Annotated in this window: 96 protein-coding genes and 2 tRNA genes (1 of these 98 running past the window's edge); 64 read left to right on the top strand and 34 right to left on the bottom strand. The window is 40.2% G+C overall.

The genetic code is table 11. From position 1 onward, the window contains the following. From J0X14_RS00485 to J0X14_RS00465, 5 genes are all read right to left on the bottom strand, one after another. Nucleotides 1–353, bottom strand: the 5' portion of a protein-coding gene (locus J0X14_RS00485) for a TonB-dependent receptor plug domain-containing protein (RefSeq protein WP_207095806.1). It extends 49 nt beyond the left edge of the window; 353 of the gene's 402 nt are visible here — the first part of the coding sequence; it begins with the start codon at nt 351–353; the stop codon falls past the left edge of the window. Nucleotides 354–418: 65 nt separating this feature from the next. Beyond that, nucleotides 419–568: a hypothetical protein gene (locus J0X14_RS00480; RefSeq protein ID WP_207095805.1), complete on the bottom strand. Its 150-nt coding sequence runs from the start codon at nt 566–568 to the stop codon at nt 419–421. Next, complete coding sequence (gene feoB, locus J0X14_RS00475) at nt 568–2,784, bottom strand: ferrous iron transport protein B (protein WP_207095804.1); 2,217 nt, start codon at nt 2,782–2,784, stop codon at nt 568–570. Before feoB ends, J0X14_RS00480 begins: the two co-directional genes overlap by 1 nt. Beyond that, complete coding sequence (locus tag J0X14_RS00470) at nt 2,781–3,023, bottom strand: ferrous iron transport protein A (protein WP_207095803.1); 243 nt, start codon at nt 3,021–3,023, stop codon at nt 2,781–2,783. Before J0X14_RS00470 ends, feoB begins: the two co-directional genes overlap by 4 nt. 86 nt (nt 3,024–3,109) lie before the next feature. Next, nucleotides 3,110–3,784: an SCO family protein gene (locus J0X14_RS00465; protein ID WP_207095802.1), complete on the bottom strand. Its 675-nt coding sequence runs from the start codon at nt 3,782–3,784 to the stop codon at nt 3,110–3,112. 150 nt (nt 3,785–3,934) lie between these two features. Here J0X14_RS00465 and rseP point away from each other — a divergent pair, with 150 nt between their 5' ends. Both rseP and J0X14_RS00455 read left to right on the top strand, forming a co-directional pair. After that, nucleotides 3,935–5,290, top strand: coding sequence for an RIP metalloprotease RseP (gene rseP / locus J0X14_RS00460; RefSeq protein WP_207095801.1), 1,356 nt, complete (start codon nt 3,935–3,937; stop codon nt 5,288–5,290). A gap of 68 nt (nt 5,291–5,358) precedes the next feature. After that, a tRNA-Asn gene (locus tag J0X14_RS00455) sits at nt 5,359–5,432 on the top strand. Nucleotides 5,433–5,722: 290 nt separating this feature from the next. Here the strand turns inward: J0X14_RS00455 and J0X14_RS00450 are convergent. The 5 genes from J0X14_RS00450 to J0X14_RS00430 form a co-directional block, all read right to left on the bottom strand. Then, the gene (locus J0X14_RS00450) at nt 5,723–6,223 is read right to left on the bottom strand and encodes a hypothetical protein (RefSeq protein ID WP_207095800.1); all 501 of its coding nucleotides are present in this window, start codon (nt 6,221–6,223) and stop codon (nt 5,723–5,725) included. A 215-nt stretch (nt 6,224–6,438) separates the two neighbouring features. Further along, a complete protein-coding gene (locus J0X14_RS00445) occupies nt 6,439–7,158 on the bottom strand; it encodes an HNH endonuclease (protein ID WP_207095799.1) in 720 nt (239 codons plus the stop codon). Between the two features lie 154 nt (nt 7,159–7,312). After that, the gene (locus J0X14_RS00440; protein ID WP_207095798.1) at nt 7,313–8,185 is read right to left on the bottom strand and encodes a retron St85 family RNA-directed DNA polymerase; all 873 of its coding nucleotides are present in this window, start codon (nt 8,183–8,185) and stop codon (nt 7,313–7,315) included. A 132-nt stretch (nt 8,186–8,317) separates the two neighbouring features. Next, the gene (locus tag J0X14_RS00435; RefSeq protein WP_207095797.1) at nt 8,318–9,220 is read right to left on the bottom strand and encodes a retron St85 family effector protein; all 903 of its coding nucleotides are present in this window, start codon (nt 9,218–9,220) and stop codon (nt 8,318–8,320) included. Nucleotides 9,221–9,572: 352 nt separating this feature from the next. Beyond that, nucleotides 9,573–11,465, bottom strand: coding sequence for an ATP-binding protein (locus J0X14_RS00430; protein WP_207095796.1), 1,893 nt, complete (start codon nt 11,463–11,465; stop codon nt 9,573–9,575). 644 nt (nt 11,466–12,109) lie between these two features. Between J0X14_RS00430 and J0X14_RS00425 the strand changes: the two genes are divergently transcribed. The 3 genes from J0X14_RS00425 to J0X14_RS00415 all read left to right on the top strand — a co-directional run bounded on the left by J0X14_RS00425 (nt 12,110) and on the right by J0X14_RS00415 (nt 13,261). Next, on the top strand, nt 12,110–12,517 hold the full coding sequence (locus J0X14_RS00425; protein ID WP_207095795.1) for a helix-turn-helix domain-containing protein: 408 nt from the start codon (nt 12,110–12,112) through the stop codon (nt 12,515–12,517). Nucleotides 12,518–12,605: 88 nt separating this feature from the next. Continuing rightward, the gene (locus J0X14_RS00420; RefSeq protein WP_207095794.1) at nt 12,606–12,788 is read left to right on the top strand and encodes a hypothetical protein; all 183 of its coding nucleotides are present in this window, start codon (nt 12,606–12,608) and stop codon (nt 12,786–12,788) included. Beyond that, entirely contained in the window at nt 12,785–13,261 is a 477-nt protein-coding gene (locus J0X14_RS00415) for a nucleotidyl transferase AbiEii/AbiGii toxin family protein (protein WP_207095793.1), read from the top strand. The genes J0X14_RS00420 and J0X14_RS00415 overlap by 4 nt, the downstream gene beginning before the upstream one ends. 342 nt (nt 13,262–13,603) lie before the next feature. Here the strand turns inward: J0X14_RS00415 and J0X14_RS00410 are convergent, their stop codons facing one another. From J0X14_RS00410 to J0X14_RS00395, 4 genes are all read right to left on the bottom strand, one after another. Continuing rightward, nucleotides 13,604–14,422: an alpha/beta fold hydrolase gene (locus J0X14_RS00410; RefSeq protein ID WP_207095792.1), complete on the bottom strand. Its 819-nt coding sequence runs from the start codon at nt 14,420–14,422 to the stop codon at nt 13,604–13,606. 115 nt (nt 14,423–14,537) lie between these two features. Continuing rightward, complete coding sequence (locus tag J0X14_RS00405; RefSeq protein ID WP_207095791.1) at nt 14,538–15,758, bottom strand: site-specific integrase; 1,221 nt, start codon at nt 15,756–15,758, stop codon at nt 14,538–14,540. Nucleotides 15,759–16,192: 434 nt separating this feature from the next. Continuing rightward, nucleotides 16,193–16,702, bottom strand: coding sequence for a DUF5004 domain-containing protein (locus tag J0X14_RS00400; protein ID WP_207095790.1), 510 nt, complete (start codon nt 16,700–16,702; stop codon nt 16,193–16,195). A gap of 145 nt (nt 16,703–16,847) precedes the next feature. Further along, complete coding sequence (locus tag J0X14_RS00395) at nt 16,848–17,423, bottom strand: hypothetical protein (RefSeq protein ID WP_207095789.1); 576 nt, start codon at nt 17,421–17,423, stop codon at nt 16,848–16,850. 386 nt (nt 17,424–17,809) lie between these two features. On the opposite strand from J0X14_RS00395, the gene J0X14_RS00390 reads away from it, so the two are divergent. From J0X14_RS00390 to J0X14_RS00380, 3 genes are all read left to right on the top strand, one after another. Further along, a complete protein-coding gene (locus J0X14_RS00390; protein ID WP_207095788.1) occupies nt 17,810–19,246 on the top strand; it encodes a serine hydrolase domain-containing protein in 1,437 nt (478 codons plus the stop codon). Nucleotides 19,247–19,392: 146 nt separating this feature from the next. Further along, nucleotides 19,393–20,226 (top strand): hypothetical protein, encoded by an 834-nt coding sequence (locus J0X14_RS00385; protein WP_207095787.1) that lies wholly within the window; start codon nt 19,393–19,395, stop codon nt 20,224–20,226. Nucleotides 20,227–20,320: 94 nt separating this feature from the next. Further along, nucleotides 20,321–21,286, top strand: coding sequence for a DUF4421 family protein (locus tag J0X14_RS00380; protein WP_207095786.1), 966 nt, complete (start codon nt 20,321–20,323; stop codon nt 21,284–21,286). Nucleotides 21,287–21,336: 50 nt separating this feature from the next. Here J0X14_RS00380 and J0X14_RS00375 read toward each other — a convergent pair whose 3' ends face one another. The 3 genes from J0X14_RS00375 to J0X14_RS00365 form a co-directional block, all read right to left on the bottom strand. Next, nucleotides 21,337–23,133: a hypothetical protein gene (locus tag J0X14_RS00375; RefSeq protein ID WP_207095785.1), complete on the bottom strand. Its 1,797-nt coding sequence runs from the start codon at nt 23,131–23,133 to the stop codon at nt 21,337–21,339. A 232-nt stretch (nt 23,134–23,365) separates the two neighbouring features. Next, nucleotides 23,366–24,607, bottom strand: coding sequence for an OmpP1/FadL family transporter (locus J0X14_RS00370; RefSeq protein WP_242527875.1), 1,242 nt, complete (start codon nt 24,605–24,607; stop codon nt 23,366–23,368). Then, nucleotides 24,600–25,928, bottom strand: coding sequence for a DUF4270 family protein (locus J0X14_RS00365; protein WP_207095783.1), 1,329 nt, complete (start codon nt 25,926–25,928; stop codon nt 24,600–24,602). Before J0X14_RS00365 ends, J0X14_RS00370 begins: the two co-directional genes overlap by 8 nt. A gap of 222 nt (nt 25,929–26,150) precedes the next feature. On the opposite strand from J0X14_RS00365, the gene J0X14_RS00360 reads away from it, so the two are divergent. The 4 genes from J0X14_RS00360 (at nt 26,151) to J0X14_RS00345 (ending at nt 29,379) form a co-directional block, all read left to right on the top strand. Further along, the gene (locus J0X14_RS00360) at nt 26,151–27,146 is read left to right on the top strand and encodes a Kelch repeat-containing protein (RefSeq protein WP_207095782.1); all 996 of its coding nucleotides are present in this window, start codon (nt 26,151–26,153) and stop codon (nt 27,144–27,146) included. A gap of 136 nt (nt 27,147–27,282) precedes the next feature. Further along, entirely contained in the window at nt 27,283–27,582 is a 300-nt protein-coding gene (locus tag J0X14_RS00355; RefSeq protein WP_207095781.1) for a DUF4907 domain-containing protein, read from the top strand. 279 nt (nt 27,583–27,861) lie between these two features. After that, a complete protein-coding gene (locus J0X14_RS00350) occupies nt 27,862–28,623 on the top strand; it encodes a sensor histidine kinase (protein WP_242527874.1) in 762 nt (253 codons plus the stop codon). A gap of 27 nt (nt 28,624–28,650) precedes the next feature. Next, nucleotides 28,651–29,379 carry a LytR/AlgR family response regulator transcription factor gene (locus J0X14_RS00345; RefSeq protein WP_207095779.1) on the top strand — a complete coding sequence of 243 codons (729 nt, stop codon included), beginning with the start codon at nt 28,651–28,653 and terminating at the stop codon, nt 29,377–29,379. Between the two features lie 13 nt (nt 29,380–29,392). Here J0X14_RS00345 and J0X14_RS00340 read toward each other — a convergent pair whose 3' ends face one another. Together J0X14_RS00340 and J0X14_RS00335 are read right to left on the bottom strand one after the other, a co-directional pair. Next, a complete protein-coding gene (locus J0X14_RS00340) occupies nt 29,393–29,902 on the bottom strand; it encodes a PepSY domain-containing protein (RefSeq protein ID WP_207095778.1) in 510 nt (169 codons plus the stop codon). A gap of 96 nt (nt 29,903–29,998) precedes the next feature. Further along, nucleotides 29,999–30,559, bottom strand: a complete 561-nt coding sequence (locus J0X14_RS00335; RefSeq protein WP_207095777.1) for a YceI family protein — start codon at nt 30,557–30,559, stop codon at nt 29,999–30,001. A gap of 283 nt (nt 30,560–30,842) precedes the next feature. Here J0X14_RS00335 and J0X14_RS00330 point away from each other — a divergent pair, with 283 nt between their 5' ends. The 3 genes from J0X14_RS00330 (at nt 30,843) to J0X14_RS00320 (ending at nt 33,767) form a co-directional block, all read left to right on the top strand. After that, a complete protein-coding gene (locus J0X14_RS00330; RefSeq protein ID WP_207095776.1) occupies nt 30,843–31,844 on the top strand; it encodes a sensor histidine kinase in 1,002 nt (333 codons plus the stop codon). A gap of 6 nt (nt 31,845–31,850) precedes the next feature. Next, nucleotides 31,851–32,540, top strand: a complete 690-nt coding sequence (locus J0X14_RS00325) for a LytR/AlgR family response regulator transcription factor (protein ID WP_207095775.1) — start codon at nt 31,851–31,853, stop codon at nt 32,538–32,540. Nucleotides 32,541–32,654: 114 nt separating this feature from the next. Continuing rightward, entirely contained in the window at nt 32,655–33,767 is a 1,113-nt protein-coding gene (locus J0X14_RS00320; protein WP_207095774.1) for an endo-1,4-beta-xylanase, read from the top strand. 73 nt (nt 33,768–33,840) lie between these two features. Here J0X14_RS00320 and J0X14_RS00315 read toward each other — a convergent pair whose 3' ends face one another. Genes J0X14_RS00315 through J0X14_RS00305 form a run of 3 tightly spaced genes read right to left on the bottom strand, consistent with a single transcriptional unit; the run spans nt 33,841 to nt 38,352 of the window. Further along, nucleotides 33,841–35,493 (bottom strand): sodium:solute symporter, encoded by a 1,653-nt coding sequence (locus tag J0X14_RS00315; RefSeq protein ID WP_207095773.1) that lies wholly within the window; start codon nt 35,491–35,493, stop codon nt 33,841–33,843. 35 nt (nt 35,494–35,528) lie between these two features. Further along, nucleotides 35,529–36,854: a xylose isomerase gene (gene xylA / locus J0X14_RS00310; RefSeq protein ID WP_207095772.1), complete on the bottom strand. Its 1,326-nt coding sequence runs from the start codon at nt 36,852–36,854 to the stop codon at nt 35,529–35,531. Nucleotides 36,855–36,867: 13 nt separating this feature from the next. Beyond that, nucleotides 36,868–38,352 (bottom strand): xylulokinase, encoded by a 1,485-nt coding sequence (locus J0X14_RS00305; RefSeq protein ID WP_207095771.1) that lies wholly within the window; start codon nt 38,350–38,352, stop codon nt 36,868–36,870. Nucleotides 38,353–38,606: 254 nt separating this feature from the next. Here J0X14_RS00305 and J0X14_RS00300 point away from each other — a divergent pair, with 254 nt between their 5' ends. Further along, nucleotides 38,607–39,665, top strand: a complete 1,059-nt coding sequence (locus J0X14_RS00300; protein WP_207095770.1) for a LacI family DNA-binding transcriptional regulator — start codon at nt 38,607–38,609, stop codon at nt 39,663–39,665. A 113-nt stretch (nt 39,666–39,778) separates the two neighbouring features. On the opposite strand, the gene uxaC is transcribed toward J0X14_RS00300, so the two are convergent. Together uxaC and J0X14_RS00290 are read right to left on the bottom strand one after the other, a co-directional pair. Beyond that, nucleotides 39,779–41,209: a glucuronate isomerase gene (gene uxaC, locus J0X14_RS00295; protein WP_207095769.1), complete on the bottom strand. Its 1,431-nt coding sequence runs from the start codon at nt 41,207–41,209 to the stop codon at nt 39,779–39,781. Nucleotides 41,210–41,225: 16 nt separating this feature from the next. After that, entirely contained in the window at nt 41,226–41,495 is a 270-nt protein-coding gene (locus J0X14_RS00290) for a hypothetical protein (protein ID WP_207095768.1), read from the bottom strand. Between the two features lie 252 nt (nt 41,496–41,747). On the opposite strand from J0X14_RS00290, the gene J0X14_RS00285 reads away from it, so the two are divergent. The 6 genes from J0X14_RS00285 (at nt 41,748) to J0X14_RS00260 (ending at nt 51,347) form a co-directional block, all read left to right on the top strand. Next, complete coding sequence (locus J0X14_RS00285; protein WP_242527873.1) at nt 41,748–43,853, top strand: alpha-glucuronidase family glycosyl hydrolase; 2,106 nt, start codon at nt 41,748–41,750, stop codon at nt 43,851–43,853. A 16-nt stretch (nt 43,854–43,869) separates the two neighbouring features. Then, a complete protein-coding gene (locus tag J0X14_RS00280) occupies nt 43,870–44,610 on the top strand; it encodes an SDR family NAD(P)-dependent oxidoreductase (RefSeq protein WP_207095767.1) in 741 nt (246 codons plus the stop codon). Between the two features lie 26 nt (nt 44,611–44,636). Beyond that, on the top strand, nt 44,637–45,803 hold the full coding sequence (uxuA, locus tag J0X14_RS00275) for a mannonate dehydratase (RefSeq protein ID WP_207096629.1): 1,167 nt from the start codon (nt 44,637–44,639) through the stop codon (nt 45,801–45,803). Nucleotides 45,804–45,834: 31 nt separating this feature from the next. Next, nucleotides 45,835–47,025: an endo-1,4-beta-xylanase gene (locus J0X14_RS00270; RefSeq protein ID WP_207095766.1), complete on the top strand. Its 1,191-nt coding sequence runs from the start codon at nt 45,835–45,837 to the stop codon at nt 47,023–47,025. An 85-nt stretch (nt 47,026–47,110) separates the two neighbouring features. Then, nucleotides 47,111–49,804: a sialate O-acetylesterase gene (locus J0X14_RS00265; protein ID WP_242527872.1), complete on the top strand. Its 2,694-nt coding sequence runs from the start codon at nt 47,111–47,113 to the stop codon at nt 49,802–49,804. Between the two features lies 1 nt (nt 49,805). Then, complete coding sequence (locus tag J0X14_RS00260; RefSeq protein ID WP_207095765.1) at nt 49,806–51,347, top strand: acetylxylan esterase; 1,542 nt, start codon at nt 49,806–49,808, stop codon at nt 51,345–51,347. 12 nt (nt 51,348–51,359) lie between these two features. Here the strand turns inward: J0X14_RS00260 and galB are convergent, their stop codons facing one another. Further along, the gene (gene galB, locus J0X14_RS00255; RefSeq protein ID WP_207095764.1) at nt 51,360–54,080 is read right to left on the bottom strand and encodes a beta-galactosidase GalB; all 2,721 of its coding nucleotides are present in this window, start codon (nt 54,078–54,080) and stop codon (nt 51,360–51,362) included. A 262-nt stretch (nt 54,081–54,342) separates the two neighbouring features. Between galB and J0X14_RS00250 the strand changes: the two genes are divergently transcribed. Then, complete coding sequence (locus tag J0X14_RS00250; RefSeq protein ID WP_207095763.1) at nt 54,343–56,625, top strand: CRTAC1 family protein; 2,283 nt, start codon at nt 54,343–54,345, stop codon at nt 56,623–56,625. Here J0X14_RS00250 and J0X14_RS00245 read toward each other — a convergent pair. From J0X14_RS00245 to J0X14_RS00225, 5 genes are all read right to left on the bottom strand, one after another. Next, the gene (locus J0X14_RS00245; protein ID WP_207095762.1) at nt 56,622–59,924 is read right to left on the bottom strand and encodes a VCBS repeat-containing protein; all 3,303 of its coding nucleotides are present in this window, start codon (nt 59,922–59,924) and stop codon (nt 56,622–56,624) included. The two genes, J0X14_RS00250 and J0X14_RS00245, sit on opposite strands and share 4 nt — an antisense overlap. 113 nt (nt 59,925–60,037) lie before the next feature. Then, nucleotides 60,038–61,549, bottom strand: coding sequence for a carbohydrate binding domain-containing protein (locus J0X14_RS00240; RefSeq protein WP_207095761.1), 1,512 nt, complete (start codon nt 61,547–61,549; stop codon nt 60,038–60,040). A gap of 372 nt (nt 61,550–61,921) precedes the next feature. Beyond that, a complete protein-coding gene (locus tag J0X14_RS00235; protein WP_207095760.1) occupies nt 61,922–65,212 on the bottom strand; it encodes a VCBS repeat-containing protein in 3,291 nt (1,096 codons plus the stop codon). Nucleotides 65,213–65,426: 214 nt separating this feature from the next. Then, the gene (locus tag J0X14_RS00230) at nt 65,427–67,346 is read right to left on the bottom strand and encodes a RagB/SusD family nutrient uptake outer membrane protein (protein WP_207095759.1); all 1,920 of its coding nucleotides are present in this window, start codon (nt 67,344–67,346) and stop codon (nt 65,427–65,429) included. Between the two features lie 9 nt (nt 67,347–67,355). Then, nucleotides 67,356–70,397, bottom strand: coding sequence for a SusC/RagA family TonB-linked outer membrane protein (locus J0X14_RS00225; RefSeq protein WP_242527871.1), 3,042 nt, complete (start codon nt 70,395–70,397; stop codon nt 67,356–67,358). A gap of 377 nt (nt 70,398–70,774) precedes the next feature. On the opposite strand from J0X14_RS00225, the gene J0X14_RS00220 reads away from it, so the two are divergent. The 4 genes from J0X14_RS00220 to J0X14_RS00205 all read left to right on the top strand — a co-directional run bounded on the left by J0X14_RS00220 (nt 70,775) and on the right by J0X14_RS00205 (nt 75,200). Next, nucleotides 70,775–71,923, top strand: coding sequence for a glycoside hydrolase family 43 protein (locus J0X14_RS00220; protein ID WP_242527870.1), 1,149 nt, complete (start codon nt 70,775–70,777; stop codon nt 71,921–71,923). A 159-nt stretch (nt 71,924–72,082) separates the two neighbouring features. Next, nucleotides 72,083–73,363: a DUF5690 family protein gene (locus J0X14_RS00215; RefSeq protein WP_207095757.1), complete on the top strand. Its 1,281-nt coding sequence runs from the start codon at nt 72,083–72,085 to the stop codon at nt 73,361–73,363. Then, the gene (locus tag J0X14_RS00210; protein ID WP_207095756.1) at nt 73,353–74,510 is read left to right on the top strand and encodes a TIGR03364 family FAD-dependent oxidoreductase; all 1,158 of its coding nucleotides are present in this window, start codon (nt 73,353–73,355) and stop codon (nt 74,508–74,510) included. Before J0X14_RS00215 ends, J0X14_RS00210 begins: the two co-directional genes overlap by 11 nt. Before the next feature lie 6 nt (nt 74,511–74,516). After that, on the top strand, nt 74,517–75,200 hold the full coding sequence (locus tag J0X14_RS00205) for a phosphonatase-like hydrolase (RefSeq protein WP_207095755.1): 684 nt from the start codon (nt 74,517–74,519) through the stop codon (nt 75,198–75,200). Here the strand turns inward: J0X14_RS00205 and J0X14_RS00200 are convergent, their stop codons facing one another. Then, nucleotides 75,201–75,767: a helix-turn-helix domain-containing protein gene (locus J0X14_RS00200; RefSeq protein ID WP_207095754.1), complete on the bottom strand. Its 567-nt coding sequence runs from the start codon at nt 75,765–75,767 to the stop codon at nt 75,201–75,203. Nucleotides 75,768–76,049: 282 nt separating this feature from the next. Here J0X14_RS00200 and J0X14_RS00195 point away from each other — a divergent pair, with 282 nt between their 5' ends. From J0X14_RS00195 to J0X14_RS00140, 12 genes are all read left to right on the top strand, one after another. Then, entirely contained in the window at nt 76,050–79,328 is a 3,279-nt protein-coding gene (locus J0X14_RS00195; RefSeq protein WP_207095753.1) for a SusC/RagA family TonB-linked outer membrane protein, read from the top strand. A gap of 39 nt (nt 79,329–79,367) precedes the next feature. Next, on the top strand, nt 79,368–80,831 hold the full coding sequence (locus J0X14_RS00190) for a SusD/RagB family nutrient-binding outer membrane lipoprotein (protein WP_207095752.1): 1,464 nt from the start codon (nt 79,368–79,370) through the stop codon (nt 80,829–80,831). A gap of 4 nt (nt 80,832–80,835) precedes the next feature. After that, nucleotides 80,836–82,509 (top strand): alkaline phosphatase family protein, encoded by a 1,674-nt coding sequence (locus J0X14_RS00185; RefSeq protein WP_207095751.1) that lies wholly within the window; start codon nt 80,836–80,838, stop codon nt 82,507–82,509. 6 nt (nt 82,510–82,515) lie between these two features. Then, a complete protein-coding gene (locus J0X14_RS00180) occupies nt 82,516–83,787 on the top strand; it encodes a hypothetical protein (RefSeq protein ID WP_207095750.1) in 1,272 nt (423 codons plus the stop codon). Continuing rightward, on the top strand, nt 83,765–85,135 hold the full coding sequence (locus tag J0X14_RS00175; protein ID WP_207095749.1) for an aspartate aminotransferase family protein: 1,371 nt from the start codon (nt 83,765–83,767) through the stop codon (nt 85,133–85,135). Before J0X14_RS00180 ends, J0X14_RS00175 begins: the two co-directional genes overlap by 23 nt. Then, nucleotides 85,135–86,724 carry a fibronectin type III domain-containing protein gene (locus J0X14_RS00170; RefSeq protein ID WP_207095748.1) on the top strand — a complete coding sequence of 530 codons (1,590 nt, stop codon included), beginning with the start codon at nt 85,135–85,137 and terminating at the stop codon, nt 86,722–86,724. Before J0X14_RS00175 ends, J0X14_RS00170 begins: the two co-directional genes overlap by 1 nt. A gap of 4 nt (nt 86,725–86,728) precedes the next feature. Continuing rightward, nucleotides 86,729–87,808 carry a phosphoglyceromutase gene (locus tag J0X14_RS00165; RefSeq protein WP_207095747.1) on the top strand — a complete coding sequence of 360 codons (1,080 nt, stop codon included), beginning with the start codon at nt 86,729–86,731 and terminating at the stop codon, nt 87,806–87,808. Nucleotides 87,809–87,958: 150 nt separating this feature from the next. Further along, the gene (locus J0X14_RS00160; RefSeq protein WP_207095746.1) at nt 87,959–88,591 is read left to right on the top strand and encodes a Crp/Fnr family transcriptional regulator; all 633 of its coding nucleotides are present in this window, start codon (nt 87,959–87,961) and stop codon (nt 88,589–88,591) included. Between the two features lie 63 nt (nt 88,592–88,654). Then, nucleotides 88,655–90,388, top strand: coding sequence for a SulP family inorganic anion transporter (locus tag J0X14_RS00155; RefSeq protein ID WP_207095745.1), 1,734 nt, complete (start codon nt 88,655–88,657; stop codon nt 90,386–90,388). A 56-nt stretch (nt 90,389–90,444) separates the two neighbouring features. Further along, nucleotides 90,445–91,854 carry an MBL fold metallo-hydrolase gene (locus tag J0X14_RS00150; protein ID WP_207095744.1) on the top strand — a complete coding sequence of 470 codons (1,410 nt, stop codon included), beginning with the start codon at nt 90,445–90,447 and terminating at the stop codon, nt 91,852–91,854. Nucleotides 91,855–91,861: 7 nt separating this feature from the next. Further along, complete coding sequence (locus J0X14_RS00145) at nt 91,862–92,242, top strand: rhodanese-like domain-containing protein (protein WP_207095743.1); 381 nt, start codon at nt 91,862–91,864, stop codon at nt 92,240–92,242. A 91-nt stretch (nt 92,243–92,333) separates the two neighbouring features. Then, nucleotides 92,334–92,678, top strand: a complete 345-nt coding sequence (locus tag J0X14_RS00140; protein ID WP_207095742.1) for a rhodanese-like domain-containing protein — start codon at nt 92,334–92,336, stop codon at nt 92,676–92,678. A gap of 184 nt (nt 92,679–92,862) precedes the next feature. On the opposite strand, the gene J0X14_RS00135 is transcribed toward J0X14_RS00140, so the two are convergent. The 3 genes from J0X14_RS00135 to J0X14_RS00125 are packed head-to-tail and all read right to left on the bottom strand — an operon-like array spanning nt 92,863 to nt 95,415. After that, the gene (locus J0X14_RS00135; RefSeq protein ID WP_207096626.1) at nt 92,863–93,738 is read right to left on the bottom strand and encodes a sterol desaturase family protein; all 876 of its coding nucleotides are present in this window, start codon (nt 93,736–93,738) and stop codon (nt 92,863–92,865) included. Between the two features lie 2 nt (nt 93,739–93,740). Then, on the bottom strand, nt 93,741–94,193 hold the full coding sequence (locus J0X14_RS00130; RefSeq protein WP_207095741.1) for a monoheme cytochrome C: 453 nt from the start codon (nt 94,191–94,193) through the stop codon (nt 93,741–93,743). Between the two features lies 1 nt (nt 94,194). Further along, complete coding sequence (locus tag J0X14_RS00125) at nt 94,195–95,415, bottom strand: sulfite oxidase (protein WP_207095740.1); 1,221 nt, start codon at nt 95,413–95,415, stop codon at nt 94,195–94,197. Between the two features lie 188 nt (nt 95,416–95,603). On the opposite strand from J0X14_RS00125, the gene J0X14_RS00120 reads away from it, so the two are divergent. The 25 genes from J0X14_RS00120 (at nt 95,604) to J0X14_RS00005 (ending at nt 115,200) form a co-directional block, all read left to right on the top strand. Further along, complete coding sequence (locus tag J0X14_RS00120; RefSeq protein ID WP_207095739.1) at nt 95,604–95,810, top strand: DUF2892 domain-containing protein; 207 nt, start codon at nt 95,604–95,606, stop codon at nt 95,808–95,810. Nucleotides 95,811–95,986: 176 nt separating this feature from the next. After that, a complete protein-coding gene (locus tag J0X14_RS19105; protein WP_262897088.1) occupies nt 95,987–96,115 on the top strand; it encodes a hypothetical protein in 129 nt (42 codons plus the stop codon). Between the two features lie 105 nt (nt 96,116–96,220). After that, nucleotides 96,221–97,522: a TolC family protein gene (locus J0X14_RS00115; protein WP_207095738.1), complete on the top strand. Its 1,302-nt coding sequence runs from the start codon at nt 96,221–96,223 to the stop codon at nt 97,520–97,522. A gap of 7 nt (nt 97,523–97,529) precedes the next feature. After that, nucleotides 97,530–98,621: an efflux RND transporter periplasmic adaptor subunit gene (locus tag J0X14_RS00110; RefSeq protein ID WP_207095737.1), complete on the top strand. Its 1,092-nt coding sequence runs from the start codon at nt 97,530–97,532 to the stop codon at nt 98,619–98,621. A gap of 16 nt (nt 98,622–98,637) precedes the next feature. After that, nucleotides 98,638–101,835, top strand: coding sequence for an efflux RND transporter permease subunit (locus J0X14_RS00105; RefSeq protein ID WP_207095736.1), 3,198 nt, complete (start codon nt 98,638–98,640; stop codon nt 101,833–101,835). Nucleotide 101,836: 1 nt separating this feature from the next. Further along, entirely contained in the window at nt 101,837–102,142 is a 306-nt protein-coding gene (locus tag J0X14_RS00100; RefSeq protein WP_207095735.1) for a hypothetical protein, read from the top strand. A 9-nt stretch (nt 102,143–102,151) separates the two neighbouring features. Next, on the top strand, nt 102,152–102,355 hold the full coding sequence (locus tag J0X14_RS00095) for a DUF2892 domain-containing protein (protein WP_207095734.1): 204 nt from the start codon (nt 102,152–102,154) through the stop codon (nt 102,353–102,355). A 60-nt stretch (nt 102,356–102,415) separates the two neighbouring features. Then, on the top strand, nt 102,416–102,973 hold the full coding sequence (locus tag J0X14_RS00090; RefSeq protein ID WP_207095733.1) for a YeeE/YedE family protein: 558 nt from the start codon (nt 102,416–102,418) through the stop codon (nt 102,971–102,973). Beyond that, on the top strand, nt 102,970–103,383 hold the full coding sequence (locus tag J0X14_RS00085; protein ID WP_207095732.1) for a YeeE/YedE family protein: 414 nt from the start codon (nt 102,970–102,972) through the stop codon (nt 103,381–103,383). Before J0X14_RS00090 ends, J0X14_RS00085 begins: the two co-directional genes overlap by 4 nt. 102 nt (nt 103,384–103,485) lie before the next feature. Then, nucleotides 103,486–103,893 carry a response regulator gene (locus J0X14_RS00080; RefSeq protein ID WP_207095731.1) on the top strand — a complete coding sequence of 136 codons (408 nt, stop codon included), beginning with the start codon at nt 103,486–103,488 and terminating at the stop codon, nt 103,891–103,893. Nucleotides 103,894–103,992: 99 nt separating this feature from the next. Further along, nucleotides 103,993–104,064, top strand: a tRNA-Arg gene (locus J0X14_RS00075). A gap of 231 nt (nt 104,065–104,295) precedes the next feature. Next, nucleotides 104,296–105,564 (top strand): site-specific integrase, encoded by a 1,269-nt coding sequence (locus tag J0X14_RS00070; protein ID WP_207095730.1) that lies wholly within the window; start codon nt 104,296–104,298, stop codon nt 105,562–105,564. 740 nt (nt 105,565–106,304) lie between these two features. After that, nucleotides 106,305–106,913, top strand: a complete 609-nt coding sequence (locus J0X14_RS00065; protein WP_207095729.1) for a recombinase family protein — start codon at nt 106,305–106,307, stop codon at nt 106,911–106,913. A gap of 77 nt (nt 106,914–106,990) precedes the next feature. Continuing rightward, a complete protein-coding gene (locus J0X14_RS00060; RefSeq protein WP_207095728.1) occupies nt 106,991–107,503 on the top strand; it encodes a hypothetical protein in 513 nt (170 codons plus the stop codon). 116 nt (nt 107,504–107,619) lie between these two features. Beyond that, complete coding sequence (locus J0X14_RS00055; protein WP_207095727.1) at nt 107,620–107,904, top strand: hypothetical protein; 285 nt, start codon at nt 107,620–107,622, stop codon at nt 107,902–107,904. An 11-nt stretch (nt 107,905–107,915) separates the two neighbouring features. Continuing rightward, a complete protein-coding gene (locus J0X14_RS00050) occupies nt 107,916–108,176 on the top strand; it encodes a hypothetical protein (protein ID WP_207095726.1) in 261 nt (86 codons plus the stop codon). 395 nt (nt 108,177–108,571) lie between these two features. Beyond that, on the top strand, nt 108,572–109,009 hold the full coding sequence (locus J0X14_RS00045; RefSeq protein WP_207095725.1) for a hypothetical protein: 438 nt from the start codon (nt 108,572–108,574) through the stop codon (nt 109,007–109,009). Nucleotides 109,010–109,024: 15 nt separating this feature from the next. Then, nucleotides 109,025–109,444 carry a hypothetical protein gene (locus tag J0X14_RS00040; RefSeq protein WP_207095724.1) on the top strand — a complete coding sequence of 140 codons (420 nt, stop codon included), beginning with the start codon at nt 109,025–109,027 and terminating at the stop codon, nt 109,442–109,444. 347 nt (nt 109,445–109,791) lie between these two features. Further along, nucleotides 109,792–110,112 (top strand): hypothetical protein, encoded by a 321-nt coding sequence (locus J0X14_RS00035; RefSeq protein ID WP_207095723.1) that lies wholly within the window; start codon nt 109,792–109,794, stop codon nt 110,110–110,112. Nucleotides 110,113–110,133: 21 nt separating this feature from the next. After that, on the top strand, nt 110,134–110,457 hold the full coding sequence (locus J0X14_RS00030; RefSeq protein WP_207095722.1) for a hypothetical protein: 324 nt from the start codon (nt 110,134–110,136) through the stop codon (nt 110,455–110,457). A 227-nt stretch (nt 110,458–110,684) separates the two neighbouring features. After that, the gene (locus J0X14_RS00025; protein WP_207095721.1) at nt 110,685–111,101 is read left to right on the top strand and encodes a hypothetical protein; all 417 of its coding nucleotides are present in this window, start codon (nt 110,685–110,687) and stop codon (nt 111,099–111,101) included. A 29-nt stretch (nt 111,102–111,130) separates the two neighbouring features. Then, nucleotides 111,131–111,526 carry a hypothetical protein gene (locus tag J0X14_RS00020; protein ID WP_207095720.1) on the top strand — a complete coding sequence of 132 codons (396 nt, stop codon included), beginning with the start codon at nt 111,131–111,133 and terminating at the stop codon, nt 111,524–111,526. Between the two features lie 365 nt (nt 111,527–111,891). After that, complete coding sequence (locus J0X14_RS00015) at nt 111,892–113,742, top strand: beta-ketoacyl-ACP synthase III (RefSeq protein ID WP_207095719.1); 1,851 nt, start codon at nt 111,892–111,894, stop codon at nt 113,740–113,742. A gap of 9 nt (nt 113,743–113,751) precedes the next feature. Further along, nucleotides 113,752–114,645 (top strand): DUF6999 family protein, encoded by an 894-nt coding sequence (locus J0X14_RS00010; protein WP_207095718.1) that lies wholly within the window; start codon nt 113,752–113,754, stop codon nt 114,643–114,645. A 57-nt stretch (nt 114,646–114,702) separates the two neighbouring features. Then, the gene (locus tag J0X14_RS00005; RefSeq protein ID WP_207095717.1) at nt 114,703–115,200 is read left to right on the top strand and encodes a hypothetical protein; all 498 of its coding nucleotides are present in this window, start codon (nt 114,703–114,705) and stop codon (nt 115,198–115,200) included. Nucleotides 115,201–115,343 lie beyond the last annotated feature (143 nt).

Genomic DNA, 115,343 nt, shown 5'->3' with positions numbered 1-115,343 from the left:
TACTCAGCAGCTCCTGGACCAGTTATGGCCTCAATTTTTTTCACGTTGAAACTTTCCACAAGTTGGTTAAGGGAATTGAATGAATTTCCAACCACATAACCATTGAGAATGTATAATGGTTCTGATGGTGTGCCTCCCGAAACTTGGTTAAAGGACTTAATAAAATGGGGAACACCATTTCTTAGCATAACCCCAGGCAATTGTTGAATACGTTGAAGAAGCGAAATATTTCCCTTGTTTCGTTCCTCTAACTCTTTGGAAATATCAGAATAAAAATATGTGTTTTTGGTTCCTGAGCAACTTGACAAGGTTGTGGAAAATATCAGATATCCAATTAAAAAGAAACGTCCCATGGAAATAAATTATTCCACAAGCTATTAATTTTTAAGATATTAAGGATGAAAATATGGTAGATTAATCAGCTGCAACCACAATTGTCCTGTCCGCAGGACTTGGAAGCTTTCTTTTTTCCGGGAACCAGAGACTTGGGCAAGAGAAACTTCCAGACCAAATAACCTACGGCCACTGCCAAAGTAACATAGACCAATATATGTTGAAGAGTTTCCATTAACTAAGGATTTGGTAAGCAGCTAAAGCTACAAGATACGCAAAAACACTCATAAACGTCAGTTGTAAGAGGGGCCATTTCCAAGTATTGGTTTCCCGTTTTACGATGGCCAAGGTGCTCATGCACTGCATGGCAAAGGCATAGAAAAGCATTAATGAAATCCCTGAGGCAAGATTAAACAAAGGTTTGCCCGATGCATCCAGTTCCGCTGCCATTCTATTTTTAATGGTCTCTTCCTCATCACTGCCCACACTGTAGATGGTGGCCAAGGTGCCTACAAATACTTCCCGGGCCGCAAAAGAGGTCAAGACCGCAATGCCAATTTTCCAATCGTAGCCTAGAGGTTGGACCAGAGGCTCAAAAGCCTTTCCAGCTTGTCCAATATACGAATGCTCCAGCTTATAACTGGCAATTTCCTGGGCTTTGGCTCTTTCTCTTAAATCTTCAGTCAAGGTATGGATGGAATCTTGTAAAACTTGGGTAGACAAGCCTTCCGACAGTGCCATTTCCCGAGAGGCTTCCACATTATTTTGGATGTAATTTTTACTATATGTGCTCAGTCCCTCTTTTTCAATTCTCTGAGTGACGATGGTCTCTGCATTCCTGAAGTCATCAGAATACCCATTGGAGCCCAAAAACCAAAGGATAATGGAAATAGCCAAAATAATTTTTCCAGCGCCAAACACAAAGCTTTTGGTCTTTTCCAATACCGTGTAGGCCACATTCTTGATCAGGGGCATTCGGTAGGTGGGCATCTCTACCATGAAAAGGGAGCGACTTTTGATTTTCAAAATCTTATTGAGAACCATGGCAGAGAACAGGGCCATACCAAACCCGATAAGATACAAGAGCATCAATGTGAGAGCCTGATAGCTCATGCCCAAAATGCTTCCTTCGGGAATGACAAGGGCAATCAATATGAGGTATACCGGTAATCGTGCTGAACAAGTGGTAAATGGGGTTACCAGAATGGTGATCAACCGTTCCTTCCAATTTTCTATGGTACGGGTGGCCATAATGGCGGGGATAGCGCATGCATTTCCCGATATGAGAGGAACCACACTTTTCCCGCTCAATCCAAAGGGACGCATTAGCTTATCCATTAAAAAAACAACCCGGCTCATATATCCGGATTCTTCCAAAAGGGAAATGAAAAGAAACAAAAAGGCGATTTGGGGGATAAAAATCACAATCCCACCAATACCGGCGATAATTCCTTCGGCTAAGAGATCGGTAAAAACCCCAGGGGGTAATGTATTTTTAATCCATTCCGCAGCCAAGGCAAATTGTGCATCTATGAAGTCCATGGGGTAGGAACTCCACTCAAAAATAGTTTGAAATATGAGCAGCAGGATGGCAAAGAAAATGGCATAGCCAAATATCTTATGGGTGAGCACCTTATCTATGGAAGCACGTAGTCCCTTGGCGGCCAACATATCCACCTTGTAGGTTTCCTTCAGGGTATTGTTGATGAACTGATACCGCAATACCGTTTCCTTATGCTGTAATTTTTTTAGCTCTTCCTTGGATTTGGTGGAAAAGTCAGTGGCATCCTGAATCTGTTTTTTCTCAATGGGCATAAAGTTGACATCTTGGGTGATGACCAACCATAGTTTATAGAGATCTTCGTTTGGAAAGGCTTTTTGTAAACGATCAAAATACTCGGGAGCTATTCTTGAAGTATTAACATTGGGCGCCGTGGACAGATTTTTATAATCGGCAATAAGTTCTTTGATACGATTTATGCCCAACTCTTTTCGAGTACTCACCAACGCAATTTTGGTGTCCAGTTTTTTCTCCATGGCCTCAACATCTATGGAGATGCCCTTGCGGGACATTCGGTCTGACATATTGATGACCAAAATGGTGGGAATTCCCAGGTCTTTAATCTGTGTGAAAAGAAGGAGGTTCCTTTTTAAGTTCTCTACATCACTGATGACCACGGCCACATCAGGATAATCTTTGTCGTTTTTATTGAGGAGCAATTCCACAACCACACTTTCATCCAAAGAGGTGGTGTTGAGACTGTAGGTGCCGGGAAGATCCAAAATATGGGCCTTTACCCCTCTGGGCAATTTGCAGATACCTTCCTTTTTTTCAACCGTTATACCAGGGTAATTGCCCACCTTTTGTTTAAGGCCGGTAAGTTGGTTGAAAACTGATGTTTTTCCGGTATTGGGATTCCCGATTAGGGCAACATTGATATTCTTACTCATAAGCCCGTGGTATCTTCAACAATATCTAGCTCAATTAGCTCAGCCAATGATCGTCTAATAGCAATGTGGCTTCCGCTTAAATTGATGTAAATAGGGTCTTTCAATGGGGCGACTTGGACCAGTTCAACAGGATTGCCGGGCAGGCAGCCCAGTTCCAAAAGCTTTATGGGAAGAATATGTTCCGAAAAATCCTTTATAATGCCCTTTTGCCCATATGCCAAATCTGCTACCGTTGCCACTAATCTTATTTAGATTGATTTTAATTAAGGGCAAAAATAAGTAAAAAAGACAAAACTGAATCCTAAAATGGAAAGAAAGGTTTGGTCTATTCCATATAACTGTCCTTAAGGATTTTCAGGTCCTGGAGCAATTTGTCGATTTCTTCCGGATTGGTCCCGTCATAAAAACCCCTGATTCTTCGTTCTTTATCCACCAAAATAAAATTTTCAGTATGGATCATATCGTAGGGCCCACCATCCCCGTCGGTTTTTACGGCCAGATACGATTTTCGGGCCATTTCATAAATCTGCTTTTTATCGCCCGTTACCAAGTTCCATTTGCTGTCAATCACCCCTTTTTCCAGTGCATATTTTTTTAATTGAGGTACAGAATCGATTACGGGTGTAACGGAGTGTGAGAGCAAAAGCACATCAGGATCATCAATAATGGCTTCCTGTATCCCTGCCATATTTTTGGTCATAATGGGGCAAATGGTAGGGCAGGTGGTAAAGAAGAAATCGGCCACGTAAATTTTGTCCTTATAGTCGTCTTGGGTTATGGTCTGTCCGTTTTGGTTGGTGAATGTAAAATCTGCAATACGGTGATATTTCTTTTTGTAGTGCAAGGTACTATCCACTAAAGTGGGATCCACCATGGAAGGTTGGTATATTGGAAGCATCTTTTTGGGTTGCAGGGCATTGTAGAACAAATAGATGATTACGGCTGAAAGGCACAGTAAGACGATTCCAAAAAGCTTGTATTTGGCAAAAAAAGTTTTCACATCACAAAATTACGGTCGCCGGGAAGATTCATCAAGCGAAAAGTCAAGTTTTGTTGCCAAAACTTTCTTAAAACACAGAACCCTAGGTTTTGTGGTTTTTTTATGACTTTGTAAAAGTTTACTTTTGTGCGTTTTAACAAATGACTGCTAATGAGTCCCATATTAATACAGACCATACAATTCTTTTTAAGCCTTTCCTTGCTTATTGTACTGCACGAGTTAGGACATTTTATTCCAGCAAAGATCTTTAAGACACGGGTTGAGAAATTCTATCTGTTCTTTGATGTGAAATTTTCCCTTTTTAAAAAGAAAATAGGGGAAACTGTCTATGGAATAGGGTGGCTGCCTTTGGGAGGATACGTAAAGATTTCCGGGATGATCGATGAGAGTATGGACACCGAGCAGATGAAGGAAGAGCCCAAGCCTTGGGAGTTTCGAAGCAAACCGGCTTGGCAACGCCTGATCATTATGTTGGGCGGGGTAACCGTAAACTTTGTCCTAGCCGTGATTATTTATATTGGGATGGCCTATGCCTATGGCGATCAATATATTCCCATGGACAGTTTGCGTGATGGTATTTGGGTGACCGAAAAGGAAATCGGGGATGAACTGGGAATACAAACCGGGGACAAGATCATAGCTGTGGATGGCAATGAGATTGAAGCTTTTGACAATGTTTTTGTGGAATTGATCAATGGAAACAGCATCACTATTGAACGTGATGGCCAACAAATTGAAAAGGAAATCCCAATCGATTTTATTGCCACCTTGTTGGAAGATGAAGATAGAATTCGCTTTTTAAGCTTTAGGGTGCCCTTTGTAGTGAACAAAATTCCCAAAAAATCCCACAACAAGGAAGCTGGATTTCAGCCTAAGGATGAGTTTATCACCATAAATGGTACTGAGGCTATTTATAGAGATCAAGTGATTGCCTTTTTGGAAGAAAATAAAGGGAAAGATATTGAAGTGGTGGTACAACGAGAAGATGGCTCCCGAGCTAATTTGACGGCTAAAGTGAATGATGAGGGTAAATTGGGGTTGGAAGTAGGTGGGTATACCATGCAAGACCTTCAGGAGGATGGTTTTTTTGAAATAAAAACCCAAAAATATTCCTTTATGGAGGCTATTCCTGCAGGAATAGACAAAGGAGTAACCACCCTGAGCAGTTATGTAAAACAACTCAAAAAGATATTTAATCCGCAGACCGGAGCTTATAAAGGTGTAGGGGGATTTGCTGCGATTGGTGGCATGTTTCCTGATACATGGAACTGGGCCGCATTTTGGTCCACAACCGCATTGATTTCCATTATTTTGGCCTTTATGAACATTTTGCCCATCCCTGCCTTGGATGGTGGCCATGTCATGTTTTTGCTCTATGAGATGATTACCGGTCGCAAACCCAGCGACAAGTTTTTAGAGTATGCCCAGATGATCGGATTCTTTTTGTTGATCGCGCTATTGCTGTTTGCCAATGGCAACGATTTGTATAAATGGCTTTTTAAATAGAAAAGCGAATTTTTTGCTTGTAGTGTTTTAAAGAAACACATATATTTGCACCCGCTTAGGATAAAAATTCCTCCTTAGCTCAGTTGGTTAGAGCATCTGACTGTTAATCAGAGGGTCCTTGGTTCGAGCCCAAGAGGGGGAGCAGAGACAGCAAGGCTTCAGAGAAATTAAGACTCTGGAGCCTTTTTCATTTGCACGCAATTTGCACGCGGACTGAAAAAAATAAAATTTGGCCCCAAACTTTAACATTTCAGGCTAAAATTTACCAAAGTAATTTGCGATTTGTCCCAAATTCTTACCCTTAAACTTTTGCACGTGGATCCTATTCCAATTTTATAGTGTTCGGGAAGAAAAGCGTAAAATAAAAATGGAATAGGGTGCAACCTACTTGGAGGCATCATCTTTTAAGTATTATACCATTTTCAAGGTGAGTTATACCGTTTTTATTTTTTCTCCGTAATCAAGACTTTCAAAAAAACTTAATTGACCTTCGAACAAATATCCATTGGCAATGAAATCCATTTCATATTCAGAAGTCACCAATTTCATTTCCATTGGGTCAATTGAATATTCGTGAAGTCTTATTCTAAAATATCGTGAGTATAATTTAGATACACCGAGTTTTAATAAAATCCACATTGGAGATAGAAAAAATGGATTAATATTTTCTTTTCCACGTTTTAATGTGATTTGTATTATATCTTCTTCAGGAATTGGAATTGCAGTAAGTTTATTTGAATAATTCGCCCGTAATAAAATTCCGCTAGTCCACTTTTCAAAGTTGCATTTCGAATCTAGTTTTAGATTCTCGGCATCAGAATTTTTTGATTTAAAGGACTTTAAAAAAAATCCAGTACTACCTATTGTATTTGGCTTTCGAAAATTGATTTTGACTGGTTTTCCAATCTGTTTTATTGTTGATTGTTTAGTCATTTTAGTTGTTCCAGTTTTTAATTATAGTTGCTGCCTGAAATACAAATATCAATATGTAAACAACATAAAAGATTAAGATATTATACCACTTGTATAGAGCTGCTTGTCTTCTTTATCGCCATTGATTTTAGTATGAAATTCTAGTGCTACAGGAGGACCCCAAATGAAGTCTATAATTATCATATTAGTTGGTAGAATTGTAAAACAACTGCTTTTTAGTCATTCAAATCAAAGTTCATTATTTCTGGACTATTCTTTTTTTTAATGACTATAGTTGCTATTGGCCAATTATCTGTTTCTCCTTTTTTGAATTTCACATCTTCAACTCGCCTTTCTCCAAACAAATAATATCCTTTGTCTTCTATTTCTTTAAGTAATTGGTTCAGTTGATATCCCATCTGTACCCTGTCGTAAGCCTCAACCATTCCACTAATATCTCCATAATCAACAAAGCTTTGAACAATTCCACCAATGAATTTAGCTTCTTCCTCCGTTTCTACTTGTTCATAATCCGTTCTATATCCGTAGGATTCATGAAGAATCTCTAATAAATCTTTCCCAGAAGTAATTCTTGCTAAAAACCTTGGTTCATCTTTTTTGTTTTCTTCAACTGCTTTTTTCAGAGTTGAATTGACCCAGTTTTCGTGTTTGGTTTTAATGAAACGTAAAACTTCTTCTGAAAAGGTCTCATATAATTCGTCAATTTCTTTGTGATGGTTTCGGCACAGAAGGATTAAATTATCATAGTTGTCATATTCGTTTAAATCTGGTTGATGTCGCGGCCCATTTGGTTTACAGCTAATTATGTGGCATTCTTCTCCAATGTTTATTTTGTCTGTTGCAGATTTCAATGAAAATAATTCGGTTTTGCAAATCGAGCATCTGTTTCCCGATCTAGCCCATAAATTTTTTCTTGTTTTGTTTGAAATTGCCATTTGTAATTGTTTTTAGCTTATAAACAATGGTCTTAGATATGGGAAGCTAAGTGGTTTGACGTTTATTTTTAATAGTAAACACCATAATGAAAATCCATGAAAATTAACAGAAGTATAAGGGAAGAAGGTTTTAATTAAAGCTACCTATTGAATACTATTCTTTAGATTTCAGATTTTCAATATATTTTATAATTTTCTCCTTGTAATCAGTTTCAATACTGCTTATAAATGAAATATATCCAGCCAATCTTCTTAGATTAATTTTTTCTTTTTTAATAATATAATGATGTAATTCAGCCCTAATTTGCCTTTTTAGTTTACTATTTACTTTCGGAATTCCGTTATTAATATTCACTCCTGTCACTGACATGTTGCCTTTTCCAGATAAATATCTTGTTTTTTTCTTGTTGATGTTAAAACCATTCTTATAAAGTAATTCATTCACAAATTTGTAGGCAAACTGAAGTGAATGCTTGTTATCAGAAGAGAAAGTCAAATCGTCGGCATACCTTGAGTAAGTAATAAGCTCGGAATTACAATATTTCATTATTTCATCATCAATTTTTTTGAAAACTAAATTGGACAGCGCAGGTGAAGTTGGTGCTCCTTGTGGAAGTCTTCTTTTGAATGTACATACTTTAGCGATTTTTATTGCAAAATCCCTGTCTGATATATGTTCTTCTAGAGTTTCAAAAACTTGTTTTTGTGATATCGAAGGAAAGAAGTTCTCGATGTCAATGGTCAGTAAGTATCTTTTGTTAAGATGAAACATTGCATTCCTTTTGATACCTCTTTTCTCAACAAAACCACTAGCTCTTTTATTTACTTCAAGTTTATTGAGGTGGTTTTTTAATATCCATCTCTGAATAATTTTTAAGTTTTTCCCGGGACAATTAATGGCTCTTTTTCCACCAGATTTTTTAGGCAGATAATAAGTTTTGTAGTGCTTGTCTGCAAAAGTTATATAGTTTTCAATAACGTTTCTACTTAAACCTACTTCCAATATTAATTTGTCAAGGGCTTTCATGGTTAATAAATGGATAAGGAAGCTTTTACTTAAATAAAATTAGGTGGCGAAAACTCGGACGTTTTTGACGACTAAATTTATTGTATAAACGTAAGTTTAAACCAGCAAGACGAAACATCAAACTATTAACGGCTACTTTAATTCTAAAAGCTTTAATTCCTTATCCATATCCTTCTTTTTTTTCTTTAATTGGTTACTTAAAATCTTTAATCTTATATCGGAAAATTCATTTACAATTTTTAGCTTAGGTAAAAGTTCTTCATATACATATTTGTGTCCTCCTCCCGATAGAGAATATATTTCTTTAAAATTTGAATCAATATCCTTTTCTATTCTATTTTTTTGAACTAATATCTGTATTGACGCATCAATATATTTTAATTTTATTTTCGCATTCTTTATTTCTTCGGTAAGCTCATTTAAACTTTCAAACATCTCCCTTTTGGTTAAAGGTTGGTAGATTGCTATTAGGTAAAAAAGATACCTCGATAGATTGAAAATGTTCATTAAATCGTAAGAATCCTTTTTGGGAATTCTTTTTGACGATATTGAATCAACAATGTCTTCTAAAATATCAATTTCTTTGCCTTTAGTATAATAGAATAGATTATTTGTACTAGTTTTCTTGATCAAATCAATTGGCCCAAGGTTTATAAAGCTCTTAGTGTTTTTATAACGAGAATCATTTATAGCAATTATTTTAGGTAAAAGCTTTTTGTTAACTGCAAACGCACCAATTTCTGCTAAAGTTCCATGACCTTCAAGTGGAATTATGATTAAATCAACATAGTTTGCTAATTCGTCTTCTAACTCTAATAGGTTACTTTCTTTTTGATTTAACAAGGTAGCGAATATAAATTCAGGGTAGACAACATTAAACTTTGCATATTTTTGAAATTCAATATTGAGTAAATGACGAAAAGAATCTGTTCTGCCAGTATCAGCACCGCATAAAAAGATGTTAAGGGTGAAGTCAATATCTTTTTTGTAGAGCTGAGAATATATTTTTTTTACTATGCTTCTTTCTTCTGTCATTTTACATTGATGTCAACAGTATTCTCGTAGTTTATCCTTTAACTTTTCATAAAAAAATCAACCTAAAAATCAGCGGGCTTTTTATGAATGATTACAATTTATCTTCCTCATTTTTGAATAAAATTTAAATTATCTAGCAAACCTTTGACCAACATTGACTAATAATTTAAAGCAATATGACTACGCGGTAATCTGGGTGTAACTCAATCTAATTTAACATAAAATAACCGTTATGCAGGATTTAATATTAAAAGTGGAAACAAAAGAATTCTTCATAACTCGGGATTTGCCTCAAATTTCAATAATTCCGATTTTAGGTAGGTTTTTTCTTAATATCGGTTGGCCTCTATGATTATTTCAATTCACTCATCGAATCAAACCATAATTTTACTTCCTCGAAGCAGTTGATTTCATCTAAATGTTTTTTGGTAATCTTAACCGCATGAGTATTGTTTAGTTGATTTTTAATCTTACTTGTTCTTTTCTTTCTCTCCTCTTTTTCCAATTCGTTCCATGATCTAGTGCTTTCAGAATTTTCCAAATTGTGCTTACCAATAATATCTGAAACATCCGTTATTGTCCAATCCGTCCCATCTGGAATTATAACTCCATAAATTTCAGTTATCAATGAAGGGGCAAATAAGTTTTCCATTTCTCGATGACTTGTTGTAAATGCAACATTTCCATGGCCTTTAGCATTGATTGCCTCAACGTATTTTTGATACTTATTTGGTTCTTCTGAACCTATATCGCTATCATAGATATGAATCTGATTCAGATTTAATTTTCCTAGGTAATCTTGATTTACCCAAAATTGCAATGAACTCCCACCTAAGGGTAGTAGTATAATTGATTCTTCATTTTCAATATCACAAATTGAATTGAGTTCTGGTATGCTTTGACTAATTTTTTTCAAAAAGGCAATATCATTCTTACCTTCAACACATATTGCTAATTTTACTTTCGAGACATCCTCCAACTCAATTGAAGGAAGTACACCTAATTCATCTGCAACTTTTCTAAAAATGTCCTCTTCTCCTCGTGAAACTTTAATTTCGTTTTCGAGTCTTTCTAAAAAAATCAAACAATTTGGTTCAATTTGTTTTGCAATTCCTGGACTATGTGTGGTTAAAATTACTTGGTTGTTGGAGTTTTTTGCAAGTGTTTTGAATGCTTCTATCAAAAGTAATTGATGTTGAGGGTGTTGAGATGTTTCCGGTTCTTCAAGTGCATAAATTATCTGTGGTACACTTCTTTCCTTTCTTTGTTTTTCCGCTTCTGCTCTGAAAAAATTTAATAAAATTAGCCTTCTCACTCCACTTCCTCTCTTATCTAGAGGGATGTTTTCATCACTCACGAGATTGAATTTGAATGCGCTATCCCATGTAGGTTCAGAAAAAATCGGATCAAGTGAATCGGCAATCTCTGTATTCATCTCCTTTAGCTTTTTTATGGTTAGTTTTGCAACTTCTGATGAAGCTTTCTCAACAGCATCTTTAATCGTTTTTAATTGAGTTTGAAGAGTGCTATCTTTTAAGATATGTTTTATGACTGTTTTCATTGGATTTTGTACCTCCGAATCTTTTTCTTCATTTTTTCTATCAGATTGAAATAAAGAGTAGATGGGAAAATAAGTCTCCAATTGATTCCATATTTCTTTACCAACGCTTTGAGTCTTGTCTGAGCTTTTAAATACAGTGACTGCTCTCAATGTATTTTTTAAATCTTTTCCTAAATGATTTCTTATTGCTTCTCTTATCGATGATGAAATCGTACCATTATAATTTTCAGTTGGAACTCCTAAATCGTCAGCTCTTTTTTTTAATTCGTCTATTTTTAAGCTCAATAAGTCTTTAGCTTTAGTATGGCTTGGGTGTACAGCAATAAGGTCAATTTTCTTTACACCTGTAGCTCCGAAAGTTTTTTGAATCTCTAAAAGTTTGTTTTCGTTTAACAAAAGTTCGTTTGCTAAGCTGGTTTCGACAGTACTATCAACAATCAACTTTTTCGGCAAATCAGAAAACACTATACTTATTTTACACTCGTTTCCGCCCTTCAAATTAATGTCCTCTTTACTGTATTTACTAATAGCAGATTTGTCATTGATGAAAATATCTATTGCTTCCAAAACTGTAGACTTACCAATATCATTTCGACCTACAATAACATTAAAAGAACCAAAGTCAATTTCAGTTTTGATTCGATATCCTCTAAAATTTTCTAAAATCAGTTTTTCAATTCTCATAAATGTTAAATGGTTTTAAGCCTTTAAAATAACTTGTTCATGCATATACCGTATTTTAAATGGTTATGCCCATTAAACAAAGCGTAATTTTAACTTGGCTTGTTGTAAATTTTGGGGGATAGATTTAAATGTAAGAATTTTCTATTAACTGGAAAATGTGGAATCCCGTAACGAGTTGAAATAGTTTCATTCAATTCAAAAGTTGGGGTGCTTTCTTTTTTGTTTTGCAAAGCAAAAGAAAAATGTAAAGCAAGAGGATAACAGGCTAGCGCACTGTTATTGATTCATTTTCCTTCGGAAAAGACCATTTTTAGGGCTTTTTTGAAAATATTGATTAATGACTTTTATAGCCTTTTTTACTAAAAAGGGACTTCAGTCCAGTAAAATCAATTGATTTTTTACTAAAAAATGGTTTTTTGAAGAATGGCTTGGTTGAGTAATGAAGGCTTTATTTGTCCAATAATTTTATCGGTAAATCTTCTATTTTTCACGGAAAAAGGTGTTCAGCCCAGTAAATTCAAGGAATTTTTCACGGAAAAATCAAAAATGATTAACCATTTTGAGGAGAAAGTACCTTAGTCATCCCTTAAATGCATTCTTGTATTTTACAATCGGATTATTGTACGAAACACTATATTTGAGGTATGGAGACAAAGACCAAGAACAATCATATAGGCAGAAAAATTGGTAGGATTAGGGAACTCCGAGGAATGAAACAAGAAACCCTTGCCGAAGAACTGGGCATCAGCCAACAGGCCGTTTCCAATATTGAGAACAGCGAGAAAGTGGATGATGCGAAACTGGAAGAGATTGCCAAGGCCTTGGGAGTTACCAAGGAGGGTATTGAGAATTTTTCTGAGGAATCCATATTTCATAATATCAACAACTTTAATGATAACAGTGTAAATAATGGGCCTCTAAACAATTTCCATTGCACGTTCAATCCATTAGATAAACTGGTGGAAGCCTACGAGGAGAACAAGAAACTTTACGAGCGTTTATTGCAAGCTGAAAAGGACAAAGTTGCCTATTTGGAAAAGCTGATCAAATAGCTTGTTTAAGCTGCAATGATTCCCACACTTTTTAGGCTCTTGTCAATTTGTAATATCTTTATATCATAGAACGGTAATATACAGGCAGATGCAAGTTCAATTTCGTACCAAGGATGAGGCCAATATGGAACAGGAAAGGGATTTCTTGGCACTTAGCCCTGTTGAGCGTGTTTACCGTTTCTTGGATTTGATGCAACGCATCAACCGATTTCCCACAAAGGCCAAGCATGATGAGAATAAATTCATCATACAGATTACTACCGGGAAATGAGGCAATGGAAAGAGGATATCGACCTTTTTTTGGAAATGACCAACAAGCACGGGGTTAGGATGCTCATGGTTGGCGGGGGTGCCGTCAATTTTCACGGACATCAAAGACACTCTGCCGATGTTGATTTCTGGATAGACCCCAAAGAGGACAATTTTAAAAGGTTGGTGAAAGTATTCAATGAAATGGGATACGAGATTGAGGATTTCCCAAAAGAAGTGAAGGAGGGACATCAAAACATTTCCATTAAATTCTCCCCTGCCGATCTCAATCTAGAATTGATAACCAATTTTTCAGTGAACAAAAGTTTTGACCAAGCTTATGAGGAAGCGGAAGAAGCTTCCTTGGATGACCAACCCCAACTTAAATGGAAAGTGTTGAATCTTGATGACCTGATCACCAGTAAGATTAAGGCGGGAAGGCCCAAGGATTTGGCAGATGTCCAACAATTGAAAAGGATCAACAATAAAAAGTAATTAGAACAGTCTTATCTTCCAAGAGACTAACTGTTGGGTCCTTCTCAAAAAGGTTCTATAGGAACTCTTCAAAGGTTGATTGATTTTGCCTCGCTCAGTAGTATTAGTTTGTGTAAGATTTGGGGCTTGCAGCACTTCACTTCGTTCCGTTCGCTTTAATTTAGTTTCCTTTTGCGACCCACTGGGAGCAAAAGCAAGATTGTCATGACAATGACACATCTTGAATTAACATCCTAACAATAGAAAAAGCCTTAAGATTATTCTTGAATAAGTATCTCTTTTAACAGTATTTAAGTTGGAAAAACTAATAAGTAAAGAGCTATTTTGGTGTTTTAATTGAAGTTACTTTATGGTAACTAACATTTCTTTAATTGCATCAATAACCAAATGCGGTTCATCTAATTGAATAAAATGTCCGCTTTTTTCCGTCGATATAATTTTCATTTGAGGAACTTGCTCTCTAAAATCTCTATAAAGTCTTTTCTGAACCTGAATGAGCTTTATTTGATTGGAATCATTTTTATCGACCTGATTTGATTCAAGTAAGGTAATTGGTATTTCAGTCTTAAAAGGAAATGTTCTTAATATGGAATCGTGTAGGTGATAAGCATCTACTTCCATACGAAACCCTTTAGGGATTAATTTGATTTGAGCAGCAAATATGCTATCCTCTATACGTATTTCTTCTTCGGTCTGTACCTTTCGGTGTTCTTCATTAATAAATTCACTTCCAGGATCTATAAGTATCAGACCAACAATGTTAGTTGGATAGCGATGTAGATAATATCTTGCAACGCTTCCTCCCATAGAGTGACCCACCAAAATAATTGGAGTGTCAACCACCCCCTCTTTTTTCAATAAGTCTTTAAGTTCACTGGATACGTTTTCTAATGTTCTTGGAGAACCGATCAATTCTGATTTCCCTATACCGAATTTATCATAGGAGATGGTTTTTGTGGTTTGAGAAATATTCTTCTGTACTTCTTCAAAATCTTTTAAGTCACTTCCACCACCACAAAGAAACACAACAACAGGCTCCCCTTCTCCCCAAGTCAGGACATACTGTTGTCTATTCTGAATTTCAACGTAATGATAGTTCGGTTTATTTGTGCAGGAGCAGAAGAGAATCAAGCCTAATAACATATATCCAATATTGTTCATACATGGACGGTTTATAAAAATGACGAATGGAAATAATATATGTTACAATATGGTAGAGGTTAGAAGAGTTTCAATATCCAAAAAATTAACAAACTACTTATTGATCTTCCCTATTCTATATGGAGTTAAGTTCCAACTGATAGGTGTCAAGTACATTGCTAGGCAGGGACTTTAAATAAATTTGGGTAGTACTAAGTTTGTTATGGCCCATCATTGCGGATATCGCTTCCAAAGGAACTTTTTTGAACATTGCATGGGTTGCAAAACTATGCCTTGAAACATAGGAAGTCAAACGCTCTTCAATCTTACATTCTTTTGCGATTTCTTTCAAACCAATATTGTAACGTCTAAGCTCCCATTGGGCATCTTTGTATTGCAATTCCAAAGTGTCCCGATAAATTATGGGCAATAAAAAACCAGAGGGGTTAGGATGGTCCAGATAGTATTGAATAATGGGTTTAATCTGATCGGTTATAATTATATCGTAGCGTTTTCCTGTTTTACGTCTTTGAAGTTTAACACGACCATCGATGATATTATCCCTTTTCAGGAATGCCATATCAATAAAGGACATGCCCAACATCAGATAGGAAAGAATAAAATAGTTGCGATAGTGAAAATGATTGGAACCAATCTTGGTTTTCATTTCAAGTATTTTCTTGATGCTTTCAATCTTAATGGCTCTTTTTTCAGTGGGCTTTGTTTTTATGGTGTAGTATTTAAAAGGGTATAGTGCTTCATCCACCATGCCTTCCTTGATTCCTTTATTGTAGATGGCCTTTATCGTTCTCATATAAGATGCAATTCCATTGATGGTATTGCCTGGTTTTGATAAATGGTGCCTTTCAAACCGTTTTAAGAATTCAAGATTGAGTTCATTGAATTTTAAATCCCTATTGTTTGTAAATACTTTTAGCCTTCCTATGATTCCGGAATAGTTTCTTGCAGTGCCTATCCGTTTTTCCCTAATAAGCTCTTCTGCTTTTTGAAGACCGAACTCATAGAATGAGTTTAACCGTTTTCTATTGACAATTTTATCGGCAATGTCTTTGGCTGTTAGTCTGTCCAATTGATCATTATCCGCCAACCTATTGATTACTTCTTGTGCCTTAAGTTGTTTTTTTAATAAAAGGGTGTTCATTAAGTGAACCGAATCAACATCTGGAAAATTTCTCTTTACTTTGCACCTGTGATGATCCCAGTAATCCTCTGGGACATAATGACCTGTTTTGATCGAAGTGGTTTTTCTAAAATGGGTCAGCCTCAAAATAATGGGAAAACATCCATTTTGGGTCATTCTGCGGGTGTCCAAACTTAGCTTTATACTCGTGTTCATGAACATAAGTTATAAAAAAATTTGCACGCAATTTGCACGCAAAAGCTTGGTTTCAATTGATTCTGTTTGAAATCAAAATTTATTAAAACATTGATAATCAATTAAATAAAGGCAAATTTAAATTTGCATGTACCTCATTCGGCGACGCTGTTAATCAGAGGGTCCTTGGTTCGAGCCCAAGAGGGGGAGCAAAAATAAAAGAGCTGCACGAAAGTGTGGCTCTTTTTTGTTGGAGAAGTTTGTCCTGAGCACCCATCTACCGGACGAGCAGGTGGCCGAAAGAAGCTAAAGTGGGGAGTGAAAATAATCTGGGAGGAATTGTTCTTGCCAGGGTTTATTTTTAGACCTTGATTTATTCAACATATTATCCAATATCTCATTTAGTGATTTATTTATGGAATTTGATGTGAAGTTTAATATTGAAAGAATTTTGATTATTCTACTTTGGTGTAAACATAAGTTTCATTATCTGAATATTCATCCCCGAAAAAAAACTGTACAAGGGCATCAGCGTTCCATGTATAAGAAAATGAGTTTCCATCTACAATTGCTTTAAAACCTAAGCCCTCACTTTGAACTGTTAGTTCACTCCCATCCAGTGACCAAGTTTTTTGTACAGTAGTGGGCGGTTCACAATTCATGACTATCTCATCATCTATGATTGTGAAGGACAAACTTGTAGCAATCTGTTCCCCTGTTCCATCTTCATTGAAAATTATTCTTACATCAGTAAAGCAATTGGTCTCCTCTATAAAATCGTTTGAAGAAGTACCGTCACCGTTGAAATCATAAGAGTTTTCAAAAGTATAGGAAGTAAGTTGCCATGTACCTACCATTGTTATCGGCTCGTCAACTTCAGATTCATCTCCTTCACTATCATTTGAACAAGAAAAAGTAATTAAGATGAGGGAGAAAAGTATGGTCTTGTAAATAATGTTTTTCATTATAGGAAAGGTTGATGCATCCATTTTTCAAATAAAGCACATATTGGATAAATGTCCAACCCTTGGTTTCAACAATTGAACAACTTTGCGCACGTTATGGTCGGATTTGAAAAAACTTGGTTATTCAAGTTTGAATAAAGATTGATTAATCAAAATAGTTACTTAAGTTGTACAACTCACTTTTTTCTGGAAACTGTGCCTTCAAATTTTTAAGTATTCTATGACCTTCAGTACAACCAGATTGTTCATACTTGCATTTGCCTCCATAGGCAATTACCAATCGGTAGTTGACATTGTATTCTGATGGGTAAATTTCCTTAGCCAACAAATATTGGAATATTGCATTATTGAAATGGCCTTTTTCCAACCATTTATCACCGTCCTCGATGTAGAACAGGTATTTTTCGGTCTTACCCTTCATTATTGTAGCCTCTGCCTCCAATTGATAACGTTTAAGGTTGTTATAGAGCTTAATTGTAAATCCAATAGTTAAGGCAAATAAGAAAATTGCGAGTACTGATGACCGAAAGTTCGTTCTTCTATTTTGCTTTACAATTTTCTCTCTGATTTCGGATAACTCTTTTTGTGAAATGGGCTTGGACTCAATTCTTCCTTCGTCGTATTTGCGATATTCGTTTCGAAGCCGTCTAAACCCGGACTCACGTCGAAACAAACTCTTTCTACGCAACAGACTCTTATTGTTACGAAGAATCGTTATCATGCTTTGTATGCTGCCCTCTCCTCCCATGTAATATAGGTGTTTGTTTTTAGGCAAATGTTACATGTATAACCATTGCGTAATTCCAATAACCAATAAATTTAATGTCTACGAACAAACTGCTTAATTAACTTCGCTTAATTTATATCCAAAGCATTAACAAACTTTCATAATGCTTAAAAGTCATTTTTATTGGCCATCCTGAGTTTTTCCACTCACCATTTATTTCTTTATTCTCTCAACTAAACTGGGTGCTTAAATCCCATTTCAAAAGATAACAAATGCAACACCTATAAAAGGCAAATAATTTATATCTTTCCAATATCCCCCTCCCGTAACATATCATTTTTTAGGTTAATCATTGTAACCAGCCAAAAAACCGCTTTAAAATGAAAAAACTATGCTTTTTACTGGCCATAATTTTTGTGGCCTACTCTTGCAGTTCAGACTCTTCCGATCCAGCTCCCAATCCAGGGTCTCAAAATCCATCGACACCTAATAATGACAATAATGGAGGAGGCTCCCTGTCAAGTGCCAACAATCTGATTTCTTTTCAATTCAAAAAAAATGTGAATGATATCCCGGTCGATTCTGAAGCAACCATTGCAGGAACCACAATCGGACTTTTTCTTCCTCCAAGTACCACATTGGAAGATTTAATCCCAGAATTTCAGGTTTCCAATGGTGCATCCGTTTATGGTTCTTCAGGGGGACAGGAAGCGATTGAGCTTACCAGTGGAGTAACTTCTTTGGATATCTTGGATGGAGCTACTATTGAGGTCAGGGCTGCCAATGGTAATGCTAGAACGTTTACGATTGATTTAACCACCGACTTTCCTTTACTGGACGAAAGAATAGCATCTTTTATGGAAGCTCAAAACGTACCTGGGGTTCAAGTTGCCATTACAAAGAACGAAAAACTCGTCTATCAAAAATCATTTGGATGGTCTGATGTGGAAAACGAAATCCCGGTAAACAATGGATCCCTCTTTAGAATAGCCAGTATTTCAAAACCATTGACGGCCATTGGCATTTACATTCTTCGGGAGCAAGGAAAACTTGGACTGGGCAATAAGGTTTTTGGCGATGATGGCATCCTTGGTAATACCTATGGAACACCTCCGTATTCAGATGACATCCTAGACATTAATGTTGGTCATCTTTTGGACCACAGAGCGGGGGGGTGGACCAATGATGGCAATGACCCCATGTTTTTGGACTACTCCTGGGATTTTGAACAGTTGATAGGTTATACTTTAGATAATATTCCTTTGGAACATGAGCCTGGAACAACGTATTTATATTCCAATTTTGGGTATTGTTTGCTTGGGCGAATCATAGAAAAAGTTACCGATCAAACCTATGAGCAGTTTATGATGGAAAATGTACTGGCCCCTTGTGGTATTGAAGATATGGCCATTGCTAAAAATTTGCTGGAAGAGAAAGCACCCAACGAAGTGACCTATTATAGTTTGGGATGGTCGCCGTACGGAATAAACGTTACTAGAATGGACTCTCATGGAGGGTGGATTGCTTCAGCCACCGATTTGTTGCGGTTTTTGGTACGTATTGATAGAAACACTGAAGTGGAGGATATAGTGAATTCCTACCCTATGTATTTTTCGTATCAGAACTGGAGCCATTCAGGTGCATTACCTGGTACAGCCACCCTTCTTGAACGCAGGAACGATGAGTTTGGATATTCAATTTTAACAAACGGCACGTCAACAGGAAACTGGCCCTCCATACCCTTAATGGGACAAGCGGTATTGGATGAGATTGATTCCAGACAGGAATGGCCTAACTATGATTTGTTCGAAAATTAAAGGGAATGAAAGCTACAATGTCTTTGCACTTTCACTTTGCTTGATTTTAATACTGTATTATTTGTATGAAAAATCTTTAATGAGCCTAAGGTTGAAAACGGTTTTTTTGTAACTTCTTTGACTAAACACTTTTAAATCAACCCACTATGAAATCATTAACTATTATTTTCTGTATGGTGACCCTGTTGTTTTCGGCAGGTACCATAGCCCAAGATGCTGTTGACAAAGTCTACATGCTCAGCGGAGAAGTAAATGAAGGAACTGTAAAAGCCATTGAGGATGCTGCAATTACCTTTGTGTATGCTGGGGAAACATTGGAGTATTCTTTTGAAAAATCAAAAATCAACAAAATCGTATTCGGTAGTGGGAGAACGCAGGTAATCAACGAAGCTGCCGCCCCTGTAACGGCTGCGGCTGTCGCTAGTGCAAATTCCCGGAACAAGCTTGCCGTAATACCCTATACAATGATATCCAACGAGAGTTCCTTGACCACTGATGCCATGGCTGAGGAAGTTCAGCATACCACCATAAATTCTTTTATGGATAATACCAGAGGGCTTACCATTTTAGATCCAATGACCACTAATGCGCTGTTGTTAAAGAACAATGTAAATGCAAATTCCATCAAAACCATGTTGCCGCAAGAAGTGGCCAAGTTGTTGGGTGTTGAATTTGTAGTGTATGGCACTGCAAACATCAATTTTGAAGGGACAATGACATTTGGGAGCACCAGTACAACTTACAAGGAAAAAGAGAAAAGAGAAGATAAGGACAAGAAGAGTTCGGGAAGGGAATTTAGCAGTACAAGTTCGTCTACAACGGATAACTATGATACCACCATTGAGATGATTGTATACAATGACCAAGGCCGAACGGTACACAGCGTTAAGAGAAATGGGTTTGGAAATTCATTGGACAAATACGAGGCCACTATAAATTATCTTGTAAGGCGAACCCCTTGGGGAGACAAGCATAAATAGTGATTTAACCCATTGTGATCGTTTCCAAAATCAAGTATTTAATCTCAACCTCCTTCAGATGTTTATAAAAACCCTTGTTCCAACTATAAAAAACTTGGCTAAGGCTATTAGCATATCTTGTTTCACCTTTATTTTCCATGCCCAAATACAAGGGCAGGAAGCAGACGATGACATTATTTCTTACGAGGATAAGCTCGCTTACGGTATTGATTTTAGTACGGATATTGATGAGTTTATAATCAATAGTCCCGATGTGGGCAATTTCCATTTGGTTTCCAACAACGATGTAAAGCTTACATTTCGGATGAATTATAAATTCTTGAATTTAAGTTTTGGGTATTCCCCTGGATTTTTACCGGGAAATGATGATGATGAACTAAAAGGAGATAGCTCCTTTACGGAATATCAGGTAAATATGTTTCCTGGGAGGTTTGTTCAAAATGTTTTTTTTAGGAGAATGAAGGGATTTTATGTGGAAAATACCGGTGATTTTCTACCAACATGGAATGAAGGGAGTGATCCCTATCTCCAGTTTCCAGACTTAAAGGTCATTACTTGGGGAGGAAGGACAGGATTTGTTTTAAATAAGAATTTTTCGGTAAGATCACTATATAACCGCCAAGAATGGCAACTGCAAAGCAGGGGCAGTCTAGTACCCGAGCTTAAATATGAGTTCACCAAGATGACCAATAATTTTGAAGATAGCTACGGGAAAGAAAACCAAGTGGATGTAAGGGCCGGGATGGGCTATTATTACAATTGGGTGATTACCCCCAAAATGAACATTGCCCCATTTGCACGTGTTGTATTTGGCCCTAGGTTTTATAAGTACACCCTCTCGGGTGACATTGAAAAGGACAATTATTTTGTAACCGACTATACCGCAGGACTTCAGCTTGGTTACAATACCGATAAATTATATATGGGTATTTCTGCTGCTTTCAACGGTTTGTCATACAAGAATGCGGAATCATTGGACATTTCCAATAATTTATGGCACGGTGTGTTTTATATTGGATACCGTTTTGAAGCACCCGAGAAGTTGAGGAATCTTTTCTAACCTACCAGGCGGTAGCAGACATGGTAGTCCTCATTTAAATTGTACAAGCTTCAATTTTGTGCCACTTCTGAAGGAATCCTCAGATCAAACAGATATTGGTTTACACCCTGCATGCCCAGTTTAAATACCTTGACCTCCTTACTCTGCAATTTGCTGCCGTAATTCCGATAAATGGTAGCCTTGATATAGGTCGGTGTGACCTGTTTGTTGCCGTGGTAGGTGGCATTCACCTTCCATCTGCCCAAAAGTTCATTGTCCAAAAGAAAATCGGCCATGGCATAGCCCAGTTCCTTTTCGGAACGGATTCGCTCAGGCATTTCCGCCATGGTGTGCTTCCATTCAAAATATTGGTTTTCGGGGTTCACGAACTGCAGGTCGAACTCCGCTTCGGAGTCGCTCCAGTCAAAGACCAATCTTGTGCTGCGCTCATCAAAATCCTTTTTTCGCGTTTTGATTTTCAGGGAGCCGTTGTCCAGGTCGAAGAGGTTGTCCATCTCCCGTTGCATGATGGCGGCAAGTTCCATACTGTCCGTTGGCAACAGGCCTTCCTCCATGAGATAGGAATGCCGTGCATAGAGCGAAGCGGCAGATTCTGGCTTGTCCAGATTACGGTAACTGTTCGCCATATCAATAAAGCTCTGGGCGTATTCTGGGCGCAATTTGTAGACTTTTTTATAGAGGGCATGGGCCTCTTTTTGCCTTCCCTGTGATTCCAATACATAGGCCATAGCCTTTAACAAGACAGGATTGGTATCATTTAGTTCGATGTATTTTTCATAGATGGCATCCGCAAATGCTATATCATTTTCATCCTCGTAGAAGTATCGGTACGAATCCAGATAAAAGAAAGCATAGTTGGCATATTTTAATTGATTGTTTTCAAATATGGTCCTTGCCGCTTGGGTAGACCCACTTTCTTTGAGCTCTTTCATATAATTGGGCAAGGAGGCCCCCACACTTTTAGCATCGACCACACTACTTTCTTTGAGATAATTGTTTCGAAGCTTTGCCTGATCGTAGGGAGCGCCATTGGCTTCTTTTGGGGTGACAGTACCCGTTTTGGTATTGATTACGACCACTCCGTTCACGCCTAGGTGTCCATATCGAGCCAATCCGGCATAGGAGGGAATAAAGGCGATTCTTCTTAGGTTCCCCCACAAAGTACTGCAGGATATGCGGTTCAAAATAACACCATCCACATCAAAAACAGCTCGTCCATTTGATAGGCCAGGAGAAGATGAGCCTTTGTTCATAGAAGGGCTTTGTATCGCATTTATTGGTCTGTTCAGACTGCCACTAGATCGCATGGATACCACCAACTCATCGGTCATGGGGTCGCACATAGCTCTTACGCCGGCAAATCTCCCAGTCAATAAAAAGTTCAATTGCGGTGCTGATCCTACTTCTTCTTCTCCCAAAATTCGAAGCGAGTAATTGGCGGTCTCTTTGTTCAGATATCCGTAGGCGGACTTTATGATATTTGGATTGGAATCATACTCCAATTCCAGCTCTTTTTGACCTTTCAGTACTTTTTTTGATACTGTAACCTCTTCCAACTCTTCCACCTTTTGTTTCATCTCAATATTGAGGATTTTAGTGACGTCCTCTACAATAACCGAGACGGTGTCCATACCCATATAGGTAAATTGTAATTCTTCCTTGGGCGTAGCCATAATTGTATACATGCCATCTTCTTTGGAGCCAATCTGGGCTTTAGTGGAAAGATTGGTAATGTGCACGTCCTTCAATGGACTTCCAAGATGGGTAATTTTCCCATGAACGGTTTTTTGGCCGTAGGAAAATGTCAAAAAAAGAAGAAAAATACAGGTAGTGGTGATTGCTTTCAAAACCGTTGGATTTTTGTGTTTATTGATTGAACTTTTATGGAGGGGAATTTTTCCGATAGTTCATATAACATGCTCCATCTACCAACAAGATAGTATTTTTTGTCTTAGTTTTCTGATTTTTAAGGAAATATTGGCTCAAATGCGTGCTTTTCAACAGGTTTTTACTTGGGCGAAAAATCAACAAAGTCTTTTTTGCCATACCCAATGCCAAAGAGTTGGGGATGGCCTTTACTTAATTAATTTTCCGTTTTCTGAACCAAAGATCTTCCAAACTCATGTTTAGGGTAAGGGTATGGTAGTTTTCCTGCACCAAGATATTCTGTACCCGTCCTTTTGAGCCGTACCCGTAGGAAAGATTGATCATGGAATTGGTGGACCATCCCAAAGGAAAACCAAGTCCCAAGGTTATGCTGTAACCATCAATTTTGTCATCGTTGATGGCCAAATAGCCATTATCATAATTAAAACCGGCCCTGTAGCGGATGCGCTTCCAATATTTGAATCCTCTGGGGTCGTTCAGATACTCAAATCCAAAGGCATAAATATCCTGATCTCGGTAAGACCCAATATTTTCTGATTGGTTCGTACTATCCCAAAAATTCTTTTTGTAATCCGCACTTAGGGTAATGGAATTCTTGATTTTCATGCTCATCCCAAATCCCAGTTCCAAGGGTAGTTTAAAATCCGATGCATTGCCACTTTCCTCATCTTCCACCACAATGTCCACGGCGTCCAAAGTTTTGTACACCGAGCGGGTAAGATTGCCATTAAGGGTAATGGGAAGCTGTACGGTACTGCCAAAGGTCAGGTCATTGGTTAGGTCATACTGGAGTCCGGCACCAAGTCTAAACCCACTATAATTTGTAGTTTCATTGAGTTCAAAATAACTGTTGCTGATGACAAAGACTTCGGATTCTTCAATATTTCCAAACAAAAAAGTTCCTTTTAACCCTAACCGAAATGCATCGGTTATGCCATAGCCTATATGAAAGCTCAAATCATTTAACCCACCCAATCCCGAGACGTTGCTTGCAAAAGTTTCGTTGGATCCTTCAATATTGGATACCAATCCCACCAAGGTGTAACCTACATCGCTATAGGGAATCATGGAAATTCCTGCGCCCAATCGGTCTGCAACCCTAAAAGCAAAGGCAATATTGGAAAAATTAACGGTGGATTTGGATTCATTGCTTGCCCTATTGCTATAGTTATTGAATTCACCTACCACACCAACATCATAGAAAAAGGAGTTTTGGGGGATAAGGGCATAATTGGCTGGGTTGAGGTTATTGATTTCCGTACTCGTCTTAAGTCCAATTCCGGAATACCCCAAACCGTTGGATTTTCCAATACTGGTCTGGTTTATGGTTCCAAGGCCATAGAGGGAATAGGGAGAACTTGTCAATCCTTCGGATTGTGATCGGGCCATGGCACAAACCATGACCAGACCACCTAACATCAAAATTTTATTCATCTTCATCATAAATTGCATAGGTTACTTCCAAAACCACACTAAAATCTGAGTTGTCCATTCCATTGAGCACAAAACGATCTACGGTAGAATCGTAATCATCCGGCAACAGAATCAACGCCTCTTCGGTTTCCCGTTCTGCAAGCAGGAGTTTTTCAATATAACTTCCTAAGGAAATCTCATAATAGATATCGTTGAACTCCTCATTATCCCGATTTAAAATCCCGGTCACTGGGGTAATCTCAGCATAAAGCAATTGCTCGGTAAGGTCATTGTTTCTGTCCACTACATAGAGCGATAGGGTATCCCGTAGGACAAGCTTGTGATCATAAGTACCATTGGAGGGTTTTATCTTTAAGACCGCATCTAGAATGGTACCCTTTCCCGTGATGTCGTAAATACTTTTGATATGGGGGAATTGAATCCGAGAAGCAATACCTATCCCCGATTGGATAAAACTTTGATCATTGGAGGCCGAACTACTCAGGTTGATTTCTTTGTCCACTAAAGTCTGAAGGGGGGCAATGGGATTTTCGGCCAAAATTTGATTAAAAAATGGTGCGGGTGAGGAAGATAGATCTAGATCAATATCCAAATAATCCTGTTCCCGTGAGTTTTCCTCTGCGGTACTAAAATACAAACGCATAAAACTGGCAGTGGTGCTTTTGGAGAACCCAATAATGGAGCCATTGTCCGTTTCATCGGGTAAAAGGGCCACGCCCTTGAAGTAGTCTTTAAATTGGTCTGAGGAGGTAATGGTTTTTTCCTGCAGTTTGGTGAAAATATCTGTTCCTAGATCATCGGAAATTCGAATCTCCAAACTATCGGAAGCCAGGGGTCGGGGAAGATAGGATAAGGTTCCAATATCCTCACTGTCATACTCTGCAGTGGCGGTATTGTAAAAATCGTCCCCTTCTTGTGGCTTTAACGTTTTTGTAATCTGTTTTACATGGATGGTATTGGTTTGGAGGGTATCATTATAATAGTATTTATCCAAATGCAGATACAGCACAATACTATCGTATTCCGCTTCACTATCAATGGTGAACGTGGACGGAACCATACCTACATAGCTTGATGCTTTTATGGTACCAAAGATGCTGTCGGTATATTTTCCAACAAGCATTCTTGAAGATTGGCTGGTGATAATGCTATCAAATTTCATGGTGGAGGTCTCCACGCTCAATGTATCCAAGAGCACAACCCGTAGATTACTATCGGTAAAAGCTTCCCCAGCCAAAAATTCGGAGCTGTTGTAATTCTCGGAAGAGCAGGAGGCCAAGAATAAGTATAAAGGACAGAGGAGTCCAAAAATGTGTTTCATAACCCTAGTTTGCTCCAAAAGTAAATGGACTCCCAAGGCCGTAAAACGCAGATAGACCAACCCTGTTTCTTTTAAGACCAATCCCATAATTCTTACTACAAACAGGGGTACGGTGTTCGTAGATGATTTTCTTGGGTTTATAGGTTAAAACGCAGCATTTATATATTCCCTTTTTCACCATGTAGGTTGAAGGGTACTTTTGACGAAACTTTTAATCACAGTATGAAAAAGGCAATACACTATTACAGAACAGGGTTTATTTTGACGCTGTCCATTTTTTTGCTTGGAAGTTGTTCCAATGATGAAGATGAAGATGATATTGGAAACTGGATAGACCGGTCCGTTTTTGATGGAAGTCCCAGAAGTGGAGTTTCGGGGTTTACCATTGATAATGTAGGCTACATGGGTGTAGGCTATGATGGTGATGATTACTTAAATTCGTTTTGGTCATATGATTTAGAAGGGGATTATTGGTCGCAAAAAGCAGATTTTCCTGGTACTCCTAGAAATGCCGCTGTGGGATTTGCCGTAAATGGCAAGGGGTATATTGGTTCTGGATACGATGGGGTGGACGAACTCAGTGATTTTTATGCATACGACCCTTCCAGCAACAGTTGGACACAGACAGCATCGCTTACCGAGACCAAGAGGAGAAGTGCCGTTGCCTTTAGTGCCAATGGGTATGGATACTTTGGAACAGGCTATGATGGTGAAAATGATAGAAAAGACTTTTGGAAGTATGATCCTACGTCTGATACTTGGTCTGAGCTTGTCGGTTTTGGAGGCAATAAAAGAAGGTCCGCCACAAGCTTTACCCTAGGAGAGAAGGTCTACTTAGGAACAGGAGTTTCCAATGGAACGTATTTGGATGATTTCTGGGTGTTTGACCCTTCGTCTGAAGCTTGGACAAGATTGACAGATTTGGATGAGGAGGACGAATACACCATCACCCGGAGCAATGCGGTTGCCTTTAGTTTAAATGGCTATGGATATATTGCCTGTGGGGAGCGAAGCGGCGCGATCAATACCGTTTGGGAATATGATTCGTCTTCCGATACTTGGGAAGCAAAAACATCATTTGAAGGAGCAACAAGACAAGATGCCATTGCTTTTTCCAACGCTAATAGGGCATTTGTGGGAATGGGAAGAACAGGAACCCTTTATTTGGATGATTTGGACGAGTTCTTCCCTTTTCAAGAGTATGATGACGAAGATTAAAAAAAGTATTCAAAGGAGAAATTAGCTTACGTTTGTTGATGTAATGGGGTCACCAAATACCATCTTGGCCCCATTACTATTTTATTTAAGGAATATGCTACGAGTAACAGGGATTATAATCGTTACAGTGTTGTTTATGGCGTTAGCCTATTACGGATTTGTTGAAATGTTCACAGAGCCTGTTAAGGAAGATTCTAAAATCCATGCGGAGGTAATTCTGGCCGGCGAGGGGTATGGCTATCAGATTTATCATGGGGAAAGAGTGCTCATTAAACAGGAGTTTATTCCTGCGGTGCATGGCACCAAACCTTTTACTTCGCCTACTGATGCAAGACGCGTAGCCAAATTGGTCATGGAAAAGATAACGAAAAGAGTTTCCCCAGAAATTACCCAAAGCGAGATTGAAGCATTGGATGTTGTAATTTTGGAGGATTAATTGTTGTTTATGGCCTTGGAGAAGAGACATATACGGATTTTCCTTATTCATGTTCTACTATGGGCGTTGGTATATGGCTTTTTCCTTTTTCCCTTCTTTTTTCAATTAAGACAGGTGCCACCAAACTTTGCATTCCGATTAATACTCGTGGTGCTGTTATTCTACCTCAATTATTTTTTACTGGTACCCAAGATATTGCTCAAAAAGAAAACCCTACACTATATTTTTATTTGCCTTTTATTGATCATAGGTATAGGACTGGTCATAAATTATGTAGTTATGCCGGAACCAAAGATACCACCGCCCCCAAATTTCCCAAGAAGAGATGTCATGCCTTATGATGGTCGCTTTATCCGAGAGTTGATCACAATGTTGAATTTGAGTGCTCCCATATTTGTGAGTGCCTTTCTTAGAGTGTATTTGGAATGGCGTAAAAATGAGGATTTAAGAAAGAAGGTTGAAAATGAGAAGGTGAGTTCAGAGCTTCAGTTTTTAAAGACCCAGTTGAACCCACATTTTCTGTTCAATTCGCTCAATGCCATTTATTCCTTAACAGTAAAAAATTCGCGAACTGCGTCCGATGCCATAATATCCCTGTCCGAGCTTATGCGGTATATGTTGTACGAGACCGATAAAGAAATGGTTCCTTTAGGCAAGGAATTGGAATATATTAAAAACTATGTACAGCTACAGAGACTAAGACTTTCGGACAGTGCCAATGTCAACCTTAAAATATCAGGAGAGTATAAAGGCAAAGAGATACCTCCGGTGCTTTTTATTTCGTTTATTGAGAATGCCTTTAAGTATGGAACAGACTATGAGGGCAAAACCTATGTGGATATCAATTTTACCATTGCAAACAATTCCATTCATTTTAGGGTGGAAAACAAGATAGGTGTCCAAAGAAAGGAAGATCCAAATTCAGGAGTGGGTTTGGAAAATATTAAAAACAGACTGAAATTGTTATATCCAGATTCGCACAGGCTGCATATTTCTGATGATGGCGAAACCTTTGTTGTGGATATGACTTTGGATACGTAATAATGAGCAAACAAAAGCCAAGAACAAATGAAGTGTATTATAATTGATGATGAGCCTTTGGCAATTGATGTTTTAATGGAGTATTGCCAGAAAGTGGATTTTGTGGAATTGGAGGGCACATTTACCAATCCGCTGGAGGCCATTTCAGTCATCAAGGAAAGAAAGATAGACCTTATTTTTTGTGATATTGAAATGCCACAAATCAATGGTATTGATTTTATTACATCGTTGGACAATACTCCTATGTTCATATTCACCACGGCTTACTCCCAATATGCTGTTGAAGGGTTTAACCTGAATGCCATAGATTATCTGGTAAAACCTATACCCTACAATAGATTCATCAAGGCCATTTCTAGGGCCAAGGAAATTTTGGCCTATAGAAATGCAACTCCCGTGAGCAACAATGTATTTCCATCGCATGGACAAACGGGGCAATCCAATGAGTATATATTTGTAAAGGCGGAATACGAGAGCGTAAAAATCAATTTGGATGATATTGAATACATTCAAGGCCTGAAGGATTACCTCAAAATTCATATTGCAGGAACCAACAAAACCATACTCACCTTAATGAGTTTCAAAGAAATTCTGGATAAGCTTCCATCAAGTCAATTTTTACGGGTACACAAATCCTTTGTGGTCAACATCGCTTCCATTAAAACCGTTCAGAGAAACCGGATTGTGATTAATGACGTAAGGATTCCTATTGGGGATAGTTACAAAGCCACTTTTTTTGATAGTTTAGGGCTTTAGACAGTAAAAAAGACTATACAAATAGCAATATCACTGTCAATACAAAACCCGCTGCGGCAAAATACAGCCCGTTTTTGTAAATGGGAGCTTTGGGCCGGAACATAAAGAAGGCAGATACCGCAAAGAACAAAAGCGCAAGTCCGAAGAAAATACCGAGCCAGAACAAGGGGTGGCCAGAGTGCATCTTATGGAGTTTGTTCATATTGTCCAAAATTTTGGGCAAACGTTTTTCAGTATAGGAAGCTTCACCGGTTTTTATGTTATAGGTTCCCCCGTTAAAATACATGAGGTCACCTTCGGTTTTATCGACCTTAAACCCTCTTTTTCTTAAAGCGGCACCCAAGGCTTCCTCTTGGAGATTAGGTTCCAGGGTGGCCTGCATTTGTACTTCACTCTTCATGTAATCCGTGTTTCTAAATGTGAGCACAATGCCACTTATGGCATAAACAGCCATGATGCCTGCCAAAAAGAACCCTAGGTAGCGATGGATTTCCCTGAATGTGTTTTCTGATTTTCTTCCCATAATTTGAACTTTGGGGCAAAAATAGCCCCATTAAAAAAAGCGGGACCAAATCTTAAAGACAATTTGGCCCTTTTAAAGTCATTTTTTATTCTGATGTTATTGTTGTGCCATTTCAAGGTTAATGGTAAGGTCTACATCATCCCCCAAAGAAGGGGTGTCGCCACCCACACCAAATTCCAATCGGTTCACGGTGCCCGTAATTTTAAGGCCGGCCTTTAATTTTTGGCTTCGTTGGTCGGTTATGATACCGTTTACCTTTCCTTCCAAGGTTACGGGTTTTGTAGTACCGTGCATGGTAAGATCTCCCGTCAATGAAAAGGTTTTGTCCCCTGTTTTCTCATACCCTGTGGTTTTAAAAGTAATGGATGGGTGCTTTTCAACCGCAAAAAAATCATCACTTCTCAAATGATCATCCCTTCTGGAGTTATCGGTATCTATACTTGTGGTCTTAATATCAACGGTAAAGGCGATATCTTCAAAAGCATCCGTTGCTGTGGCCGTAATGTCAAACTCCCCAAAATGGCCTTCAACTTCAGAAATCATAAGGTGGGTAATGGCAAACCCCACTTTGGAGTGGGCTGCATCAGATTTCCATGTGGACTGTGCAGTGGCGGCCAAACCGAATACTAATGCAAAAATTAATGTTACTTTTTTCATGTTGTGATTGAATTTTAGTGTTAGTGCTCGTATTATTTGTTTCAGGTATTAAAGTATACTAATATTTAAAACCTTGATCTTAAAATTAAAGGATCAATTTGGTGAAACCTCATGGAAGTTTAAACAATTTTCTGTGAACGACCTAGGTTTGCCCCTAATCAACTGGTTTGGAGAAAACTATAGCTAAGGTGTTGTTCATGGGCTTAACTTTGTTGTTGGCGAAACAGTTTTTCTCCGCACAGTTATTATCCATAGTTTTGATTCTTGATTTAATTGAACCGAATTGATTTCTAGAAAAGAGCTTTTTTTTCAAATTGTACTGCATGTCATCATACTGCTTTTCTTTTCTTTTGATAGAAATGAAGGAGCAACCATTAATGTGGATAAAGTACTTTTTAGACTATTTTATAGTCTTGCCACGGTTTCTGTAACCTACTATTTAATGCCCAAGTATTTGTACAAAAAAAAATATTGGCAGTTTTTTCTCGGGTTCGCCGTTGTGGTAACTTGCGTTATTGGTATTGAAGAATTGATTTTGGAACCCATTTTCTTTGCCGGCACTCCAAGAGGTGACAAGTTCCCTGGCATATACGTTTCTTTGTTGACGGTATTGCCCACTATGATCATGCTTTCCGGTTGTAAGTTTGGTTGGGATGCACTTCAGAAACAAGATGAGATAGACGAACTTCAATCCACCATCCAAGAAAGTGAACTCCAGTTCTTGCGATCGCAGATCAACCCCCATTTTTTGTTCAACAACTTGAACAACCTTTATTCCTACGCATTGCAGAATTCACCTAAGACCCCAGAGATTATTTTGGAGATGAGTGGGGTATTGCGGTATATGCTGTATGAATCCAAAGAGCAGTTTGTTTCCCTAAAAAAGGAAATTGAGCAACTGGATAATTTTATACGCTTGTATAAACTTCAGATTGAGAACAGGGGAGATGTTAATTTTGAAACGGTCAATATAAAGTCTGGCTATAAGATTGCGCCACTTATTTTGATCGTGTTCATAGAAAATGCTTTTAAACACAGTCAATCTGGGCAATCTTCAGATATTGAAATAGATATTTCCGTAAAAATGAGCGACTCCGTTTTAGAGTTTCATTGTAAGAACAACTTTGAGTCCGTACCCAGTTTGGATACGGTAGCCAAGGGAATTGGGCTGCGGAACGTTCAAAAGCGATTGGAACTTTTATACCCCAACAAACACCGTTTGGAGATAAATGAAGAAAACAACTCTTATATTGTATACCTAAGGCTGGAACTCGAAAAAGCATAAAGGAATATGAGATGTATAATTGTTGAAGATCAACCGCCTGCCCAACGAATTCTTAAAAAATTCATTGAAGATGTCAACCATCTTGAGTTGGTGGGAACATTTTCCGATGGATTACAGGCCATGGAATTTTTGAATGAGAAACCGGTGGATTTGATGTTCCTGGACATCCACTTGCCCAAGATAAATGGTATAGAGTTCTTAAAAAGCATTCCCAGTGCCCCCCATGTGATCCTCACCACTGCTTTTTCTGAATATGCTTTGGAAGGGTATGATCTCAACGTGGTGGATTATTTACTAAAACCGTTCTCCTTTCAACGCTTTTTACAGGCGGTGAACAAGGCCAGCATGAAACAAGAACACGAAGAAGCCGTTACATCAAATCAAATTAGTGAGATTTATGTCAAATCCAGCCACGAACACATCAAGGTTTCCGTAGATGACATTCTAGCCATTTCTTCTGATTCTGACTACACAGAAATCCGTACCGATAAAAGAAAGGTACTTTCCAATGAGCCCTTACGCCATTGGGTGGATATTTTGGGACCGCCCCATTTTTTCCAAGTTCACAAATCGCATATTGTGAATACAAAAAAAATAGACCGTATATCGGGAAATCTGGTTTACCTTATCGATGGCTCAAAAATACCCTTGGGCCGTGCCTATAAAGACCATTTTCTAAAAAATATCTTGGGATAAAGCGGGATTGCACTTTTTCCGCTGGACTACACTTTTATGCAATCGATTGTTTTACTTTTCAGTATCTTTGAAAGAATCACTGATAATCAATCTTTTGCACTTAAAATTTTACAAATGAACACAAAATCAGACAACAGCAAGCTTAAATGCTTTTTGTTAACGGTACTAGCCATGGTATCGGCAATTTTTATGGGATATTCCCAAGAAGAAACATCAGAAAAAGGTCTTAAGGATTATTACAAGGATCATTTTCCTGTTGGGGTAGCGGTTTCACCAAGAGCCTTGGAAGGAGAAAGCGCCGAATTGATCTTAAAGCATTTCAATAGTATGACGCCCGAGAATGTCATGAAAATGGGTCCAATCCATCCAGAAGAAAATCGATACAATTGGGAGTACGCGGATCAGATTGCCGACTTTGCGGTACAACATAACCTAAAGTTACGGGGTCATGCACTTTGTTGGCACAACCAAGCCGGGAATTGGCTTTTCAAAGACGACGATGGAAATCAGGTAAGCAAGGAGGTATTGCTCCAACGTTTAAAAGATCATATCACCACGGTGGTAAAGCGGTACAAGGGCAAGATTTATGCTTGGGATGTGGTCAACGAGGCCATTTCAGACAATGAAGATGAGTTTTTACGAGACTCTCCGTGGTATCAAATATGCGGTGAGGATTTCATCATTAAGGCATTCGAGTACGCCCATGAAGCAGACCCTGACCTAAAGTTGTTTTACAACGACTATAGTGCCGTACATCCCATAAAACGAGACAAAATTTACAAGCTGGTAAAAATGATTCAAGATGCTGGGGTTCCCATTCATGGGATAGGAATCCAAGGGCACTTTTCCATTTATGAGCCCACTGAACAAGAGCTAAGGGATGCCATTGAGAAGTATGCTTCTTTGGGGGTTGAAGTACAAATCACCGAGCTTGATGTTTCTGTTTATCATAAAGAACACAGCCAGAGGGATCCCCTGCCCAAGGATGAGGATGATGCCTTTAAACCCGAGCAGGAGCAGAAACAGATTGAACAGTACGAGATGCTCTTTCGCGTTTTTAGAGATTTTGGAGACACGCTCACTGGGGTGACTTTTTGGAACATCTCAGATCGGCATTCATGGTTGGATAACTTTCCTGTTCGCGGAAGAAAAAACTATCCCTTGTTGTTCAATGAGGAGTTCCAACCTAAAAAAGCTTATTACAAAGTAATAGACTTCGAGGAGTGAAAAACGAAAAGGATATAAAAAAAGCCCAGAATATTTCTGGGCTTTTTTTGTTCTGTTTATTTAGGCAATTCTACTAACCGGTAAAGTAAGATAGAATTCCAATCACTATAATCACCAGTAAAACGGATAACACAACATCAATGGTGCTGTAACTTCCCTTGCTTGCTGCACGATCTTCAGTTGACAATGTTCCGAAGGATAATCCTTTGATCAATGCGTAATTTGGAGGTGCTGTGGCCAAGGTCACCGCAATACACAATGCAACAGAGAAAATAAACATGAAAATGGCCATGTGGGCAAAGTTTACTGTGGCAAAGGCAAACATAAAGCCGGAAACATCTTCACCCGCTGCAATCTGTGGCTGATAATAGATTTCTGACCCTAAACGCATCACCAATAAGACCAACCCAGCCAAAAGTGTGGTGATGGCCGCTTTGGAATTGACACGTTTCCAGATAATACCCAATAGGAAAACTGTGGTCACTGGAGGAGCAATGTACGATTGCACATTTTGAAGGTATTGGTACATGACCCCACCTCCAATTTTGTCCATAATGGGAATCCAAATGATACCTAGCACTACAATGATCCCGGTAGCGATCTTACCAATAGTCAATAGTTCACGTTCAGATTTTTCAGGTCGAAGCTTTTTATAGATATCGATAGTGAAAATAGTGGAACATGAGTTGAACACGGAGGCCAATGAACTCATCAAGGCCGCCATCAATCCACCAGCAACCAATCCTTTCAATCCAACGGGAAGCAATGTTTTTACCAACATGGGGAAAGCCCTATCTGCACGATCCACATTAAAGACTTCTGGATTTTGAATAGTAAGAGCAAACGCAATGATACCAGGTACCAAGAAAATTAAAATGGGCATCAATTTCAAATACGCTCCGAAAATAGCTCCCCGTCTTCCAATTTTAATATTGTTTGCGGCCAATGTACGCTGTACGATATACTGATCCGTACACCAGTACCAAATCCCCACAATGGTTCCCCCAACCAATAGTCCGGTCCAAGGAAATTGTGGGTCGCTCATGGGGCGCCACATATTAAAATGGTCAGGACTCACAGAAGTAACGGTTTCCCTTAGCTGTCCCCAACCCCCAACTTCCTGTAGGCCCAAATAGGTAATGATCAAAGACCCCATAATGAGGATTACAGTCTGTAAGGTCTCAGTATATATCACAGCCTTCATTCCGCCAATAACAGTATAGATTCCAGTAAAGACCACCACTCCAATGGCACCGTACCAAAAAGGGATTCCTAAAAGTTCCGAGACCACAATACCACCGGCATAGATGGTGATGGAAACTTTGGTTAACACATAGGCAATCAAGGAAAATATGGAAAGGAACCAACGGGAACGACTATCGAATCGTTTTTCGAGAAACTCGGGCATGGTAAAGGCTCCACTTCTAATGTAGAAGGGAAGGAACAGCCAGCCTAACAGTAAGACAATCCAAGCGTGTAGCTCGTAATGGGCCATGGGTGTACCCGATTCAAATCCTGTACCGGCCAGTCCAACCACATGTTCCGAGCCAATGTTAGACGCAAAAATGGAGGCTCCAATGACGAACCACCCCACATTACGACCTGCAAGAAAATAGTCTTCCGTATTCTTGTTCTTTTGGGCGACCACCCAAACGGCCACACCTATTAAGGCCAAAAGATAGATGCCAAGGACTATCCAATCCGGCCTCTCTAAAACTGATTCCATAAGTATTTGTTGTTAGTTTGCTTAGTTATTGTTCGTTAGATGTGCTGATTGATAATGTTCTCAAACAGTTCCTGCTTACCACTACGTTTTTTGATGTCTTGGTTGGCAGACGCGTGACCGTGAAGGTCTTCAAGGCTCAACTTTCCATCCTCAAACGCTTTTCCGGTACCAGAATCGAATGAACTATATCGCTCTTTACGGAGACTAATATAATTGGAATTTTCCAATACGCTGTCTGCAGCCAATAATGCCCTTGCAAAAGTGTCCATTCCACCGATATGGGCATGGAAGATATCCTCGAGGTCCGTAGAGTTTCTTCTGATTTTCGCATCGAAGTTGATACCACCCCCTTGGAAACCACCAGCTTGAAGAATCACCAACATCGCTTGGGTAAGTTCGTATACATCTACTGGGAACTGATCGGTATCCCATCCATTTTGGTAATCCCCACGGTTGGCATCAATACTTCCCAACAAGTTGTTATCGGCGGCAACCTGAAGTTCATGCTCAAAAGTATGCTGCGCCAAGGTAGCGTGGTTCACCTCAATGTTCAGTTTAAAGTCATCCAAAAGGTCGTATTTGGTCAAGAAACCCAAAACGGTGGCCGAATCAAAATCGTATTGGTGTTTGGTGGGCTCCATAGGCTTGGGCTCAATAAAGAAGGTTCCTTTGAATCCTTGTTTACGGGCGTAGTCTTTCGCCATGTGAAGGAAACGGGCCATGTGGTCTTGTTCCCGACCCATATCGGTGTTCAAAAGGGACATGTACCCTTCACGACCTCCCCAGAAAACATAATTTTCACCACCCAATTTTATAGTGGCATCCAGTGCATTTTTTACTTGGGCACCAGCGTAGGCAAGCACATCAAAATCGGGATTGGTGGCTGCACCGTTCATGTATCTTGGATTACTGAAACAGTTGGCGGTACCCCAAAGCAATTTTACTCCAGAGGCATCCATTTTTTCTTGGGCGTAATCCGTAATGATCTGCAATCTTTTTTCAGATTCTGCCAAGGTGCTGCCCTCATCAATTAAATCCACATCGTGAAAACAATAATAAGGAGCGCCAATTTTGGTGATGAACTCAAAAGCCGCATCCATTTTATCCTTGGCCGACTGAATAGGGTCGGCACTGGTCAACCATGGAAATTCTTGGGTAGGTGCCCCAAATGGATCACTCCCAACCCCAGTGAAGGTGTGCCAATACGCAATGGCAAACCTGAAATGTTCTTTCATGGTCTTTCCAGCGACCACTTTGTTCTCATCGTAATATTTAAATGATAGGGGATTGTCCGAACCTTTTCCCTCAAAAGCGATTTTCCCTATACCTTTAAAATATTCCTTGTCTCCTTTAGTAATCATAGTTTTAAGTTATTCAATTGTCAATATATTCTTCTAATTCTTTTTTCCATTCTCCGTAAGCTTCAACATATTTCTCAGTTGGGCCATCAGGCTGATAAGTCAGTTGTATGGCATCCGTTGCCGTTGCTTCGCCAATACTTTTAAAATCTCCAAAAGCGAAAGCGGCTGCTCGTGCGGCACCCACAGCTCCAGTGGTCTCCACAATATCAATCTGACTATTCGTCAATGTGGCGATGGTCTTTGAGAAAATACCCGCCCGGAACAAGTTATCATTTCCTGCTTTAATGGAGGCAATATCCACCCCATCATTTTTAAGGATTTCCATGCCATACACAAAAGAGAAGGCAATACCTTCTAATGCGGCCCTAAAAATATGGGGGGCTTTGTGTACATTAAAGTTGAGGTTTAAAATCCGAGATCCTTTGTTACTATTGTTCAGCATACGTTCTGCTCCGTTTCCAAAAGGTAGGATATGAAGTCCTTCCGAGCCGATTGACACGGATTCGGCTTGTTCGTTCATGTTGTTGTACGATAGTGCATCGGTCAACTCATTACGGATCCAGCTATATTGAATTCCTGTTCCGTTGATACAAAGCAATTTACCAATTCTAATGTTGTCTTCGGTATGATTTACATGCGCGAAACTGTTGATTCTCGTATGTTCCTGTGTATTTTTTTGGCCCGAGATGGCATAGACCACACCAGAAGTACCTCCAGTAGCAGCAATTTCTCCGGGATCCATCACATTTAGGGCCAACGCATTGTTGGGCTGGTCACCCGCACGGTACATGATGGGAATGCCTTCGGGCAATCCAGATTCCTGTGCCCCTTGTTTGCTGACCACACCCTGTTCTGAAAAAGAAGGGCGAACCTCGGGAATAAGGTTGGGGTCAATGCCGGCGTCTTCCAACAACCACGAGGCCACGTCGTTTTGCTTAAAATCCCATAGAATACCTTCAGAAAGTCCCGAAGGAGTGGTAACACATGAACCGGATAGCTTTAGAGCAATATAATCACCCGGCAACATGAACTTGTGTATTTTTTTAAAAGTGTCCGGCTCATTGTCTTTGACCCATTTTAGTTTGGACAGGGTAAAGTTTCCAGGGGAATTCAAGAGATGTTCCACACATTTATCGATTCCCGAAGTCTGAAAAAGTTGCTCTCCAATTTCCACAGCACGGCTATCGCACCAAATAATGGAAGGCCTTAAAGGCTGAAGGTTTTTATCAACCGTCACCAATCCGTGCATTTGGTACGATATTCCAATACCTTTAATATCGTTTTTGGAAATTTTGTTGTTGGAAATCAGCTCTTGGGTAGCGGTACATAAATGCTTCCACCAAAGCTCGGGGTCTTGTTCGCCCCAGCCCAGATTTATTGATAAAATGGGCATTTCTTTTTTGGGATATTGTGCAACGTCCAGTACACTGCCATCATCGGCATTGATCAGGGCCGCTTTGATGGAGGAACTACCAATATCGAATCCTATCCAATGCATAAATCGAAATTGAGTAATTTTTTGATACAATTTTTCAAATATAGGCAACGGAATCGATTGCGTAAATTTATTTCTTTAAATAATTTAATGTAGATTGTGGTTTTTTAACAAATGATTTTTTTCTGTTAGTAAAAGTGTAGTGCTAACAATTGAAAAAATAATATTCTAAAAAAGAAACTAAAAGTTAATTTAGTAACTTGAAATTCAGGTCTGTTTTGTTCTTGGACTTGAATAACCTAACCGCATTTTGACAGATGAAGATTAAAAAGGAGGTTACCATCTATGATCTCGCCAAAGAATTGAATTACTCTCCCTCGACTATTTCAAGAGCTTTGAACAATCATAAGAGTATCAGTAAGAAGACCATAAAGTTAATCAAGGAAGCTGCTGAGGAGATGGGATATCGACCCAACAATTTGGCTGCGGGGCTGAGAAACAACAAAAGCAATACCATTGGGGTACTTATTTCCCGGATAAACAGGCCCTTTATGGCATCCTTGATCAGCGGCATCGAGGAAACTGCCCGTAAAGCGGGGTACAATGTCTTGATCAGCCAGTCCAATGATAAGTATGAAAACGAGATAAGTAATTGTAATGCGCTCTATGATAGCCGGATTACGGGTCTTGTGGTTTCTCTTTCCATGGAAACTATTGACATGGGACACTTCCAGAAATTTATAGATAAGGGAATCCCTACGGTTTTTGTGGATAGGGTCCCAGACAATTTTAATTCCTATAAGGTGGTCATTGACAATTACACAGCGGGGTACTCGGCCACCAAACATTTAATTGAGCAGGGATGCAAGCGAATTGCTCATTTTGCCGGTGCCCAGCACAGGAATATTTATGAGGAACGGAAAAAAGGATATTTGGATGCCCTCCGGGAAAATGGCCTGCCCATTGAGGAAGACCTGATCATATACTTTAAGACCATGAGTTTTGAGGAAGGCGATAAGGTGACCAAAAAGCTTCTTAAAATGAAGAATCCCCCAGATGGCATATTTTCAGCTAATGATACTGCGGCGGTTAGTGCCATTATGTGCGCAAAGAAGATGGGAGTGAATGTTCCACATGAACTTGCCGTAATTGGGTTCAACGACGACCCAATTGCCTCCATTGTGCAGCCTTCACTTTCCACCGTATCGCATCCTGCTGCTAAAATGGGGGCCATTTCTGCAAGACGCATCCTAGACCATTCGGGTCAAAATTATGACACGGATCTTTCCGAAATAACAGTTTTGGGTACAGAAATCATTGTTCGGGATTCCTCATTAAAAAAAGTACATGCCTTAGAATCCAAACCCTCTCGGTAGCTGGAGACTAAATGCTTTGCTCTTCATTATTTTAAAGCAGTCTGGTGTCCAATTTCGCTATTTTACTTTTTACGAGGAAGCTCAAATAGATGATTCCAAAAATCATTTTCGCCCTATTTTTTCAAGGCAAGATTTTCCACGAAACTTGGGAACTGAAAAAATTCTTTGGCATTGTTGTAGGTAATGTCCTCTACAATTTTTCCGATCCATTTCATGTCGTTTGGTAGTAGTCCAGCTTTGATGTCATTGCCAAACATGTTACAGAGGACCCTTCGGTAGTATTCGTGTCTTGGAAAAGATAGGAAGCTTCTGCTATCAGTAAGCATTCCTACCGAACAGCTTAATAATCCCATATTGGAGGTGACATCCAGCTGATCTTTTATTCCATCTTTTTGATCCAGAAACCACCAAGCGGCTCCAAATTGAACCTTACTTTTTATAGCCTCCCCCGTAAAGTTCCCGGCCATGGTGGCAAACACTTCGTTATCTGAAGGATTGGAGTTATAGAGTATGGTCTTGGGTAAACTACCACTATTGTTCAATCCATTTAAAAAACTGGCCAAATGTTCCGCGTGTGCATAATCACCAATACTATCAACGCCGGCATTAATGCCAATTTTGGTTAAGATAGCCTTATTGGTATCTCGAATGGGACCTAAATGGAGTTGCATCACCCAGTTTTTTTCAGCGTATAATTGTCCCAATAGATGAAGAATGGCAGATTTGTACTGCCTAATTTCTTGTGGGGAAATCGATTTTTCACCGAGCCTTTTGGAAAGGATTTGGTTGACTTCCTTTTCTGTATACGTAAAGCCATACGCATGGGGAAGTCCATGATCAGAAAGTCTACAGCCATTTTCATGAAAATAATCAACTCTCTTTTGTATGGCTTCGCCCAAAGACTCAAAATTGGTAATGGAAATACCGGTCATTTTTGAAAGTGCGGACAAATAATCTGTAAAATCAACCTTTTCAATATCGATCAACCCATCTGGTCTAAATGTGGGAAGTACTTGTACAGGGTAATCTGATTCAGACAGTTTTATGTGATGGGAAAGTTCATCCAATGGGTCGTCCGTGGTGCACACCACTTTAACATTCATTCTACTTACCAAACTGCGTGATGAGAAAGAGGGCTTATTCAATTCTAAATTGCACTGCTCATATATTTTTCCTGCATTTTCCGAGGTCAGGAGTTCATCGATCCCAAAATAACGACTTAACTCTAAATGGGTCCAATGGTACAAAGGATTTCTTAGCGTATATGGTACAGTTTCTGCCCATTTTTGGAACTTTTCTTCATCTGTGGCCTTTCCGGTAATAAACTGTTCGGCTATACCCAAGGCCCGCATAGCTCTCCATTTGTAATGGTCACCCTCTATCCAAAGCTTGGTAATGTTTTCAAACGATTTGTCCTCGGCAAGCTCATTGGCAGGCAAATGACAATGATAATCTATAATGGGCTGGTTCTTTGCATAGTCATGATAAAGCATTTTGGCATAATCGGTTTTCAACAAAAAATCCTCATGGATAAATTTCTTCATGCTATGTTTTCTCTTTTTATATGTTATTTATGGATAATGGTTCCAATGTTCTTTTTTGTGATTCCCTGGCCAATGGCTTAGAGAAAAACTGTAGCAGTATCTTGTTCCACCATTCGTGAAGGAGTATATTTAAGCGTTGAATGATAACGGTATTGTAAAATGAAAAATCATGGACGGAAGTTGCTTCTTTTGTTGATGCGGACTCAACTGGTGCATCACCTAATGTTTCTTTGCGTGCTACCGAAAAAGTAAAGAGTGCCCCAAATACTAATTTGAAAAACTTCATGATTTGATTTTGATTACTCTATTTTTGATAAAAGAGTTTCAAATTCCGTAAAAATATTGATTTTTGCAATCGATTGCGTTAAACATTTTGTTAATCTATAAATTTTTTGCTTATTTTACTCGATGCAATTGATTGATTTTACAATTAATCGATTTTTTTTTTGCCAATTCCTAAATTATAAGACAGGCCATGATGTTAAAAGTAAGGTGTTTTTTTGGGATTTTTCTTTTGGTTTCGGCCACGTCCTTTTCAATGTCAAACGGATACGAACTTTGGTTAAATTACCAAAAGGTTACGGATGATGCTTTACTGAACCAATACCGCTCCAGTCTTCAGACAGTTTATCTGGAAGGGGAAAGTGATACCCATTTAGCCATTAAAAAAGAATTGCAGATGGGACTTGGTGGATTGTTGGATACAGAAGTGGTTTTTCAAAAATATAATGGATTAGGAAACACACTGATTGTTTCAAAATACAAGGACCTGCCGCAAGATTTTAAGACTATTGTTACAGCGGAGGGGCTTACCGAAGAAGGATATATCATTAAAACGGCACAGCTCAATGGTAAATCCCATGTTGTGGTTTCCTCAAAAGAAGATGTTGGGCTGCTTTATGGCACCTTTCACTTTCTAAGACTTCTACAAACCCATAGCTCCCTAGCGAACATTGATATTATGGAAATGCCCAAAGTGAACATCAGGGTGTTAAACCACTGGGACAATTTGGACAGGAGCGTGGAGCGCGGTTATGCGGGTTTTTCCATTTGGAATTGGCACACCTTGCCCAATTACATTGACCAACGTTATATAGATTATGCCCGGGCAAATGCCTCAGTGGGGATTAATGGAACTGTAGTTACCAATGTGAATGCCAATGCACTTATTTTAACGCCACACTATCTGGAAAAGGTAAAAGCCTTGGCCGAGGTTTTTAGGCCATACGGCATTAAGGTGTATTTAACTGCACGTTTCTCCGCACCTATTGAAATTGGAGGATTGGAAACCGCTGATCCGTTGGATGCTGGTGTAATCCAATGGTGGAAGGACAAAACCAAGGAAATTTATACCATGATTCCTGATTTTGGCGGATTTTTGGTCAAGGCCAATTCCGAAGGGCAGCCAGGGCCACAAAACTATGGCAGGAGCCATTTGGATGGCGCCAATCTTTTGGCCGATGCTTTGGAACCCTATGATGGGGTGGTTATGTGGCGCGCTTTTGTCTATTCGGAGCACGACCCAACGGACAGGGCAAAACAAGCCTATTCAGAATTTCTCCCTGAAGATGGAAAATTTAAAGATAACGTTATACTTCAAGTAAAAAATGGGGCTATTGACTTTCAGCCCAGGGAACCTTTTCATCCTATGTTTGGGGCGATGCCCAATACTCCTTTAATGATGGAGTTTCAAATTACCAAAGAGTATCTGGGGTTTGCCACTCATTTGGCATTCTTGCCCAAACTTTTTGAAGAAACGTTGAAGTCAGATACCTATCGGAAGGGAAAAGGGGCAACAGTGGCCAAAGTGATTGATGGCTCACTGGACAATAAAAAACTTTCAGGAATGGCTGGGGTATCCAATGTGGGTACCGATATCAATTGGACAGGCCATCCTTTTGGTCAGGCAGATTGGTACGGATTTGGTAGATTGGCTTGGGACCCCTATTTATCTGCTGAGGATATTGCTGATGAGTGGCTCAGGCTCACCTTCAGCAATGATGATAAATTTGTGGAACCCGTAAAAAAGATGATGATCGAATCTAGGGAAGCTGTGGTTAATTATATGAATCCGCTTGGATTGCACCATATTTTTGATACAGGACACCATTACGGTCCGGGACCCTGGGTGGGCAACCTTTCCAGACCCGAATGGAATCCAGTATATTATCACAAAGCCGATACCGAGGGGATTGGTTTTGACAGAACAAAAACAGGAAGTAATGCTCTGTCACAATACGCTCCAGAAGTGGAAGAAATGTTCACAAATTTGGAAACCTGTCCAGAAGAATACTTATTGTGGTTCCATCATTTACCATGGGATTACACCTTAAAAAATGGAAGGACCCTTTGGGAGGGTATGGGGTTAAAATATCAAGAAGGAGTAGATCAAGTTCGTGATATGATCAAGATCTGGAAGGCTATGGAACCCTACGTGGATGAATTTAGACATCATCAAGTTTCCATGCTGCTCAACATACAACTCAAAGAGGCCATATGGTGGAAGGATGCTTGCATGCTCTACTTTCAAACCTTTTCAAAAATGGATTTTCCAAAAGAAATGGAAGCCCCAGAACACACATTGGAATATTATAAATCGTTGAAATTTCCTTATGCGCCGGGTATTCGGCCCAGATGGGACTAACCTTATAAACAAATTAATGGATAAAAAAGTAGCCATAGTAACCGGAGGGAATTCGGGATTGGGTTTTGCCACCGCAAAAAAGTTTTGCGACAATGGAATTAAAACCTACATCATAGGCAGGACAAAAGATCGAACGGAAGAAGCTTGTGAACAAATTGGGGAAAATGCAGTCCCCGTAATTTTTGATTTGACCCATCTTAAAGAGATTCCCAGAATGGTTGAAGATATTTTTAAAAAAGAGGGGCATATAGATATCCTGGTCAATAATGCTGGAATAAATATGAAAAAGGATTTTACCGAAGTCACCGATGCAGAGTTTGAGCAGGTTATCCATACCAACTTGTTCAGCGTCTTTGCCATTAGCAGGGAGGTGGTTAAAAAAATGAAAGAAACTGGGGGAGGAAGCATCATCAATATTAGTTCAATGGCCGCCCAATACGGTTTGCCAAGGGTTATAGCCTATTCGTCCAGTAAAACGGCCATTGAAGGTATGACACGTGCCATGGCAGTGGAATTGGCTCAATATGGTATTCGAATTAATTGTATTGCGCCAGGTTTCATCAAGACCAAAATGACCGCCAAAGCCTTGGATTCTGACCCAGAACGCAAAAACAAGGTCTTTTCCCGGACTCCAATGGGTAAAATGGGATTGCCAGAAGATATCGGTGATGCCGCGTACTTTTTTGCTTTGGATGAGGCCAAATTTGTCACTGGGACCGTATTGCCGGTAGATGGAGGAAACAGTATTGGATTTTAAGCCTAAATGTCAACGATATGATTAAAATGCAACAAACCATGCGCTGGTATGGACCACATGATGGCATTACATTGGCCGATATTCGACAGTGTGGCGTATCGGGAATTGTTACGGCCCTTCACCAAATTCCCGTTGGGGATGTTTGGCAAGTCAAGGACATCAAAGAAAGACAGCAGATGATTCGTGATGAAGGAATGGAGTGGACAGTAATTGAAAGTCTACCCGTACATGAGGATATCAAACGAAGAGGAGGCAATTACCAAGAATACATCGCCAACTATAAAAAGAGTTTAGAGAATATTGCTGAATGTGGTCTAACAGTGGTGGCGTACAATTTTATGCCCATTTTGGACTGGGTACGGACAGACCAGGCTTATGAGAATATTGATGGAACCAAGGCCCTTTTGTTCGACGAACGTGCCTTTATCTTTTTTGATGCGTTTCTATTACAACGTCCCGGAGCAGAACAAGATTACAGTCAGGAAAAGTTGAATGAGGCCATCGCCTATGGAAATACCTTGGATGAAGCCGCTCAACAAAAATTGTACAAAAATGTACTGTTGGGTCTTCCGGGCAGTGATGAAAGTTTCACCAAGGAAAAAGTACTGGAACTGTTGGAGGACTACAAAGGAATCAGTGATGATGACCTCAGAAAGAACCTCATTCAATTTTTATCGGAAGTAGCTCCAGTAGCTGAAAAATTTGGAGTTCAATTGGCCATTCACCCAGATGACCCACCATTTTCAGTATTGGGATTGCCCAGGGTGGTATCCACTGAAAATGACATCAAGGAAATTCTGGCCGGTGTGCCCATCAATGCTAATGGACTTTGTTATTGCACAGGTTCGTTGGGAGCAAATCCAAACAACGATCTTGTTCGAATCATTGAACAGCATGGAGACCGCATCCATTTTTTGCATCTTAGAAATGTAAAGCGGGAAGAAGGTAAACGATTCCGGGAATCGGAGCACCTTAATGGAGATAATCCTATGGAAACCATTGTGGAGAAACTTTTGGTGTTGATGCAAAAAAATAAAAAAACACTTCCCATGCGGCCAGACCATGGCTTTTTGCACTCCTTTGAGAAAGTAGAAAAGTACCCAGGATATTCCTTGATTGGCAGGCTAAAGGGATTGGCTGAAATCAGGGGTCTGGAGCTGGGAATCTCCTATAAATTACAGCAAAAACAGTAACCCATAAAAGTAAAAACCAAACAAAGAAAGAATGAAGATAGTAAAGGTTTTAATGATAGTGATGTTAGGGGCAGTCATGGGATGCAGTTCTGGAAGTGATGACACCGGCCCCCAAGTTGGCGGTCCTTCAGATGATATTGATCCCGGCACTACGGATGATGAGGGTTCAACCACAGATGATGAAGTACCTGTTGTAGATCCATTCGTTTACGATGCTACAGAAGATTTAAAAAATATTGCCAGCTTTCCTATCGGGAATATCGTTTCCGCCAGTAAATTGGCATCCACATCAGCCAATAATACAAGCTTCAAGCAGATTCTGAATGCTGAATACAATAGCATTACTGCGGAAAATGACATGAAGATGGCCAACATGTTCACGGGTCCGGACACTTACGATTTTAGTGATGGTGATGCCATTGTGGCCTACGCCATGGAAAATGGGATGAGGGTACATGGACATGCGCTGATATGGCATTCGTCAATCCCCAATTGGTTGAATAGTTTTTCCGGCACCGATGAGGAGTTTGAAGCCCAAGTGGAAGCCTATGTAAAAGCCACCGTAGCCCATTTTGCTGAAGCAGAAGATGATAGTGGAAACCCAATAGTTACTTCTTGGGACGTGGTCAACGAGTATTTTGATGGATCATCCGTAAGAAATTCTCTTTTCACCCAACGCATAGGAAACGATTTCCATGAGAAGGCTTTTCAATGGGCCAGGGAGGCCGACCCTGATGTGAAACTTTTCTATAACGATTACAACATCGCCGGACAGGTAGACAAAAGAAATGCTATCATTGGTATGGCAAATAATTTTATCACAAATTCCATTCCCATTGATGGTATTGGTATGCAGATGCACCTAAACCATGATTGGCCTTCATCGGATTTACCGATTTCCATCCAAGCAATATCAGATACGGGTCTGTTGGTGCACATATCGGAATTGGATGTAAAAGTGAATTATGGAGATGACATCACAGAGTTCACTGAAGAAAGAGCCATGGCCCAAGAATTCCAATATCAAAGAGCAGGATATTATTACACCACTATTGTGCCATCAGCACAGCAATTTGGTTTGACTTTGTGGGGTTTTAGGGATCAGGACAGTTGGTTGTATGATGGCGGATCGGATTGGCCCTTGTTGTATAATGTTGATTTTAACACAAAAATCTCTCATAGAGGTTTGGTTGCAGGCCTTAATGGAGAAAATCCAGAATAAAAAAACAACGATGCATAATATGAAACCATGATGGAGCCTATTAAATAGTTTCATCATGGTTTTTTGTTTGATAAAAGAACACGAAATGAAATCAATAAAAAGAGTATCACTACTAGTTGGTCTCCTGTTCGCAATTTTAAGCAATGCCCAGATTAAGCTACCTAGGCTGATCAGTGACGGTGTGGTGTTACAGCGAAATGAAGAAATCAAGATTTGGGGATGGGCATCAGCCAATGAAAAAGTGGAGATGACCCTTAAAGGGAAAAAGTACAAAACCACAGCTGATCAAAATGGCAACTGGTCTATACTACTGAACCCACAAAAAGCCGGTGGACCCTACACCATAAAATTTAAAGGCAAGAACCAGGTTTCCGTGAATGATGTTCTTTTTGGGGATGTTTGGCTCGGTGCAGGGCAGTCCAACATGGTGACACCCATGGAAAGGGTCAAGGAAAAATACCCTGATGAAGTGGCCAACGCCAACTATCCTGAAATTCGGAATTTCTTTATCCCAACCTTATCAAACGTAGCTGGGCCTGAAAAAGATTTACCTGCTGGAGAATGGAAACCAGCCGTGGCTGGAGACATCATACCAATGGGAGCAGTGACCTTTTTCTTCGCCAAAGACCTTTATAAAAAATACGGAGTTCCGATCGGCATCATCAATTCAAGTGTGGGAGGTACGCCGATTGAGTCTTGGATCAGTGAAGATGGATTTAAGGAGTTTCCGAGTGATTTGGAAACCATCCAAAGAAATAAGGATGAAAACTATTCAAGTCAATTTACCACAAGACCTCCTGCTCCTGATGTTCAGCCAGAAATTAAGGATGAAGGCCTAACAGGTCCCATCAAATGGTACGAAAATGAATACCAACCTAAAGGTTGGAACAACTACTACATTCCAGGATATTGGGAAGACCAAGGTTTAAGAGACTTGAATGGCGTGGTATGGTTTCGCAGGGAATTGGAAATCCCTGATGAATTAGTGGGAGTGGAAGCCAAGCTTTTTATGGGACGAATTGTGGATGCCGATGAAGTCTATGTAAACGGCACCAAAATAGGGAACATCACCTATCAATATCCACCCAGAAGATATACCATTCCCGAAGGTGTGCTGAAGAAAGGCAAGAATCTTGTTGTGGTTCGGGTAACGAATTCAGGAGGAAAAGGGGGATTTGTCCCTGACAAAAATTACGAACTCACCGCAAAGGGTATCAGTGTTGACTTAAAAGGAGAATGGCAATACAAAGTGGGAGAAGTCTTTAAACCTTTTCGAGGTGGAAGAAGAGGTAGCGGTTACAACCAATTTTGGGCACAAAACCAGCCTACGGCACTCTACAATGCCATGATAGCCCCATTGACAAATATGTCCGTAAAAGGAATGTTGTGGTACCAAGGTGAATCCAATACAGGTCGACCAAAAGCCTATGCCGATTATCTTCCAGCCTTAATTGAAGATTGGCGAGAAAAATTCAATAAACCCAATGCCCCTTTTCTATGGGTGCAATTAGCGAACTTTCAGGATGTGGATTATCTCCCCACAGAGAGTAATTGGGCCGAACTCCGATTTTCGCAGTTCAAGACGCTTTCTGTTCCCAATACGGCCATGGCCGTCATCATCGATTTAGGGGAATGGAATGATATTCATCCATTGAACAAAGAAGGAGTTGGAAAACGATTGGCCTTGGGCGCCTTAAAATTAGCCTATGATGAAGATGTGGTGCATTCAGGACCCATTTTCAAGTCTTCAGAAATCCAAGGAGATAAGATTGTGCTTCATTTTGATTCCGTAGGAAGCGGATTGGTTTCCATTGACGGAGAACCGTTACATCGATTTGAAATAGCAGGACAAGACCAAGAATTTGTATGGGCCGATGTCCAAATTGTAGGCAACACGGTTGTGGTGAAAAGCGATGAGGTACCTCGTCCGGCATATGTTCGTTATGCTTGGGCCGATAATCCGATGGGGGCTAATCTATACAATAAGGAAGGATTACCCGCATCGCCATTTCAAAATTTTGATAATGACGAATTGAACCAATTGCCATGGCAAGGCAAAAAAGCGGCGGTCATTCTTACCTATGATGATGCCTTGAATGTGCATTTAGACAATGTGATTCCTTTGTTGGATTCCTTGAATTTAAAGGGAACCTTTTATGTGTCCACTTTTTCGGAAGCGTTTCGCAATCGATTGAATGATTGGAAACGGATTACATGGAATGGCCACGAATTGGCCAACCACACCATTTTTCATCCCTGTATTGGGAAGGAGAGTAGGCCCTGGGTGAAACCAGATTATGATATGGCCACGTACACAGTTCAACGAATGGTGGATGAAATCAAAATCAACAACATCCTATTGGAAGCTTTGGATGGTAAAAAGGAAAGAACCTTTGCCTATACCTGTGGCGATTTTACCGTAAATGGAGATGATTTTTTCATTGATGAACTAAAAGATGATTTGGTGGCGGCCCGGGCCGTGCGTTCGGAAATGCATACGATCGACCAAGTTGACCTTTATAGCATGGATAGCTATGCCATTGTGGATGCATCGGGCGAAGAGATGATTGACATGGTGAAGAAAGCAGTGGAAACCAATTCTCTGCTGATTTTTCTTTTTCATGGTGTGGGAGGGGAACACTCCATGAATGTTTCCTTGGAAGCCCACAAAGAATTGCTGGAATATTTAAAACAACACGATACCGAAGTTTGGACCGCACCGCTTATTGATGTGGCAAAAAATGTAAAAGCATATCAATCCAAGACAAAAACAAAGTAGCATGAGAACAGCCTATTACCTCGCATTGATTTTTGCGTTAACCAGTTACTGTGGAAACGCCCAATTTTTTCTAACTCAGGAAGAACGGGATAGCATTTACCAACACGGAAAAGCAAATCATGAAAATATGATGGCGCAATTGGGAATCACAGAAATGCGACCTGGGGCAAGTGGAGACCCTACTTCGCCCAACTCAGCCAATTATGATGAATCTATTGCCAATCCCTGCCCGGAATTACCGGAAGTTTTGGTCACCAATAAAGGGAAAAAAGTAAAGAACGCCAAAGATTGGTGGGATGAGCGTCGCCCAGAAATCGTTGAGGATTTTGAACGGGAGGTATATGGACGATTGCCAGAAAATATTCCTGATGTTACTTGGACCGTGAAAGTAGAAGACAAGGAATTTGTCCGTAGGACACCTGTTGTTGTAAAACAATTGGTGGGGCATGTGGATAACAGTTCTTACCCTGCTATAAATGTGGACATCAATGCCATGTTGGTAGTTCCTGCCAATGTGGAAGGTCCGGTGCCCGTATTGATTATGTTCGGGCGACCCTCTTTCCCAGCCCCGGCACAACCATCGCAAGAAGATATGGAATCCCTTAATACATCCTTTAAAGAATTGATGATTAAGCATGACCCCAAACTAAAGGCCATTTTTGACAAATACCCTGCTTATAGCCCCATCACAAGATTGCCCGGACCAAATTTTTGGGAACCCCTGCCAGAGGGCGATCTGCCCTCAACTGAACAATTGTTGAATGCTGGCTGGGGTTATGTCACTCTGGAGCCAGCAAGCATACAGGCCGATAATTCGGCTGGGTTGACACACGGAATCATTGGTCTGGTAAACAAAGGTCAACCCCGTAAACCCGATGATTGGGGTTCCTTGAGAGCTTGGGCCTGGGGTGCGGCTCGTACCTTGGATTATTTAGAGACCGATCCATTGGTTGATGCCACCAAAGTGGGAATCGAAGGGGTTTCCCGTTATGGTAAGGCGGCCTTGGTAACCCTGGCCTTCGAAAAGCGTTTTGCAATAGGGTTGATAGGTTCTTCAGGGAAAGGTGGCGCCACATTGCACCGAAGGATTTTTGGAGAGGCTGTGGAAAACCTTACCGGGGTAGGTGAGAGTCATTGGATGGCAGGTAATTATTTAAAATATGGTGCAGCCAAGGCAAGTTTTGGTAGCAAAACAGGGTGTGATCTTCCCGTGGATTCCCATGAGTTGATTGCACTCTGCGCACCACGACCCACATTTATCAGTTATGGTATTCCCGAACAAGGAGATGCCCATTGGTTGGACCAAAAAGGGAGCTATATGGCCACCATAGCGGCCGGTGAGGTTTTTAAATTGTTGGGAGCCAAGGACCTTGGCGTTTCAAACGATTATTTGAAAGAGGAAATGCCCCCGTACAATACCGATATGTTGGATGGAGAGCTGGCATGGCGCCAACATGATGGGGGCCATACCGATTGGCCCAACATGAAATATTTTATCCCGTGGGCCAATACGCTTCTTAACTATCAAAAAACATCCCGATAGAGTGAACTAAATTTAGTTGCTTTCAATTTCAACCGTTGCCAACTCCAATCCATCTGCAGTGGCTGTTACTTTGATTGTGCCGGGTTGACCATCTTTTGATTTTACAATTCCCAAGGCCAGTCCGCTAAAGGCATTTCTTTTGGGTGAAGGAAACTCGGTCATATCACATGGGTTCCCATTGTCGGTCGCAATTAATGCTCCTGGACCATCAATGGTAAATTCAATTTCATTTTCAGCATTGGCCACAAAATTGCCATCTTTATCCAGCACCTTAACAGTTATGTAAGCCAAATCCAAGTCATTGGAATTAATGGTATTTCTATCTACTTCTACCTCTAGACGTGCTGGAACACCGGTAGTTTTTACAATTTCCTCAGCCCAAACTTTTCCATTTTTATAGGAAACTGCCTTTAGTTCCCCTGGTTGATATATCACATCATCCCATCGTAACCGATATTCAAATTCTCCTTTTTTCTTTTTTCCAAGTGATGTACCATTAAGAAACAATTCCACCTCATCCCCAGAAGTGAACACATGTACAGGAGTGACCTTCCCAACTCGGTCAGGCCAGTTCCAGTGGGGGAAAATATGCACCATGGGTAAATCGGGCCGCCAACGGGCTTGGTACAGGTAATACCTGTCTTTGGGAAAACCTGCCAAATCAATAATGCCATTATAGGAGCTTCTACAATTATAATAGGGGGTAGGTTCGCCCAAATAATCAAATCCGGTCCAAACAAACTCTCCGGCCGAATAAGGATGTTTGTCGAGCGAGGCAAAAACCTTATCTGCCGAAGATCCAAAATCCACGGCATACAACTCATACGCACTTACTTGCGAAATACTGTCGTCTTTGCCATTTCCGTTTAACATTGGGGCACTTATTTTATCCGTTACGGGAAACAAATAAATTCCTCGACTGCTGGCTGCAGAAGCTGTTTCGCTACTCAGAATCACCTTATTGGGAAATTTTTCATGGAAAGGCTCATATTGTGGCTTGGTCTTTATTCGATTTGTAACCTTGTCGAAAACTGGGTCTTGTCGAATACCTTCACCTTGATAATTGAAACTGATCACATCCATAACCGTTGGAAATGGCATATCGGATTTTGCCCAATTCATGGCGCTTGTCGTTAAACGCGTGGGGTCCTCATCTTTGACTATTTCAACTAATTTCCTACCTATATCAGCGCCCTCTTCGTCAGTATATTGCTCGCCAACTTCATTGCCATAACTCCACATGATTATGGATGGATGATTTTTATCGCGACGTACCATGGCCCGCGTATCGGCTTCATACCAATCTGGAAAAATTAAATGAAAATCGTGTGGTGTTTTTTTACGTTCCCAGGAATCGAACACTTCATCAATGACCAAAAAGCCCATTGTATCACATAAATCCAACAACTCTGGTGCTGGGGGATTATGTGCCATTCGAATGGCATTACACCCCATTTCTTTTAAGATTTCCAATTTGCGTTCTGCAGCACGAACATTAAAGGCCGAGCCCAAAGCACCCAAATCGTGATGTTCATTAACACCTTGTATTTTAACCAATTCGCCATTTACCAAAATGCCTTGATTTGGGTCGAACTCCAACGAGCGAATTCCAAAAGAGGTATCGTACGAATCGATGACTTTTCCATTTTTTGAAATTGTCGTAATGGCTTTATATAAGTTTGGTGTTTGTGTTGGAGGTGGGCCCCATAGTTTGGGGTTTTTAACGGTTGCCCTGCCAGATATTTTTTTTGATTTTCCCGAAGCTATCGTCAAAGTCTTTTTTGGTAGCAGTGCAACCACCGATAGACTATCTTCCAAAGAAAAAATTTCGGTAACCACATCAATTTCGGCACTTATTTCAGAATCATTATCCACGCAAACGGAAAAATCCACTGTCGCGGAATTTTCTGAAACATTGTGGGTTGAAACCGTTGTTCCCCATTGTGCGATATGAACTTTATGGGTCTTGGTCAACCAAATATTGCGATAAATGCCAGCTCCTGGGTACCAACGTGCAGAATGGTTAGGATTATCTACACGAATGGCCAATTGGTTATCACCTTCAAAATTAAGGTGAGGCGTTAAATCCAGCCGCCATGAATTATATCCGTAGGGCCAACCACCGACTAAATTGCCATTTAACCAAACCATGGCATATGACATGATTCCATCTACATCTAAAAAAATAGCCTTGTTTTTATCGGCCTTGGTAATATCAATTTTCTTTCGATACCAAGCAACTCCATTACTCGGCAAGCGTCCCATTCCACCAGTGACTTCAGCATTATCACCTTCTTGAAAAGGCCCTTTTATGGCCCAATCGTGGGGGATTGTAACTTCTTCCCACGCATTGTCATTAAAAGCGCTTTGCACAAATGGAAAATCTATCCCAGGATTTCCCTCGGGTCTTATGTAGTGTCTAGAGCTGTCCTTTATAAAAGCATTTGCAGTTGGCAAAATATAAGGTTTCAATGCTTTTTCTGATGCTTTTAATTTTTCTGCTTCCGTTGCAGGCGTATCGGCGGCTTTTGCGTCGTTAACATTTATTACTTCTGGACGGACGTCATAATATAAATCATCAGCATCTGTAAAGGATTCATATTTAAAAAATTTCCAATCTTGGTTGATTGAAATATGTTCCCTAGGGTTTTGGATTGTATCGGGGACTGAATTGCAGGCCGCAACTAATAAAAGGGCTATTATAATGAAATAATGGTTTGTTCTATGGATCATGTTTAGGAATTGGGTATAAATTATGTGCTGCTTTCTCAAAATAATGAATAAAAGTTAAAAGTTCTTTAAGTAAGAAAACCGCCTGCCATTAGCTAAGCGGTCTTCACCGAAATTACAACTAGTCCTATCAAAGGGTAAAAATCCCTTAATAAGTTGAATGTCTTAAAGATACATAATATTCCACTAATGCAATCGGTTGCATCATTTTTTTGACAATCAATTTAAATTCAGTAATCTTATAGGATTACAATACTCTTTGGAAATGCATTCTCTTATTAAAAATAGAATTTTTAAAATACTGGTTTTATGGTCTGTATTGTTGGTTGGTTGTATAAATTCGAATAAAACCAACGATGCTTCCAAGGTAGGTGAAACGAGTACGATATCTGTAAAAAAGGACAGTTCCACTCTGGAGATGATTCAGGACATCCAACAAAGAATTGCAGCCATCAATATAGAAAGCGTACCCTACATATTCAACAGTCAAAAAGTTTCTATTTTGGAGAAGAGAATCCAATCAACCAGGGGAAGTGAACAACTCAATTTGATGTTTACTTATGGATTGGAACTGTTGAATGCTGGGAAGACGGAAGAGGCCATAGCCAATTTAAACCGTGTTCTACAAGTTGTGGAAGGGAATAATGTAAAGTCAAAGACAGAGTTGGTCTATTACCTCAAAAAGCAATTGGCCATTGCCTATATGCGAAAAGCCGAACAGGACAATTGTATTGCCAACCACACCAATGAATCTTGTATCATTCCCATAAGCCCAAAAGCACAACATGTTATGCGCGAAGGGGCGGAGCAATCCATAGTATTACTAATCGAATTGCTTGCCATCAATCCAAATGATTTGGAGTGTCAATATTTGTTGAATATAGCTAATATGACTTTGGGCCAATATCCGGAAAAAGTGCCGAGGGAGTTTAGAATTCCAGAATCCCACTTTTCCAACTCCGGATCTATCACTCACTTTAGTGATATTGCCATGGACTTGGGGGTGGATGTTAACCAATTGTCTGGGGGAACTTGTGTAGATGATTTTAATGGCGATGGCTATTTGGATATTATTGCATCCTCATGGGGGTTCAATGATCAAATCAAGTATTTTGAAAATGATGGAGTGGGGGGCTTTTCGAACAAAACCAATGATGCTGGACTGAAAGGCGTTACTGGTGGCCTTAATTTAAGACATGCCGATTATGACAATGATGGCCATATGGATTTTATGATTTTAAGAGGTGCTTGGTTGTCTGTCTACGGAAGTATTCCCAACTCCTTGATGCGCAATAATGGGGATGGAACCTTTACCGATGTGACCAAGGCTGCGGGCTTGTATTCCTTGCATCCAACGCAAACGGCCGTTTGGACCGATGTTAATCTGGATGGATGGCTCGATTTATTCATTGCCAACGAATGGTCCGAAGCCAAACAAAGCTTTTGTGAACTGTTTTTGAACAATGGGGACGGCACCTTCCAGAATATCGCCAAAGAAGCGGGGATTACTGTGCCGGGATATTTTAAAGGGGTTGCCAGTGGTGATATCAACAATGATTTATACCCCGATTTATACCTGTCCGACTACGACGGTCCGAACACCTTGTACATTAACACCACAAAAGAAACCGGAAAACCGTCTTTTAAAATTGCCGATGAAAGTGCTGGCGTTGCAGAACCAGAATTGAGTTTCCCAACATGGTTTTTCGATTACAACAATGATGGTTTTGAGGATATTTTTGTTTCCGGCTACTCTTCTTCCGAGGTGTTGCCATCCGAAATGCTCCTAAGAAATCTCAAGACCAATACATCCGAATATCGACCACTATTATATCAAAATAATGGTGATAACACCTTTACGGAAGTCTCCTTAAAAACCAACCTGACCGAACCCGTTGCTACTATGGGCTGTAATTTCGGGGACTTGGATAATGATGGCTTTTTGGATTTTTACCTGGCCACTGGAGATCCAGATTTCTTTTCTATAGTGCCCAACAAAATGTACCGAAATGTAAACGGGAAAAATTTTGAAGATGTTACCTACAGTGGTGGTTTTGGACACATTCAAAAAGGACATGCCATTGGTTTTGGGGATATGGATATGGATGGGGACCAGGATATTTATGCCGTAATGGGCGGGGCAGTGGAAGGCGATGTATTCCGCAATCTGCTTTTTGAAAACCCGATGGGCAATGAAAATAATTGGATCAATATTGTGTTGAAAGGGAAGCAAAGCAATCGGTCTGCGATTGGGGCAAAAATCATCATCACCATTGAAGAAGATGGTAAGGAACGAAACATTTATAATTCGGTGGATACCGGAGCGAGTTTTGGCGGAAACAGCTTAATGGCTGAAATTGGTTTGGGGCAAGCCGAGGTTATCAAACAATTGGAGATCAAATGGCCGCATCATACAAAGCCAGTTTCTATTTTCAATAACGTGGAGGTCAACCAAACGATTCAAATTGAAGAGGGAGGGGAAATTCAAAAATTGAGTCTTCCGAAATTTTCATTCAAGAAAAGTATGGCCAACCACCAGCATCACTAGCCTTTTTTCACTTTAAAAATGGTCAATTCTTCATCGTTGTTGGCAATCAAATAACACGCTTCGCCACCAATGGCTATCTTTTTCATGTCCTTTACATTACCTTGGGTGAAAAAGCTAATATCGGTATGTGGGGTCAGATTTCCCTTGGAATCTCCCAAAAGGATATAACCTGTGTTGGCGTCATAACGAATGGTTTCCACTTCAGCTTCGTAGATGTTTCCAACGCCCAAAATATCCAAATGCCCATCTTGGTTAATATCCATTACCTGAAAGGCCATAGTTGGCCCAAATTGAGCTGTTGTAGGAAGCTTTTGCACTTCAAACGAGCCATCGCCTTTGTTTTTTAGATAAACACTACCAAACTCATGGACTTGTTTGTGGTAGGCTGAGTTTAGCTCTTCCTCACCGTAAATATCAATCAAAGTGGAATTGGCAAACTCCTTATACGTCTGAATTTTTTCGCTCACAAAAGGGTTTTGCTCCGTGGAACATTCCTTACCTCGAACAGGTACTAGGTTGCCTTGGTAAACCTTGCTCAATATCATATCATATTTGCCATCTTCATCAAAATTGGTGGAATAGACATGGAGCGGCTTTTCTTTTGTGGGGTGGAACTTGTTGTTATCACCCAAGTTGCCGACCAGATAATCCATGTTACCATCCTTGTCCAAATCGACTTCGGTAATGGTGTTCCACCACCCTTCCGTATGGTTTAATGCAGCAATGGAAGTTTTGGTGAATTTTCCGTTTTGGTTGTTAAAAAAAGTAATTGGAAACCATTCCCCAACTACAGCTAGGTCTTTGTCGCCGTCTCCATCATAATCCGTAAAGAGCAAATCGTTTACAATTCCGATGTCCATTAATTCTGGAGCGATTTCTTCCGTTGAATCGATATAGCGGCCATTTTCATTGGTAAGCAAATAGGTTTTGGATGAGAGGGGATATTTTCCCGGAATTACCTGTCCGCCAACCACCAAATCCAAGTCGCCATCCCCATCAACATCATGGGCTGCAACCGCTTTAGTGACCCCGAACATCTTAGGGAGTTTGTTGGATTTTGAAAAATCCCCTTTTCCATCGTTTAGATAAAGCCTGTCTTGAAGCAACGGATTGTTCTCTCCTACTTCATAACTGCCACTGCCCACATATAGATCTAGGTCTCCATCGGCATCGGCATCAAAGAAGAGTGAAGTAATGTCCTCGTATTTGCTTTCCCTTGAAAATAAGGATTCACTGGCCTTATTGAATTTCCCGTCTTGGGTTTGTAGGTACATTTCCCCAGCTTGATTCAATGCACCACCTACATAAAAATCATCCAATCCATCTCCGTTGACGTCTGCAACTGACAGCGCAGGGCCTCTTTGCGACTGCTTTTGGGGCAACAAGGTCTGTAAATCAAAGTCATTGAAGTTATTTTCTTGATGATGGTAGGTTATTCCTAAACGGCTAGCATCATTCCGCACAAAATTTTGGGAAACTTCAAATGGCGTTACACCATCAAACTTAAAGTCTTTTTTGTCGAAAACAAGGGTCTGATTCACTTCAACATTGTCCATGGCCAATATCGAATTATCGCCCCAGGTGACTTCAATCCGGTCAATGATCTCTTCATTGCCCAGGCCAAAATTCAGCTGATATCCCATGGATGATTGATATCCTCTGGATGGAAACAATTCTTGGTATTGTGATTTTTCTTTGGAATATACCTTGACTTTAGCGCCGATGGCCTTTACATTTTTTTCATCACCAATAAGCTTAATGTTAATGTAATTATTGGTTGAATTGTTCCTGTACACGGTTGCTTCATCGGACATGTTGTTCATGACCAAATCCAAATCGCCATCGTTGTCCAAATCGGCATAGGCAACCCCGTTCGAGTTTACTTTTTTACTCAATCCCCAAGCTTCGGTCATTTTTTCAAAAGTGAAATCCCCATTGTTTTTGTAGATATAATTGGCAATTTTTTCGGAAGGCATAATGTTCATCATTTCTTGTACCGTCATAGCACCCTTCTCCTTTTGCTGTCGAGCGGATTCCTTTTTGTAATCTTGGTTGCCCAATTCCCGTTCAATACCGTTGGAAACAAAAATATCTTTATGTCCATCGTTGTCGAAATCAGCGATCAATGGCGCCCAGCTCCAGTCTGTTTTGGAAATCCCTGCCAATTGGCCAATATCACTAAAAGAGCCGTTACCATTGTTCAATTGAAGCGTATTGGCCATGTACGAGTAATGATAGCCGGATTCTACCATTTTCCAAAAACCCTGTGTGTTCATGGAGGCCATATTTTCCTTGCCACGTCTGTGATCTTCAGCGAGCATATCCAACACGACCAAATCTGGTAAAAAGTCATTGTTGATATCTGCATAATCCGATCCCATTCCGTTATAGGGAATATGCTTAAATCTCATATTTATTTGGTTCGAAAACGTACCGTCCTTATTATTTATATATAAATAATCTGGATTTATAAAATCATTGGCAACATAGACATCGAGCCAACCATCATTGTTAAAATCACCTATTGAGGCGCTTAATCCCCATTCTTTATTCATGATTTTCGCCTGAAGGGTAACATCTGTGAATGTATTTCCATCATTTCGAAACAAATGGTCCGAGGTTTCCCTGAAATATTCTCTTTCAGCTTTGTACTCGATTTTGTTGCTTTGGCTAAAATCTGGGCGATGGTTTACCAAATACATATCCAGGTCTCCATCTTTATCATAATCAAAAAAGTAGGATTGAATGGAAAAACCGTTCTGGTCCAGTCCCCATTTTTTGGCTTCATTTTTAAACGTTCCATCTTTTTGGTTGATGAAGAGTTTGTTTTTTCGCAGTTCATCATCGTTGAAAGATGCTGATTTGGATACGTAAATATCCAACCAGCCGTCATTGTTTATATCTACCATGGACACTCCTGTGGACCATCCTTCAGTATCTTCAAGGCCGGCTTTGGTAGTGGCATCAACAAATTTGAAATCACCTTGATTTAAATATAATTTATTGGAATTTTGGTTTGAAGTGAAATAGATGTCCTCCAGGCCATCATTATTTATATCGCCGATCGCAACTCCTGCTCCATTGAATGCATATAGATATTCAATGTAGTTGAAATTGATATCCTGCTTGACCGTATTTATAAAATTGATTCCTGTGTGTGCGTTTTCAACCAATGAAAATAAAGTTGTGGCATTGGAAGTTTTCTTCTTTTTGACCCCAGAATCAGTACACCCAATCAATAGGGAAAAAAAGAATATGAAGACCCAAATTTTATATACCCATCCCATTTTGGAAATCATATGAATTACTAAAATAAAAAAGAAAGGCTGTCATTTGACAGCCTTTGATATAAATTAGTTTTTATAGACAAGCACCATTGGTTGCAATCTAAAATTCAATATTAAGTTTGGCACTATTCATCTTCCGGCGGGGCCAAAAGACTCACATCGTCAATAAAATAAACGGCATCCAAGGTGGCACCCAAATCCAAGACAATACCTGTCTGTGTGCTATTCGCAGTGAATATCCATTCAACTTTTTGCCATTCTGTTGTTACGGTTACATTACCTTGGTATTGGGCATCCCCGTTACCTGTTGTTGACATTCGTATAACACCGCCATTACCTGGGCCTACCGCAGCTTTAATCCATAGGCTTGCTGTGTATTCCACACCATCTTCGGTAGCAACAGCATCACTGACCAATTGGGTTCGCCAAGCATCCCCGCCAAATCCTACGGCCCTAAGTGCTCTTTCACCGTTCCGGACTTCATCGGCCTCCGTGGTAGCGGTCAGTAAATCGGCACCATTGAATTTACTCCAGTTGGTAAAGTCATCTCCATCTCCTTCCTCAAACCCTCCGTTGAGCAAAATTTCCGTAGGCTGTGGTCCTGAAAGACCTGTGGCGACCAAGGTTACATTATCGACATAATATACAGCATCAGCAATAACACCAAGGTCTAATACCGCTCTTGCTGGGTTAGTATTGGCGGTAAATACCCACTCAATTTGCTGCCACTCTGTAGTGATATCGTAATTACCGCTATAAAGCGCATCGGGATTGGTTGAAAATCTAATATTTCCCCCATCTCCAGGCGTTCCTGGTTGTGCTTTAATCCACATGGACAGGGTGTATTCCACATCAACTTGCGTTGCGGCAGGGTCACTTGCCAACTGTGTTCTCCAGGCATCTCCTCCGGCACCCACGGCCCGTAAGGCTCTACCATAATAAGCTTCACCGGCAGCGGTGGTAGCAGTCATTCCATCACCACCATTAAATTTGGACCAGTTGGTAAAGTCATCACCATCACCAAGTTCAAAACCACCATTGAGAAGTAAATTTTCACCAACATAAAATTTTCCAGGTGCTGTAGCTTCTCCACCAGAGGTAACAACTTTAATGACGGCATCTAAATTTTCCTCAAGACCTGCTGGAACTGTAATTGTCAACTCAGTAGCTGTTGAGGAAACAACACTTGCTTCAATCTCCCCAACGGTTACTGACTGAAGATTATCCAAAGAGGTTCCTGCAATGGTTACTTCTCCTCCTTCAGGCGCGGCATTGGTTGATAGTGCTGTAATAATTGGAAATGGTCTTGCAACCACTTCAATATTGCGTTCAACTATGTACCCATCAGGCATTACCAAAGTAACTTTTCTGTCACCAATAGCTGCATTTGAAGGCAACGTAAACGTTAATGTCTCTCCATCCAATTGAAAAGGGATTTGATTGTTTTCCAAGAATACAAATAGAACGGCATCAAAATTGTCCCCTTCCATAGTTACTTGATCACCAGGATAAAAATTATCTGATGTAACGCTAGCCACAGTTACTACAGGAGTGGAATCGTCTTCTTCGCAACTTAAGGCAAAAACGATTGCAACAACGGCTAGAAAATTACCTATGTATTTTAAGGCTTTTGACATGATTTTCGTTTTTTTAGTTAGTTTATGTTATGTTCAATTATGTAGTTTATATACGAGATAATAAGGTCAGTATTCCGAAAGGATTCAGCTACAGATACATTTAAAAATAAAATTCGTCATGTTGAGAAGTTTTAAAATAGCATTGTTGTTTTATTTCTTTATAGCAAAAAAGCATCACTAAAAATCACAATATGGTAAATATACACAATAAACATTATGATGCAATCGATTGCGTAGATTTTTTTCTGAAAATAATCTGTTTTTTTTAAGCTACCCACTTTTTTCAAGGATTTACTGCAACACCCAATGCGTATTTTGATGTATTTCCAGACTGATTCGAAAGACCTATGACCTTCACAAAAACCATATATATTAGTTTAATTTAAAGACGGTCAACGGACGATTATTGTTTGTTATAATGATATACGGCTCGTTTTTAATATTGACCAGCTTCATACTTTTGGCATTCAAGTCATTATAAAAATTTACGTCTTTGTATGGCTTAAAGCCACCCTTGGAATCTCCTAAAAGCACATAACCAACGTTTGCATCGTAGCGTACAGTTTCCACTTCAGTTTCGTGTATGGCGCCTGCTCCGATAACGTCCATGTTTCCATCTCCGTTCACATCAACAAACCCAAAAGATAGGGTAGGACCCAATTGAGCATATTTGGGCAAATGCCGAATAGTGAAGTTTCCATTTCCTTCGTTTTCCAGATAAACCGATTCAAACTCATTTACTTGTTTATGGTATGAGTTTTCCAGCACCTCACTTCCATAAATATCCGCTAGGGTGGAATTGGCAAATTCTTGGTACGACTTTATCTTTTCGCTCACAAAGGGGTTTTGTTGGGTGGAGCATTCCTTGCCTCTTACCGGAACCAAGTCGCCATGATAGTCCTTGCTAAGGAACATGTCATACTTATTGTCGTCACCCAAGTTGGTGCCATAGATGTGCAAGGGTTTTTCAATAGAAGGATGGAATTTATTGTTCCCGCCTAAGTTGCCAACAAAGTAATCCAAGTCACCATCTCGGTCAAAGTCAATTTCAGCAATAGTGTTCCACCAACCACTGGTATGTTCAAATGCTGTTGGTTCAATTTTGGTGAAAATGCCATTGGTATTTTCAAAAACAGTTATGGGCATCCATTCTCCAACGACGAGCAAATCTGTATCGCCATCTTGATCGTAATCGGAAGCAAGAAGGTCATTAACAATCCCAATATTTTTGAAGTCTGGTGCAACCGTTTGCGTTACCTCAATAAATTGAGACCCTGTATTCTCCAAAACAAAGGAAGTGGAAGGCAAGGGGTATTTACCGGGAATAGCACTCCCTCCCACAAACAAATCCAAGTCTCCATCAGCATCAAAATCAAAGGATGTAACGGCTTTGGTATTTGAAATTAATCTTGGGAGCTTGTTTGATTTGGCAAAATTTCCATTTCCGTCATTCAAATACAATCTGTCTTGGAGTAGAGGAGCGCGCTCATCCAATTCATACCCCCCACTAGTTACATATAGATCTACATCCTGATCGTTATCGGCATCAAAAAAATGTGCTCCAACATCTTCATATGCCTTATCATTTTCAAAAATGGATTGATTTAATTTTTCAAATGCACCTTTAGAGTTTTGGATGTAAACTTCTGCGGGCTGGTTCATTGCTCCTCCCAAAAAAAGATCGTCCAAGCCATCATTATTAATGTCGGCTACGGCAAAAGCAGGGCCTTTCTCGGATTGTTTTTGAGGCAAGAGCACTTGTTTTGAAAAATCATTAAAGTCATTCTCTTCATGCCTATAGGGAATACCCAGTTCTTGTGGATTTACCCTTTTGAAATTATGGGAAAAAGTATGGCTGGATTCCGTGGCTGTAGATTCAGAATTTTTTTGATGGAATGTAAGCACTTGGTTTGCACCAATATTTTCATCAACGGATACAGTTCCATCACCCCAAACTACTTCTATCTTTTTAACAGTGGTTTCATCACCAATTCCAAAATTTAAAGTGGGGGAAACGGAAGATTGATATCCTCTGGACAAAAACAGTTCTTGATATTGTGTGCTGTTATCTGTAAAAACTTTGACCTTGGCTCCGATAGCATTTTTATTGCGCTCATTTCCCAATAATTTAACCGTTAGAAAGTTGTTGGATGCATTGTTTTGATAAATGCTGGCCTCATCGTCAAGATTGTTCATGACCAAATCCAAATCGCCGTCATTGTCTAAATCTGCATAAGCGGCGCCATTGGAGTTCATGTTTTGATGAAATCCCCAAGATGTAGTTGCTTTGGTGAATGCCAAATTACCATCATTTTTAAACGCATAATTCTGGAGCTTTTCGGAGGGCATTCTATCCAAAATCTGCTGAATGGACATATTTTTGACTGAATCTATTTGTGTGTCGAGGAAATCCCCAAAATCTTGATTGGCGATTTCACGTTTAATGCCGTTTGTGATAAAAATATCCTTGAGGCCATCGCAATCAAAGTCAGCCAAAAGAGGGCCCCAACTCCAATCGGTTTTGGATACGCCCGCCAATTGACCAATATCACTAAAATAGCCATTCCCATTGTTCAAGTTGAGCATATTGGACATATACGGAAAGTGATATCCAGACCTAACGATATACCAAAACCCACTCGTATTCATGCTGGGCATGTTTTGTTTTCCCCGGCTGTGGTCTTCGGCAGACATGTCCAAAACCATCAAATCCGGCAATAAATCATTATTGATGTCAGCAATATCCGAACCCATACTACTGTATGAAATATGTTTTAACCGCTGGTCTATCTGATTGGAGAATGTGCCATTTTTGTTATTGATATAGAGTTTGTCCGGAGTGATAAAATCGTTGGCAACAAATACATCCAACCAACCGTCATTGTTGTAATCCCCAATGGCAGCGCTTAGGCTGAATTCTTTGTTCATGATGCCACTATTGATGGTTACATCGGTAAACTTGTCGCCATCGTTTCTATAGAGATGGTCTGAGGTCTGTGGGAAAAAATTTTGGTCGTTCAGAATGACCTCTAGATTGATGGAGTTCAGGAAATCCACTCGGTGGTTGATGAGGTACATATCCAAATCCCCATCTTTATCGTAGTCAAAAAAATAGGCTTGTGTTGAAAACCCATCATCATCCAGTCCCCATTTTTTGGCTTCTTCTTTAAAAGTTCCATCTTTTTGATTGACAAAAAGTTTGTTTCTTCGATACAGGTCATTATTCAATGAAGCCGACTTGCATACGTAAATATCCATCCAACCATCATTGTTGATATCGATCATGGTTGTTCCTGTGGTCCACCCTTCTGCATCAGTTACTTGGGCCTGGGTTGTAACATCCTCAAAAGTAAAATCACCCTTGTTGAGGTATAGTTTGTTCGATTCTTGGTTGGAGGTAAAATAGAGGTCGTCAAGTCCGTCATTATTGACATCTCCAACAGCCACACCACCACCGTTATAGGTATAGTAATAGTTTAGGACATTGAAATCTGCCGTTTCGCGTATTGTATTTTTAAAATGGATGTTGGTCTGCTCATTGTTCAGCAATGTAAAAAGCGTATCACCAGTAGCTTTTTTATTTCTGATTTTAGTTTCGCGGCTACAGGAAAATAAAAAAACAAAACACAAAATTAACGAGAAGGCCCCAAATATATTTTTCATTTAAATGCTAGTTGGAATAGTATTTAATATAGTGATTTTGAGTTAAAAACGATTATGCGCCGTTTCCAAATTGTGCATTTTACAAGCGGATTACATGCTGTCTATATTGGCTGGTTATTATTGCTCTCGATAATCAAAAGAGGCTGTCCAGGACAGCCTCTTTCTTACGCAACTTAACTAACTCAAACTAATTATAGGAAGATTACTTAGTTTTCTAATAACCTGGGTTTTGATACGCATCTTTTTCAGCCTCAGTCATATTCAAATCGTCTATTTGACTTTGGGGGATTGGTCTTAAGTAATGAAAGGGCTCAATGGTCCTATTGGTTGTTGTAGGACTGTGATCCGTGGCATCGTTCCCAGCAATTTCATATGAACTTGAATATTCTGTCCATTTTTGAGTACGTACCAAATCATACCATCTCATCCCTTCTCCAAAGTATTCTCGAGATCGTTCGGCCAAAATATAATCTATATCAATGGTGGCTGGAGTTGCAGACATCATGGCAGCGCTATTGTCTTCCATACGTTCTTGCTGTTCACCATTATCAAAACGCCACATACCGGCACGGGCACGAAGCACATTTACCAAATTGCGGGCAGTGAAACTTCCAGAGGCACCTTTTACAGCGGCTTCAGCGGCTACGAGATAGAATTCTGAATACTTAGCTATTGGAAATGGGCGTGTTATGGCACCATTTGGTGATCCCAAACCACCTTCATTGTCGGTACGATAGGTTCCGAGCTTCCATAACCCGGGATAAAATCTTCTATTGATTTCATTTAAATTGATGACATAATCCGATCTTCCAGGAATTTGTCCACCACCAATATTACCACCGTTTACGCTATAGTCAACAGCGGGATCGTATTCATCCAAGAATGAAACAACTGCATCACCTGGCTCTATTTCCATGCCATTTGCTGCTGTTAAAGAAGGTGAAGGGTCACCACCTTTATCCCAGTTTCCTCGATAGCTGGTAACAAAAGTGCCATCGTACCGGGAATCCATATCTTTATTGGTAAATGTTTCTGTGAGTGCACCAATGGTAGGCGCCATACGCGTCCATGGTCTTCCATAGCTTTGTGCAGCTTCACGTTGCACCGCGGCAACACCATTAACACTAATAGTGGTATAATTGGAGGTTACCATCCAAACCGCTGTGTTGGCACTGTTGTCTGTTCCACTGAATCCTATATCGGCCCCATTGTAGATTTGACTTTCTTCTGTACGATCGGCATAGAGCATCATTTCCTCATGACGGTCGTTTGTGGCAACATGCACATCATAAAAATAGTCAAGCAAGCTGTATGGTCCAGGATTATTTATACCTTGAACAGCTACATTATATGCTTGTTGAAAATAATAGGACGGACCGTTGCCATCTGGATCGGTTCTTTGTGCATCTGGATAGGTGGGAATACCGTTGGGGTTTTCCAGCCACCATCCATAGGTTAGATAGGCTTTTGCCAGCATCAATCGGGCCACATTCTTGGTTACTGTCCCTGTTAGTCGAGGACTTTCAGGCAAATCACTGATTGCATCAATTAAGTCGGGAAAAATACCTCTCGTATATACCTCAGGTACCGTGTTACGTACTGAAGTTCTTGCTACAGAGGTATTAAATGCCAATTCTCCAGCACCTAAATCCAACGGTACGCCCCCATAGGTTTGTACCAACATGAAATAGTTGAAAGCGCGGAAAAATTTGGCCTCTGCTATCAGAGATTCATCCAGCCCTACAGCTGCTGCATTTTCAATAATGCCACTGGCTGTGTTAATGGCAGGGAAAGCATTCCCCCAAGGTGTGCCAATTGAAAAACCACTGTCAGGGTTTAAATTACCCTCTCCGGCAAGGTCTAGGTCATAAAAGTTGTTATCTGCACTTTGTCCAGCACAATATTCATCTGTGCCTGTTTCTCCCAAATTTAAAAAATAGGCAAACCCGTATACGTTTCGTAAATTTTGATACAGGTATGTTAAACCACCTTGAACCCCAAGTTCAGTTGAGAAAAACTCTGGAGTGAAGACACCTCTTGGTTCCTCTTCTATAATGTCTTTTGTGCATGAGCCTGTAAACAACACAATCGATAAGATTGCTATTGATATACTTTTTCTGTTCATCTTTCTCATGATATCTTTTTAAAATGTTACGTTTAATCCTAGCATAAAATTTCGTGTCGTTGGAACATTGTAACCAACCGTTGGTATTCCTGTAGAGATGTTGCCTGTATTAACGGCAACATTTTGACGCTGTCCTTGTGCATTGACCCCTGAGTTGGTTTCTGGATCTAAACCAGATTCATCATGAAACGGTGAAAATAGTACAAAGGGATTCTGTACAGTGGCATAGAGACGGAGACTTTTAAACCAGGAGTCTCTTACCATGTCTTGATCAAAATTATATCCCAAAGTCATGGCGCGTACCTTCAAGTAAGATCCATCAAAATACCCTAGGGTACTTCCGTATTTTGGGTTATCACCACTTTGTATCCCTCCAGGGGCAGGATATTTAGCATCGGTATTGGTTGGTGTCCAATAATCAACATCAATGTTATTTCTTCTACCCGTCATTAAATTTAGGTAGCCACTGGATGAATGTAATGTGCTTACAAGGATACCGCCACTTTGAAAAGCGCCTACCATACTTAAATCAAAATTCTTATAGGCCAAACGTGTGTTAAAACCACCTAAAAAATCAGGCGTGGGATCTTGTACTATTCTATCGTCAGGACCTATGGCTCTGGTTGGAGAACCATCCTCATTGTAGTCACCCGTATATCTTACTTTGATCATACCGGCATTTCCCCCGGGTTCCAATATATCCAAATATTGGAAATCTGGATCTGTTTCATTCCAAAGTCCGATACGTTCCTGATCATAAATAACATTGATAGGAGAACCAACAAACCAAAGATTTCCCTGATCTTCAACTTGACCTGAAGCCAGTGAGGTAATCTCGTTTTGATTTGTATACACGTTAACGCCTACATCCCAAGAAAATCCATCTGGATTGTCAAAAATAGTACCGTTAAGGGCTATTTCAAGACCTTTGTTCTCGGTATTACCAATATTGCTGGTTACGCTACCTACACCCGCCGTACTTGGAAGCCCGAGGCCCAATAAGATATCATTGGTTTTGGTGATGTAGTATTCAACGCTACCTGATAAGCGATTATTGAACAATCCAAAGTCAAGACCATAGTTATAGGTCTCTGAAAACTCCCATCCTAAGTTTGGGTTGGGCAGGCCATCTACAAAATAACCGGTAGCGAATGTACTTCCAAAATTGTAGTTGACTGAATTTAAATTCCCTTGAACAGAATAAGGAGCAATGGCTTGGTTTGAAGTTTCACCATAACCTGCTCGTAGTTTAAGCAAGTTGATCCAATCTACACCGTCCATAAAAGCTTCATTACTAATATTCCACCCTAAGGACACCGCGGGATACGTAACCCATTTACGGCCGGGAGCCAATCTGGATGAACCATCGGAACGTACCGTGGCAGTAAGTAAATAACGATTGTCATACTGATACAAAACCCTGGCCATGTAGGATAACAATCCAGTGGCCGAATAACCAGTGCCAAAACTCGTAACATCTTCAGCAAGAATGGCATCATCATCTAAAGCATACCATAAAGATGTCTCATTTGGAATGTTTCGTGCACCTAAACCTATATTGTCAAATTCGGTGTTTTGTGAGGAGAATAATCCAACAAAATTTACTTGATGTTTACCAAATGTCTTGTCATAAAGTAATTGGTTTTCAATTACATAATCTCTTTGAATCGTAGAATTATAACTTGCCGAAGAAGGGTTGATGGGGTTGTAATTAAATACACCTCGCCCTGTGAAGTTACCGTCTCTGGAGGAACGGAAATTCAAACCAACATTAAGACGATATTTCAGTCCGTCTATCCAAGGAATTTGTAATTCTCCATAGATGTTATTATACGTACCAAAATCGAGCTGTTCGTTTACCCTGCCTTTCCCAATTCTACTAATTTCATTTCGGGTAGGAATCCACTGGTCGTCCGCTTGCGTTTGAAGACGAACCGACTCAAGAAAATTCCCGTCGGCATCATAGGGACTTAAAAGAGGAGATGCCGCCAGTGTACCGTAAATGCCAATAATACTGCTGGTTTTGTTGAAATTGGTCACTGAATTTACGCCAAAACGAAATAATTTCCCTACATTTTGATCGAGCTGCACCCTTAAGGAATATCTATCAAAAGAATCACCGGGAACTACAGACGTTTCTTTAAAATATCCTAAACCAACGTTATAAGAACCGTTTTCAGTACCCCCTTGAACACTAATGTCATGCGCGGTTTGTAAACCGGTTCCAAACAGCAAGTCTTGCCAGTCTGTATCATTGCCTAAGTATTCATCACCGGCCAAGCCAAAAAGTGGGGTTCCACCATTAATAGCTGCAACATCAGCGCGCAATTGTATGAGTTGCGCTGCATTCATCATTGGGAATTTTGCAAATACTTCTTTTGCTGCATAATAGGTATTATAGGTGATTGTTGCCTTTTGTCCCTTAGTACCAGATTTTGTTGTGATCAAGATAACCCCGTTAGCACCCCTAGACCCGTAAATGGCTGTAGCGGATGCATCCTTTAATATGTCAAGGCTTTCAATGTCATTGGGATTGATATCACTAAGACCACCCGAAAAAGGAATGCCATTGAGTACTATCAATGGATCATTGTCTGCTGAAAGGGAGCGTGTACCCCGAATCCGTATCTGTGGAGCAGCCCCGGGTCTTGAACTGGTTGTGGATATGTTAACCCCAGCGGCTCTACCTTGTAGTGCTTGTTGGAAATTGGCGGATTGCACCTCATTCAAACTTTCGCCCTTAATAGATACTACTGAACCCGTTACAGATTCCTTATTTTGGGTACCGTAACCAATTACCACCACCTCGGATAATTGTTGGGTGTCTTCCGCCATTTGAATGCTTACGGTTGATCTTCCGTTGATTGCAATCGTTTGCGTAACAAATCCAAGGTAGCGAAACTCGAGTGTAGCATTGGAAGCTGCCTCAATCACGTAGTTCCCGTCAAAGTCAGTTGTCGTTCCATTTGTTGTGTTCTGTACAATAATGCTTGCCCCAGGAATAGGTGCGCCAGACTCATCGGTCACCGTACCGGATACGGTAATCGTATTCTGCGCCATAGCAGTAGTGCAAAAAACAAATAACAAAAAGCTTGTTAGGTACAAATGCAAAGGTGACGACCATTTGCTATTTGTAAAAACAAATAATGATTGTTTAGTCATGTTACTAAGTTTTGATTTTGTTTAGTTAATTAATTCAATTATGACAAAAAAGAGCACATAATATTTAGAATGTGATAAATATACACATTATATTTGTTGACGCAATCGGTTGCGTTAATTTTTTTGACTTTCTGTATAAAAATTATTTTATGCGATTTCTTTTTTCATATTAAATAGTTGATAATCAGATTTATAAGAAATTAGGTTTTTATAAGCAAACGATTGTTTTTCCAGAAGAATGTTTATTTTTAGCAAATTAACCTTTCCTTTATCTTATGAAAAACACAATGAATGCACGAAAAAATTATCTAAACAGAGGTGTTCTCCTTTGTTTTTTATCATCTTTATTTCTTTTGGCAACAATCGGTTGTAAGCGCCAAAAACAACCTTCAACTGAAGATAGTAATGAAATCGATAGCGTAGTCGATACCATAGGGGCTCCCGCTGGTACAGTATACACGTTGACTTCTGAGCTGTACACCGCAGATCCATCGGCGCATGTTTTTGAGGGCAAACTATACGTGTACCCCTCCCATGACTATGAATCTGGAATACCCCAAGATGACCTTGGAAGTCATTTTAATATGGAGGATTACCATGTTTTCTCCATGGATAGTGTAGGTGGAGAGGTCACTGATCACGGATTGGCCCTTCATATTAAGGATGTGCCTTGGGCAGGAAGACAAATGTGGGCTCCTGATGCTGCCAAGAAAGGTGATGACTATTTTCTATATTTTCCCGTAAAGGATAAGGAGGATGTTTTTCATATTGGTGTTGCCAAAAGTGGAAATCCAGGAGGGCCTTTTGAGGCATTAGATCATCCAATTGAAGGAAGCTATAGTATGGACCCCTCTGTCTTTGAAGATACGGATGGGAAGTATTATATGTACTTTGGTGGAATTTGGGGCGGACAGCTCCAAAAATGGAGCAATAATGAATATCTGGGCGAAGATACCTATCCGGCCGATGATGCACCGGCACTTTCTCCTAAAGTTGCCCTTATGGCCGATGATATGGTAAGCTTTGCAGCGGAGCCCAAAGATGCGGTCATTTTGGATGAAAATGGAAATCCAATCACAACCGGTGATAATGACAGAAGGTTTTTTGAGGCGGCTTGGGTGCACAAATACAATGGAAAATATTATCTCTCCTATTCAACTGGGGATACACATAATATTGCCTACGCCATTGGCGATAACCCTTATGGTCCCTTCACCTACCAAGGGGTGATCCTAGATCCCGTTTTAGGATGGACCAACCATCACTCTATTGTGGAGTATCAAGGAAAATGGTGGTTGTTCTTTCATGATAGTTCCATGTCTGGAGGAGAAACCCATTTGCGTAGCGTAAAAATGACAGAGCTTACTCATAATCCAGATGGAACCATTAAGCGCATTAATGCTTATGTGGAGCCCAATCAGTAAACAGTAATTCCGTATCTATAAATCTGATTATGCCCTCAATCGAGGGCATAATTTTTTGCTAACAATTATTTAAACTAAAATGGATAGGTAAATTCTTATAAATTTGAGTAATTTGAAATATTAATTTAGTATTTGTAAACTTTATGTTTCTTTAGTGCAATGTTTAAAAAGCAGTCCAGTTTCGTTTTTGTCCTTCATGCCTCCCTAGCTGCTTTTGGCACCTATTTTTGCATGTACGCTTTTCGGAAACCCTTTACGGTAGCTACTTTTGAAGGACTGAGCTACATAGGGGTCGATTATAAAATATTGCTCATCATTGCCCAAGTCTTGGGATATGCCCTCTCAAAATTTATAGGAATCAAGGTGATTTCAGAATTAAAACCCAACCGTAGGTTACTTTTCTTGATTTCTTTGATTCTTCTGGCCGAAGTGGCTCTTTTCTTCTTTGCATGGGTGCCTGCTCCCTACAATATTGTATTTATGTTCTTGAACGGAATTCCCCTTGGAATGATTTGGGGCATTGTGTTTTCCTATATTGAAGGGCGAAGGTTCACCGACATTTTGGGTGTTGCCCTCTGTGCCAGTTTTATTGTGTCCAGCGGTGTAGTAAAATCCATAGGGCTGTATGTGATGACCCATTGGGGCGTGACGGAGTTTTGGATGCCCTCGGTTACTGGTGCTTTGTTTGTTGCACCATTACTATTATCTTCATTTTTATTGCAAAAAGTGCCCCCACCAACGGATATCGATAAAGAGTTACGCACGGAACGCGTCCCTATGACCAGTGCCGATAGAAAACAGCTTATTAAAAAATTCTTTTTTCCGTTACTCTTGGTGGTGATTTTTTACACCTTTCTTACCGCGTTCCGGGATTTTCGGGACAATTTTGCACGTGAGCTCTGGGACAGCATCGGGTATCAAGGCGATATTTCGGTGTTCTCCACTTCGGAAATTATTATTGCCATCAGTGTTCTGCTGATTATCGGTTCCATCTTTTATATCAAGAATAATATAACGGCACTTTTAACCTACCATTTGCTGTTGATATTGGGGACGGTGGTCTTGGGATTGTCAACCCTAATGTTTCAAATCGGTGTGCTGGATGCCTTCCTTTGGATGGTCTGTACAGGTTTTGGATTGTACATCTGCTATGTTCCATTCAACTGTCTGTTCTTTGACCGATTTATCGCGGCATTCAAAATAAAAGGCAATTCAGGTTTCCTCATTTACATTGCCGATGCTTTTGGGTATGTGGGTAGCGTATTGGTGTTGCTTTACAAGAATTTCGGGCAAGCCAATCTTTCTTGGCTGAATTTCTTCGTATACGGAACCTACGCAGTTGCCTTGGTGGGAATTGTAGTCTCCGTGGTCTTGTTCTTTCATTTTTGGGCAAGACACAAATCTGAAAATCGTAACGAGCAGCTCAACTATGGTCAATAAATATGATGCCGTCATAGTAGGTGGGGGTATTTTAGGGACTTTTCATGCTTTTCACGCCCTAGAACTAGGGTTGAAGGTGTGCCTGGTAGAAAAAAATGCCTATCCACAAGGAGCCACAACCCAGAATTTCGGACAAGTGGTTCCTTCGGGAATGAACTCAAAATGGCAGAAATTTGGGAGAAGAAGCCTCCGGATTTACAAAGACATCCAATCCAAATTTGATATCAGCATTCGACAAAATGGAACAGTGTACTTGGCATCCAATGAAGAAGAAGAACGACTGCTGGTAGAACTTAGGGCCATCAACAACAACAATGAATACAGTTCCAAAATGCTCACCAAAAACGAGTGTTTGGAGCGATATCCTGGTCTCAGGAAGGATTATGTTAAAGCAGGATTGTTTTTTCCAGAGGAGGTTACCGTTGAACCTCGAACCATGATTCATCGGCTTCAGGAGTACTTGGTGAAAGAAAAAGGACTGGAAATGAAGACCAATTTCCCAGTTATTTCCTGTGAAAGAACAACAAGCGGGGTTGAGGTGTTGAGTGCGAGGGGGGAAATGCTCCATGCTAGTAAGGTGATCGTCTGCAATGGAAGCGACTTTAAAACCCTTTATCCAACATTGTTCGCCAATAGCGATTTAGAAGTTTCCAAACTACAGATGATGCAGACCAAACCCCAGGAAAATTATACCTTAAAGGGATCCATCCTTACAGGATGGTCCATCAGAAGATATGAGGCGTTCCATGAATGCCCCTCTTATGCCCAAATCAAAAAGAACGAACCTGTAGACAGTTTGCAGAAGAAATGGGGCGTTCATATTTTATTCAAGCAAGCCGTAGATGGTTCGGTTATTTTGGGAGACTCGCACCAATATGCCGACGTAGATAAAATGGAAGATGTGGGATACGATTTGGATATGGATATTGATAATTTTATGGTGGAAGAGGCAAAAAAAATCATACAATTGCCTACTTACCAAATCCAACGCAGATGGTATGGAGTGTATTCACAATGCAAATCCAGTGACCTTTTCAAAAAGACCATAGATGAACATATCCATATTGTGACTGGTATTGGAGGTAAGGGAATGACTGGAAGTGCCGGATTTTCAAGAAAGAACATTGCTACAATTTTTAACAGATAAACAAAGATGAAAGACATAAAACTTGCAGTTTTTGATATGGCAGGTACCACCGTAAATGAAGATAATGTGGTGTACAAAACCGTAAAGGCGGCATTGGCCAAGGCAGGAGTTGAGGTTTCATTAAATACTGTACTCGAATTTGGAGCGGGTAAGGAAAAATTTAAAGCCATTGCAGATATTTTGGAAGAAACCAAAGTAGAGCGTACTGATGAAGTGGATGCCAAAGTGGTACATGCCGATTTTAAGGAAATGCTGAAAGAAGCTTATGCCAGTTTGGAGGTGAGCTCTTATGATGGTGTTGAAGAACTTTTTAAAACAATGCAATCCCACGGCGTAAAGGTGGTGCTGAATACAGGTTATGATTATAAAACAGCTCAATCCCTATTGGATAAATTAGGGTGGAAAGTGGGTGAGCAGATTGATGGTTTGGTCACTGCGGATGATGTAGAAATTGGAAGACCTTCCTCAGAAATGATTGATAAGGCCATGAAACTGTTCAATATTGAGGATTCCCAACAGGTGTTGAAAGCGGGCGATTCCCAAATTGATATTGAGGAAGGAAAAAATGCAAACTGTGGCATTACCGTCGGAGTATTGACTGGCGCGCAAACACGTGAGCAATTGGAAAAGGCCAACCCAACCCTTATCCTAAATACTTTGGATTCCTTAGTAGGGATTCTATTTTCATGATCAGATAAAAAAGTAAACCACCAACATTTTTGAGGGTACTTTCCCCTTGTTTATGGGAACATGGGGAATTCTTCCATCAAAAAAAATGGAATCACCTTCTTTAAGCAGCACTTCTTGATCGCCAATTTCATAATAGCATTCTCCAGTAAGAATATATTTAAACTCAAAGGCGTCCGTTACCACTTTGTCCCTTTTGGAGTTGGGGAGTACTTCCAATAAGACACTTTCAAAACCTACCGAGTTAAGCTGTTTCCCAAAGATGTAATTGTAGGTAAATCCAATAGCTTCGTCTTCTTTTTCAATAACAGTCTGGTCATCTTTGCGTGAGACTAAAAAGTTATATCCATTTACTTTGGGCATACCGTCAAAGAAATCCGTCATTTCGGTTTCCAAGGCCCCCACAATTTTTAAGAACACAGGGAGGGAAGGGATGGTTCTGCCATTTTCAATACGGGAAATGAGTCCTGCGGTTACCCCGGCTTGGATGGCAACGTCGCTAATGGTCTTCTTATTGTTCTTTCTAATATCCTTGATGCGCTTGCCAATACCTATTAAATAGTCTTCCATAATTTTCTTTGGACGCAGTATTTTAGTATTTATAATATTTTTTCAATTTTCATAAATACATAAAAATTCTTTAATCAACTGTTAAACAATGATATATTAAGATATTCATTCCATGCAAGATAGTATAAAAATTGAATATTTGTAAATAATGTTTACATAACATAGCGTTGATTCTTTTAACCTTTCCGTATCATTTTTTTAATCTGTATAAAGGCATGCCTTAACCCATGTGTTGGATATTTGTTGATAAATAATTAACCAAATTTTACAAATACTCAACAAATGAAAAAATCAATCGTAGCATTTTTACTTGCCTTTACCGTAAGTATTATTGGCTATTCACAAACCACATTTTCGGGAACGGTTGTGGATGAGAACAGCGTGCCGCTGCCCGGGGCATCGGTTGTTGTAAAAGGTAGCACCACAGGGGTGGCTGCAGATTTTGACGGAAACTTTGAAATTGAACTTTCCCAGGGAAGTACGGTTTTAGTGGTTTCCTACATTGGGTACATTTCCCAAGAATTTGACACAGCAAGTCAAACCACAGCTACCATTATGTTGCAACCCGATTCGCAACAATTGGATGAGGTGGTGGTTACCGCTTTGAACATTACCCGAGATGAGAAAACCTTGGGGTATGCCGTTGAAAAGGTAGGGGGCGATGAAGTGTCCCAATCCACCAGCACCAACTTCGTGAGCACGCTTTCCGGTAGAGCGGCCGGGGTACAGGTGGTAACCAATGGAACAGGTCCTGGACAATCTTCATCTGTGGTAATCAGGGGATATAGCTCCATGCAAGGAGATAACCAGCCCTTGTTTGTGGTAGATGGTATTCCAATCAACAACTCTACAGACACCCGAACCAATACGTTGGGTGGTGCCAGCAACATGAACTTGGATTATGGTAACGGTGCTGCAGAGGTAAACCCGGATGATATTGAATCTGTTTCTGTATTAAAAGGTGCAAACGCAACAGCACTTTACGGTTCTCGCGCTGCCAACGGTGCGGTGATCATCACTACCAAATCTGGACGATCCAGAAAAGGGATGGGTATTTCGGTCAACTCCAAAATGACCTTTGAAAGCATGCTGAAAGGACCAGAGTACCAAAGAGTATATGGACAAGGTAAAAACTTCGATTTCCAGTTTGTGGATGGTTATGGAAACGGAACCTTTGATGGTGTGGATGAATCTTGGGGTCCATTGATGGACGGAACGCCAAGGGCCCAACATGATTCTCCAACTGCTAATGGCCTGCGTGGCGGTGATGTGCACGGATTGGATTTCATTTTAGGATCTTCAGGGGTTGATTTATCCAGAAGAGGCGCCATTACTCCAACTCCTTTTGTAGATCCAGGGGATCCAGTTGAAAATTTTGTTCAAACGGGAAGAACGTTCACCAACAATATTTCTTTCTATGGAGGAAACGAAAAAGGGAACTATCGGGTAAGTTACACCAACTTGGACAACGAAGGGATATTGCCCAACACCGATATCAGAAGAAATACAATCTCACTTTCTGGAACATATGATCTAACGGATAGACTTACTGTGAACTCGAAAGTAAACTACATCAGAACAGATTCTGATAACCGTCACGTAAATGGATATGGAACAGAGTCTGTAATGTACCTCTTTATTTGGTGGGGGCAACAAGTGGATGTTAAGGGACTTAGAGATTACTGGCAAGATGGCCTTGAAGGCTTCCAGCAGTTCAACTACAACTATAACTACCATGACAACCCTTACTTTACCATGTATGAGAATACCAATGGTTTGGCCAAGGATAGAATCATTGGGAACCTTTCGGCTACCTATAAATTATCGGACAACTTTAAATTCATGGTAAGGGGTGGTCGCGATTTCTTCTCGGAATATCGTTTCATCAAAAGAGCGTATTCCACACAGCGTTTTCCCAATGGTCAGTATAGGGAGGATAAAATCAACTTCCAAGAGACCAATTTGGATTTCTTGTTGAGCTATGATCAACAAATAGGGGAAGACTTTAGTGTAAATGCCAACTTTGGTGGAAACCGAATGGTGCAGAAAAACCATTTTAATGCTTTAATGGCCAACAAGTTGTTGTTGCCAGGAATATATTCCTTCAATAATGCTGATGGACCTTTGGTACAGCGATTGAGTAGACCGGAGAAACAAATCAATTCCCTATATGGATTTGCCCAATTGGGATGGAAAGATCAAATATTTTTGGATTTGACCGCACGTAACGATTGGTCTTCAACACTTCCCAAAGAGAACAATTCCTATTTCTATCCTTCGGCTTCTTTAAGTATGTTGCTCACGGATATGTTTGATATTGATAGCGAAGTACTTTCCTTTGCTAAACTAAGGGCTGGTTGGGCACAAGTGGGTAACGACACCAATCCTTATGGGTTGAACAACTTCTTTGCCCTGGGAACTCCAGTGGGGAGCAACCCAACGGCATCGCCTTCCAACAATTTGGCCAACGCCAACCTAAAGCCAGAAATTCAGACTTCCTATGAAATTGGAACGGATTTAAGATTGTTCAACAACAAAATAGGAATCGACTTTACCTACTATAATACCATTTCCAAAAACCAAATTTTGGATATTGATTTGGCCACAACCTCTGGTAAGACTTCCAGAACGATCAACGCGGGTAAAATCAAAAACTATGGTGTGGAATTGATGTTGGATGCCACTCCCGTGAGTACTGATAATTTCTCGTGGAACACGATGTTCAATTTTGGTCTCAACCGAAATGAGATATTGGAATTGGCCGATGGTGTGGACAGATATTCCTACGGAGGAAATGGGATTACCTTGATTGCTGAAAAGGGAGGCTCTCTTGGTGATATGTGGGGAACTGGTTTGGTAACCGTTCAAGATGAAAGCAGCCCATTTTATGGTGAGGTGGTATTCAACGAAGGCTTGGTACAACAGGATAATACCCTTAGAAAATTAGGGAACTTCAACCCTGATTTTACCTTGGGATGGAACAATACCATTACCTATAAAAACTTCTCCTTGAATTTCCTTTTTGATTGGAGACAGGGTGGTGAGCTACAATCTAGAACTCGGTTGATAGCGGCTACATCAGGTAACGTGGTGGAAACACTTTGGGGACGCTCTCCTGAGTTTGGCGGACCACACCCAGGCATCCTTGATTCTGGATTGGATTATGGTGGTGCCCATTCTGATGGTATCATCGGTGATGGTGTTAGACAACTTGCAGATGGAAGTTATGTTGTGAACGATGTTATTGTACCCGCCAACGCTTATCACAACAATCGATACAGAAGGGATAATGAGACGGAAGGAATGTACGATGCCACTTTCATTAAACTTCGTGAAGCTAGGTTGACCTATGCGCTTCCTAGAAAAGTAGTAGATAGAATGGGGGTTCAGGACTTCAGTTTCTCCTTAATTGGAACCAACCTTTGGTTGTGGGCCAAAGATTTTAACCATGGCGACCCAGAACTATTGTCCTTTGGAGGCGGTTCTTATGTTCCCGGTGTTGAAAATGCAACCGTGCCTACCACAAGGAGCATAGGTATGGCAGTTAACCTAAGACTGTAATCCAAAGTTGAATAAACGAACGTGATAACAAATAGAAAAATGAAAAAACAAATCATAATCATTGGAATCATAATCATGGGCCTCATAAGCTCGTGTGACAAATTTGATGTTTCAAATGAGAACCCTGATGTGGCATTGAACATCAGTAAAAATCCAGAGCTGTTATTGACCAATTTCCAGAGAAATTCCATCAGAAGGGCTGTTGGTGATTCTTGGAGCGAGGGAAACCTCATGGGACAATACGGGGCCCGTATCGTTTTTACCTCTTTTGACCTTTTCGATTGGGGTGATCAAGGTGGAACTTGGACAACCTATTATTTGGCCATCCGCGACGCTAAAGAGTTGGAGAAAATAGCTATTGAAAATGAACTGCCCAGCTACGAGGCCATCTCAGTAATCATGCAAACTTGGATGTTCAGCATATTAACTGATATGTACGGGGACATTCCCTACAGCGAAGTCAATCAAGCTGTGGATGAAGAACCAAATTACACCCCTGTCTATGATACCCAACAGGCTATTTATACCGATATGTTGGTGCAATTGGAGCGTGCCAATACCATTCTTTCAGGTTCCAACCTAGGTTTGGTAAAAGGTGACTTGGTGTTTGATGGGGATTTGGCGATGTGGCGGAAATTTGCCAACTCATTGCGTTTGCGTTTGGCATTGCGTTTAAGCGAGGTGGATGCTTCCACTTCACAATCTGTAATCGCTGGAATTTTCAATAATCCAAGCAGTAACCCAGTGATGGAGTCCAATGAGGATAATGCCGTGTTGCAGTTTTTGGGTGCCAACCCAGATGCACATCCCATAACAGAGGAATCTGTGTATCGTGTTGGGTCTTACAACGAATATCGAATCTCTGAGCACTTCGTGCAATTGTTGGAAAGCTTTGCTGATCCCAGATTGGACTTTTTTGCTGACCCAACTGCAAATTCAGTGGAAAATGGTACTCCAGCTATTGAAGGTATGCAAAATGGAATTGTGGATGGGCCCGCCTATGAATACAAAGGAGGAGACGCCTTTTTGTCCAAATTCAATATTGATTACTTCTATTTCCAGCCCAACAGCAACCAAGCACGCCTAATGCAATATGCCGAAGTAGCTTTTATTTTTGCTGAAGCTGCACAAAGAGGGTGGATTACAGCCAATGCCCAAGAGTATTATGAAATGGGTATTCAAACCAATTTTGAGTATTGGGATGTGGAACTTCCTGCAGATTATCTTACCAGGACTGAGGTTGCCTTTGATAACTCTTTGGAAACTATCATGAAGCAAAAATATGTAGCCCTTTTCTATACCGATTACCAAGGATTTATTGAGTTCAAGAGAACTGGGTTCCCAAATACCATAGCACCAGGTCCAGATGCCTTTTATGATGATTACCCAAGCAGATTTGAGTATCCCAGTGAAGAGGAATCCTTGAACAGTGCCAACTATAATGAAGCCGTGCAAAGAATAGGAGGAGATCAGATTACCACTAAAGTTTGGTGGGAAAACTAACACAATGTCATTGCAAAGCAAAGTCATAAAGTATATAGCCATGACCACAGGAATTTTGTTCCTGTGGTCTTGTGCTTCCAAGGAAGAAGACACAATTTTTGGCATTGAACATGTCGTGATTATTGGGGTTGATGGTATGAGTCCAAACGGGATTCAAAATACAAATACCCCAATGCTGGATACCATGATACAAAATGGGGCGGCTACCATGCACGCACGCTCCGTATTGCCTTCAAGCTCCAGTCCTAATTGGGCCAGTATGATCATGGGTGCAGATACCGAACAGCACGGAGTAACATCTAATGGTTGGGAAAAGCACGACCACGAATTACCACCGGTGGTGGCGACTAAAAATGGAACTTTTCCAACCATATTTACTCTTTTCCATGACCAACAACCCGAAGCTCATGTAGGTGCCATTTACGATTGGGATGGATTCGGTCGCCTGTTTGAAAAGGAAGATGTCGATTTTGATATTGATGGAGACCATGAGGACAATACCACGAAAGAAGCGGTAAACTATATCAAGGAACACACTCCAAAATTCACTTTTGTGCATTTGGATCATGTTGATCATGCGGGACATAGCATGGCACACGGAAGCCCCGAATATTACCAATCGGTTGAAAAAGCAGATTCCCTGATTGCGGAAATCGTCAACGCTGCCAAAGCAGCTGGAATTTTTGAAAAAACCCTATTTATTGTTTCTGCAGATCATGGTGGATTGGGTTATGGACACGGTGGTGAAAGTCTGGCTGAAATGGAAATTCCTTTCATTCTGTATGGAGCGGGAATCAAAAAAGGATATAAGATTGAGGAAACCGTATATCAATACGACAACGCCCCAACGGTGGCCTACGCCATGGGACTTCAAACCCCACAGGCTTGGATTGGAAGACCCGTCAAAGGAGCTTTTATCGGTAATGAAAAACCAAACTTGACCTATAAACGAAAGGAACAAATAGTGCAACCGAAAATTCTTCCCGATGCAGGATACTATGAGCCAGCTGGAGGGATTTTTAAAGAGGACTCCGTGGCGGTTGTCATGCAAAAACCCAACGGAATAGGTGAAATTCGCTATGTTTTGGGTAGCGAAGTGCCCAATATGGAAAATAGTATTGCCTATCAGGACACCTTCTATCTTAAACAAACTTCGGTGTTGAAGGCGGGTATTTTTCAAGAAGGAAAATTAGCAAGTACCATAGCTGAAGCCAACTTCAGAATAGTTCCCATAAGTAAGGAAGACCCAGTGAAATATCAGGTGTTTTATGGAGAGAAAATGGAAAAACTCCCAGACTTTTCAACTCTAAAATCCGTAAAAGAAGGATTTATCACCGAATTCTCCCATAAACAGGTCATGACCGAAGATGTGCAACAAGATCAAGTGGCCTTGGTGATGGAGAGCTACTTGGAAATTGTGGAAGAAGGGACGTACGGATTTTTTACCAATAGCGATGATGGTAGCAAACTCTATGTGGACGGCAAATTGGTAGTGGACAATGATGGTGACCATGGCGTTTTGGAGCGTGGTGCAGGCATTGAGTTAACAACTGGAAGGCATTTGATTCGGGTTGAGTTTTTTAATGGCGGTGGTGGCTATCATTTGGATGTAAAGTTTCAGGGAGCTAACATGCCCAAACAGATAATACCAGCTAATTTGCTGTACCGAGAAAAATAATACCCCATGTGCTGTAACCTCAAAAAAAGCTGTTTGTTTGTCCTTGCCCTGACCTTGGTAGGAATAGGGGGGCATGGGCAACAACTTCCTGCTTGGGAGCCCGGTTTTTTAGATATTCACCATATTAATACGGGAAGGGGAGACGCTGCTTTTATGGTTTTTCCCGATGGCACAACCTTACTAGTGGATGCGGGCGATATGTCCGAGACACATCCCAGAACAACCTCAAGCAGAAATGCAAAATTGGTTCCCAATCGGTCAAAAACTGCTCCGGAATGGATTGTGGATTATATAGATCAATTCATCCCAAAAAGTCAAAAGCGACAACTGGATTACGCTTTGATCACCCACTATCATGATGATCATTTTGGAGAGATTGACTCGCTTCGAAAAATGGCTCCGGGGAGCTATCAACTCACTGGAATTATGGAGGTGGGCACTTTGATTCCCATTAAAAAATTAATAGACCGGGGTTTTGATTTCCCCATCAATTTGAGGGATGCCAAAGTGCAATCCGAGGAACGATTTTCCAAGGATGTTTACGGCATGATTCCCACCTTAAAAGAATATTGGAAGTTTATAGCTGTTCAATCCAAAGAGGTAGGATTAGAAAATGAGGCTTTGAAAGTGGGGCACACGGACCAAATCGTGTTAAAAAGTAAACCAGCTCATTATCCTGAATTCTCTGTCCAGAACCTTTTCTCAAATGGGATTATTTGGACAGGTGACGGAAACAACACCTACTCCCTTTTTCAATCTGGAGAATATCCAGGAGAAAACCCGCTGAGCAATGGCATTCGCATCGATTATGGCAAGTTCAACTACTTTACAGGAGGCGACATTTCAGGAATCGATGGATTTGGTCAAATGGATATCAACAGTTTGGAATCCCAAGTGGCACCCATAATTGGCCCTGTGGATGTGGCCACGCTCAACCATCATGGCAATCGGGATTCGCAGAATCCGTATTACGTAAGAACTATTCGACCACGGGTTTGGATCCAACAAAATTGGACGGCGGACCATCCGGGAGAGGAGGTGTTGCGAAGGATTACTTCCAAAGAATTGTACCCCGGGGAACGGGATATTTTTTCAACCATAATGCTGCAAGGGACCAAAGACGTGATCGGTGGAAGGTTGGATCAATACAAAAGTCAGGAAGGACATATTGTGATTCGGGTGTATAATTCCGGAAATACATACGATATTTATGTGCTGAATGACACATCTGAAAAACGGGAAATACGAGCAAAACATGGACCATACAAATCAAGATGAGCACAACACGGAATACGTTGTGGAAGGCGATATCAATCTTACCTCTGCCAGAGGGGAGTGGATTGAGGACGTAGGTGAACGAACCAAAGAACTACTGGAAAAAGATGCCAAATACTTTATGCACCAATCTATGTCTACCCCCTGTTTGGATGTGCTGAAGCATTGCGAGGGGTCTTATATTCAAAGTATTTCAGGAAAAAAATATTTGGATTTTCATGGGAATAATGTGCACCAAATAGGATTTTCGCATCCCAAATTGGTGAGTCGATTAACAGAACAACTTCAGCAAGGACTGACTTTTTCCACAAGAAGATACACGAACGAGGTTGCCATTCAATTTGCTGAAAAACTAGCTTCGTTGACTCCCAATGGTCTAGATAGGATTCTACTCACGCCCAATGGTAGTTCTGCCATCGGAATAGCTCTGAAATTGGCACGAGCTGTTACGGGAAAACACAAAGTAGTCTCTTTTTGGGATTCTTTTCATGGGGCTTCGCTCGATGCTATAAGTGTGGGCGGAGAGTCGGTGTTTCGGGAGCATATGGGGCCTCTGATGCCCGGTGTGGAACGCATTCCGCCTCCCATAACCTATCGTGGTATTTTTGAAGGAAACGAGAACAAGGCTTTGGAATATTTGGAATACGTGCTGTCTAAAGACAATCAAGTTGGGGCATTTTTAGCGGAGACCATTCGAAATACCGATGTACAGATTCCTTCTACAAAATTTTGGAAAGGAGCTAGGGAACTGTGCACCAAATATGGTGTCCTTTTGATTTTGGATGAAATTCCCATCGCTTTGGGACGAACAGGAAAAATGTTCGCCTTTGAAGAGTTTGGCATTGAACCGGACATTCTTTGCTTAGGGAAGGGCTTGGGCGGCGGAATCATACCACAAGCGGCTATTGTAACCCGTGAAGAGTATAACAAGTTCGGGCACATTTCCTTGGGCCATTACACCCATGAAAAAAGTCCGTTGGGAGCATTGGCCGGATTGACTGTTTTAGAGGTTATTGAAGAAGAAAACTTGTTGGAAAAAGTAAAAGCGGATGAAGCCTACATGAAAGCGGCCCTCTACAAGTTGAACCGAAAATATTCCTTGATTGGCGATGTACGGGGCATTGGCCTTTTATGGGGCATTGAACTGGTCACGGATAGAACCACCAAGGAAAAAGCAGTGGACGAAGCTGAAGAAATCATGTACGAATGCCTAAAACAGGGGTTGAGTTTTAAAGTTTCCAAAGGAAATGTGCTGCAGCTGTCGCCTCCTTTGACAATTACCCGAGAAGAATTGGACAAAGCCTTGGAGATATTAAATGAAGCTTTCCTAAAAACAAATGCTATAGCCTAATGAAAAAAATCAACCAACTTTTTAGCTGTTTTCTAGCTTGTTCAACTTTTGTGTTTGCGCAGAAAGAAACAGAAATTTTAGTGCAACCCTACTTACAAGATGCAGAACCCAATTCCATAACCATCAAGTGGGAAACAAGTACCGGGGAAGAGAGCATTGTGGAATGGGGAACAACAAATAAATTGGGGGAAAAGTCTGAAGGCATTGCCTATGATATCAATTTCTCGAATTCCAGAATCCATGAAGTGGAACTGACCGGCTTAAAACGTTTCACCGAATACTATTATCGGGTAAGAACGGGAAAGGTCATATCGGATATTTTCCAATTCAAAACCCCGCCCTTTGCCAGTGATCAGGAATCCTTCAATATGGTGGCTATGAGTGATATGCAATACGATAGCCAACATCCTAACAAGTTCAATGAAATAGTCAACCAAGGAATTTTGCAGTATTTGGAAAAGGAATACGGAGGTAAACTTCCCGATAATTTGGCTATGGTATTGATTCCTGGGGATTTGGTTTCCACGGGGAGCGAATACTACCAATGGAAAGAACATTTTTTCGACCCGGCACAAAAACTGTTTTCAGAAGTTCCCGTGTATCCGGTGTTGGGCAATCATGAACGAAATTCAGTGTTCTATTTCAAATATTTTAGCCTTCCTGAAAATGGAACACCCGCCTATGCCGAGCATTGGTGGTACAAAGACTATGGCAACACTCGAGTTATTGGGTTGAATTCCAATGAGGGTTATCGCGATTTGCGCGAACAATACCATTGGCTGGAAAAAGTACTGGAAGAAACGGCAAAAAATGAGGACATCGATTTTGTTTTTGCCCAATTGCACCATCCGCACAAATCAGAATTATGGATTCCCGGAGAGGAAGAATCCACAGGAAAGGTTGTAAAGATGTTGGAGGAGTTCTCTACAACAACGGGAAAACCCAGCGTGCATTTCTTTGGGCACACCCACGGTTATTCCAGAGGACAATCCAAAGATCATAAGCATTTATGGATTAATGTGGCTTCGGCGGGTGGCGCCATAGACAATTGGGGAGAGTTTGAAGGCAGGGATTATGATGAGTTTACTGTAACCCAAGATGAGTATGGATTCGTAATGGTTGAAGTTGATGGCAACCAAAACGACCCCAAATTCACCATCAAAAGAATCAGTCGTGGGAATATGGAAAAGTCGCGCGAGAATGAACTTCGCGATAGCATCACTGTATGGAGATTGGAAAAGAAACCCGATGCCCCCAAAGCCATCACTCCGATAAATGAAGAGAAAATCACATCCGAATTTACGATGTTGCAAGCAGGTGAGTTTTCAAGTTCGTTGAACGGGGCATTCCATGCTGCATCACATTGGCAAGTTTCAGAAAGCCAAGATTTTGAAAAATTGGCCTTGGACAGCTGGAAGCAATTTGAGAACTGGTACTACAAAGAAAATCGCCAGAAAGAGGATGACCTCACCGATGAAACAACAAGACGCTTAAAACCAAATACTACCTACTACTGGCGGGTACGCTACCGAGATCAAAACCTGAACTGGAGCAATTGGTCAGAAACCGCATCGTTTAAAACCGAATAAGAATATGAAAAACAACATTCTATTTCTACTAATGGGATGGGCCATTATGGGATTGACCTATGCCCAGAATCCAAAAGATACCAAAGTAATATTGATTACCCTTGATGGGTTCCGTTGGCAGGAATTGTTCACTGGAGCCGATGCTCTTTTGGTTACCAATAGGGAATATGTGCAGGATATCGCATCACTCAAAAAAGCATTTTGGAAAGATACTCCAATTGAAAGAAGGGAGGCATTGATGCCTTTTTTCTGGAACCAAGTGGCTAAGATGGGACAATTGCATGGAAATAGAGCATTAGGTAGCAAAGTAGACCTGACTAACACTATGTGGTTTTCGTATCCAGGCTATAATGAAATCTTGAGTGGGTCTGCAGACGATGCTAGAATTACCAGCAATGATAAAATGCCAAATCCCAATACAACCATTTTGGAGTTGTACAACAATTCTTCCGAGGGAAAAGGAAAAGTGGCCGCCTTTGGAAGTTGGGATGTGTTCCCTTACATCATCAATGAAGAACGCTCTGGGATTCCAGTAAATGCTGGATATGAAAAAGCTACTGGAGATGACCTTACCGAAAGGGAAAAAATGCTCAATGATATTCAACGGCAGGCACCCGTTATTTGGGAATCGGTTCGTTTGGATGTATTTACCCACAACTACGTTTTGGAAGAAATGAAAAAGAATCACCCAAAACTAGTGTATATCTCATACGGCGAGACCGATGATTTTGCCCATGGCGGCTTTTATGATTTTTATCTGCAAGCAGCGAATCGCACCGATGCCATGATTGAAGAATTATGGGAGTTTACCCAGACAGATGAGTTTTATAAAGACCAGACGGTCTTTTTAATCACAACCGATCATGGCAGGGGAACTCAACCTTTGGAAACATGGAAAAGCCATGGCAGCCAGATAAATGGAGCCGGAGGGGTTTGGTTTGTAACCTTTGGAAAAGGGGTAGAAACTAAAGGAGAGGTGAAACAAGAAGAGCAATTGTACTCCAACCAAATTGCCCCAACAATTTTAAAATACATGGGCCTTTCCATTCCAAAGGAGATGAAAGGGAGTCCCATGAAACTATAAGAATATTAACAGATTTTATATCAGGTATTTTAGTTTAAGTAAGTTTGCTCGAAACCCGCATTGCAAATGCGGGTTTTTTCGTTTATATCGAGGAGAAGTTTCAGAAATGTTTTTTTCAAAATATGTACCTTAGAAGAGTATTTTAATTCTATGAAAGAAGCGCTTTTAGAAACATTCAACGCGTATTTTGAACAACCTCTTATCGATGAAATCAATGAGGTGGGAAAATTGGTGGAGATACCTGCTGGTGAAATCATAATGGATATAGGTAATTACATTAGGAGTATACCGCTATTGATTTCCGGTGCAATCAAAGTCTTGCGAGAGGATGACGATGGTGATGAACTGTTGCTGTACTATCTGGAGCAAGGTGAGACCTGTTCTGTTACCATGGCCTGTTGTATGGGCCATACCAAAAGCGAGATTAGGGCCATTGCCGAGACCGATGCGGTGATCGTTATGGTGCCAGTACAGAAAATGGAAGAATGGATGGGCAAGTACAGGGGCTGGCGCAACTATGTTTTTGAAAGCTATCACAACCGCTTGAATGAACTCTTGCAGACTGTTGATAGTATTGCGTTCAAAAATTTGGACCAACGGCTGGTGGAATACCTCAAAAAGAAAGTTGAGGTTACCAATGATAACAAGATTAGCAATACGCATCAAGAAATAGCCTACGATCTGCATACCTCACGGGTAGTGATTTCCAGATTGTTGAAGAAGTTGGAAAAAATGAAAAAAGTGGCCCTCCACAGAAGCTATATCCAAGTTTTGGATTTGTAGGTATGTGCCCTAGGTTACCCAAAGTCATTTTTTTGCATCATATTTTTGCCTAAAGTTCATTACATGCTCAAACGGTTCTTTCCTTTTTTATCTTGGATAACTACTTACAATCGCTCCCACTTTTACGGAGATGTAATTGCAGGTGCAACGGTAGGAATCATGTTGGTACCTCAAGGAATGGCTTACGCTATGATTGCGGGGATGCCGCCCATTTATGGACTTTACGCTGCCTTGGTTCCTCAAGTGGTCTATGCATTGATGGGAACTTCGAGGCAATTGGCGGTAGGGCCCGTAGCTATGGATTCGCTGTTAGTGGCTGCGGGAGTGGGGGCGTTGCAACTCACCGGTATTGAAAGTTACATTGCAACCGTACTTTTTTTAACCTTGCTCATTGGAAGCATACAATTGCTGTTGGGGTTATTGAAAATGGGATTTTTTGTCAATTTTTTGTCCAAACCGGTCATTAGTGGGTTTACCTCTGCCGCCGCCATCTTGATAGGGTTAGGTCAATTAAAACATATTTTCGGAACCGATGTAGCCCAATCCAGTAAAATCCATGTGCTGGTCGGCAATATTTTTGAAAGTTTGGGACAAATCAGTTTTTACACACTAATATTTGGTGTAGTGGCCATAACTTTTATTCTTGGTATGAACAAAATCAGCAGAAAAATATCAACCCCTTTATTGGTCATTTCCTTAGGTATTTTAGCAGTTTTCGGTTTTGGTTTGGAGTCCAAGGGGATACGTGTTTTGGGAGAGATTCCCACTGGACTTCCCTCATTTCAAGTTCCGGAAATCCAAATGGATAGACTGGGGCAGTTGCTTCCTATTGCCATCACTGTGGCACTTTTTGGATTTATGGAATCCATTTCCATCGCAAAAACGGTAGAGGAAAAACACCCAGAGTATGAATTGGATGCCAATCAAGAGCTACGAGCCTTGGGGATGTCCAATATAGCAGCCTCATTTTTTCAATCCTTTTCCGTGTCTGGAAGTTTTTCCAGAACTGCTGTCAGCGATCAGACAGGAGGAAAAACAGGAATGTCGCTGATTTTTAGTGCCGTGCTCATTGCAGGAATCTTGTTGTTCCTCACACCATTGTTCCATAATTTGCCTGTAGCTGCCTTGGGTGCCATCATCATTGTATCCGTTTTTGGATTGATTGATTTTAAATATCCATTAATGCTATGGGAAAATAGAAAAGATGAGTTCTTTTTATTGGTGGCCACATTCTTAATGACCTTGTCCATCGGTCTAATTGAAGGTATTCTTTTGGGTGTGTTGCTCTCACTTTTATTGTTGGTCTATCGGATTTCCAATCCCCATATTGCGGTTTTGGGCAGAATTAAAGGGACAGACTATTTCAAAAATGTAAGCAGGTTTCCTGAAGAAGTTACTGTTGATGCCGACAAACTTATCATACGGTTTGATGCCCAGTTGTATTTTGGGAACAAAGATTACTTCAAAAAAGAACTCTACAAACAAATCCAAAAAAAGGGCCCTGCCCTGAAATATGTCATTCTCAATGCCGAAGCAATCAATTACATTGATAGCAGTGCATTAGTAATGCTGGAGCGTATCGTGAACGACTTAAAAGAGAAAGGAATACAATTGATTGTTACCGGAGCCATTGGGCCCACAAGGGATATTTTTTACAACAGCGGACTTATTGATTGTATTGGAAGGGAAAACCTTTTTGTGCAAACGTTTGAAGCTGTGGACTATTGTTCCAATCAAAAGGAAAGAAGTGAAATACAAGAACGGATATCTCTACAATCCAAAACCAAGAGTTTGTAACTTTGGTAACAGTATAGTGGACAATTGATTGTTATTTTTGGGAAAAACCATAGACAATGAAAATAGAACAGATATATACAGGATGCTTGGCCCAAGGGGCCTATTACATAGAAAGTGAAGGAGAGGTGGCTATCATTGACCCATTGCGAGAGGTAAATCCCTACATTAAAAAGGCGGAGGATAATGGTGCGACCATTAAATATATTTTTGAGACCCACTTTCATGCAGACTTTGTGAGTGGACACCTAACCTTGTCCAAGGAAACAGGTGCTCCTATTGTATATGGGCCTACTGCCCAACCCTCTTTTGATGCAATTATTGCGAAGGATGGCCAAGAGTTCAAGTTAGGAAAGGTTACCATAAAAGTATTGCACACTCCTGGGCACACCATGGAAAGTTCAACGTTCTTGTTGAAGGATGAAAATGGGAAAGACCATGCTATTTTTAGTGGGGATACCCTGTTTTTGGGAGATGTGGGAAGACCGGATTTGGCCCAAAAAGCCGCCCACATGACTCAAGAGGAATTGGCAGGAACATTATTTGATAGCCTTCGAAACAAAATTATGCCCTTGGCAGATGATGTTATCGTTTATCCAGCACACGGAGCAGGTTCCGCCTGTGGGAAAAACATGATGAAGGAAACCGTAGATACCTTGGGCAACCAAAAGAAAATGAATTATGCCCTGCGGGCGGATATGACCCGGGAAGAATTTATCAAAGAAGTGACTGATGGCTTACTGCCTCCACCCCAATATTTCCCCCTAAATGTAAAAATGAACAAGGAGGGCTACGAGGATATCGATGAGATATTGGAACGCGGTACCCAAGCTTTAAGTCCTGAGGCTTTTGAGGTGGCTGCTAATGAGACCGGAGCCGTAGTATTGGATGTACGCTATCAGGATGATTTTGGCAAAGGACATATCCCAAGATCTATTTTTATTGGATTGGATGGAAGTTTTGCCCCTTGGGTGGGAGCGCTGATTGCTGATGTAAAACAACCCATTCTTTTGGTTACCCCAGAAGGCCGTGAGGAAGAAACCGTAACCCGTCTTTCCCGAGTGGGTTTTGATGGTACCTTGGGTTACTTGGAAGGAGGCATTGAAGCTTGGAAAAAAGCTGGTAAGGAAGTCGATACCGTAAAAAGTGTCCATGCCAAGGAATTAAAGCAACTCATGGAGCAAAAAGTCCCTGTTTTTGACGTCAGGAAAGAAACCGAATACAATGCCGAACATGCTGTGGATGCCAATTTAACCCCATTAGATTTTCTAAATGAACATTTAGCTGAATTTCCGGATAAGGAAACGTTTTACATCCATTGTGCAGGAGGATACAGAAGTATGATCGCCGCGTCCATTCTAAAAAGCAGGGGAATCCATAACTTGGTAGATGTGGATTCAGGGTTCAGTGCCATGAAAGAAGCCGGCATACCCATGACCGATTATGTATGTCCAACAACATTGAAATAAATAGATAATGCAAAAAATAGTACGATTGGCCCTCATGAGCTTTGCACTCTTGTGGGCCTTTTCATGCCATACCCAACAAAAGCCCTTTGTAAAAAAAATTGATAAGGCCACTGTACAATCTGAAGTCATTGGAAAAGATGTGCAATTGGTGGATGTTCGTACGCCTATGGAATACAACCAAGGTCATATTGATGATGCGGTTAATTTCAATATCAACGATGAAGGTTTCCTCAACCAAATTGAAACGTTGGATAAGGACAAACCTGTTTATCTGTACTGCAAAATTGGAGGGAGGAGCAATCGTGCTGCAGAACTTTTAAAGAGCGAAGGATTCACGCAGATTTACGATTACACAGGCGGATATGACGATTGGAATTCCAAGGATTAGCCGTTTTTCCAAACTATTTTTTCTTATGTAACTCGCGTTACTGACTACATCTAACATCCTATTTACTTTTACTCCAATAAAAATAGGATACATGTCGATACTACGTTTTTTGTTCAAAGAACAAAGCCTTCCAGATACCATTAAAATTTTGGATAGGGAGGAGTATAAAGAAGCCATTTCAAAGGGTAAGGTTCAATTGGTGGATGTGCGTACGCGAGCCGAATTCATGTCAGGCCATATCAAAGGGGCCAGTAACATTGACTTTTTTCAAGGCTCTGCCTTTGAGTCCGCTTTTTCAAAAATGAAGAAAGAAAAGCCCATTTATCTCTATTGCCAATCGGGGAATAGAAGTCAAAAAGCAGCAAGAAGGTTGGTGGAAATGGGTTTCCAAGAAGTATATGACCTTCGTGGTGGTTACAGAACATGGAGCTATTGAGCCTGTAAAACACAAGAAATATGAAAACCACTTTCCAAGTGAAAAACCTTAAATGTGGTGGTTGTGCCAAGACCATTTCCAACAACTTTTGGAAATGGAAGGTATACAAAGTGTGATTGTGGAAAAGGAAAGCGCATCGGTTAGCTTTGATCATCAGGGGGCCGATGTCGCTTCCTTTGTTACATTACCCCCTTTTTTTTAACCCATAAATCAACTGCCCCCAGAATCCCTTGGGAAGTTTTTCATCCCCAGGGAATCCCAATTCAATTTTACCGCCACTTTCTGGAATATAATTGGTGCGGAAAATATAATCCCAAAGACTAAGACTGATTCCAAAGTTCATTCCATACCGATGTCCTTCAGGAAGGTTATAGGCATGATGGTACAAATGCATCACAGGGTTGTTCAAAATGTATTTTAAAGGTCCCCAGGTCAGTTTAAGGTTGGCATGATTAAAATGCCCAATGGCGATGGCGGCAAAGTGGACAATATAGGCTTGTTCGGGTTCAAATCCACCCAGAATCATAACTCCCAGAGTCTTCAACGGTTTATAGAGGATGTTTTCCATCCAATGGTACCGGAGATGCGCCGCAAATCCCATCTCCTTCACACTATGGTGCACCTTATGAAATTCCCAAAAAACCGGAACCCTATGCAAGAGCACATGGGTGAACCACTGTACAAAATCCAAAATGATGAAGAAAACCAAAAGTTGCACCCATTGTGGCCAAAGCGTGACCTCGACAATCGACAGACTTTTTGAAGTGATACCCATATCTGCAAAAAGTACTTCCAGTACTTTAAACACCCCACTGATGATGATGGCAAAAATGAAGAAGTTGAAGAACATGTAGAAAGCGTCTAACCAAAAGTCCTTTCTAAAAATGGATTGCTCCTTTCGCCATGGAAAAAGAATTTCCAACCCCCATACCAAGAGTGAAATGGCAATCAACCCCCAAAAATAATTGGTATACCAGGGTACTTCAAAGATAATGGACTTCCAGGTCCACTGTACCATACCCAAAAAACCATTTACAAACGCATCTATATATTCCATCAGGATTATTTTAGCTCATACCATTCAATATTTTCCAAGTTTTGCCGCCGACCCTTGGTTGTAGGGGCATAATTTTTGGCCAAATAGGTCAAAATCAATTCCTCATTGGTCCCCAAATCCCAAAGGTTTTGGGTTTCCTGCATCCAGGTAATGGTGGCTTTCCATCCTTCGCGGCTCATACGGTTCTGGGTGACCAATTTTGCGGAATGGCAACTTGTACAATTCTGGATGGTGGCTTCCATTCCCTCATCATCAATAAATCCGGTGGCCACATGAATGCCATTTTCAACTTTGTCGTAATCTTCGATTGATTCTTCCACGGGAATTTCTTCAATTTTAGGTTTTGGCTTTTGATTGGACCAATAATACAATCCACCAAACAGCACCAAAATCAATACTAAAAAGGAAAGAAGGACTTTGGAAAATGCACTTACCTGTTTTTGAAACTTGTCCCCCATGCTATACGATTTTAACCGCTATTCTGTGACAGGCATTATTGAGATACCCTTTCGGATTCCATCCGGGCAATATCATGGGCTGACCTTTTCCATTGGAGTCGGTCGCTCTTGCCCAAACTTCATAATACCCTTTTTTGGGGAAGGAAACAGTCGCTTTAAAATGTTGCCAAGCCAATCGATTTGTAGGTTTTTCAAGGGTGCAACTGCGCCACGTACTTCCAAAGTCGATGGAATACTCCATTTTTGAAACCTCCAATTCTCCGGCCCACGCATGTCCGTTGATGTTCAATTTTTGGCCTTCCTTGATTAACGCACCACTTTTTGGATAGGTAATCAAGGATTTAACCGGCATGGATTCAATAATGCACATATTGGATTCTGCGACTTCGCTGCCCGGAGCCACCGTTTCACAAGGGACACGGTACGAAGTACCGCCCATTTTTTCACCATCATGCACTTTGTTGCGAACACTGATTCGATTGATCCATTTCCCAGAAGTGGAAGCGGGCCATCCGCCACAGACCAATCGCAATGGGTGGCCATGTGCCAAGGGAATATCCTCCCCATTCATGGAAAATGCCAATAAAGTTTCATCCTGTAGTGCTTTGTCAATGGGAACCCCTCTGGAGATGGGCTCCTTGTTGGGGTCGCCACTTAAATGGGTGTCTGCAGCATGATAGCCAATATATACAGCATCAGATTTTATTCCGGCGTCCTCAAGAACATCCCGCAGTCGAACCCCGGTCCATTCGGCGCAAGAAACTGCACCCACGGTCCATTGATTGCCTTTTGCAGGTGGGTTGAACTCGCTCCGTCCATTGCCTCCACATTCCAATGTCAATTTGTAGGTATGGTGTTGGAACTTGCTTTTGAGCTCGCTCAGAGAATACGTTTTTTTGGTTTTGATGGACTCACCATCCAAAGTCAAGGTCCAATTGGAAACATCAATGCTCTCGGGAATTCGACCGTTATTCCGAATGAACATGAATTTATTCGGGGTGATTTTATCATTCAACAAGTGGGCTTGGGCCTCCATATTCCATGGTTTGTTGTTGAGTACAACCATTTCCTTGTCTTTGTTGAATAGTTCAAAAGGGTCTGGGTCTTGAAGACCTAGAGGATGGTATCCTTTTGGCATCAGGCCACCATAAACAATGTCCACGCCCAAGATGCTGGCCATGGTTGCCAAAGACATTCCTAACGTAAATTTCCTTCTGTTCATAAATAGAGATTAAATGTATCGTAAAAATAAGTAAAGCTATGTAACCCAAGTTACCGAATGGTTTGAGCCATTATTGTAGTTTTAAACATGAAGTTTAGAAAGTGGCAGAAATTGGTGATGGTGTGTGTTATCTGCCTCATAATGATTACCTTAATAGTTGTATTGGTAGAAAACATAAACTGAAAATTATGAAAACAAACATGGGCGGTATGGACCGCGTAGTACGATTGATCATTGCTCTTGTAGTGGTTGCCTTATATTATTTTGGAGTGATTTCTGGAACTTTGGCCACTGTGCTATTGGTATTGGCGGGCATATTCGTATTGACAAGCTTAGTTAGTTTTTGTCCTTTGTATACCTTATTTGGAATAAGTACTTGCAAGGTCAAAAACTAGGTTTTTTAGTTGGTTGATGTAAAAGCCGCTCTTTAGAGCGGCTTTCTTTGTTAGAAACAATACGGTTAGTGAAGAACCATTGCATATTGGAATGTTGGTTATGGCTTTATGAGGATTATCATATTATGAATATAGCACAGCAGTTAAATTTGATTAAAACTTAAAACCAATACATTGTGAAAGCATTACAAAGTATTCCATTAGTATCATGGGAGAACGGTATCTTGATGATAGGTGTGTTCGCCCTTGTGGTGGTCGTTCTTGTTGTTGCCGTTTTGGCCATGATGAACAGCGGAAAAAAATAGTATTTCCCAATCCAATCTATAGTATAAAGTTCCCCAGTACCTAAGTAACCAATGTTACTGTGGATACAATTCCATCGCTCTAATTTTGGCTCAAAATGAACTAAAATGCAGCGAACTTTATTAGTAATGTCATTGGTGCTTGCGCAGGTGATTTTTGCCCAAGATCAGGTGAAGATTTCATTGGATGATGTCTTGGTTAGGGTGCAAGAGTCCAATGCGAGCATTCAGGTTTCCGATCAGGAAGCCAAAATGGCCAAATACGACTATAGATTTTCAAACTCTGTCTTTTTGCCACAGATTTCTGTATCGCATACGGGGATGGCAACCACAAACCCTTTAATGGCATTTGGATCCAAACTCAATCAAGGGATTTTGACCCAGGCTGATTTTAACCCAGACTTATTGAACGATCCCGATCAGGTGGAAAACTTTGCCACCGTGGTATCGGTACAACAACCCTTGATCAATATGGATGGTTTTTATCAGCGTAAAGCAGCCAAAACTACCATGGAAGCCAAAGAGCTTCAAGCGATGAGAACTAGGGATTACCTTGATTTTGAAGCCCAGAAAGCATACGGTCAATTGCAATTGGCGTATCGTGCTGTGGAAGTGATGCAAAAAGCCTACGATGCAGCAACCGCCAACCTGAACATGGCCCAAAACAGCTTTGACCAAGGATTGCTTCAAAAAGCGGATCTATTGGAGGTGAAAGTTAGAGTCACCGAAGTTTCCGATCAATTGAAAACGGCGCAAAGCAATGTAAAAAACGCTTCTGACTACGTGGCTTTTTTAATGAACGAACAAGGAAACGTTGTTTTTGAACCTACCCAAGAATTGTTACCAGATAATATTGGTGTAGCAACCGAAGCTGCTTTGGAAAATAGGGCAGATGTGAAAGCCATGGATTTGGTTTCCGAAGCATACAAAGCAAACATGAAAGCGGATAATATGACCTTTTTGCCAAGGTTAAATGCCTTTGCCAGCTATGAGATGTATGATGATCAGATATTTCAGGCAGATTCCAAAGGATACATTGTTGGGGCAAGCTTGAGCTGGGATGTTTTTAAAGGATCACAGCGATTTGCCAAGGCAGGAAAAAGCAAAACAAACTATGAAAAAGCACAAACAGCATACGAACAATACGTCGCCAAAAGTACTATGGAGCTACAACGCACCAAGCGGATGGTCGAGGACGCCAAGAACAGGCTCCAGACATCAAAATTGGCTATGGAGCAATCCGAAGAATCATTGAGAATACGTACAAACCGATTTAAAGAGGGATTGGAAAAAACAACCGATTTATTAATGGCCGAAGCCACTTATGCCGAAAAGCAATTGGCCTATTATCAAACCATTTTTGAATACAATCAAGCACAATCCTTACTCAAATTTTTAACCAAAGAATAATTGCAACATGAAAAACACTACGATATATAAAAGCATCATTTTAACCGTGTCCTTAGGTCTGACCTTAATGGGATGCGGAAGTGACGAAAAACAAACTGTTGATACCTCTGCGGCCGTGCCAGTAACGGTTGCCGATGTGGACTTGGGCGATAGCTCCACCATTTTGGCAGGGAGTGGTCAAATTAAGGCTGTGAACAGCGCTACCTTGAGTACCCGAATGATGGGCTATGTGGAGTCACTTCCCGTTAAAATAGGTCAGAAAGTAAACAAGGGTGACTTGCTTATTTCCATAAACAATGGAGATTTAAGAGCTAAAAAAGCACAAGTAGAAGCTTCCATTACCGAGGCTACAGTGGCATTCAACAATGCTAAAAAGGACTACGAAAGGTTCCAAAACCTTTTTAAAGAAAGCAGTGCTTCACAAAAGGAACTGGACGATATGACCGCGCGTTACGAAATGGCCAAGGCCAGATTGGAAGCGGCAAACCAAATGAAGAACGAGGTGAATTCCCAGTTCGCCTATGCCGATATCAGAGCGCCATTCAGTGGTGTAGTGACCAACACCTACATTGATGAGGGCGATATGGCCAATCCTGGAGTGCCTTTGGTTTCTGTGGAATCCCCAGGAACAGGATTTGAGGTAGAGGCCAAAGTAGCCGAAAACAACATTTCTGCCATTGAAGTGGGTACAACAGCCCAAGTTTTGGTGAAAGCATTGGATACCACAATCACAGGTACGGTTTCCGAATTGAGTGCTTCTGCACAAAATACAGGAGGCCAATATGTAATGAAAGTAGGCTTGGATGAAACAGATGCCAAGATTTTGTCAGGTATGTATGCAACCGTGAGGCTAGAGGCGGAAAATGAGAGCAATGGAAAAACAGTTGTGACAGTTCCGTCCACAGCCTTGGTGCACAAAGGGCAATTGACAGGGGTTTATACGCTTGGACAAGATAATGTGGCGCTTTTGCGTTGGTTGCGTTTGGGCGAGAATTATGGTGATCAAGTAGAAGTATTATCTGGATTGTCCAAAGGAGATCAATACATCGTTTCAGCCGAAGGAAAGCTGTACAATGGAGCTAAAGTAACTATTCAATAACCCAAAAAAGCTAACAATGAAAGACGGACTAGCAGGAAAAATAGCCAAAGGGTTTATCAGCTCCAAACTAACGGTGCTCTTAATGATCGTGTTCATGGTCATTGGAGTGTACAGTTCTTTCTTGATTCCAAGGGAAGAGGAGCCACAGATCGATGTGCCCATGGCGGATATTTTTGTGGGATACCCTGGGGCCAGCCCAACCGAGGTGGAATCCAGGATCACAAAACCGCTTGAAAAAATTATATCCAACATTAAAGGCGTAGAGTACGTGTACACTACATCCATGCAGGAGCAGGGGATGGCCATTGTACAGTTCTATGTCGGGGAAGATATTGAAAGATCATTGGTGCGTTTGTACGATGAGATCAACAAGCACATGGATCAAATGCCAAACGGGGTTACCATGCCTTTGGTAAAAACCCGTGCGATTGATGATGTGCCCATGCTTGCTCTAACCCTTTGGAGCGATGAATACGATGATTTTCAATTACGAGAGATTTCTGGTGAGTTGATCAATGAGGTTGAAAAAGTAAACGGGGTTTCCATCACTAAAAAGATTGGAGGAAGAAACCGTCAGCTTCGTGTAGTGGTGGACAAGGATAAAATGGCTGAATCTGGCATTGATATGTTGGCCGTGGCCCAAATGATTCAAGCCAACAACCAACAAATGGATGCTGGGAATTTCCTTTCCAACGATACCGAGTTTCACATCAGCACAGGCAACTTTTTGGAAAGCAAGGAAGATCTGGAAAACCTGATCGTGGGCACCAAACAAAGTCAACCCATCTATTTAAAACAGGTAGCAACCGTTTTGGATGGCCCAGAATTGCCCAAAAATTATGTCTCCCTTGGATTCGGGGCTGCAAGTGAGAAGTCAGAAACTTTCAAATCTGAATATCCAGCGGTAACCATTTCCATTGCCAAAAGAAAAGGGGCCGATGCTATGAAGATTGCCGATGTGGTGTTGGACAAAGTGGAGCACTTAAAATCAAATCTAATTCCTGATGATGTGCATGTTGAGGTAACCCGTAACTACGGTCAAACAGCTTCGCAAAAAGTATCCGAATTGTTGATGCACTTGATCGGTGCAATCATTGCCGTGACCTTTGTGGTGATGTTAGCCATGGGTTGGAGAGGTGGATTGGTTGTATTCCTTTCCGTACCGATCACATTCGCTTTGACCTTGCTCAGCTATTACATGCTCGATTACACCCTGAACCGAATCACTTTGTTTGCGTTGGTTTTTGTAACGGGTATTGTGGTGGACGACTCCATTATTATCGCGGAGAACATGCACCGCCACTTTAAGATGAAACGTCTGCCGTTCAAGGATGCGGCACTCTACGCCATCAACGAAGTAGGTAACCCGACCATTCTGGCAACTTTTACGGTAATCGCATCCGTATTGCCCATGGCATTTGTTTCTGGGTTGATGGGGCCTTATATGTCCCCAATGCCAATCGGAGCATCCATTGCCATGTTGTTGTCCCTGTTTGTGGCGTTGACCATTACCCCATATTTGGGCTTCATCTTCTTGAGAGAAAAGGACAAAAAGAAGAACAAAAAGGAAAAGGAGGCTGTCGAAATTCAAGACACCTTTATTTATAAAGCCTACGAACGTTTCGAAAAACCACTGATTGAAAGTAGAAAGAAGCGATGGATTTTTATTGGCATCACGGTGGTGTTGTTATTTGCTTCTGTGGGGATGTTCTTTACCAAATCGGTAGCCGTAAAAATGCTTCCTTTTGATAACAAAAACGAATTCCAAGTGGTGATTGACCTCCCTGAGGGGTCTACTTTGGAACGTACTTCAGCAGTCGCTAAAGAAGTAGGGGCATACTTGTCTACAAGACCAGAAGTAGTGAACTATCAAACCTATGTAGGAACTTCTGCACCCATAACATTCAATGGATTGGTGAGACACTACGACCTACGAGGAGGAAGTAATATGGCCGATATTCAAGTAAACCTCACCGATAAGCACGACCGTAGTGAGCAAAGTCACGATATCGCCAAATTGTTACGACCTAAAATCCAAGAATTGGGCAAAAAGTACAATGCAAACATCAAAATTGTCGAGGTGCCTCCAGGCCCTCCTGTATTGTCTACCATTGTTGCTGAGGTGTACGGCCCAGGTTACGATAAGCAAATTGCATTGGCAGATGATGTAAAAGGCATCTTGAACAATACCACCGATGTTGTGGATGTGGATTGGATGGTTGAGGATGATCAAATGGAGTACGATTTTGTGGTGGACAAAGAGAAAGCGATGCTTTATGGAGTAACACCCCAGCAAATTGTTCAGGTGATGGCTATGGCTTTCCGTGAGCAGCCCGTTTCCCATATCTATCGCGAAGAAGCATTCGACCAAATTGGCATTGTGCTATCCGTTAGTGAAAAGGACAAATCAAGCTTGGATCAGATTCAACAATTAAAAATAACATCACAACAAGGGAATATGGTGTCCGTGGGTGATTTGGTTTCCATTAAAGAGGGAACCAAGGCCAAGAGCATCTATAGAAAAAACCAAAAGCGAGTGGTGTATGTGATGTCTGATATGGCGGGTGAACTGGAAAGCCCGGTGTACGCCATTTTGGGTATGACGGATAAGTTAAATCAATTGGAGCTACCTCAAGGCTATTCCATTAACGAGCTCTATATGGAGCAACCCCAGTATGAGGATGACTATACGGTGAAATGGGATGGGGAATGGCAAATAACCCTTGAGGTGTTCCGTGATTTGGGAATCGCGTTCCTCGGCGTCATTGTGATCATTTACATGTTGATCGTAGGGTGGTTCCAAAACTTTAAAGCGCCCATGGTAATGATGGTGGCCATTCCACTTTCCTTGATCGGAATTGTGTTGGGTCACTGGATGTTGGGTGCATTTTTTACCGCAACCTCCTTTATCGGGATGATTGCCCTGGCGGGAATCATGGTGCGGAACTCGGTATTGCTTATCGACTTCATCAACCTTAGGTTGAATGAGGGAGTTCCCCTTAAGCAAGCCGTAATTGAAGCAGGTGCCGTGCGTACCACACCTATTTTGTTAACCGCAGGAACTGTTGTGATTGGAGCTTTTGTGATTCTGTTCGACCCTATTTTCCAAGGGTTGGCCATATCACTTATGGGAGGAACCATTGTGTCTACCGTATTGACGCTCTTGGTGGTGCCATTGGTGTATTATATGATTGAACGTAAAAATTATAGCTAACATGAAAATGATCATTGTTACCACAGTCGAAGAGTATAAAAGCCAAGTTTTTAGACTCTTTAAACAAGCAGGAGTGGACAGTTTTAGCGAATCCGATATCGATGGTTACAAAAGTGCAGCGCCATTAATGTACACCAGCAGTTGGTTTCCAAGTGAAAAAGGTGGGGCCGCTTCCAATATGTTCTTTTCATTCACCGAAGAAGAAAAGGTGACCGAATTGTTCAAGTTGATCAAGCAATTCAATGAGGAAAGTGAAACTACCAACCCGATCAGAGCCATAGAATTACCTATAGAAAGAACCGTTTAAAATTGTAGCATGAGAAATAGAATAGTAAGAGGAGTAGCAGGAAGCTTTATATTGATCAGTTTGATTTTGGCCATTTATGTGAGTCAGAACTGGCTTTGGCTTACCGCATTTGTCGGTGCCAATTTGTTGCAATCATCATTGACCAAATGGTGTTTGCTGGAAGGTATCCTGAAAAAGTTTGGGGTGTCCGACGGTGAAAAGGACTGTTACTAAACTTCACCCATATTTGATAATTAAAGCATTTTCGTGACATTTGTATAAAACCACGCGAAAATGCTTTATCAACCTTGGCCCTGGTATGTAGCTGGGCCCCTTATTGCCATTTGTATGGCATTGCTCATTTTAATGGGCAAACGTTTCGGAATGTCCTCCAACCTCGAGACTTTTTGTTCCATTGGAGGCGCAGGAAAATTCACAGATTACTTCAAAGTAGATATAAAATCCAAACGCTGGAACCTATTGGTGGTTCTCGGCTCCGTTATTGGTGGATTTTTGGGAGCACATTGGTTGTCACCCAACCCCGCAGTCGATATTTCACCAAAAACCGTTACCAAACTTCAAGAATTGGGATTTGATAGTGCTGGAAAAGCCTATTTGCCCACGGAGCTTTTTAGTTTGGAATCGTTATCCGAGCCAAAAGTTTGGATTATTCTTTTAATTGCAGGAATTTTAGTTGGCTTCGGAACGCGTTATGCTGGAGGATGTACTTCTGGACACGCCATTTCGGGCTTGAGCAACCTACAGCGACCCTCTTTGATTGCCGTTATTGGATTTTTTATGGGTGGATTGATCATGGTTCACTTGTTATTTCCCTTAATTTTTGCAGCATGAAGAATGTAGCTTACATCATTATAGGGACTTTTTTGGGAGTTGTTCTATACAAATCTGAAGCCGCTTCGTGGTTCAGGATTTATGAAATGTTCCAGTTCGATTCATTCCACATGTATGGTATAATCGGGTCAGCTTTGGCGTTAGGAATCGTATTGGTACAGTTGATCAAGAAATCAAAGACCAAATCCTTTTTTGGAGAAGTCATAAACATACAGGATAAAGAAAAATCTTTTGCCCGTTATATTTTGGGCGGAACCCTTTTTGGCTTGGGTTGGGCATTGGCTGGAGCCTGTCCAGGGCCCATTTATATTTTGGTAGGAGCAGGGTATTGGCCCATAGTTATTGTACTTATAGGAGCTGTTTTAGGTGCCTTTTTATATGGTATTTTGAGGGGTAAACTGCCCCATTAAGGTTGATTTAACGGGATATTTGGGCAAAACAACGAATTTGAATGGTTTGTTGGGTGCAAGCCTATAGCTTTGGCTGTCCCAAACTTACATAATTGTCCCTACATGAAGCTAACCACGTTTATCATAGACGATGATTTGGTGTCGCAGTTCGCGACCCGATACTGCATACAACAATCCCATAGCGATTTTGATATTGTTACCTGTTCCAGTGGAGAAGAAGGTATACAAGCTTGTTTTGGCTCCGTGGAGGAACATAGCAAACTTCCAGATATTATTTTCTTGGACTTGGTTATGGACGGGATGAATGGTTGGGAATTTCTTGAAAATCTTCGAAATCTATTCAAAGGACACAGGCTGCCCAGTGTTTATGTGCTTTCTGCCTTTACCAATGCCAAAGACCGTACTATCGCCAAGCAAAATGGGATGATTGCCGGATATGTGGATAAACCTTTGTCGCGCTCGTATTTGGAGAGAATCCTAAAAGAAGAGGAGAAAAAGCGTATTTCATAATTCCTTTTAAATCTTCTCAAAGTCAATCATCTTATTTTGGTTTTGTGGGTTGTTTAAAGTTTTTAAAAAACCCTATTTTTGCAATCCATTTTTAGCAATGGCCCCGTAGTTCAATGGATAGAATAGAAGTTTCCTAAACTTTAGATGCAAGTTCGATTCTTGCCGGGGCTACTTTTTGACTTCCGAATGATTCAATAAATCATTAAATTATTGAAAACCAAATATTTAATATTTTTTGATTTTAATTGAATTCCTTTGATTTTGGCTTTTAGAGTTCACAAATCGTCAACATTTTTCAGGTTACTGTTTTGAGATAAGTGATTAAAATACAGTAATTTAGTTGATATGTTCGATTTGATTTGACTTTCGTCTTCGTCAATGTTTAACAAAAAGAAGACAATTATGAGGTCAAATTCCACTTTTTCCGTCCTGTTTTGGCTTTATTCCGCTAGGTCAAAAAATGGCAAAGCCCCTATTTATGCTAGGATTTCTGTCAATGGTAAAAAACTAAACATTAGTTTAAAGCGGAGAATCAAAATCAATTACTGGGACCCCGAAAGGCAGCGGGTAAAGAATTCTACTATTGATGCTAAATCCATCAATCAGTACCTTGATGAGTTTTACTCAGGACTGTTCCAATCATTTCAACAATTGCGAATAGAGGGTAAGCACATTACCCCTCATAGTGTAAAGGCCAGATTTATGGATGAGGAAGTGGAAAATCAACATTTTACCATGAGGGACTTGGTATCCTACCATAATTCCAATATGTTTCCCAAGCTCCACGGAAATACCTCAAGACTCTACCTGACAAGCCAGAAGTATATCTTTTTATTCTTGAAAACAAAATTAAAATTGGAAGACATCAGACTTGATGAACTGAACTATAAGTTTATCCTTGACTTTGAAAATTTTCTTCGCAAGCATAAACCTAATCACTATCAAAAGCAAATTGGTAACAATGCTGTAATGAAGCATATTCAAAGACTGAGAAAAATGGTCTCCCTGGCCTATCGACTGGAGTGGATAGATAAAGATCCTTTTAGGCAGTTTAAACAGAGGCTGACCCCTACGAACAGAGAATATTTAGGTTCCGAGGAACTTCAAGCCATTGAAAAACTGAAACTTCATAGTAAGCGATTAAAAACTGTCAGGGACCTTTTTGTCTTCAGTTGTTATACAGGGGTGTGTTATACTGATTTAATGCTTCTTACCGAAGATAACGTGGTTATGGGTTTGGATAAGGAATATTGGATAATCACCAAAAGGCAGAAAACCCAAAACCCGGTAAAAATACCGCTATTAAAAAAAGCTCTTGACTTGATTGAACGATATAAGGAGGATCCTAGGTCTATTATTAACAATACTTTGTTTCCGAGAATATCGAACCAAAAGATGAACGCCTATTTGAAAGAGATTGCAAGTGAAGCAAAAATCAAGAAGAATTTGACTTTCCATATGGCTAGACACACGTTCGCTACGACTGTGACCTTGACCAATGGTGTACCTATAGAGACCATTTCAAAAATGCTGGGACATCGTAAGCTTACCACAACTCAGATATATGCCAAGGTTTTAGAGAGAAAAGTGAGTGAGGACATGGAAGTTTTGAGAAGCAAACTAGAATCTCCTAATGCATCAAGTGCCAAAAGAAAAGCAAATGAAGCATAGCGAAGAGTAGCTCCCCAAATCTTACCTTCAACTTTTGCACGTGGTTCCTGTTTCAATTTTATAGTGATCGGAAAGATAAGCGTGAAGTAAAATTGAAATAGGGTGCAATGGCCTATTTTCAATATTGAAAGAGTTCAATTCCTTCACAAAAAGCAATGCTATTCAGGTTTTCTTTGCTTGCAAAGAAAAAATGAAGAGCAAGAGGATAGCGTGCTGACGCAGCGCTATTGATTCATTTTCCTTCGGAAAAGCCCATATTTAAGGGGTTTTGCAAAATACCGGTTCAGTACGTTTAGTTCATTTTTAGCTTAAAAACCCTCTCAGCCCAATAAAACCAAGGAATTTTTAGCTTAAAAATGGAGTTTTGTTGCTTTTAATCAAGTTGTCTTCAATTCTTGATATAATGTTGTTTTGACTCTAGCGGTAATTGTCTTTTTTACTAAAAAATGGGGTTCAGGCCAGTAAAATCAAGGCGTTTTTTACAAAAAAATGACCATTAAGTACAAGTGTTGGTCAAAATTTGCCTCGCTCAGTAGTATTAGTTTGTGTAAGATTTGGGGCTTGCAGCACTCCACTTCGTTGCGTTCGCCTCCATATCGATTTCCATTTCATGACAGGGCGTTATAAGGCACCGTTTTATTGAACTTTCAATGTAAAATGTGTCCACTGGTTTGTTAAAGTTCAATTCCCCGTACTAAATAAATAGTTTACATTCTACCCTTTATTTAAACTTTCAGGTTATGGTTTTTGGATATGCACGGGTGAGTACCATGGAACAAAGTTTGGACCTTCAATTGGATGCACTCCTCAAAGAAGGGATTCCACAAAAGAACATTTACACGGATAAGGTATCGAGTACCAAGGAAGTGCGGAAAAGCTTGAGTAAACTTTTAAAATATGTACGGGACGGGGATACTATTGTGGTCTGGAAACTTGATCGGTTGGCAAGGAGCCTGATTCATTTTACCAATCTAATGACAAAGTTAAAAGGAAAGGGAGTCCGTTTCAGGAGCATCACAGAACCTTTTATAGACACTACAGAGAAGTCTTCCCATTCTGAGTTTATCATCAACATATTTGCTGCCTTGGCACAATTGGAAAGGGATATCATCATTGAACGAACGAAAGCAGGTCTGGAATCGGCAAGACGCAGAGGGAAGATTTTAGGAGCGCCAAAGGGATTAAGTAAGAAAAATCAACAAAAAGCTGTACTTTGTGAGGAGTATTTCAATAACGGGGTGTTGGCCGTTACAGAGATATGTGAACGATTGAACATTTCAAGGGCCACCTATTACAAGTATTTACGACATAGGGGGCTTTCAGGAAAGTTGAGATCGTATAAAAGATGATCAATTACATCGATAATTTTCCATTTTGAGTCTATATAGATGTATTTTAAGCTTTATATAAACAAGTTAACAATCAAATGAGAGGACTCATTCTTTGTTTACTTCTATTATTGGGCGCTTCTCATGCTCACTCGCAGTATTCTGTCAAAAGAATTGCAGCATTGGTCCATGACTTAGAAATTTCCGTCACTGATACAACCTATATTGATGATGAGCGACCTGAAATATTTGAGTTAGAGACACCAATAGTTCAATTTACGGTCAACGACAATGCAACTTTCAATGTTGTTTCATCTAAACGTAATTTCTCGGATAATGAATCCTATAGTATTTTTCAAAAGATATATAAGAGAGGGAATGTGTCAGATTTTCTACAAATGGCGGAAAGCAAAAATCCAGCTTTAAGGGTTTATGGATTTTGGGCTTTGGTAAAAAACAATAAACTGGACAGTGCAGAGTCCGTATTGAGAACTGAAAACAAAATATCAGAAAAAGTCTATTGGAATTCTATTGGTTGCGTGATTTATCCAATTACGTCCAATGAATTAATGTCAGATCTAATTAAGCGATTCAAGGAATATGGTAGCTGATAGAAAACTCAGTAAAGTTTGAACAAACTATGAGGATTTACCACCTGATTTACTATAACCTTTTTAGAGTTAGTCGAAAACGAAATGCTTCTCCTGAAATTCCAGTTTTATCGTATATGGCATTCTTAATAACTTCACTCCTTATAACTGGATTTAATTCTGTTCTGCTTCTTTTGAGATTTAAATTGCTCTATAAGATTCATTATGTAGGAACCTTTTTGGTTATTGGTCTATTTGGACTCAATTATTATTATTTTGTGGTTAAAGGAAATGGTTCAGAAATTATGCGCACGGAAAAATTGGATATTGGCAAAAAATCCATAATCATTGATATATCTTTCGTGGGAATAATGTTCCTATCTGGATTCACATACTATCTGGTCAGGGAAATGAACCCCTGATACTTTTGTTCTTGAAACATCTAGATAAAGTTAAAATAATGATGAGCAGTTTCGAAACACAGGTTGATAGAAATTTAATGGGGAAGCGACTTGAAAAGGAAGGAAAGGTCCAGGAAGCTAAAGCACTTTACGAAGCCAATGTTTCAGAAGATTTTGTAGGAAGTTTTCCATATAGGAGATTAGCAGTTATCTATCGTAAAGAAAAATCTGTGCGGGACGAAATAAGGGTTCTAAATAAAGCCGTAGAGGTTTTTAATTCTCTAATCAAATGAGAAAGAAGGGATGTTCATCCGAAATTAAAGGAATTTCGTGAAGCTTTGGGAAAGGCTAAATCAAAAATGCAAAAGTCTATTTAAACGATTTGAACAAGTAGACATTCATTGTGAAAAAATTGAAAAGCTCTTGGCATAAATGAAAAGCGAAAACTGGAACCATTTCTTGATTCTTGGAATTGTTTTCACATTAGTTTTTATTGGGCTTCATTTCCAGTCAGGACCCTTTTATTACAGAGGATTGCCGATTGACATTCAAATAGTAAGAATGGTATGTTTGCTTATTGCAATTATAAACTTTGCTAGTTATCTAGGCTTGAAAAAAACAAAGAAAAAATGATAGGTTCAAATAAACGATTCAAATAGCCTTTCAAACTTATTTTTATAACACTGACTTGAAATCAAAATCACACACATTTCTCAATAAGTATGGTTTAAAAATTGGTGGACTTTTTATGGTTCTTGTTTCCTTGTTAGTGATTAGGAATGGAGTAATCAAAAAGAAAATAACCGAGGAAAATAGGATTGTATCTGCAAAGGTTCTTGAGACACCATTGGATTGTGATGATTTAGGGAGACGAGGGGGCTATTACAAATTGGAATTCAATGGAATGGTTTTTGTGAAAAACGGGAATCGACTTATTTGTGAACAGGTTTTTGGAAAGGAAAGTGTTGATGTATTAACAAATTTGAAAAGGAATAAAATTGTCTTTATAAATGAATACAAAAATTCAAACGACATTTTATACGGAACTTTACTAGTTTTAATGGGGTTGGTAATTACCTTCATAGACAAGATAAAATCTCTTTCAAACAAGAATTCGAAAAATTAAAAGTTCAATTAAACGATGAAGAATATAGTAGTGCTTGGTCTTGTTTGCGCTTTCTTAATGAGTTGCAGAGAAAATGAAAACAAAACAAATATAGTTTCGCAAACAACTATCTTGGATAAGGTTGATTTAGAAAATTGGATGGAAACACCTCATGTATCAGGACGATTAGCAACGGAAATGGATGTCAATGCTGGCTCTGCAACTTTTATTATTGACAGTCAAGGGAAGGATCATAAACCTTTAGATATTCAGCTTCCTTCATTAGCTTTTCAAGTTGATGTTGAGACAAATAAGAAAACCCCTGTTATAGTTATTCAAGCTGAAATGATTGGAGAACAACACATCGTGGGGGTTAAATATTTAGATGGTTCATACGGAGTTTGTGAGATGTCAGAATTAGAATTTGTAGAGAGCCCATCAGAGTTTAAAAAGTAAAATGCCCCTAAGTGAGTGCACTTTTGAAGTGCTTGGGATATAAAAGTTCAAACAAACGATGAAAGAAGGAATCGTATTAACCATTATAGCTAGTATTGGAATAATTTCATTCGCTTTTTTTCAAAAGGATACTAAAAAACTTTATTCCGAATATAATGAAGACCCAAACTCTGATTATTCCTATTGGATCACAAAGTATTATGAATTACCACTTTTTATTATATTGTTAATACTTGGTTTGACCTTAATATACACAAGTTTAGCAGTAAAATATGGTTGGCCTTATATTAAATTTTTTGAATGGTGAATGTTGATTTTTATATAAAAAGTTCAAATAACGGATTTAAATGAATCGGCTAAAAAATTACTTAATAGAGAATTGGATTTCAGTAATTGCAAACGTATTCATTGGTTGGGTTCTTTTTATGCTTTTAGGCGTATTCTATGTTTTGGACGATACTTCCACTCATATACTAGATGGATTGGACAGTCAAAAATCAATTTTGACTGAACTGTATCAACCTATCTACCTTGGAGGCATTATTCTGGTCTTAGGGCTGTCATTAATGCTGTTGGCAAAAGGTTTTAAAAAAAGTATGGTGACAATTGTAGTTGGAATTATAACCTTGATTATCTATTTCTGGAAAATGAAAATAGTGGGTATTTAAATAGCTGAGTTCAAATAAACGATGAAGAAATCAATCTGGACATTCACATTTTTATCGATATTGACCCAATATACTTTTGCGTGTGATTGTGGATTTAAAAGTTTGGCTGAACTTCAAACAAAGGAAATTGAGATTTCTGAATGTATTTTTATTGGGGAAATCATTGAAATAAATAGTGACCTGACTTACAAAATAAGGGTAATAGAATCATTGGATGGTGGGGACCTACAAGACAATATCTATATCGGAAAAAATTGGAAATCTTGCCAGCCTTATGTTGAGGAAGAGGGCTTTTGGCTCGTCTATGGACGAATGGAAAATGAATTCTTGAAAATGAACATCTGAGGATTAAGCAGAGCTTTTGGTAAACCAACCGCTCCTCCATCAAATTCTGAAAAAAAGGAAGCTAAAGATAAAGGCAACATGACTGAAGATAAATTATACTCAGAATTGTGGAAAGAGCGTAGAATGGATTTGGCAGATGAAATTTATGCCTTGAGAAGGAGAAGGGACCGTATAAAACTATAAAGTTTAAATAATCGATTCACAATTAAGACCAAATAAATAAAGTTTTGACCAACCCAGAGCTTGAGAAATTAATAGAAGAAATAGAGTCAAAGAGCTCCAGACAAAATGCGTACTTTGATTATTCATTTAATGAAGATTTTGGGTATGCAAAGGGAAATAAGGATGGGCTACTATTGTATTCTGTAGAACTTTTGAAAGCTGCAAAAGAAATAGAACTAAGAACCTTTAATGAAGGGGATACTGAAATGTACCATCCAAATTTTGAATGGGTCCAGAGCCAAGAAAACAATCCATTTGATTATTTTCAAATTACCCGAAAATTCAAATCTGAAATTAATATTGAGAAACCCTTAAAAGATTCATGGAAGGATAAATTATTTGGTTTGGGATGTTTAGCACTAATAATATTCGTCTTGTTTTTGGCTGTAGTTGGTTTGGTATATTTTATAGGATGGTTTTAAATAAAGTTCAAATAAACGATAGTGTCAAAATGAGTTGGGATTTGTTCGTGCAAGATTGGGGGGATTTTGATTCTTTGGATGAGATTGCCGATGACTTTGAACCAAAATCAATTGGTATGAGGTCAGAAATCATTGATAAGATCAAGACAGTTGAACCTACGGTAGATTTTTCAAATCCATCATGGGGGATATTGGAGAACGGACAATTCTCAATTGAGTTTAATATGGGTGAATCTGAGGATTTCAATAGTTTCGTAATGCATATAAGAGGAAATGAACTTGCGATGCCATGTATCGGAAATATTTTGAGCAGCCTTAAATTAAAAGCGTCAGATGGTTCTAGTCCTTTCTTCTTTGATGTTGAAAAGTCGAAAGGAGATTTACAAAAATGGATTGATTACAGAGATTCAATTCTTAATAGATAAGTTCAAATAAACGATTTCATATGATAGATGAAGTTATTGGATACACTCTATTTCATTTAATAGTGAATGTCATTGGAGGTACTTTACGCTGGATTTATGGATCTGTCTGGAGAACTATTTTGAATAAACCTAAATTCACTTATAAAGAATACTTGTGGGGACCAAAAAAATCAAAGGATTATTATGACAGACACCATCTATTCAATAATGGGTTTGTGGCAATAATATTTATGATTGCATTAGGCTTCCTAATAGATTGGATTTGGTGATTTTAGAAATAGAAAGTTCAAATAAACGATCAGACCCTCAATTCTATTGCGGGTAAATATATATTGTAAACCGGCAATAAAAGAAGGCTGTTTAATATGAGTGATGTATATATCAATGCTTTGGGAGCCTTTCTCCCTAACGAGGCTATACCAAATCATGAAATGGAGGAGTATTTGGGTGAGATTAATGGGGCGCCCAGTACTTTAAAAACCAAAATACTGCAGCAAAATGGAATTAAGCATAGGTATTATGCCCTTGACAAGAAACAGAAAAGTACACATTCCAATGCCGAAATGGCGGCGATGGCTTCAAAGACTGCCCTTCGACGAAGCTCTGTTTTAGATGACCACATTCAGATGATATCCACAGGGACAACACAAGGAGATCTCCCAGTCCCTGGTTTTGCAAGCATGGTACATGCAGCACTCGGAGCCCCAAAGTGTGAACTTGCAAATTTCCAAAGTGTTTGCGCAAGTGGGATAATGGCCTTGAAAAGCGGTTATTGTCAAATAAAAGCCAATGAAAAGCAAAATGCACTTTGTATCGGAAGTGAGTTTGCCAGCAGATTGTTCAAAGCTTCAAGGTTTGAGGCCCAAGGACAAACCTCCCTTCCTTTTGACACTGAATTCCTTAGATGGATGTTATCGGATGGTGCTGGCGCTATGGTATTGGAAAACAAACCAAATATTGATGGGCTATCCCTCAAAATCGAATGGATAGATATTAAATCATATGCCAATGACCACCCTCTCTGTATGTATGTCGGCCCCAGTGGCACATCTAATGGTAATATCTCCAGTTGGCTTGACTATCCCGATTATGAATCCGCATCAAAAGCAGGCGCAATTAATTTAAAGCAGGATGTTCGTCTTCTTCAAAGAGTCATGAAAGTTGGCGTCTCCCATTACTTTGAATTAATTGATGTCGGAAAAATTATTACGGAGGAAGTAGATTGGCTTTGCTGCCATTATTCCTCTGAATTTTTCAAAAAACCAATCCAGGAACTTCTTGAAAAAGGCGGAGCGTATATTCCGGAAGAAAAATGGTTCAGTAATTTGATAAGCAAGGGTAATACAGGTGCCGCTTCAATCTACATAATGTTGGAAGAGCTTATGTATTCAGGAAAATTGAAGCCGGGTCAGACCATTCTTTGTATGGTTCCCGAAAGTGGAAGGTTCATCACATCGTTTATGAAGTTGAGTGTGGTGGGGAATGAAAAAAATGGTTTGACGAAGTATCCGATAAGAAAAGTCGAAGCACCAGAACTTGAAATCATTAAAAACCCAACTTCAGAATGGTTGGTTAGACAGCTTAGCCAAATATGGATTGATTTCGAAACCCAACTCCTACAAGTACCCATAGTCAGAAAAATACATGACGGGACATTGGGCCTTGACGATTATAAACTTTTATTGCTAGATTTAAGACAACAGGTAATCGATGGGTCACAATGGATCTCCAGGGCAGCCTCCAACATTGATATTGACTTATTTGAACTGCGTTCAGCTTTCATAAAGCATACGGCAACTGAACACAAAGACTATCAGCTATTGGAATCGAATTACGTTGCCTTGGGAGAACCCTTAGAAAAAATAAGGAATAGCGAAAAAAACATCGGGAGTATTGCTTTATCATCCTTTATGTTTCAACAAGCAAGTAAACCAAACCCAATTGACCTATTAGGTGCCATGTTCATCATTGAGGGAATAGGAAAGCGCTTAGCCGGTTATTGGGGCGAACTCATTCAGGACCAGCTTAATTTGAGCAACGCCCAAGTATCATTTCTAACCTATCACGGTGTAGCGGATGAAAATCATTTCCATCGACTTGAGGAAGCTTTGAACCATCCTCTTATGAATTTGGATCTAGCCGGTAAAATAGCAAAGACGGCCAAAACCACAGCTCTTCTTTACCATTTGCAATTAAAAGAACTGGGAAATTACTAAATTGAGCATATGAGCGATGAATTTGATATTGGAAAGCACGACCAAAGGGACCCAAACCCTTGGCTTGCAATGTATCTGGACAGCAGTATTCCCATAAACAACAAAACAAAGCAAGCCCTGATGAGGGACAATAACAGTAGGTCCACGCGATACCTTCTGCCGTTTATCCAGCTTTGGTCGAAAATCTCTATGTTTTTCATTCATGCCTTTAAGTTTTTCTTTCCGAAGCTTTTCAACTCTTCCAGTATTTTGCACAAAATTTTAGCATGGGGGTTGAAGAATTTCGTGAATCCTGACGCCAATTTGCTCATTTTCAGGCATTTTCATGCAGGCAGTGAAATTTTGGAGTTCATAGCCAAGAATATATCGGGTATAGAGGTAAAAACAAGCCCACTTAAACCATTTGATTTCGAGGATGTGAAGGAAGATCTATTCCTAAATCATGATCTTAACCTGTACAATTTTGTAATAAACCTGAATAGCCAACTCAAAAGCAAGGGGTTGAACATACAAAAACAGGAATCCCTCAATTTGGAAATGATATCAGAGGATCAGTTTAACCATATCGAATTTCCGAGTAGATGGACAAACATTCTGGATTTAAGGTCTGCCATAGAACTGTTTACACCTTTCTATCAACTTTTTCTAACGGTAAACGATTTTGTCAGGGCTTCAAATTCACTCCAGTTAGACGAAACGGTTGCTATTTACACTACACAAATCCTTGGTACGCCTGGACATTTGGGACTTGTGAACAATAAACACCCTATGGTGCCAACTTCCACCTATACTGCAGCTTACAGACTCGTTCTTCATGGGCTTGCCACAGAAACATTGCATGAAATACTTGTTAATTTAAAACTAGGCAAGTCACAAGACGGGATAATGACACCCAGTAGGTAGTTTGATCAAAAGTTCAAATAAACGATTCGTAAATCCAGAAAGCAAGATCAACATAACATGACTAAAATACCAGGAATAAAAATTTTGGTTGCACTTCCAATTCTGTTTCTTGTGTTCCTTTTCATATTAGGTCGACCATGGGATAATCCATCCATGAAAGATTATTATTTCGAAGAGTACCAAATTCAAAGAGCTGGTGTTATTAAAAACAAGGAACTCTGGAAAGGTTGTGGTCTATCGATTGAGTTTGTAAATTCAAATAGAAAATATATCTCATTCAAAAAGGATACAGCCACCGTTTCTATTGGTCATGATTGTGAGGTCAATGAACAAATACGTCAAGGTGATTTCTTTCAAAAATTACCTGAAAGCAACAAATGTTTTATCATTCGAAATGATAGCGTTATGTTGTTCGATTGTAATTCGGATATGCAAAAAATAGTTGAAAAATTTAAACTCCCAATTAGTAACATAAATGAATGGAACTTACAGGAGAAATACGTTTGGCATAAAATGCCTTATTTACCGATTGAAAAGTTTTTGGATAAGAACTAAGGATTAATAAAGTTCAAAATAACGATTACTCTAGATGAAGAAAATATACTATTTAATCCTGATTATATTTTTTACAGCGTGTAACATTGGTAAATCACAAAATTCATCCTCCAAGATGATAGAACAAAGTCAGCTGTTAAATA

It is taken from the genome of Allomuricauda sp. CAU 1633, from assembly GCF_017313225.1.
In the GTDB taxonomy this organism is placed as follows: domain Bacteria; phylum Bacteroidota; class Bacteroidia; order Flavobacteriales; family Flavobacteriaceae; genus Flagellimonas.
This window is presented reverse-complemented; position numbering and strand designations above follow the sequence as displayed.

Coding starts and splice junctions, on each gene's coding strand:
- J0X14_RS00395 (WP_207095789.1), bottom strand. CDS start 17,423: ATGATAACGATTCTTCGTAACAATAAGAGTCTGTTGCGTAGAAAGAGT.
- uxaC (WP_207095769.1), bottom strand. CDS start 41,209: ATGAAGAAATTTATCCATGAGGATTTTTTGTTGAAAACCGATTATGCC.
- J0X14_RS00230 (WP_207095759.1), bottom strand. CDS start 67,346: ATGAGAAAGATGAACAGAAAAAGTATATCAATAGCAATCTTATCGATT.
- J0X14_RS00120 (WP_207095739.1), top strand. CDS start 95,604: ATGAAAACAAACATGGGCGGTATGGACCGCGTAGTACGATTGATCATT.
- J0X14_RS00205 (WP_207095755.1), top strand. CDS start 74,517: ATGAAAGACATAAAACTTGCAGTTTTTGATATGGCAGGTACCACCGTA.
- rseP (WP_207095801.1), top strand. CDS start 3,935: ATGAGTCCCATATTAATACAGACCATACAATTCTTTTTAAGCCTTTCC.
- J0X14_RS00125 (WP_207095740.1), bottom strand. CDS start 95,415: ATGAACAGAAGGAAATTTACGTTAGGAATGTCTTTGGCAACCATGGCC.
- J0X14_RS00215 (WP_207095757.1), top strand. CDS start 72,083: ATGTTTAAAAAGCAGTCCAGTTTCGTTTTTGTCCTTCATGCCTCCCTA.
- J0X14_RS00035 (WP_207095723.1), top strand. CDS start 109,792: ATGAATCGGCTAAAAAATTACTTAATAGAGAATTGGATTTCAGTAATT.
- J0X14_RS00010 (WP_207095718.1), top strand. CDS start 113,752: ATGAGCGATGAATTTGATATTGGAAAGCACGACCAAAGGGACCCAAAC.
- J0X14_RS00425 (WP_207095795.1), top strand. CDS start 12,110: ATGGAGACAAAGACCAAGAACAATCATATAGGCAGAAAAATTGGTAGG.
- J0X14_RS00415 (WP_207095793.1), top strand. CDS start 12,785: ATGAGGCAATGGAAAGAGGATATCGACCTTTTTTTGGAAATGACCAAC.
- J0X14_RS00245 (WP_207095762.1), bottom strand. CDS start 59,924: ATGATTTCCAAAATGGGATGGGTATATAAAATTTGGGTCTTCATATTC.
- J0X14_RS00005 (WP_207095717.1), top strand. CDS start 114,703: ATGACTAAAATACCAGGAATAAAAATTTTGGTTGCACTTCCAATTCTG.
- J0X14_RS00130 (WP_207095741.1), bottom strand. CDS start 94,193: ATGGGGGACAAGTTTCAAAAACAGGTAAGTGCATTTTCCAAAGTCCTT.
- galB (WP_207095764.1), bottom strand. CDS start 54,080: ATGATCCATAGAACAAACCATTATTTCATTATAATAGCCCTTTTATTA.
- J0X14_RS00345 (WP_207095779.1), top strand. CDS start 28,651: ATGAAGTGTATTATAATTGATGATGAGCCTTTGGCAATTGATGTTTTA.
- J0X14_RS00300 (WP_207095770.1), top strand. CDS start 38,607: ATGAAGATTAAAAAGGAGGTTACCATCTATGATCTCGCCAAAGAATTG.
- J0X14_RS00060 (WP_207095728.1), top strand. CDS start 106,991: ATGAGAGGACTCATTCTTTGTTTACTTCTATTATTGGGCGCTTCTCAT.
- J0X14_RS00340 (WP_207095778.1), bottom strand. CDS start 29,902: ATGGGAAGAAAATCAGAAAACACATTCAGGGAAATCCATCGCTACCTA.
- J0X14_RS00090 (WP_207095733.1), top strand. CDS start 102,416: ATGCTTTATCAACCTTGGCCCTGGTATGTAGCTGGGCCCCTTATTGCC.
- J0X14_RS00270 (WP_207095766.1), top strand. CDS start 45,835: ATGAAGATAGTAAAGGTTTTAATGATAGTGATGTTAGGGGCAGTCATG.
- J0X14_RS00145 (WP_207095743.1), top strand. CDS start 91,862: ATGCAAAAAATAGTACGATTGGCCCTCATGAGCTTTGCACTCTTGTGG.
- J0X14_RS00320 (WP_207095774.1), top strand. CDS start 32,655: ATGAACACAAAATCAGACAACAGCAAGCTTAAATGCTTTTTGTTAACG.
- J0X14_RS00220 (WP_242527870.1), top strand. CDS start 70,775: ATGAAAAACACAATGAATGCACGAAAAAATTATCTAAACAGAGGTGTT.
- J0X14_RS00080 (WP_207095731.1), top strand. CDS start 103,486: ATGAAGCTAACCACGTTTATCATAGACGATGATTTGGTGTCGCAGTTC.
- J0X14_RS00015 (WP_207095719.1), top strand. CDS start 111,892: ATGAGTGATGTATATATCAATGCTTTGGGAGCCTTTCTCCCTAACGAG.
- J0X14_RS00385 (WP_207095787.1), top strand. CDS start 19,393: ATGAAATCATTAACTATTATTTTCTGTATGGTGACCCTGTTGTTTTCG.
- J0X14_RS00265 (WP_242527872.1), top strand. CDS start 47,111: ATGAAATCAATAAAAAGAGTATCACTACTAGTTGGTCTCCTGTTCGCA.
- J0X14_RS00435 (WP_207095797.1), bottom strand. CDS start 9,220: ATGACAGAAGAAAGAAGCATAGTAAAAAAAATATATTCTCAGCTCTAC.
- J0X14_RS00030 (WP_207095722.1), top strand. CDS start 110,134: ATGAAGAAATCAATCTGGACATTCACATTTTTATCGATATTGACCCAA.
- J0X14_RS00070 (WP_207095730.1), top strand. CDS start 104,296: ATGAGGTCAAATTCCACTTTTTCCGTCCTGTTTTGGCTTTATTCCGCT.
- J0X14_RS00450 (WP_207095800.1), bottom strand. CDS start 6,223: ATGACTAAACAATCAACAATAAAACAGATTGGAAAACCAGTCAAAATC.
- J0X14_RS00390 (WP_207095788.1), top strand. CDS start 17,810: ATGAAAAAACTATGCTTTTTACTGGCCATAATTTTTGTGGCCTACTCT.
- J0X14_RS00305 (WP_207095771.1), bottom strand. CDS start 38,352: ATGCATTGGATAGGATTCGATATTGGTAGTTCCTCCATCAAAGCGGCC.
- J0X14_RS00110 (WP_207095737.1), top strand. CDS start 97,530: ATGAAAAACACTACGATATATAAAAGCATCATTTTAACCGTGTCCTTA.
- J0X14_RS00115 (WP_207095738.1), top strand. CDS start 96,221: ATGCAGCGAACTTTATTAGTAATGTCATTGGTGCTTGCGCAGGTGATT.
- J0X14_RS00285 (WP_242527873.1), top strand. CDS start 41,748: ATGTCAAACGGATACGAACTTTGGTTAAATTACCAAAAGGTTACGGAT.
- J0X14_RS00100 (WP_207095735.1), top strand. CDS start 101,837: ATGAAAATGATCATTGTTACCACAGTCGAAGAGTATAAAAGCCAAGTT.
- J0X14_RS00155 (WP_207095745.1), top strand. CDS start 88,655: ATGCTCAAACGGTTCTTTCCTTTTTTATCTTGGATAACTACTTACAAT.
- J0X14_RS00235 (WP_207095760.1), bottom strand. CDS start 65,212: ATGAAAAATATATTTGGGGCCTTCTCGTTAATTTTGTGTTTTGTTTTT.
- J0X14_RS00405 (WP_207095791.1), bottom strand. CDS start 15,758: ATGAACACGAGTATAAAGCTAAGTTTGGACACCCGCAGAATGACCCAA.
- J0X14_RS00085 (WP_207095732.1), top strand. CDS start 102,970: ATGAAGAATGTAGCTTACATCATTATAGGGACTTTTTTGGGAGTTGTT.
- J0X14_RS00350 (WP_242527874.1), top strand. CDS start 27,862: ATGCCGGAACCAAAGATACCACCGCCCCCAAATTTCCCAAGAAGAGAT.
- J0X14_RS00055 (WP_207095727.1), top strand. CDS start 107,620: ATGGCATTCTTAATAACTTCACTCCTTATAACTGGATTTAATTCTGTT.
- J0X14_RS00315 (WP_207095773.1), bottom strand. CDS start 35,493: ATGGAATCAGTTTTAGAGAGGCCGGATTGGATAGTCCTTGGCATCTAT.
- uxuA (WP_207096629.1), top strand. CDS start 44,637: ATGCAACAAACCATGCGCTGGTATGGACCACATGATGGCATTACATTG.
- J0X14_RS00360 (WP_207095782.1), top strand. CDS start 26,151: ATGAAAAAGGCAATACACTATTACAGAACAGGGTTTATTTTGACGCTG.
- J0X14_RS00105 (WP_207095736.1), top strand. CDS start 98,638: ATGAAAGACGGACTAGCAGGAAAAATAGCCAAAGGGTTTATCAGCTCC.
- J0X14_RS00325 (WP_207095775.1), top strand. CDS start 31,851: ATGAGATGTATAATTGTTGAAGATCAACCGCCTGCCCAACGAATTCTT.
- J0X14_RS00170 (WP_207095748.1), top strand. CDS start 85,135: ATGAAAAAAATCAACCAACTTTTTAGCTGTTTTCTAGCTTGTTCAACT.
- J0X14_RS00040 (WP_207095724.1), top strand. CDS start 109,025: ATGAAGAATATAGTAGTGCTTGGTCTTGTTTGCGCTTTCTTAATGAGT.
- J0X14_RS00355 (WP_207095781.1), top strand. CDS start 27,283: ATGGCGTTAGCCTATTACGGATTTGTTGAAATGTTCACAGAGCCTGTT.
- J0X14_RS00400 (WP_207095790.1), bottom strand. CDS start 16,702: ATGAAAAACATTATTTACAAGACCATACTTTTCTCCCTCATCTTAATT.
- xylA (WP_207095772.1), bottom strand. CDS start 36,854: ATGATTACTAAAGGAGACAAGGAATATTTTAAAGGTATAGGGAAAATC.
- J0X14_RS00420 (WP_207095794.1), top strand. CDS start 12,606: ATGCAAGTTCAATTTCGTACCAAGGATGAGGCCAATATGGAACAGGAA.
- J0X14_RS00480 (WP_207095805.1), bottom strand. CDS start 568: ATGGAAACTCTTCAACATATATTGGTCTATGTTACTTTGGCAGTGGCC.
- J0X14_RS00195 (WP_207095753.1), top strand. CDS start 76,050: ATGAAAAAATCAATCGTAGCATTTTTACTTGCCTTTACCGTAAGTATT.
- J0X14_RS00175 (WP_207095749.1), top strand. CDS start 83,765: ATGGACCATACAAATCAAGATGAGCACAACACGGAATACGTTGTGGAA.
- J0X14_RS00260 (WP_207095765.1), top strand. CDS start 49,806: ATGAGAACAGCCTATTACCTCGCATTGATTTTTGCGTTAACCAGTTAC.
- J0X14_RS00445 (WP_207095799.1), bottom strand. CDS start 7,158: ATGGCAATTTCAAACAAAACAAGAAAAAATTTATGGGCTAGATCGGGA.
- J0X14_RS00280 (WP_207095767.1), top strand. CDS start 43,870: ATGGATAAAAAAGTAGCCATAGTAACCGGAGGGAATTCGGGATTGGGT.
- J0X14_RS00335 (WP_207095777.1), bottom strand. CDS start 30,559: ATGAAAAAAGTAACATTAATTTTTGCATTAGTATTCGGTTTGGCCGCC.
- J0X14_RS00180 (WP_207095750.1), top strand. CDS start 82,516: ATGTGCTGTAACCTCAAAAAAAGCTGTTTGTTTGTCCTTGCCCTGACC.
- J0X14_RS00250 (WP_207095763.1), top strand. CDS start 54,343: ATGCATTCTCTTATTAAAAATAGAATTTTTAAAATACTGGTTTTATGG.
- J0X14_RS00210 (WP_207095756.1), top strand. CDS start 73,353: ATGGTCAATAAATATGATGCCGTCATAGTAGGTGGGGGTATTTTAGGG.
- J0X14_RS00440 (WP_207095798.1), bottom strand. CDS start 8,185: ATGAAAGCCCTTGACAAATTAATATTGGAAGTAGGTTTAAGTAGAAAC.
- J0X14_RS00160 (WP_207095746.1), top strand. CDS start 87,959: ATGAAAGAAGCGCTTTTAGAAACATTCAACGCGTATTTTGAACAACCT.
- J0X14_RS00020 (WP_207095720.1), top strand. CDS start 111,131: ATGAGTTGGGATTTGTTCGTGCAAGATTGGGGGGATTTTGATTCTTTG.
- J0X14_RS00370 (WP_242527875.1), bottom strand. CDS start 24,607: ATGAATAAAATTTTGATGTTAGGTGGTCTGGTCATGGTTTGTGCCATG.
- J0X14_RS00185 (WP_207095751.1), top strand. CDS start 80,836: ATGTCATTGCAAAGCAAAGTCATAAAGTATATAGCCATGACCACAGGA.
- J0X14_RS00065 (WP_207095729.1), top strand. CDS start 106,305: ATGGTTTTTGGATATGCACGGGTGAGTACCATGGAACAAAGTTTGGAC.
- J0X14_RS00150 (WP_207095744.1), top strand. CDS start 90,445: ATGAAAATAGAACAGATATATACAGGATGCTTGGCCCAAGGGGCCTAT.
- J0X14_RS00165 (WP_207095747.1), top strand. CDS start 86,729: ATGAAAAACAACATTCTATTTCTACTAATGGGATGGGCCATTATGGGA.
- J0X14_RS00095 (WP_207095734.1), top strand. CDS start 102,152: ATGAGAAATAGAATAGTAAGAGGAGTAGCAGGAAGCTTTATATTGATC.
- J0X14_RS00225 (WP_242527871.1), bottom strand. CDS start 70,397: ATGGCGCAGAATACGATTACCGTATCCGGTACGGTGACCGATGAGTCT.
- J0X14_RS00290 (WP_207095768.1), bottom strand. CDS start 41,495: ATGAAGTTTTTCAAATTAGTATTTGGGGCACTCTTTACTTTTTCGGTA.
- J0X14_RS00240 (WP_207095761.1), bottom strand. CDS start 61,549: ATGTCAAAAGCCTTAAAATACATAGGTAATTTTCTAGCCGTTGTTGCA.
- J0X14_RS00140 (WP_207095742.1), top strand. CDS start 92,334: ATGTCGATACTACGTTTTTTGTTCAAAGAACAAAGCCTTCCAGATACC.
- J0X14_RS00430 (WP_207095796.1), bottom strand. CDS start 11,465: ATGAGAATTGAAAAACTGATTTTAGAAAATTTTAGAGGATATCGAATC.
- J0X14_RS00200 (WP_207095754.1), bottom strand. CDS start 75,767: ATGGAAGACTATTTAATAGGTATTGGCAAGCGCATCAAGGATATTAGA.
- J0X14_RS00190 (WP_207095752.1), top strand. CDS start 79,368: ATGAAAAAACAAATCATAATCATTGGAATCATAATCATGGGCCTCATA.
- feoB (WP_207095804.1), bottom strand. CDS start 2,784: ATGAGTAAGAATATCAATGTTGCCCTAATCGGGAATCCCAATACCGGA.
- J0X14_RS00410 (WP_207095792.1), bottom strand. CDS start 14,422: ATGAACAATATTGGATATATGTTATTAGGCTTGATTCTCTTCTGCTCC.
- J0X14_RS00365 (WP_207095783.1), bottom strand. CDS start 25,928: ATGAAACACATTTTTGGACTCCTCTGTCCTTTATACTTATTCTTGGCC.